Raw genomic sequence first — 112370 nt, 5'->3', positions numbered from 1 at the left:
GTTTCCGCCACCGCGCTGCTGCTGCTTTCAGGCGGCACCACCGGGACGCCAAAGCTTATTCCGCGACGGCACGCCGACTATAGCTATAACTTCAGCGCCTCTGCCGAACTGTGCGGCATCAACGCCCAAAGCGTATATCTCGCCGTCCTTCCCGTGGCGCATAATTTTCCGCTGGCCTGTCCCGGTATTCTGGGAACGCTTGCCTGCGGCGGGAAGGTGGTGCTGACCAACAGCGCCAGCTGCGATGAGGCGATGCCATTAATCGCCGAATGCCGCGCGACGCACGTCGCGCTGGTGCCGGCCCTGGCGCAGCTCTGGGCGCAGGCCAGAGAGTGGGAAGAGAGCGATCTCTCTTCGCTGCGCGTCATTCAGGTGGGCGGCGCCCGCCTCGATCCGACGCTGGCAGAGCAGATCATCGCCACCTTTAACTGCACCCTGCAGCAGGTATTCGGCATGGCGGAGGGGCTGCTTTGCTTTACCCGTCTCAACGATCCGCTGGTCAGCGTTCTCCATAGCCAGGGGCGCCCGCTATCTCCCCTGGATGAAATTCGCGTCGTTGACGAAGAAGAGAACGACGTTGCGCCTGGCGAAACCGGACAGTTATTAACGCGCGGCCCTTACACGATTTCGGGCTATTATCGCGCTCCCGAGCACAATGCCCGGGCCTTTACCGCGCAAGGATTTTACCGTACGGGCGATAATGTCAGGCGCGATGAGGCGGGAAACCTGTACGTTGAGGGACGCATAAAAGAGCAGATAAACCGCGCCGGAGAGAAAATTGCCGCGGCGGAAGTGGAAGCGGCGCTGATGCGTCTGGAGGGGGTAAAGGATTGCGCCGTGGTTGCCGCGCCGGACACGCTGCTTGGCGAGCGAATTTGCGCGTTTATCATCGCGCAGCAGACGCCATTTGACTATCAACAGTTGCGTCACCAGCTAACCCGGCTGGGGCTCAGCGCGTGGAAAATTCCGGACCAAATTGAGTTTCTGACCCACTGGCCGCTCACCGCCGTCGGCAAGGTAGATAAAAAACGCCTGACGGCGCTCGCCACCGAGCGTTGTCGCCAGACGTCACAATAAGCGCAACCCTACCCGAAACAGGTGGAAATAAACCCGTTTCGGGTAGCAGCACAATTAGAAATAGTTATCATTTTCAATTCACCGTTGTGGCTATTTTTGGCGTTTCGCCGTTTTACAGGGACTCATAACAATGAAAATGACACGGTTTTACCCTCTGATTGTGGGAGGGTTTCTGCTCCCGGGCATGGCTCATGCCCAGACTGCACAGCAAGACGAAACCACGCTGGTGGTCACCGCCAGTAAACAGTCTTCCCGCTCGGCATCAGCCAATAACGTCTCTTCTACCGTTATCAGCGCGACGGAGTTAAGCGACGCAGGCGTTACCGCCAGCGACAAACTCCCCCGAGTGTTGCCCGGACTCAATATTGAAAATAGCGGCAATATGCTTTTTTCAACGATCTCGCTTCGCGGCATCTCTTCTGCCCAGGACTTCTATAACCCTGCCGTCACCCTGTATGTCGACGGGGTTCCCCAGCTATCTACTAACACCATCCAGGCGCTAACCGATGTGCAAAGCGTGGAGCTGCTGCGGGGTCCCCAGGGAACCTTGTATGGCAAAAGCGCTCAGGGCGGGATTATCAACATCGTCACGCAGCAGCCGGACAGTACCCCGCGCGGCTATATTGAAGGCGGCGTCAGCAGCCGCGACAGCTATCGTAGCAAGTTCAACCTGAGCGGCCCTCTTCAGGATGGTCTGCTCTATGGCAGCGTAACGCTGTTACGCCAGGTTGATGACGGCGAGATGATTAACCCTGCGACGGGAAGCGATGATTTAGGCGGCACCCGCGCCAGCATAGGGAATGTGAAACTGCGTCTGGCGCCGGACGACCAGCCCTGGGAAATGGGGTTTGCCGCCTCGCGCGAATGTACTCGCGCGACACAGGATGCCTATGTGGCATGGAATGATATTAAGAGCCGTAAACTGTCGATCGACCCGGGGTCGCCGGACCCATATATGCGGCGCTGCACTGACAGCCAGACGCTCAGCGGGAAATACAGCACCGAGGACTGGGTTTTCAATCTGATCGGCGCCTGGCAGCAGCAGAATTATTCACGCACTTTTCCTTCCGGCTCGCTGATCGTCAATATGCCCCAACGCTGGAATCAGGATGTGCAGGAGCTACGCGCCGCGACTCTCGGCGAGACGCGGACCGTGGATATGGTGTTCGGATTGTACCGGCAGAATACCCGGGAGAAGCTAAATTCAGCCTACGATATGCCGACCATGCCCTATTTAAGCAGCACCGGCTACACCACCGCCGAAACGCTGGCCGCCTACAGCGATCTGACCTGGCATTTAACCGATCGTTTTGACATCGGCGGCGGCGCGCGTTTCTCACATGATAAAGCCAGCACGCAGTATCACGGCAGTATGCTCGGTAACTCCTTTGGCGATCGTGGTAAAAGCAGTGATGACCACGTGCTCGGACAGCTCTCCGCAGGCTATATGCTGACCGACGACTGGCGGGTGTATACCCGCGTAGCTCAGGGATATAAACCTTCCGGATATAATATCGTGCCTACCGCAGGCCTTGATGCCAGGCCGTTCAGCGCGGAAAAATCCATCAACTACGAAATTGGCACCCGCTACGAGACCGCCGACGTCACGCTGCAAGCCGCGACGTTTTATACCCACACCAAAGATATGCAGCTCTACTCTGGTCCGGTCGGGATGCAGACCTTAAGCAACGCGGGGAGAGCCGACGCCACCGGCGTTGAGCTTGAGGCAAAATGGCGGTTTGCGCCCGGCTGGTCATGGGACATCAATGGCAACATGATCCGTTCCGAATTCACCAATGACAGTGAGCTGTATCACGGCAATCGGGTGCCGTTTGTTCCGCGTTACGGCGCGGGAAGCAGCGTGAACGGCATGATTGATACCCGTTATGGGGCGCTGATGCCCCGACTGGCGGTGAATCTGGTGGGACCGCATTATTTCGATGGCGATAACCAGCTGCGGCAAGGGACTTACGCCACCCTCGACAGCAGCCTGGGCTGGCAGGCGACTGAACGGATGAATATTTCCGTCTATGTCGATAATCTGTTCGATCGCCGTTACCGTACCTACGGCTATATGAACGGCAGCAGCGCTGTCGCGCAGGTCAATATGGGCCGCACCGTGGGGATCAATACGCGCATTGATTTCTTCTGACAATCGATAGAGGGGGGCGATTAGCGCATCCCCTTCACCGCTGACTCACCGCTGGGTTTGACCGCCTCCGGTCGGGAGCATAAGCTGCAGAACAGGATAGCGTTCCAGCCAGCGTTTTTCCGCCACGCGCTGGCGGAAAATATTCAGCTTATCGCCCTCAAATTCCGGCGTTGGCCGCAGGCGACGTTCAAACAGATCGTCGAGTCCGTAAGGCGCAATGACCTCAATAAGGCCAGAGCGCCCTATTCTGACCGCGATGGCCGTCGCCGTCTCAGGCCAGTAGCTAAGCGCATTCTCCGTTGAATGATAAGGTTGATTACCGTTACGCTGGTGCATTCTGGCCTGATTCTTCACCGACCAGTTAAAGGCGGGCGACCGTTGGCAAAGCCCCGCTTCCAGCGCGTTATCGTGGGCAGCACTGCAGCTTTTCGGATCGAACCAGACAACATCCACATCACCCGAAACCGGCCTTTGACCGTATCCGTGCAGATGATCCCAAACCGCATCTCTGACCAGGCCGGCACCGATCCAGCCATCGTTGAGTTCGAGCGCCTGAACGGCATAAAGCGCCTCCATTCTGAGCGGGTCGCTGAATAATAATCTCTGTAATTCGTCCTGATATTTCATTCTTCGCCTGGTGCCGTCTGACTGCCTGGCGACAAATCTGCCTGATGGCAGAGTGGTTATCAACCTTCCGATTATCTTGTATGATGGCGAACAATTATCGTCTCACTTTTAAAGGTGGCCAGGTGCTTGATCTAAAGCTAAGAGAAGTGAATAACAATCTGTCCGCCAAAGAGCGTCTTGTCGCCGACTATATTCTGGCGAATAAGCCGCTGCTAAAAAGCATGAGCATTCAGACCCTGGCCAAAGCGAATGATGTCAGCACCACAACCATCCTGCGTCTCTGCCACAAACTCGGCTATCAGGGTTTCAGCGATCTTAAAATTGATCTGATCACCTCTTCTGGTCATCCCCAGCACGACAAGGTTTTACAGGAGGATATCAATCTTGATGACTCTGTAGAGAGCGTCAATCATAAAATCCAGCTGATTGAAAAATCCTCCATTGATGAGACCCATGCCATCGTGAATATCGAACAGCTAGAGCTGGCGATAGCGCTGATCAGGAAGAGTAATAAGATCGTGATTTACGGTGCCGGCAGCAGCGGACTCGTCGGTAAAGAGCTGGAGTATCAGCTCATCAAAATAAAGAAAGACGTGAGCTGTCACGCGGATTACAGTATTCAGTACAGCATCGTCAATACGCTGGATGAGCATGACCTGGTGATTATTCTCTCCCATTCCGGCGAAAACCTGGAAAGCGTTAAGCTGCTGACCATGGCTCAGCAGCTGGGCGTTCCGTCAATTGCTATCACCAAAATGGGGCAAAGCCGCATCTCTGCTCTCGCTACCGTTCTGTTACACACCATCACCAGCGAAAGCGTATCTCGCCTGATCCCTATCCGTTCAAAAATGTCGCAGCTCTCGGTTATCAATATGCTGGTGACGAATCTCTTTATTCAGCAATACGACGATCGCCTGCTGAAACAAACCCAAAACCGCGCCCAGCGTTTCTACAATCAGAATCACAAATCCTGACGAATAACGCGCTCCAGCCTCCTGCCCTTGCCGTGCCTGCGGCGCCGTAAACCCAACACGGCGCCGAATAACTGAAGAGTGATCACCCTCGCAGAATGAATAAATGGGACTTCTGTCCTGTGTATTCCCTCACCTTAAAGTAATACTATTACTAACATAGAAACAATAAATAGTAACAATGTCACTCAATGTCAGCCCGGGAGAACGTATGCAAACTGAAATTCCTGTCATTCTGGTCAGCCACGGTCCTTTTGCCCAGGGGGCGCTTTCCTGTGCGGAAATGCTTATCGGTGAACAGCGCAACGTGTCGGTGATTTCGCTGCAGCCTGAGGCCAATATCAGCGATGTGCGCGCCACGCTGCTCGAGACCTATCTCTCGGTCAATAAGGGAAACGGCGTGGTGATACTGGTCGATATGATGGGCGGTTCGCCATGCAACCTGGCGAGCGAGCTCTTTTTGACCTATCCGGACATCCTGCTGTTCTGCGGGTTCAATATCCCGACGCTGCTGGAAGTGCTCAGCAATCGTGATTTACCGCGCGATGAGATTGCAACAATTATTGAAGACGTTTTCCCGGGTAGCTGTTTTAACGTCGGAAAAACGTTACACGCTGAATACACACAATCGACCGATCTGTAGGGGAAATAAATATGCCGATTAATCTCGCAAGAATTGATGACCGTCTGATTCACGGCCAGGTAATTACCACGTGGGTAAAAAACCACGATATCGAACAAGTGCTCATCATCAACGATAAAGTCGCTGGCGACAAAATCCAGCAATCGGTTTTAACCATGTCCGCGCCGCCCGAATTAAAGGTACAGGTATTCGGCGTGCAGAAATTTATCGAAATCCTGCAAAAAACGGAAATTAAAAGACGCACCATGCTGCTGTTCACTAACAGTATTGATGTAAACACGCTCGTTGAAAACGGGGTGAAAATCGACAAACTCAACGTCGGCGGCATGCGAATGCAGGAAGGCAGAAAGAGTCTTTCCCGCGCCGTCGCGGTAACGCCGGAAGAAGAACAAGCCTTTAAATCGCTCATAGCCAGGAATATACCGGTGGAAATACAGATGGTGCCCAAAGATCCGGTAGTTGATCTGCAAACGTTAATTTAACGCCAGCGCGTATGACGACTTTTAAAACAGGGAATACTCTATGTTAATTGAAGCTTTTCTGGTCGCCATCTGGGCAGGGATCTGCTCACTGGACGACGTCGGGCCGCAGATGCTGCGTCGCCCGCTTCTGACGGGAACCGTTGCTGGAATTATTATGGGCGATACGGTTCAGGGGCTGGCGATCGCCGCCACGCTGGAGCTGATGTGGATGGGGATCGGCAACGTCGGGGCCTATTCCGCGCCCGACATTATTGCCGGATCAATCATCGGCGTCGCTCTGGGCATTTCCTCCAAAGGCGGTATCGCTGCGGGCATCGCCCTCGCCGTCCCGGTGTCGATACTCTGCCAGCAGCTTCTTATCATCTGGCGCTCTTTCGCCAGTTTCCTGAACGTATGGGCGGAGAAGTCCATTCAGGAGGGTGACTATGGTAAGCTGCTGAAAGTCCATTATTTCTCTACGCCGCTGTGGTTTCTGATCCGCGCCGTCCCCTGCTTCCTGGCCGTCTATTTTGGCGGGGAGCTGGTGGGTCGGATTCTGGCCGCCATCCCGGAAAGTATTCTGACCGGTATGGGCGTTGCCGCCAAAATGATCCCGGCTATCGGCGTCTGTATCCTCCTCTTAATGCTGCTGAAAGGCCGGATGTGGTTCTTCTTTCTGCTTGGCTTCATGCTCACCACCTATCTGAAGCTGCCGATCATTCCCATTACCTTTATCGCTCTGGCTTTTGCCGTGCTCTATGACATGGCCTACAGCAATGGTCAGAAGGCCGAGAGTTCACCTGCGGAAAAAGAGCAGCAGTCCACTACCGACACTGAAGAAGGATATGACTTATGAGCGATATCGCCTCTTATCGGGTGGCCGAAACCGCAACCCAGGACAAAAAACTGACTAAGCAGGATCTAAACCGTATTTTCTGGAATATCCAGTCAATGTCCTTTTCTTATAATTATGAGAAGTTACAAACCATCGGCTTTGCGCATTGCATGATCCCGGTGCTTGAGCGACTCTACGCTGATGCCGATAAAGCAACGCGCATTAAAGCCATGAAGCGCCACCTTGAGTTTTACAACTCACAGGTGAATACCGGCGCGCTGATCCTTGGCGTCACCGCCGCGCTGGAGGAAAAAACCTCGGAAGAAGAAAAAGAAGCCGTGGTGTCGGTAAAAGCCGGGCTAATGGGCCCCTTTGCCGGTCTTGGGGATAGCTTACTCAAATTTACCTGGCTGCCAATCTGCGGCAGTATCGGGGCGGCCTTTGCGCTTCAGGGCAATATTATTGGCCCTCTTCTGATGTTCATCCTGTTTAATATCGTTAACGTCGGCTCTAAATATTTCTTTATCCACTATGGCTATAACAAGGGCGTAGACTTAATCGAGCAGTCGAAAAACTCGAACATTATCCAGCGTATCTCCAACATCGCCAACGTGGTCGGCGTGATGGTGCTGGGGTCGTTAATAGCGACAACCGTGAAAATATCAACTCCGCTGGTTATTGCGGTTGGCGAGCAGTCGATAAAAGTGCAGGAGATGTTCGATAAAGTTATTCCTAACTTGCTGACCCTGCTATTTGCGCTGGGTATCTTTTTCCTCGTCAAAAAATTTAAGGGCAAACATACCGTCGCGCTCATCATCGGCATGATGTGCATCGGCGTCATTTGTTCGATGTTGGGGATTTTAAATTAAGGGAAGATGTATGAATGAAACACCGCAGTTTTCCGTTATTCGTCATAATCATACGCAGCTTGAAATTCATTTTTCCAAAGCATTAGATAACGCCACGCTCTACTGGACGCGAGACCGCGATATTCACACCGCCGAGCGTAACTTGATTACCGATCGTATCTCAGGTCCGGTATATTTTGATGACCCTTTGCAGGCGCGGCAGCGTATCTATTTTATTGTGGAACATGCGCAAAATTCATGGTTGTTTGGCGAAAGAACCCTGCCGATATCCGGTATAAATAATTTCAGGGATATCGGAGGATATCGCGGTGCAGGCGGCAAAAGTGTTAAATGGGGCCTGCTCTATCGCTCCAACCATCTGTATAATTTGACGCCGCAGGCTCAGGCCTACCTGGAAGACCTGGAGATAAAAACCATTATTGATTACCGCAGCGCCAACGAAATCGCGAAAAGCCCCAACGGCTTTATCGGTGAAAATAAGACCTTCCACCTGGATGCCACGGCGCAAACCGCAGAGCTGGCGGCCCAGTTTGCCGCCGAACCCAGCAATGAGGATCGCGCGCTGATCGAGAGCGTTATACGCGATATACCGGCGGAACTGATTAACGGTCAGGGAGGCCAGGTCATTGAGCAGTACAGGCATTTTGTACTCAGCGACAAGTCAAAAAAAGCCTTTAAGGCAATGATTAACGTCCTGCTTGACCCGGGCAATGCGCCGAATATTCAGCATTGTCGTGGGGGCAAAGATCGCACCGGCTATGGCGCTTTATTGATACTCTCCATGCTTGGCGTTTCTGAACAGGATATTATCGCCGACTACATGCTGACCGGCGCAAACCGCCTGGCGCGAAATAATGTGAAGATGACCGCCTATCGACAAATTACCGATAATCAGGATGTACTCGATTACTTACTTACCCTGATCGATACCCGGGAGGCATTTATCGTTGAAACACTGAACACCATGAAGGCACTCTCCGGCAGCGTTAATGCTTATATTAAAAATGAGCTTGGCTTTACCGACGCTGACTTTATTAAAATGCAGGAAAACTATTTACAGTAGTCCCTCGCGCTAACTGGAAAAACTGGTAGAAATAAGCCTCCAGTTCAGGCTGGAGGCCTGGTTGTGTCTGTCAGTTAACCATCATGAACAGGACGCTGCCGCCGGGTCCACAATCGGTTTATTCACCATAAAGAAGTAAACCAGCGAAGCCATAAAAGCGATGACCGAAGAGGCCACCAGCGCCAGGGTAAATGAGCCGGTATTATCCAGAATCATTCCGGTAATAATTGGTGCAAACGACCCTCCGATAAAACCGCCGAAGTTCTGAATGCCGCTCACCGAGGTTATCAGCCGTGACGGTACCGACACCAGGATCAGTCCCCATGCCGAGGTACCGGCAAAGTGAATGGAGAAGAGCGCCATACTAATGCAGGCGACCGCCATAAACGTACTGTCAGTATAAGCGGCGGGGAGCGTAAAGCCGGCAGCGCAAAGCAGGCCAAGGCAGATCATCCATTTACGGCTCTTCATTTTATCCGCGCCGCGCTTCATCACCCAGTCGGCTACGGCGCCGTTAACCAGCATACCGGCAGCGCCAAACAGGAACGGAATAGCCGCTACCCAACCGGTTTTTTCCAGGCTCAGGCCGCGGGACATTTCGAGATAAGAAGGCAGCCAGGTGAGGAATAACCAAACCATGTAGCCGACGCCGTTGAAACCGATGATCATTCCCCACATCGATTTTTGCTTAAACAGACCGGCCCAATCCTTCAGGGTCACCTTTTCCTTGCTGGAAGGAGGCGTCTCCTCTTCCAGGTGCGCGATGTCTTCTGCCGACAGGCCGGCATCTTCCCGGTTGCGATAGAACATAAACCAGAGGATAGAAAGAATAATACCGCTCACCCCGATGATGATGAACATCATGCGCCAGCCGAAAGCCAGCATCATGGCGATCAGCAGCGGCGGCGCCAGCGCCTGCGCCAGAGTTGATGACATATTCACAATCCCCATCGGCACGCCGCGCTGACGGATGTTATACCAGTCATTAACGACTTTTACGCCGGTAGGCAGGTGCGGCGACTCCCCTATGCCGAGAACGATACGGGCGACAATCATCTGGCTGAAGGAGCCGACAAACCCCAGCGCGGTCTGAGCTGCGGACCACAGGAAGATACCAAAGCCATACACCTTTTTAACGCCGAACCGTTCCATCACCATGCCAATCGGCAGCTGGCACAGCGCATAGCCAAAGGAGAATACCGAGAGCAACAATCCCATTTCCGTTGCCGTCAACCCCATCTCTTCACGGATAGTGGTATTGGCAATCGAAAGTGAGGTTCTGTCGAGGAAGTTAATAATACCCGCCACGAGCAAAAACAATAATGCCATGATTTGCAAACGCTTCAGGCGAGAGCTTGCTTGACTGGACATATATTATCCTTTTGTAATGTTAACCACGGCAGCATTCTGCACGGCGCAGAATAATGCCGTCACAGGGACCCGGATATATTCCCGGAGGAAAGATAAATGTTAAATACTAAATAAGTTTAATCTTTAATTTCAAAAATAAGCTCAATTTCAACGGGCGTATTAAAAGGCAGCGTGTTGGTACCAATTGCTGAACGCGCATGTTTACCCGCTTCACCAAATATTGCGATCAGTAAATCCGAAGCGCTATTCATCACCAACGGCTGGTCTTTGAAAACGTCTGCACTCTGCACGAAACCGAGCATTTTAACGCAGCCAGCCACGCGATTGAGATCGCCCAGATAGCTTTTCAGGGACGAGAGAATATTGATGATGCACTGGCGCGCGGCAGCCTGCCCCTGCTCTATCGTGAGTTCCCTGCCGAGGGTTCCTTGATAAAGTAATTCCCCGTTGACCCGACAGTCATTACCTGACGAGTACAATAAATTTCCCGTCTGTTTAATGGGCACATAAGAAAATTTAGGCGGTACAGGCGCGCTGAGCACTATACCCAATTCGGTTAATCGCTGTTCAATATTCATGGTAATTCTCTGATATTTATTTGAGTAAAGATAATGCCAGTGCGGTATATATTTGCGCGGCCTGATGCAGCTCTTCGATTTTGACATATTCATCTTTGACGTGCGCCTGAGCTAAATCACCGGGGCCGAGAATGATGGTCGGGATCTGGCAGCCTACGGAGAAGAACGGCGCTTCACAGGTGGCATCGAAAATCGTTTTTTTGGCCGCGCCGGTGAGCGTTTCTACCGTCTGAAAAGCGGCTTCCACCAGCGGATGCGTCTCTGCAATAGACGAGGCCGGAATATACAGATAGTTTTCGAGGTCGTAGTCGTGCTGCGGTTTTAGTCCTGAGTCGCTAAGCGATCTTTGCAGGCTTTCGTTAATTTCATTACGTCTTTCTTCCGGCAGCACCCTGCGGTCGATTTCAATAACGCAAGATTGCGGGACAATATTCGGCGCGCTGCCGCCGGTAATGGTGGTCACCAGCATAGAGGCGTTGCCCAGTAAATCGTGATGCTTTTGCTTCACCTGCTGACACTCTGCCAGCACCCCCGGCAGGAGCCGCGCCATTTTGTCGATGGCACTGTCCGGATTACGCGTCTTTGCCGCATGACCGGCGGTGCCGTGCGTGGTCAAGCGGGTTCGGCTCACCCCTTTATGCGCCACGCAGACCTCCAGCGAGGTCGGCTCGCCGATAACGGCGTAATCTGCCTCGACGCCCTGCGCCACAAAATGTTCCATCCCCAGGTTGACGCGCTCTTCATCAACGTTGAACAGTAAAACGATTTCACCGTTGAACGCGTACTGACGTCGCTGAATCAGGATCGCCGCGTACATCATTGCCGCAACGCCGGATTTCATATCTGCCGCCCCGCGGCCAATAATACGGTCTCCATCAATGACGGCGGCAAAGGGATCCACCGACCACCCTGCGCCGCATGGCACCACGTCAGAGTGTCCGTTGAGGATCAGCCGCTTACCTGGCCGCTGCCCTTTGAGTCGGGCAATCACGTTCGGCCGCTCAGCTACCGCCTCCTGTACTTCAACGTCAATGCCTTCGCCGCGTAATACATCAGCAATGAACAGCGCGACCGCTTTTTCATTGCCCGGCGGGTTTTCCGACGGGTGCTGTATCAGGCTGCACAGGAGCGTAGTCAACTCCTGCCGTTCATCGGCAGTTAATTCAATATCGGTCATAATAATATTCTCAGTTAATTAATAACTTTTGCCGCGGGCGTCGATAGTTATCGTTTCGCTCAATATTCCGTTACGGAAGGCATATATTTCATCGACAAGATTTGCGACCACACAGCAGTGGTTGGGAATAATATGCAGCCGATCGCCAATAGCGAGCGATACTTTTTCCGGGTCATAGCGCAGATAGCCATGTTCTTCATTAAGCTTAACCAGCGCGACGTCCGGATGTTCCTGAATCAATCCGTAAGAACCGGGCGACGCGGAAAGATCGGAGGTCAGCGATTTTGTACCGGCATCCAGCGTGGCGTAGCCCGGCAGCGGGATACTGACAACCGTCGCACAGATGGTCAACGCGCAGTCGGCGGCGGTGTAAATCCCGCCGTTAATCGCGTTCATATCGCCAAAAATAAAATTTCCGGCGCGGGATTCGGTTATTCCGCTGAGCTCATCGGCATAAAAAGAAGAGAGCGTTGAGCCGCCGGATAAAACGTCAATATGAAAACCATGCGCATTAAGAAGATCCCGACTGGTCATCAGCAGAGCGGCTTCTTCGCGCGCCGCGCGGCGGATATCCTGCTCATTGTGGTATTGATGAATAGTCCCGGCATAGGTAAATACCCCGCGAACCCTTAACCCCGGAAGCGCCGCCACCTCACGGGCGAACGTCAGCAATTGATCCGGCTGTACTCCTTCGCGGTGGGCACCGAAATCAATGGCAATATCGATGTCAAACGTCAGGCCATGCCTCAGCGCAGCGCGTGAGAGCCCCTGTGCGCCAGCCAGGCTGTCGACAATGGTTCGCATGGTAATCTTGCGCGCCAGTTCAGCATAGCGCTCACATTTGTCATCACCAATCAGCGGATAGGCCAGCAGAATTGAGGTAATTCCGCCCGCAGCCATCACTTCCGCTTCAGATAGCTTAGCGCAGGTAATTCCACTCGCCCCCAGCGCCTGCTCGAGCTGAGCCAGGCGTACAGATTTATGGGTTTTAATATGCGGCCAGTGTTGAATATTATGGCGAGCCAGTCCGGAGGTCATGGCGATAATATTCCTCTGCATAATATCCATATCCAGCGCAACATAAGGTGTGGTTAACATTTTTCCTCCTGACGGCTAGCCGTCACTTGTTGGGTTTTCCCCTCTGACCTCTCCCAGGTAGGCATAGAGGGTATATTTCGAAATGTTCAGAAATTCGCAGATTTTTTCTCCGGACTTTTTAATAAGGAAAACGCCCTTGTCATCGAAAAATTTAATCGCGTTGAGTTTATCCTGCTTAGACATATTGGCGACAGGGACATCAATAATTCCCATACACTCGGCAATCAGGTAATCAAGTAGTTCATTGACGTCTTTAACAAATACCTCATTAACGTCCTCTTTTTTAGCGGCGCTACTATCCGAATGACCGGCCAGTTTACTGAGCGTTTTTTCCGCCTGTACAATATCGCTAATGTCGAGGTTGATACAAAGTGCGCCTATAACCTGTTTATTGCTGTTACGTATATAAATGGAGGTGGAGCGTAGCGTTTTACCCTCACGGGTGCGCGTAACGTAGTTATGCCTGTCGCCGTTGACATCCGTTCCCCGCAGCACTTCCAGCCCCAGGTTGCTGCTGGGATCGCCCACTTTCCGGCCGGTGACATGGCCATTAATAATCGCGATAATACTGCTTTCCAGCCCCTGGGAGTGGTCGTGCAGGACCACTTCACAGTTGTCACCGAACTGATTTGCTATCCCTTCCATCATCGGAATAAAGACGTCTAAATTCTGCTGTATGTTTTCCATGTCGACCTGAATTTATGTTAGATAACCAAACTTTTTGTTATGTATACCTGCATCAGCAGAAATTCAGCAATATGAATCTGAACAAAAAGTGATCGACAACACACTTATTTCTGACTTTTTGTTTGGAGAGAGGTCTGAATCATACTTTTTGTCTGGTGGTCAGGAGGGTAACGGATCGTGCGGGTCAGGAGCCCTGCGGCTCCTGTGCTATTTTTCGTACGTCAGGATAACCGGCAGTAAAGGGCATGCCTGTTCGTGCAAAAAAATCTGGCCTGAATATAAACAACTCGCTATTCTGAAATGCTTTGTATTTTTTGTGAACAGGAAAAAGTATGCTAAGTACGTTACCCGATTTACACAGAAGTTTTGCAGAGCAACTCAAGCTTAAGTTTCAGTCTGACTCGCGGATTCACTCCCTTCTCGCTGGCGGCTCGATTATTCATGGCGGATTTGATCAATACTCCGATCTCGATTTTATCGTTGTCGTAGACCCTGGCTATTATGACGAAGTCATGGCGCAGCGTAGGGAGCTCGCCGGAACATTAGGCCATCTGTTACATGCTTTCACCGGGGAACATGTCGGAGAACCCCGCCTGCTTATATGCCTGTATGGACCTGAACTCCTCCATGTCGATCTAAAATTTGTCACCCTGGAAATGCTCACTCAACGCGTTGAGGAGCCAGCAGTATTATTTACTCGTGATAACACGGCTCTGGAGCGACAACGGGTAAAATCCAGTGCTCACTGGCCCAACATGACGCCGGAGTGGTTTGAGTCGCGAGCCTGGATCTGGCTTCACTATGCAGTGGTTAAGCTGGGAAGAGGCGAACTGTTCGAAGCGATAGGTATGCTGGCATTCTTTCGAGAGCAGGTTCTGGGACCTATGCTGTATCGTCGGGCAAATCTACCGCAACGTGGGGTTCGCCGCATTGAATTCCACAGCATTGATCCTGACGGCCTGCTGACCTCCACGCTGGCAACGCACGATCGTGACTCCGTCAGCGTTGCCATCAGAATGGCTGTTGAAGCTTATATCAATCTGCGAGCTGATGCTCTGCCTGAAAATATCGCAGACGACGCGACACGTTGGGCGGTCCTTGCCATGCTGAGAAAGGTTTCTGACCAGGGTTAAATTTATCCTTCCGGTCGCTTACACGGCCGGAGTAAAGGTATCCTGCACAATTTTGCCGGCTTCCCCGCTTACATCCCTGGCGGGTTGAGCAGGTGCAGGAGAGAAACTCCGGTGTGCCGGTTTGAGAGGACTCATCATTAAATAGCCTCCTGATTTGCTAAGAGCCTTAGTGACAGGCTCTTAGAGGCAATTTTGCTGATTAATGCTTTACTCGCTTTATGGGTCAGGGATGGGAAGAGCACTGCCGTAGCAATTGCTTACAGAGAAGAAATCCATCCAAAGTAATTGTACAAAAATTCCACAAATTGAAATTTCATGCGTTTACGCGTTATGGCTAACTTGCTAGTTTCCAGCGTAGAGTATGACTTCGCCCCTTCCCGGTTTTGATGCTTACTACGGCCCCCGCCATCTCCATTTGGCATAATAAATAGCGCATACTATAAATGCTAATATCCATTTCGTTTGCAATCTCACGCGTCGTTAGCCAGACATCGCCCTCAGACTCGCTTATATGCAAACGGCGCATCATCAGACGTTTCATGCTTTGCAATACGCGGTGTTTATCGTCGTTACCTTCGACTGGGTTAGCAATTTTTTTGGTTTGCCATATAACCCCTTCCTCATTAAGTTTCTGTTCGTATTGATTAACAATATCAGAATACTTTTCAGAGACGGATCTGGACCCCAGCCACAGTGCGAAGTCACTATATTTATTTATATTAAGCTTACGCATAATTGAACGACGATAGCTGCTGAGTGCTTTAATTGTACAACCCATTTTTTGTGATATGGCGTAATGCCCTAACCCCTGACTTAAATAACCCAGCATCAATTTTTCTCGCCATGCCAGCTGGTAGGGCCCTGGGCAATTGGCGCAATTTGGTTTACGTAAATCCGGAGGGCCGCACATTAAATCGGCGAAAAATAAATTAAATAACTTCCTACGGATAGTGGCAACTGAGTTTCTCATAGTGATAACGGCGCTGACGACCGGACAAACAATATTACGATCATAGTGCTCACTGTGAGGGTATACGCTCAACCATTTTTTACTCAACATCATAAATTTATACTCATTTTTCATACGAAAATCGTCACATCCCACCCAGTCGAATACTTTCTCTCCCGGTGAATGTATTTGTACTATCAGATCGGCCGCCATAGGTTCGTTAACCTTTGAAATGATGATTTTGCCGTGGTACTCCTCTTCAAAAAGTTCTTTCAAAAGGAATATAATCCCCATAGAAAAATAATTATCCGTAGTTGCAATATGCACAGGTAAATATGTTTTTTCGACAAAAGATACCATTTCGAACCTCCTTTGACATTCATTTAAAACATTCCATTAACACATACCCAACCTTATATAATTATACAGTTGAATGAGAAAAAACACTCTACAGTAGGTTGGTAATATATTAAAAGAAGCGTAAATTATTAATTTCCAAACTTACATTGGCTGTTGTTTTTGTACGCGAATATACCAGTGCTCTACATAGGAACCATATTCACTTGGATCACCATATTCATTGACTTTGACTGCTAATTCAGCTTCGCCATTCAAGCGCGTGTTTTCAACAACGACCTGCAACCAAGTCGGCAGATTGGTTAATTTTTCTTGTAGTATCAGACCTGAAATATCGGAGTCCGCAATCAATGTTCCGTCAGTGAAGCGACGTGTAAATGAAATAGTTAATTCATCTTCCGACTCATTATCCGGTAATAACGCTTCACCGCTATGGAGAACCCTGAACCAGGCTTCCTTATCGGCTACCAGCGTACCATCCTGCTTAATAAAGTTCTGCAACCACTCGCTATCGCGCGCCTCCTTATCCTTAAGGTTTTTTTGAATAGCGTTAGCAACACGCTGATTAGCCCTGTTTAGGTGTTGCTCGAAGGCCGCCTGAGACAGGCGGCGCTCACCGCGTAATGTTTCCGTTATTCCAGCCAGAAATACGGTCCGGTCAACCGTTACGCCTTGCTCACTTCGTTGTTCAAGCAGCGTAATAATGTCAATACCCATTGCCATGCCGGCCGCAAAATCCTCCAATTCAGGTTCACTTGTAGGCAGCGGAGGATATTTAGCATCCTTCAGGTTTTTTTGCATTTTCTGAGTTAACACCTGCCACTGTGCGTTTCTTTCTTCCAGTTGAGCAACTCGCTTAATCAGAGAAAGGCGCTCTTTCTCAGCGCTCCTCAATCCAGCAATCTCACTTTCATTGCGCGCTAGCTTTTCGCTAATGCGTTTAACTTTATCCTTCTGCGCCAGGTATAATTCCTTTATTTCCTTCTCTGATGGCGTGAAGGAAATATGTTGTATCAACGATTTCAACCACCTGCCTGAAGTACGTTCATCGGGGAATTTAACCAAACTCTCTGTTTCTATTTCCCTCGCCCCGATTACGTCTTTTTTACGGTCTTTCGGCTGAACTACAGGCGTATTTTTAACTTTCTCTTCAACCGCCCTGTTGTTAGCCGGAACCGTTTTGGCTTTAACCGGAGCGGATAATCTGGGATTAGGCTTATCTTTAACAGGCCTAACCCGCTGCATTTCTGGCTTTGGATGCGATACAGGACGTTTCTCTCCCTGTGTCTGCGGTTGCGCGAGGGATTTATTTTCTCCCTCACGCTGTGTCCAGTCCCGGGCATAATTCAAAACATCAGGCTGAGCGCAAGGAACCATCGCGATACCAAGAATGAAGACTGTCGCTTTCCCTGCCCGATGACTCATTCGACCTTATCTCCTGTTGGTTTGTCTGCCAGACTATTAAGCATTTCCCCACGGATCTCTGAACATAGTTTTACCGCCTGGAACTTATACAAAGCATCAATGGCATTACGCGTTTCTGGATTTACAGCGTTGCGAACGGTGGTATATCCTGACGCGCCATGCATAACTCGCTCAAAGCGATCCTTTAATTCGGAATACCTGAGTTGATTAACCGAACCCAACGCACTTAGCTCTTTTTCGCACTGCACCATATCAACCTCACCCTCTGAATTTGTCGGCGGCGAAACTGCCTCTCCTGACGAGGTGACCAGCGACGGTGTTTTTTTAGGGACACAGCCGGTTATAAAAAAACCGGCAATGATAACTGCAATGAAACCTGATTTAATCATTATATTATTAACTCCAGAATTATCCCCGCCGCCGCACTCATTATCAGAGCAGTAAAAACCTTCTACTAAATGCGACGATGATGAATATACTATTCTATTGACCCAGAAATAAATTAGCGGGCATTGTTATATCTTATAAATAATTTACAGCCAATATCCCGGCACCACTAATTGATCCCGTACTGGTAGGCGTTCCACTGAGAGTCACCGTAATATTTAACGTATTTGTTGTACCCGTTGATACCCTATTGGTTTGTAGTGCCTGATTATTAGCACTTACCGTAGCGGTGATGCCTCGACCTAAATCAAGACTATTTCTTCCGGCGGTAGAGACATTACTCAGATATAAATTATAAGTCACACCGGCATCGCTACAGGCCATCACCGCGCTTTTCGTCATCGACTGCCCCGAGACTGAGGCTGGCGCCATATCACCAAAAGCAAAAGTCAACGCGCTGGTGCTCATGCCACACCATTCCGGATCGGGCTGTGGGTCCACAGTCCCCGGGAATCCTGGCTGGCAAGGTTCCGCTAATCCAGGAGCAAAAACAGTATAGAAATCACCGGTGCTCGGGTTTATTGCCCCAAAAATCAGGCATGGCGGTGCGTGAGCAGGGTACGAAGAGGGCAACGCCACGCTTGCGGTACCGGAGAAACCATATTTCTGAAAGAATCGAGCGGCCATTGTCTGATGCGTACAATAAAACGGATTATCAGTACAGTAATCCGTTGTAGTTCCACCAGAAACTGTACGCACAGGATCGGTATTGCTGACAGTTAAAATAGGAGTCATGGTTCCCCCGCCGAACCAGTGACCGTTCATCGATGTCGACCAGCCATAAATCATATATAGCCCCCAGGTAGCAGCCCGGGTGCTCTCTATTGAAGCGTAAGTCTGCGCACTTAAATCACTAGCCCAGTTAACCGATACCGAACCACCGTTTGCCTGGAGCGATTGTACCGTCGGGCATCCTCCCCCCTGATTGCCAAAGGCATTACAATCCGCCGCCGAAGCAGATTCAGACCATAGCAGAGCATTGCCGAGGATGATCCCCGCCGCCAGTATTAATCTTTTTAACTTTCTCTTTTCCATAAGCACCCTACCGCGTTAAATAGTATTCCGACCACGGGACTCCGTTACAAATATTCCGCCTTCAAGGTCACCGTCGCCTCGAACGGCCCTTCAGCCAACTCAATATTCGGCCTTTGCACCAACAATGCTTCGATTTTTGGTATCGCCGAAAGGCTGATTTCTATCGGCAAATCAAACTGAAAAGGTTGGCCGTCACGTAGGATCTTCACGCCAAGATTGCCAATATTGCCCATCGATGTCGCAACCGTCGCGCGATCGGTCGTATCAAATGTCGCCAGAGTTCCCCGTACGCTAAGCATCAGTTTCCAATCTTTCCCGGCGGTGCTGTCACAGACCAGGTTGTACGGTACATCCTTACGATAAACGCCATCACTGACCTTCTTGATCGACAGACGATCGCCAAAAGGTACATGAATGGTTTTATCGTTGTCGATCGAGCACGGCGGCGGATTAACCAGCGTTCCTTTAAAAATGATGTCTGCCTCGTTGGCCGCCATCGCCGGGCTGACGCCAACCAACAGGATTTCCAGTAAAAGTGCGGCTGTCATTAGCTGACGCATTAGATAATCCTCATTGATAACTAAACACCATGGTCGCCGAACCATTAAACGCCCCGTTTGGCAGCGTCGCGCTGGTCTGCTTCACCGGTACCGCATAGAGCGCCGGTGGGCTATTGGCAGCATAGGTAAAATTCAGCGTCCCAGAATTGGGGACGATAACGGCTTTACCAGCGCCATAGACCTGTATACCGAGGCCGGTCACATCGGTCATATACAGCTGGCTGTCAAATGACGCTCCGGTGCCTTTGATATTGATTTTTAGCGTGTTACGAATTAAATTTGCGCAGCTCAACGTATAGACAATCGGCGTTTCATAGTTCGATCCGTCGATACGCGTCGTCAGCACTTCACCGAAATCCACCACAATCTGCTGATTGTTATTAATCACACAATCTGGCTCGACAATGTTGCCGGTGATAGTCAACGTAGTTGTCCCACCGTCAGATGCCAGGCTATATGGTGATGAGGCAATCAGGCAGCATAAAGCCGCAAGGCGCCCTAATTTCCCAATTTTCACGTTTGGCCTCCGGTCAGCTTTCAGGCGTGATAACCGGCAGCGCCTTACAGACGAAACCGGTACACTGGAATGGCAGCAAACGTAAGCTACCGTAATCATTAACAAAAACCAGAACTGGCGTTGCGCCCAGGTCAGATGCGCCTACGTTCAGCGTCGCCTGGGCCTTTGGCGCCACCATTACCGGTTCAAAGCCTTCCTTGCCCTTCCCCTTCACGGCGCTGCGGCCTTCGACAAACGTCAGGTGGTACGGCGTCGGGTTATTCAGCGTATAGTTGTTGCCATTTTTGGCCAGCGTCACGTTCTGAATGCCGGGAAAGGATTCGGATTTCGCATCGACCTTTATAGAAGCCGGACGCCAGAAAATTTTCAGCCGGGTCTGCAGCGCCAGCGTTAAGACATTTGGCTTATCGCTGCGCGGTGGAATTTCGCGTAAGTTGAACCAGAACACGCTCTCCCTGTCTTTCGGCAGCTTGCTGACATCCGGTAGCACCTGAACGCGCACCGCGCTTTTGGCTCCGGCTTCGATACGCTGCACCGGCGGCAGAACCATTAATGGGCTCGTCACTTTAGTTTCTGCTTCATCCTCTATCCAGGTCTGCGCCAGATAGGGTTCCTGAGTATTACGATTCGTCACGCTCATGCTGACGCTTTTGTCACCTTCATTAACGATCACTCGTGAACGGCTAACCGTTAACGCCGCCTCTGCGGGTAACAAACAACTCGCCGATAACACTGCAACCGTGGCAAAAACGAGTGTTTTCTTCATAACGAGTTACCTCTAGTCGTACTCCAGCAAAAATGTTGTCACGCATTCAAAATCGCCTTCACGCACCCGGCTATGAACCGGCGCGGAGACAAAAGCCTGAAAATTTAAAGTGGTGTCACCCGCAGTCAAAGCGGTCGGCCGCATTTTGGTGTTAGGTAGCACCGGGGTACCATCCGCATCTTCAATGGCGATGGCGATCCCAGCGGCTGTGCCGGTAACCGCGAAAAGTCCGGGCTGATCGACATCCTCCGCGCCCATGAAAGTGACCTCTACTGTGCTTCCCAGCGACAGGTCACAGTTGATGAGCATGATGGAGAAACGCTCGCGTTCACTCAGGTGATATTTAATAAACGTCTTTGACGGTATGTTGCGGAAATCCACAATCTGATCTTCTGAATCAACGTGCAGTTCACACGGATCGGCCACCAGGTTACCGGTGAAGAAGACGTCCGTATCAGCATGCGTGGCCGGAATACTGACCAGCAGCAGCATGGGAAAGCCCACCAGACTTAGCGCTCGCGCTATGTGACTTTTCATTATTCGTACTCCAGGCCGACATTCACTACGCTGCGCCATTCGTTGGCCATCAGCGACGCAGGGAGACGCCACAGCTGCGCCTGAAAAACCAGATCGTTGCGCCCGGGAGCCAGAATCTGCGGCCGACCAGACATACCAGGGCGCAGAAGCTCGCCCCGCTGGTCGCTCAATCGCAGCGCTACCCCTTTCACGCCGCCTTGCACCCGGAAGAACCGGCTATCCGTAGGTTCGACTTCTCCATAAATCGTCATTCTTACGGCGGACTGCCCGTTTAGCAGTAGCGAACCCCGCATTAACTGACGGTCACGCATAAACTGATACTCTCCGGGGCAACGATCTAATTTGATATATATGGCGACTGGCATGGTGACCGAACCGGGACGATCCAGTCCCCAGGCAACGGTACTGCCCAAATCGATCTCTTGCTCCGCCGATTCAGGCAACAATACACACGGAGACGCAACCAGCGTGCCCGTGGCGCGAATACCGCCGTTGAGGCCGTCGGTGTCCCAATTTGCGGCACTAGCCACAGAAACGACTCCGGCTGTTAACAGCCACAGAATCAAGGTGGTACGACCGAATCCATGTTTCATCAGGCATCTCCTGTGTCCAATACCAGCGTCCATCAAGATGCGGGTCTGGCTGCCGCCCGGCAGACGTTACCGTTGCAGCTAAACGGCAAAGTGGGTTTACCGCCAAAGTCGTTAATCGTGGTGACGTGAGGTGCCGTAAAGTGCGAGCTATTCACCATTGCCGTTGATTTTGGCGCGACCATTACCGACTGGAACCCCTTCGCTACGGCCATGTTCGGCGCTGGCGTAATGCCAATCACCGTCATGTAATAAGGCGTCGGATTCTCCACGCGATATCCGCCGTTTACCTTCTGCAGCACCAGCTGGTTATCCCAACGGCTATACTTCTCCGGCAGGATGGCTTTTGGCCGATAGAACAACTTTATTTTGGTGTGCAGCGCTAGCTGCATCACGTTAGGCCGATCGCTTTTCGGCGGAACTTCGCGCACGTTAAAATAAAAAAGGCTCTCTTTATCCTGAGGCAATAACGACGCATCCGGCATTGCATTGATGCGCATAACGCTTTTACTCTTTGCCTCAAGCCGCTGTAGCGGGGGTACCACGACCAACGGACCGCTTATTTTTTTCCCCTGCTCATCCTCGATCCATCCCTGGGCCAGGTACGGCATTGATGCGCTGTCGTTAGTAATGTTCAGGGAAATACTCTTCTCCGAACCGGGAAAAATCGCCCGCGTTCTGTCCAGGGCAATCGCCGCTTCTGCACCATTGAGCAGTCCAGACGTCAGCGTTCCCAGCAGAATAGCCATCACCGTTTTGTTTACTTTCATTCCATCACCATTCACTTTCTCAGCCGCGAGATATCGGTTTGCATGGCAGTAATAGCTGCTGTGCAGGGATGACTCGAGGCAGTACGACTTCACACCGGGCAGAACCGCCCCAGTGCACGGTTAAATGTTCATCCGGGTTAACGCCGGTCAGCCAGGCTAATCCGCCATCGCTGACCATTCCCAGCTCTCGCTCGTTAGTCACGGCTTCAAAATCACCCGGAGTGACATTAGTCACTGACGCAATTTTTTCCAGGTAAGCGCTAAAGCTCAGGGTGTTGTCGCCAATGCCAAGAATGCGTCCGGCAGTCGGCTTATCTAAAGTCACCATCGTGCCTGAGTAATCCTGAATTCGAACGCCTGCGCCAGCAGCCTGACCGGTGATAGCCAGCATGGTCATGTCATTAGGAACGTTACCGCCATTGAAGGTGACAGTGACGGTGTTATACATCGGGTCACCGTTTGAATCCTTCTCGAAGGAGCAGTTTTCCAGTTCAATGTCGAACGGACGAGGAGTAGAGATGCCGCCGTTATCCAAATGCGTATTGGAAATCTGACCCAGTTCGATACGCTGATCGCCGTAGCCATTTTTAATAGAGCATGGAGCATCAATAATCGAACCCCAGAAGGTGACCTTGCCGCTTCCCTGATCGGCCTGAGCTGCGAAAGAGGCGACACCCATAGTGAGAACAACAGCAGATGCAATTTTGCTAATTTTCATAATACATTCCGTTATATTAAAAGTTACTGGATAACCATCCTGAAAATAACTCTCGAAGGTAATAACTCGTATATAGAGAAACCAAGGCCTCGATATATATCCTCTTGAGTTACGTATATTCCTGACAGCAAAATCATCCTATCGCGAAATATCTTAAGATTAAACATATGCACCTGCTGAAACGATCATTACGAGCTAATAATTTTACAGAAAAACATTCAACAGGATAAAATCCTGCTTGCGTAATTTAATACGACAAGGTGTGTGAAAATATTACTAATAATTTAAAATAAACTATTTGTATATTTTAAAAAGATCGCACAGATAGTTATAAAAAAATAAAAACAGTTACTTATCATTACGTTACATGAAAACACAACCTCTTAAACACATTCAGATTCATCCATAAGAAAATTCCTAATGTGTCCTGGAAAGAGGCAGGTTTAAAAAACGAATAATCCTATGAAATGGATGGTCGAGGTATAAAGAGAAAAGCAAGAGGGGCGATATTTTTACCATCTGGTCAAAAATCCACCTTGCGGACGAGGTTACAATATAGATATGTGGTTAAGGTGATGATGATCCACAACAAGAATTTCTGCAGATACTCGAGTCGGGGCGACAAGGTATAAATTGTTATCCTGTGACCGGCCGCTGAGTGAAACCGCTCAGCGATCCGGGTTTAGTCACTAACAAACGAGGAAGTTAAACCCGTATATTATGTAGTGTTATTTGGCCTGTTAGTTGTTATTCTGCTGAATTGTTGTCCAGAAAAGTATCATTCAGGATTGCTGATGCGATGGAAGCTGATCTGGTTACAACGCCTTTCTTGCTGACTCACCCTCCAGAGCAAAAACACGGAGAGCGGCAAATCCATTATTCACACCTGCCCTGCAGGTGTTTTTTCCACAGGGAGATTTACCGTGAGATTTGCATCAGTACCTTTCAATCAAAATCAGGTGGGATGGCCGCTTAAGGAAGAAGATCTTTATCGCCAGCCCTCGCTGAGCGGCGACATTAAAGCTGACTGGGTGGTTATCGGTTCCGGCTATGCCGGGGTAAGCTTTGCCCGCAGGCTGGCCAGCATCAACCCGCAGTTGAGCATCGTGCTCATTGACGCAGAATGCGCCGCGACCAGCTCCTCGGCGCGGAATTCCGGCTTTATTATCGGCCTGCCGCATAATATCGGCAGCTCTACCGCCGAGTTGAAAAAGGCGCAGGACTATCGCGCTCTGCTGCAGGAGGGGATCCGCCTGCTCGATGACACGGTGACCAAGCACCAGATCGATTGCGAATGGGAAAACGTCGGGAAATACCACTGCCAGATAGATCCGTCCAGCGAAGCCATTATGCAGGAGTACGTGGATAACCTGCAGCTGATGCAGGAACCTTACAGCCTGCTGAACGGCGAAGAGCTGTATCAAAAGCTGGGAACTCGCCTTTACAGCAAAGGGATTTACACTCCCGGCTGCATTCTGGTGAATCCGGCAAAACTGATCGCGGGCCTCGCGCGCCATCTGCCGGATAATGTCACCGTGTTTCACCAGACCCCGGCGCTGGCTCTTCACCAGGAAAACGGCGGCGCCAGGGTGACGACGCTGCAGGGCACCATCCGCGCCGACCAGGCGATGCTCGCCACCAATGCGCTCTCCCGCGAGCTTTCGCCAACCGTGAGCCGCCAGGCGTCGATGGCGACCTACGCCAGCATTACTGCCCCGCTTACGCCCGATCAGCGCCAGCGTCTGCCGGCGATGGAGAGCTGGGGATTAACCCCGGTCAATGCGATCGCCGGGGCCACCCTACGCTATACCCACGATTATCGTTTTCTTGTCCGCCAGCATGTCGATCCGGCATTGCGCGGCGTGATTACCGCCGGACAAACCGCTAACGCCGCAAGACAGCATCTGGCGCTGTTCCATACGGCCTATCCGCAGCTGCAGGATGTTCCTCTGGAGCGAACCTGGTCCGGGACCATCAGCGTCACCCGCAACGGCGCGCCGGTCTGGGGGCGTCTTGCGCCGCGGATCTGGACTGCGGGGGGCTGTAACGGCGCCGGCGTATCAAAACAGACCATAGCCGGGACGCTGCTTGCCGATCTGGCGATGGGCCAGGACAACCCGCTGATCGCCGCGATGCAGTCGCTCGGCCAGGCCAACTTTATGCCGCCCTCCCCGTTCCTGGATATTGGGGTGGCGGGCGCGTTATGGAAAGAGCGTTATATGGGACGTAAAGAGATGCCCGTATAGTCACTACGGGCGGGTGACTGACAGGTTTCACCGCGCAGGCGTGAAACCTGTTACTCAGGCTAATCCGGAATCACTTCATCTTTTCGCAGGGTCAGCACCTCAAACCCCTCGGCGGTGACGGCGACGGTATGCTCCCACTGGGCAGACAGTTTTTTATCGCGAGTGACCACCGTCCAGCCGTCTTTCCTGGTTTTTATTCGGCTATCGCCCTGATTAACCATCGGTTCAATGGTAAACACCATCCCCTCCTTGAGCACGGCGCCGGTGCCGGGTTTGCCGTAATGCAGCACCTGCGGATCTTCATGCATCTCTCTGCCAACGCCGTGGCCGCAGTACTCCCTGACCACGCTGTAGCCATTACCTTCAACATAAGTCTGGATCGCATGGCCGATATCGCCCAGCGTCGCCCCCGGTCTGACAACCTTAATGCCCTTCCACATAGCTTCATAGGTTTTCTGCACCAGCCGACGGGCCAGCGGTGAAACCTCGCCAATCAGATACATTTTGCTGGAATCGGCAATCAGCCCCTCTTTCTCCAGCGTAATATCCACGTTCACGATCGTGCCGGATTTCAGCAGCTCGCTTTCCTTTGGCATGCCGTGACAAACGACTTCATTGATCGAAGTATTGAGCACATAGGGAAAATCGTACTGCCCTTTGCTGGCCGGGCGCGAATGCAGGTCGTTGACGATAAAATCCTCCACCCGATTGTTGATGGCCATGGTGGAGACGCCGGGCTGAATAAAGCTATCCAACATGTCGAAGACCGAGGCCAGCAGTTTGCCGGCATGGCGCTGGCTGGCGAGCTCCTGCGTGGTTTTAATGGGAATTGATAGCATTGATCACCTCCAGCAACCGGTCAGAGCCGGACTTGAGCATCATCAGCTTGATTTGCTGATGGTTAAGTTCGGGATAGAGCTCGCTCATCATCCCCAGACGGATCCAGTACTCCGCCTGGGCGTTGACCGAACGCGACATCGCCTTACTGGCGTCACGAATATCGTCGTGCAGCAGATCTGAAATTTTTACAATACCCATCTATACGTACCATAACGATTTATATATGTTTCGTATATTACGCCTGCGGAAGCAAGCGTCCAGTTTTTTCTGCCTCGGCCCCTTTTGCCGTTGCCGACAGCGATCGTGTTGACTGAAAAGAGCAGCATGATGCGCGGCGAAAGCCACACCCAGCCGTGTTGCATGAAAGAACGGCAGAGGAATAAGTGTAAGCAGATTAGGTTTTTTATTTGGTCTTCGAAAATTCTCTTATTACTTTCTCTAACCCCTGATTAAATATTCTTATTACGATATCAATTCCATTTATTTGTGATGACCTGAACTTAAGAGTGCGATATAAAACCACGCAAGATTTAACTTTTTTATAACAGAGCGAAGGCTAAGTAAATGAAACAGGTCGGCATTATTGGTTGGCGTGGCATGGTAGGTTCTGTATTGCTTCAACGCATGGTTGAAGAAAACGATTTCCGTGATATCGCTGCACATTTTTTTAGTACCTCCAGCGCGGGGACCGTTGGCCCAACTATAGATGGCGAGAGTTATATCCTTAAAGATGCGAATTCAGTCAGTGAACTCGCCGATATGGATATTATTATCACCTGCCAGGGCGGCGATTATACTAAAGCCATTTATCCCGCACTTATTACGCATGGCTGGCAGGGTTATTGGATCGATGCGGCATCGGCGCTTCGCATGGATGAAAAAGCCTGTATCATTCTCGATCCGGTTAACCGTACCCATATCGATCGGGCAATCCACCAAGGGCTAAAACTTTTTGTCGGCGGTAATTGTTCGATTACCCTCAGCTTGATGGGGCTCGCCGGCTTGCTCAAGGCTGACCTGATCGAATGGATGAGCGTGATGACCTATCAATCTGCATCCGGCGCTGGCGCTAAACATGTCAGAGAATTAATCGCGCAAAGCGCCTGGGTGAGTAATCATTTGTCGGCAGAGGAATTGACCAGCTCCGGCTCAGTCCTTCCTTTAGTCAATAAAGTCAGCGAACTGATTAACAGCGCGGGCATGCCCGTCCAACACTTCGGCGCTCCCCTAATGGGAAGCATCATTCCCTGGATTGATGCCGATTTAGGCGACGGCAATAGCCGCGAAGAGTGGAAAGGCGAAGCAGAAACCAACAAAATTCTGGGCCTGCCCCGCGGAACTATTCCCGTGAACGGTTTATGCATTCGGGTTGGCGTCATTCGCTGCCATAGCGCAGCGATTACCTTAAAATTAAAGCGTGAAGTCAGCGAAGCTGAATTTGCTGAATTAGTGGGTAATGCCCATCCCTGGGTTAACTATGTCCCCAATAATAAAAACGACAGCGTCAGCAAATTGACCCCAGCCTATATCAGTGGCTCGCTGCAGGTAGGCATAGGCCGTTATAAAAAAATGGCCCTGAATAATGAACCTGTATATTCGGTACTCACCGTTGGGGATCAGCTTTTATGGGGAGCGGCGGAGCCTTTGCGTCGTATGTTAAATATCTTGCTTAATCGCGTTTAATTCTTCTGCGGCAGGCGTTTTAATACCAGAATGGTGGTCAGGGAAATATATTTAAATATCGGTTCCACCACCGCGGCATCCTGTGCCCCGGCCTGTCGCCGTCAAACCCACAGCGAGGCTCTGCTTTCACCACAGTTCCGGCAACAAGGCCAGCGCGTCAGCCACCAGCGTGCGCCTGTCGTTGCCGGGCCTCCAGATGGTCACCATCGTTTGGCCGATCCCCTGATTACCCACTTCGGTCGGCAATTTTTTAACGTTTTTCCACCGCGCCGCATTCATGTGCGTCGGCAAAAATCCCCAGCCGCAGCCCTGTTCAAGCAGGGCGCGCAGCATCTCCTGTTCGTTGGTAAAAATGGTGCGCCCTGAAATCTGCAAACGGCGGGCCACGGGCTCGTCAGTATCCGGGTGCATAATCACCTGCGGTGCCAGCGAAAGTTCCAGCAGAGAAAGCGGTTGTTTAGCGGCGGGAAAAAGCGCTTCGGCGGCGTAAAAATCCATCTCGATTGACCCCAGGGCGCGCCACTCCATAGCGTCGCCCACGCTGCGATGTCGCGCCTGGCAGATACCCAGGTCGGCCAATCCACTCGCCAGCAGCCTTTCCGCCTCGTCACGCGAGGCGTTAATCAGGCTCAGACGAACGTTGCGCCGGGCCATGGCGCCAATCAGCGCCTGTAACAACGTTCTGGGGGTAAAGGGATCGTAGGCCAGCGTAATATCCTGCGTGGCGCTATTCGGCACTTCTTTGGCAAAGGCTTCAAAGGCTTTGACCTGGCGCATCAGCAGGTGCGCCTGACGCTGCAGCTGTTCCCCCTCCGGCGTCAGCTGCAAGCTGCGACCTTCACGCAGAAACAGCGCATACCCCAGACCATCTTCAAGGAACTCAATCAAATCGCGAAGCGTCGTGCGGTCCTTGCCCAGCTGGCGCGCCGCTTTCGCCAGGCTTTTGCACTCAACCACAGCGGTGAAGGCTTCCAGTTGGGCAAAAGAATACATCAGGGTCGGCATTGTGCTCTCCACTCGGTTATTCGGGGGGATTTTCCCCCATGAGGCGTTTTTTATTATAGGCCGCATTTTTTTAAGCTAAACGCCTTCCTGAGCTGAACGAGTAAAAATATGAAAAACAAAGTGGTTAATCGTCGCCTGCTGTCCAGTGTTGTCATCACCCTCTGCAGCGGCCTGCTGGCCTCCGTCGCGCAGGCCGCCTGCCCCGGGACCGAACTTAGCGCGTGCCCTGCTCCCTTTGATGCACAGCTTCCGGATACCCATAAAATGCTCACCTGGAGCCAGACCGACCGGGTAATCGGCTTTCGTAACGACTACCGCAATTACGCAGGCGATGTGTTTCATCACGGTCATGCCGTACCGTTGCAGGCTGCAGCGAAACGGTTAACTCACGCCAGCTATCAAGTTAATGGCCACACCTGGACCCTGCAGGATTATCTGCAGCGCCAGAACGTCAGCGGCATGCTGGTGCTGAAAAATGGCAACGTTGCCTGGAAATATCTGGCGGAAGGCAATACCGACACCACCCTCTGGACCTCGCGCTCGGTGGGCAAGTCCGTGGTTTCCACGCTGGTGGGCGTGGCGATTAAACAGGGCAAAATTCACTCGCTTGACGATCTCGTCACCCAGTATGAACCCGACCTGAAAGGCACCGCCTGGGAAGGCGTGACGCTGAGGCAGCTGATTAGCCACACCTCCGGGGTGGCGTGGAATGAAGACTACACTAATCCGCAATCGGACTTCGCCCGGCTTACCGAGTGTGAAGCCAGACCCGGCGCCTATGACTGCGTACGTCAGCTGGTGTCCGGCCTGCGTCGGGCGCATCCGGCCGGAGAGAACTGGTCTTACTCCTCCGGTGGCGCCTGGCTACTGGGTGATGTCCTGGAACGCGCCACCGGTATGACGCTGGCGGCGTATCTGGAGAAAAGTATCTGGCAACCCTACGGTATGGCGAGCGATGGCGTGTGGCATGCCTATACAAAAGGTGAGCACGACGTGGGCGCGCATGGCTTTAACGCCACGCTAGAAGATTGGGGGCGCTTCGGTGAGTTCATCCTGCATAACGGCGTGTTGCCGAACGGCGAGCAGATCTTGCCGGAAAACTGGGTTGCCGAATCATCAAACTGGACCCGGGCGACAGGTTCAGTATCCGCGGCACATCCAAACGGTCTCTACGGCTACCAGTGGTGGAACAATGAAGTGCCGGTCAATGCCAGCAACGTTGAGCCCGCTCCGCAGGCATCCCTTCAACATTCGCTGTGGGCGCTGGGGATATTTGGTCAGATGATTATGGTCAATCAGGCGGAAAACCTGGTCATCGTGCAGTGGTCGACCTGGCCGCAGGCTGAACCCTCCTTCAGCGCCCAACCGCTTGAGGCGTCGCTGATGTTTAGCGCGATAGCGAAGGCGTTACGCTAATGCCGGTTTAAAACTGTCGCTCTTTTGCAGACCATGAGCGAAGTGAGCTCAACCATTTTTAAACGATTGGAAGCCAGCCTGCCAACGGCAAAGCTGCTGCGGTACGCTGGCTATCATCTGCCTGTCGCTGGGGTGGCAAGCCGGTAATATAAGGCGGATCAGCGCCCTTTCTCGATCGTGCAGTTCCACTGCTGACTCACGCTACTCTGACTGGTGGCGATCTGTAGCGACAGGCTGGCGTCCAGAGTATGGGTGACGCTGTATTCAAGGACCACGTCATCAAGATCGCGCGCGACGCGCTCAATGCGAAACAGAGGGCGCCCGGGTTCAATAGTCAGCAATCCCGCCGTGCGGATATCGCAGCACACCGGCGTATAGCGTTCGGTCGCGTTAGCCGGCGAGTAACCGAATGTTTCCCGCAGCTGTTTATAGAGCGATCGGCTGCCGTCCACGTGACTCAGGTCGTTATAAATTCGGCCGTTAAGCCAGGTCAGCACGTGGCCGACCGGCCGCTCACCCTGCACGAGTAACCGCTCCAGACGCATCAGTTGGCTACCCAAATCGAGCCCCATCTGTTCCGCTACGTGGCGGTCGGCCATGGTTGAAATCAGCGACAGCACCTCCACTTCTATCGCGCCGGGAGCAGCAAAGGTGGTCAGTACGTCCGGCAGGTCGGTGTAGTATTTTTGCAACGCATCGCGGTTGATAAACGTGCCTTTTCCCTGCTCGCGATAAACCATACCGATGCTGGCCAGCGAATCTATCGCCTGTTTAATCGTGCCGCGCGCCACCTTGAACTCCCCGGCAAGCAGCAGCTCGCCCGGGAGTTTATCGTCATAGGTAAAAGAGAGGATCCGCTGCAGGATAACGTCTTTTATTCTTAAATAGAGAGGGAGTCCATCCGACTCATACATACTTGCGCTCCAACTCAGAGATAGTGTATCTGGCTCCTGTATGCGCTCAGTATATCCTGATTTATCTCCTGATTACCGTCTATGTTTGCGCTGGCGAGAACCGGCGGCGTGCGCGCATTTTCCAGCATAATTTCGCAAATACGCAGTACCAGGCTGTTGGCGATGGCCGCCCCCATGATGGTGGAGAGCGGCGCCACTTTCTGCGCCAGCCCCGGCAGGCTCACCGCCGCATCGCCATACTCGCAGTGGTTATCAAGGGTGATATCGGCAATGTCTACCAGCAGTTTACCGCTGGAGTGGCGGGAAGAGACTCGTGCCGCCGTCGCCAGGCTGGTAATTGCGATAACCCTGGCTCCGCAGGTTTTTGCCGCCAGCGCGACATCGATCGTAATCGCATTTCGCCCCGACACTGAGTGAATCAGCAGAGTATCGTCGGCCCTCAGCGGCGACTGTTCAACCAGCACGCGGCCAAGATTTTCCACATTTTCCACCGCGCTGGTAAGGGTTAACGGCCTGACATTAAGCATCAGCGCAGGGGTAAAAAGCGGGTTGATGATGGCCAGACCGCCTGCCCGATAGCTCATCTCCTCCGCCAGAATACCGGCGTGGCTGGCGCCAAAGACGAAGATATTGCGCTGCGCCAGAACGCTGTGGGCCATCATTTCTGCCGCCCGGTTCAGCTCATCGGCGCGCTGTTCGAGCAACCCCAGCTTCTGGCGGATCTGACTGTAATACTGTTTCAGTGCCTGGCTCATAGACTTCCTCCTGATATCAGAACGTCAGCAAGCGGGTCAAAAGATGGATTAGCGGCGCGAGGACAAACATATCGCTATCGCCCGCCCACAGCGCGGTATCCGGGATCGTGTTGTTGATAAAGCCGGTCACGCAGAAATATTGCCCCCAGGCGACCACCGTTGAGGTGATAAATCCCGCCAGCAGCGCGCCTTTATAGCCGCCGGTGATATTGCCGAAGACCCCTGCCGTACCGGCATGGAAGAAAATGACGATCATGCTGGGAATAAATACGTAGCCGGTATAGCGGCCGATCAGGGTCAGCCACAGCAGCGATCCCACAAAGGCGCCGACGAACCCCAGCACCACCGCATTTGGCGCAAAGTTGAACAGAATCGGGCAGTCCAGCGCAGGTTTGGCCCCCGGAACCAGCCGCGAGCCGATGCCGTTAAACGCGGGCACCATTTCACCAATAAACATCCGCACCCCGAGCAGCACCACGGCGATGCCCCCGGTGAACATCAGCGATTGTTTAAGGGCATAGATGTAGAAACTCAGGTCGCCGGATTGCGCAAGGATCTCCGCCGCTTTCGGGGTGCCTTTGATTTGCAGAATAAAGGTGCCGATAAAAAACAGCAGCGCCATGGTTAACGCGGTCACCACGTTGGAATCGCGCAGAAAACCGAGCTTTTTAGGGACTTTGATATCTTCGGAACTGATTTTATTACGGGCGAAGATCTGGCCGAAAATGGCCCCCAGCAGCGCGACCGAGGCGGAAGTATGCCCCAGCGCCACGTTATCGTTGCCGGTAATTTTCCGTACCCATGGCTGAACCAGCGCGGGCTGCAAGGTCCAGTACAGTCCCATGATAACCGTCAGCATGAGCGTCAGCTGTAGCGCAGAAATAGCGGGCTCGGTGTTCACCATCACCCCGGCAAATATCATGGTGGTCCAGAACATCATGTGTCCGGTCAAATAGATATATTTAAAGCGCGTCAGCCTGGCCAGCAGTAGATTGATAGCGAAACCGCCGGCAATGGCGATCGTCACGCTGCTTCCGTAGCGTTCGCTAAAGCGCGCCTGACCGATAATATTGGTCAGATTCATCGAGCTGAGGCCGAAAACTTCGGTCCAGATCGGCTGAAAGATCAGTAGCGCGGAAACGATAATCCCGGCCCCCGCGCCGATGATCAGAAAGCCCAGAATGCCTTTCAGGGTGCCGGACACAATGTCTGCCAGCGATTTTTTCTGCAAAACCAGTCCCAGCAGCACGATCAGGCCAATTAAAATCGACGCCTCACCAAATATGTTGATGGTGATCCAGCGCAGGACGCCAAGAAACTCGCTCATGTTGGCTCTCCCGCGCGCAGAATGTGCGCCTGGGTCAGCGCCGCGGTGATTTCTGCGTTATCAATGTAGTTGTTTACTACCACCACCGGGCAGGAAAGATGCTTCAGGTTGTCCACCAGTTCAGCATTGGTGATGACGACATCGGCGTTGGCCGAAGCGGCGGATGAGACATCCATATGTTCCACGGAGGCCTGAATCCCGTGCTGCTTTAATACCGCCTCAACGTTCATTTTTAAAATCAGGCTGGAGCCCATACCTAAACCACAGACTGTCAGAATTTTCATCGCTATTCACTCCGTGTTAATTACAGCTATAAACGCTGTGAGCCGCTGGCCAACAGCCGATAAAGTTGTTCCGGATCGTCTGAATGCATCAGGGTATGCAGATTATTTTCATCGCTGAGCACGGTGACGATATGCTGGATAAGGTGGATATGCGCGTCGCTGCTGGTAGCCGAAAGGCCCAGAACCACCCGCACAGGGTCGTTTTCCGCATGACCAAACGCCAGCGGTTCGCGCAGCCGGATCGCGCTAATTTGCGCTTTGATCGCTCCCTGTTCCGGACGGGCATGCGGCAGGGCCAGACCAGGGGCGATGACAAAATAAGGGCCCAGCTCGCGATAGCTGGCGATCATGGCCTGGACGTATTGCGGGCTGCAGGCCCCCGCGCGGCACAGCGCGTTCCCCGCCTCGCGAATAGCCTCCTCCGGGGTAGCGGCCGGGCAGGCAACGGTTATCGACTGACGTTCAATCATCACGGGCTCCTTGCGTTAAGTGGTGGCGAATGGAGGCCAGGGTGGTTGCCAGCGCCCGGGCCACAAACGCGCGCCCTTTCTCTTCGCTCGCCAGGGTGGGGTCCCCCAGCACCGCATAAGCAGAAAACTCGGTCCAGCGCATCGGCTGATAGCGAAAATTCTGCGGGAATTCGGGATAGTGCGCGCGCGCCTCCGCCATGTTGACGAACTCCGGCGCCAGCGCCAGCATCAGCGAGGTTTCGACCTCGTCGGCATGCATATATCCCGGATAAGCCACCGCCGAGGTTTGCCGTTTTTTTACCTCTTCATCCATACCCGCCCAGCTGTAGCTAAGCAGCGTGATGCCCTGCTCTTTAAGCTGGCGGGAAGCGGCTTTAATCGCGTCAAAGTTGCCGTAATGCGCGTTGATCACCGCCGTGGTGGTAATACCGTAGCTGGCCATGTTTTCCGCCAGCGCCACCAGCAGCGACGTCAGCCGTTCATTACCGATATCAATCGCGCCCGCATGCCCGCGCAGCGACCAGACCTGGCTATAGGAGACAACCGGCAGGCTCAGCGCGCACTCGCCCAACTGCTCATCAAGCCGCGCGCAAAACCGCTCGGCCAGCAGGTTATCGGTATCCAGCGGCAGGTGGTCGCCGTGCGGTTCGACCGCGCCAAGGGGCAGTAAGGCTATCCGCGCCTTTTGTAGCGCCCGCCTGGCCTCGCGCTCATTTAAATGATGCAGCTTCATGACGCCTCCTCAGGCAAAAGCGAGGTAACGCGCCGGGTTTTCGATGAAGAAATCATGCAGCAACGCTTCGCCGTCAAACCCCGCCTCCCGGGCCTCTTCCATGAATCTTGGCCGCCAGTCGCTGAGGATGAACTTCAGCCCCAGTCCCCCTTTGCCGTAATGCGCGCTCATGGATTTACGGGCAAAATCACCGCCGATCAAAATCTGCTTTTGATAACCGCGCTGGCAGAGCGCCAGGATGGCCTGGGTGCGAATGTGCTCAGGGTGATATTTAATGCGGCTGATACCGTCAAATGAGAGAAACGCCCCGGTGTTGGCGATCTGACGGTGCAGCCAGGGGTCAGGATTGCGATCCATATGGGCAAAACATAAGCGGGACAAATCCAGTCCCCATTTTTTAAAGATCCGCGCCTGTTCGAGTCCCATCGTCCCCATTTCCGTATGGCTGTGCATCGGCGCCCCGGTACGCTGCTGGGCGCGAACGATAACCTCCATGGTTTTGTATTCCAGAGGGGAAATGGCGTTATAGCCGGTGCCACATTTCACTACGCCGGCCCGATGCGCGTTGCCTTCGATTCCCTCGGTGACCTCGCGGCAAACGTGTTCAACCAGTTCGTCGACGTCAGAACGCTCAATCCACTCGGCAAAAGTTTGCGCTGTGCCCGGTCGCTGACTACTCCACAGAAACCCTTTGTTAAAACCCGCGGTGGCAATAATGTGCAGCTGCTGGCGCTGCGCCATGGCCGCGACAGCAGCGGCCTGACGACCATAATCCGGCGCGGTGGCGTCGTAGATGGCATTGCCTCCCGCCTGGCGGAAGTCGCTTAATTCACGCTCAGAAGCCTGTGGATCGTCGAGCAAGAGGTCGTCATCCTGACGCTCGGCCCAATAGGGCGGAATACAGTAGATATGGTCGTGGCTGTAGGTTACGCCCAGCTGATTAGCGGAAATATCCCCGTTTAACGTTCGAATGATGGCCATGTTTCTTACTCTCCGGAACGGATAAGAAGGTGCCTTCAACATAGGCGCGACTCACTTGACCAGTCAAGTGATCAAGTTCGCATCAATCATATTAAATTCTTATCTGTGAGGTGGGTCGACATTAACATTTATGTGACGTTGTCACGTAAATAGATTCGGGCTAAAAAACCGTTACTCATGGAAAAATATAGGTGTTTCGGATGAGGCGATTAAATTTATGTTCTATTAATTCAATTGGATACGAACCTATTAAACCAATGCATTTCAGACTAATAATCAATACCTTTGATTAAAATGTTTAATTGAATGAATCGATAAAGAGAGTATTGTTAAAAACAATGATGAGCGGAGATAAATAAATGTTACGAGATTTTTTGAAGGTAGAAAAAGAGGATCGACTGGTGGAACAGCAGGACACCAGCAGCGATAACGGCAATTCAACGGACGTCACCGAATGGATAATTGTGAGTAAAAATGGCGATAAAAAAGGCCGGGTGGCGTTATTCAATCAATTTTCCACCCGTCGTTCGTATTGCGTGAATTATCGAATTACCCAGTTTGATAATAGCGGCAAAGTTGTCGTAGACCGGCTGGCAGAATCTCTCTAATCACGGGAAACGCAACCCACCGGCGTTTTGATCACCTGTCGCCAGAGCTCGCAGAACAATAATCGATTAGTGCCGCCGCCCGCGCCTTTATCCGGGACCGTCGCTGGCGGCGGCCAGCAGCGGCACAATCACATCGCTTAACGGCGTGGCAATGTGGTAAATACGGCCGTAACGCTGCACGACCCCGTTACGAATATCCCACTCCAGCGGTAGACCAGCCTCACGGTCGGTGAGTATAGAAGTACTTAAGTCCGGAGACGCGCGATGAAATCCCGCGACGATCTCCTGCGCCACGCTCTCGTCCAGCCTGGCGCCTGCGGCGCGAGCAACCTTCAGCCCCTCCTGCAGATAAGCAAAAGCCAGCGCGGTGATATCTTCGCGCGCAAACATGCCTGCCCGCCGTCCCGCCAGTACCATCAGGCCCGCAACCGCGTTTTGCAGCAGTTTACGCCACGCCACGGAGAGAAAATCGTCGCTAATATCCACTGCGCAGCGCGTGTCCCGTAGCGCATACTGGACCCGTTCAGCCCCCTGCGCATCGGGCAACGTCAGGCGCGGTTTCGCCCGCAGCCAGACCGATGCTTCCGGTTCGCGCTGCGCGGGGAACCAGACGACCGACGGCAGTACCGTCGCTTCCGTGACATGAGGCGCGAAAAGCGCTCGTTGTTCAACGCCATTTTGCAGCACGCAAACCACCGTTTGCGCATGGCATAGCGCTTTAAGCCACGGCGCAATAGCGGCAATTTGCGTTGCTTTTACCGCCACAAAAAGCAGATCGAACGGCGCAACGACCGAAGACGGTTCAGTGACGACTGGCCCCGGAACCACAATCGTTCCGCCATCGAAACGTAGCGATAGCTGCGGGTGAGCGCGCCGGCCGCATACCAGAGGCGTTCGACCCACCTCGTGCAGCGCGGCGGCGATGGTGGTGCCAATTGCGCCGGGACCAATCAACGCAACGGTGGGTTCTTCAACATTCATCTATGCCTCCAGGCCGCCTCCGGCCCCTGAGATTTCATGGCTACATAACATAAACGCGACTTCGTTCGCATTACCATTTTATTCATATGGGTAATCTGAATGTGTGTGTCGTCGTACACACTTTCTCCATTAACAAGGAAGGTACATGTTTCCAGAATACAGAGAGCTGATTTCTCGATTGAAAACCACGCACCCGCGCTTTCAGTCGCTATTCGAAAAACATAACGCACTCGATCACGACATTTCCCGGATAGAAGGAGTCGATGGCAAAGGATACAGTCTCGAGCTCGTACAGATGAAGAAAGAAAAACTTATGTTGAAGGATGAAATGCTCAAAATCCTCCAGCATGAAAGCCTGATGTAGACGATAAGGCCGCCGCCATGGCGGCCTTCTTATACCGCCTGACTACGAGCGAATAAACGCCAGCAGATCGGCGTTAATCACATCGGCGTGGGAGGTATGCATGCCGTGCGGAAAGCCGGGATAAATTTTCAGCTGGCTGTTCGGCAGCAGCTTATCCTGCAGTATCGCCGCGTTTTGATAAGGCACCACCTGATCGTCATCGCCCTGCATCACCAGCACCGGCAGCGTAATGGCTTTTAAATCTTCGGTCTGGTCGGTTTCAGAGAAGGCTTTAATCCCCTCATAATGCGCTTTTGCGCTACCGGTCATGCCCTGCCGCCACCAGTTCTGAATAGTGCCCTGGGACACCTCCGCGCCCTCGCGGTTAAAGCCATAAAATGGGCCGGACGCCACGTCGAGATAAAACTGCGAGCGATTGGCAGCCAGCGCCTGGCGAAAACCATCGAAGACTTCAATTGGCGTACCGCCAGGATTGCTCTCCGTTTTGACCATCAAGGGCGGAACCGAACTGATCAGCACCGCTTTGGCAACGCGCCCCTGCGGTTGTCCATACTTCGCCACGTAGCGTGCGACCTGCCCGCCGCCGGTAGAGTGCCCGACATGAACGGCGTTATGCAGATCCAGATGCTCCGCCACCGCGGAGGCATCGGCGGCATAATGATCCATATCGTGACCGTCACTCACCTGATCTGAACGACCGTGACCGCGTCGGTCAATCGCAATCACCCGGAAGCCTTCTGCCAGGAAGAAAAGCATCTGGTTATCCCAATCATCGGCGCTTAATGGCCAGCCGTGATGAAATACGATGGGCTGCGCCTCTTTCGGGCCCCAGTCCTTAAAGTAAATGTTGACGCCGTCTTTGGTGGTCACAAATGCCATGTTACAAACTCCTCTGAAGAGAAAACAAGGCTGCGGGCCTGACGCCTGCAGTTGGTCGGGTGTAAAGGTCGGATGCTCAGCCTTAACGAGCGTGTCTCGTCAGGTTTGAAAGTGATGCGCAGAAAAAGTGTAGATGATTTTTGCGATGCCGGAGATGCGAAAAGAATTCAACAAATGGGCTGTAGAAAGCCCATTAAATAAAGTCGTCAGGGTCATTTAACGCTGGATAAACTTAGTAACGCCTGATGGTCACCGTTGCCGCGCCGGGCTGGTCGAGCGAGGCCAGTCCCTCTTCCACCCGCCCGAGCTTTATCAGACCGGGCGAGTGGCGAAAGTCTTCGCGAAAAATAGCCAGGTTGCCCCACGGCGCGTAATAGGCCATATCGCCGCGTCGCGGAGTCATTGATTCGCCAGCATCCACATCGCGCAGCTTCTCCGGCAGCCAGGCGATCTTTTCCGTAGAACCATAATCCTCAAGCTTCACCGTCATTGGCAGCTGCGCCACAAACGCACTAGCCGCAACGCTCTCGTCCAGCAAGCCGACGACCGTGACGCCCTTAAATACAAACTCAATCTTCACCGCGTTCTCCCTGGCGGCGGCGGATGCCGCGCCCGTCATCATGATCAAAATGGATAGCACCGCACCGAGCGTTTTCAGCATCCGCTCACCCTTCCAGACCGCGAGCGCGCAGGACTTCCCCCACCACCGCTACTGCCGAAAAGGCGTTTGGCCAGCCGGCATAGAACGCGGCATGAGCAACAATCTCCCCCGCCTCTTGCGCGGTGAGGCCGTTATCCATCGCCCGGTTAAGGTGGTAGCCAATTTGCGCGCTTTGCCCGGCGGCGATAAGAGCGCTGACCGTCACCAGACTACGATCGCGCGGTTTCAGCCCCGGCCGCTGCCACAGGTCGAGAAACAGCGGTTGAGCGGTAAACTTCACCAGCCCGGGCGAAATTGCGCCGAAGTTGTGCTCCACCGTTGACGAGCGCTGATTTTCCGCCGCCTGATTAAGCGCCAGCAGCTCGGGAGATGCCGAAGCCAGCTGCTCGCGGCGGATACCGCGGGCGGCAAAGATATCTTTCGTGACCGCAACAGCGGCCATCGCGTTAGGCCAGCCGGAATAAAAAGCCAGATGCGTAATGATCTCGGAAATTTCGACCGGCGTGACGGCGTTATCCAGGGCAACATCAACATACTGTTTTAGCTCGGCGGGCTGGTTACGCGCGATCAAAATCGCCACCGTCACGATGCTGCGATCGCGACGCGAGAGTTCACTTCGCTGCCAGAGATCGTCTATCAGCACCTCGCTGCCGAAGCGGACAAGCGCGGGCGCGACGGACTGGACATCCTCAGCGGACAGTACGGTTGGGCTAAGTGGAACCATTTTTTCACCTCTCTTTTCTTCTGCCTGGACAGGCGCGCCCAGCATCAACGACATTGCCGCAGCGGCAATAAAAGCTTTCATCCTGTACTCCTTCCCGGCACGTTAATTCTTCAGCCTTTCCACCAGTTGACGCTGGTACTCAGGCAGTTGACTGCGGCTGGCGCTCTGAAAAACCAGCGGAGGAAGCCAGGTCATTCCCGCATGCAGAGCGCTGGCCTTCATCGGCGTGAAGACGTCGGCGAGGCTGACGCCAGTTCGCCCGGATTCGCCGTATGTCGATTCTCCTCCCGCGGCGGTCGTAACAATCAGCATCTCTTTACCCTGCCATACGCCCGGCCCCACGCTGCCCCAGGTATCGTTCAGCCAGGCCTTCATCATTGGCGTGATGTTGAACCAGTGGGTCGGGAAGATAAACACGACGCGCGAGTGTTCCCGCATCAATCGACGCTCGGTATCGGCATTGATATTGCGGCTGTCATAGACGTAAAGCGTCTCAAGATTGCGTACGGTCACGCCGGGCACGCTTTGCGCTGCGGCTTGAAGACCTTTCGTCAACACCGATTGCTCAGGGTAAGGATGAGAGACGATAACCAGCGTTTTAACCTCGGCGGCATGGCTGACGCGGTTATGACTAAACAGAACGATGGCGATGGCCACAAACCACAGCAGACCGGCGAAATTGCGGGGCGAATATGTCATTGAGCTCTCCTTCTCTTTTGCCACAGGTTAAGCCGCGCAAAAAGAAGGAGCCAGCCCTCGCTATCGAATGGGGCTGTGAGCCATTTTCATCAATCAGGCTACAAACCGAGCGGCTGCAGTTCACGGACCAGCGCGATCAGCAGGCGCAATCCGGTAGGGATCTGGTGTCGGCTGGAGTAATAGATATAGAATCCCGGCCCGTAAGAGGCCCAGTCGGTGAGCACCAGACGCAGGCGCCCCTCGCTGACGTGCTGCTTAATCAGCGGCTCCGGCAGGTACATCAGGCCGAATCCTTGAAGGATGGCCACCACGCCCGTCTCCGCCAGATCGACGGTTAACAGCGGCGGCACTTTGATCGTCAGCTGCTCTTCACCGCACTCAAACTCCCATTTATAAATCCGATTGTTTCCCAGACGGTTGCTGACGCAGCGGTGGTGCTGAAGATCGTTGGGGTGCAGGGGCTCGCCGAAGCGGGCAAGATAATCGGGCGACGCGGCGACGACCCAGCGCACATCGGCGGAGAGACGCTGCGCCACCATATCTTCCGGTACGGTACCGCCATAGCGGATACCGGCGTCAAAACGCGCTTCGGTGACATCAACAATGCGGTTACTGGCCACGATATCCAGCTCAATATCGGGATAGCGTTCGGCAAAAACGGGCAGGATCGGCGCCAGCAGCAGCGTGGCTGCCTCGACAGCGACGTTGAGCCGAATATGTCCCGCAGGCGAGTCGCGAAACTGGTTGAGCTGTTCAATCGCGCCATCGATGGCGGCCACCGGCTCGCTCACCGCGATGGCCAGACTCTCGCCTGCCGCCGTCAGGGTTACGCTTTTGGTCGTACGGTTCAGCAGACGCACGCCCAGCCGCGCCTCAAACCCCTTCAGGGCATGGCTCAGCGTCGAGGCGCTTACGCCGAGCTCGACGGCGGCCTTACTAAAACTGCGATGACGAGCGATGGCGCAAAAATAGACCAGGTCGGCCATATCGGAACGGTTTATATTCATACGTTCTCGCTAACCAGATAGAAAATAAGCTGAAAAAACAACGTTACCTTGATTTGATGGCGTAAAGCAATCTGGCGTAACGCCAGCCCTGGCCGGAAAAGCGGCCTCCATTGATTCTGGGCGTCAATCATTATGCCATTGACATTGATCTATCAAACTAGTTTACTAGTACAAGATAAATTTCAGGATAGCGAATAATGCAACGCGTAATCATCATGAATCTGCACGGCTGGTGGCGTACTTCCCGATAACGGGCAGTATCGTCACGTCTGCAGTTTGCACACCGATACCCGGCCCGCTAAAACGCGGGCTTTTTTTCGCCCGGATTTTACGCATGGGACGCATCTGCCGAAGTGCAAGCAGCCGGGAGCCGCTGCGCAGTACCCGATTTCACTTCATGTGCAGCGTCCTTTCCGGGGGCAGACCCCGAATCATCAGACACTGCACATACAACAAGGAGCAATAATGAGTCCCTTACTTAACCCCTACTTTGGCGAATTCGGCGGTACGTACGTTCCGCAGATCCTCATCCCCGCGCTACGCCAGCTGGAACAGGCGTTTGTTAGCGCACGCGAAGATGCGCGCTTTCAGGCGGAATTAACCCATCTATTGAAAAACTACGCCGGTCGCCCGACGGCGCTAACGCGCTGCCGTAACCTGACGCAGGGTACGCGCACTACCCTGTATCTCAAACGTGAAGATCTGCTGCACGGCGGCGCGCATAAGACTAATCAGGTGCTCGGCCAGGCGCTGCTGGCAAAACGGATGGGCAAAACCGAAATTATTGCCGAAACCGGCGCCGGTCAGCACGGCGTGGCCTCGGCGCTGGCCAGCGCGCTGCTGGGCCTGAAGTGCCGTATCTACATGGGGGCGAAAGATATTGAACGTCAGTCGCCAAACGTCTTTCGTATGCGCCTGATGGGGGCCGAAGTGATCCCGGTGCACAGCGGCTCAGCCACCCTGAAAGATGCTTCGAATGAAGCGCTGCGCGACTGGTCCGGGAGCTATGAGACCGCCCACTTTATGCTGGGCACCGCCGCTGGCCCGCATCCTTTCCCGACTATCGTACGCGAATTTCAGCGCATCATCGGCGAAGAGACCAAAGCGCAGATCCTCGAAAAAGAGGGGCGCCTGCCGGATGCGGTTATCGCCTGCGTTGGCGGAGGTTCCAACGCCATCGGCATGTTCGCTGACTTTATCGACACGCCCCAGGTCGGACTGATTGGCGTTGAGCCCGCTGGCCTGGGTATCGAGACAGGGGAACACGGCGCGCCGTTGAAACACGGGCGGACCGGCATCTATTTCGGCATGAAAACGCCGCTGATGCAAACCGATGACGGCCAGATCAAAGAGTCCAGCTCTATTTCCGCCGGCCTCGATTTCCCGGCCGTCGGGCCGCAGCATGCCTATCTGAACAGTATTGGCCGCGCGGAATACGTTTCGGTTACCGACGATGAAGCGCTGGCGGCATTTAAAACCCTGAGCCGTTCTGAAGGCATTATTCCGGCACTTGAGTCATCCCACGCCCTCGCGCATGCCTTAAGAATGATGCGCGACAATCCACAACAAGAGCAGCTGCTGGTGGTGAACCTTTCCGGCCGCGGCGATAAGGACATCTTTACCGTGCACGACATTCTGCAAGCGCGAGGAGAAATGTGATGAAACGCTATAACGATATGTTTTCGCGACTGCAAACTCGGGGAGAAGGCGCGTTCATTCCCTTCGTGATGCTCGGCGACCCGCAGCCGGATCTGTCGCTGCAAATTATCGATGCGCTGATCGAGGGCGGAGCCGATGCGCTGGAACTGGGGATTCCCTTCTCCGATCCGCTGGCCGACGGCCCGACAATACAAAATGCCGCCCTGCGCGCGTTTGCAGCCAACGTCACCCCTGCGCGCTGCTTTGACATGCTGGCCGCCATTCGCGCCAGGTATCCGGCGCTGCCCATCGGTCTGCTGATGTACGCAAACCTGGTGTATAACCGGGGAATCGAGACGTTTTATGCCACCTGCGCCCGCGCGGGCGTCGATTCTGTACTGGTAGCAGACGTCCCGTTCGAAGAGTCGGCGCCGTTCCGCGAGGCCGCGATGCGCCATGATATTGCGCCCGTGTTTATCTGCCCACCCAATGCGGACGATGAGCTGCTGCGACATATTGCCGCTCACGGCCGCGGTTACACCTACCTGCTGTCGCGGGCGGGCGTAACCGGCGCGGAAAAACGCGCCGCGCTGCCGCTGGAACATCTGGTCTCTAAGCTTGGTGACTATCAGGCGCCACCGCCGATTCAGGGGTTTGGTATTTCAACCCCGGAACAGGTGGCGGATGCCATGAAAGCGGGAGCCGCCGGGGCTATTTCCGGCTCAGCAATAGTGAAAATCATCGAACAACACCAGGACGATCGGGAGGCGATGCTCTGTCAGTTGAAGGCTTTCGCCCGCAACCTGAAAACAGCCACCGTCAGGCCAACATAGCGTGGGGTTAATGCGGCAAAATGCCGGTGGTGATGAATATCCATCACCGGCAATATCGCCTGGCCGCTAAGGGATATGCAGGGTAACGTAAAAAGGGAGCTTGCTGCTCTGGCCTGAGTGCTGCAAAATTTAGCCCGTTTCCCCAGACACCATCATTCGGCCACCTGACAATCCTGTTTTTATCCGACCGAGGCGCATTTATGTTACCTGAGTGTGATAAAGCCATCATCCTGCTGCATGAAATCTATGGCATTAATGCGCATATTCAGCGAACCGCCGCGACCTGGCGCAGCCGCGGCTTCGATGTCTACACGCCAGCGCTTTTTCCCCACTCTGCGCCGTTCGCCTATGAGCAGCAGGAGCAAGCCTGGCGTCACTTTAACGATAACGTCGGATTCGACACCACCGCCATTGAGTCGCTGCTGGCCGAGCTGAAAACAAAATATGGCATGCTAATCCTCATCGGCTATAGCGTGGGCGCCACCTTGGCCTGGCTGGCCGCCAGAAGCGGTTTCTGCAACGCCGCGATTTGCCACTACGGCTCGCGGATCCGCCACTACAGCGACGTTGCGCCGCCCTGCCCGACGCTGGTGATTCTCGCCAGCGAGGAACCGGCGTTCGATCCCCGGGTAATGCAAGATCAGCTGGAGAACGTTCCCTCCGTGACCTGCCGGATGTTCAATGCGCAGCACGGCTTTTGCGACGCTGACAGTCCGGCGTGGGATCCGCGCCTTACGCAGCAGGCAGACGAAGACTCGCTGCGGTTTTTAACGCTTATTCAGCAAAGACAGGAGACCTGATGCAACAGGTATTTCAATGGATTAACGAACCCGCGACATGGTCGGAAGAGGACTGCTCACTTAGCGTCGTAACCGATGAGAAAACCGACTTCTGGCGCGAAACCTGGTACGGGTTTGAGCGCTTCTCCGGGCATATCTATGCCACGGAAGCCGCGGGGGATTTCACCTTTCAGGTGCGGGTGCGCGCAGATTTCAGCACCCTGTATGACCAGGCGGGGATTATGTTAATGCAGGACGCCCGGCACTGGCTTAAGGCCGGTATCGAGTACAACGACGGCGCGCCCGCCATCGGTAGCGTACTGACGCTGGGAACTTCAGACTGGGCCACCGGCATTTTTCCAGGCAACCCCGCGGCGTTCTGGCTGCGCCTGACCCGTCGGGGCGAAGCGCTGCGCCTGCAGTACTCAACGGATGGCCACCAGTGGCCGCTACTGCGGCTGTGCCCTTTTCCGACCGGCGCCGCGAAAGTGGGCATCATGTGCTGTACGCCGCAGCGCAGCGGCCTGCGGGTTAATTTCGACGAAATATCGCTGCTGCCGGCCAACGATAAAGATTTGCACGATTTAAGCTGAGGGGAGCCCCCAGGGCGGACGCTTTCGCTGAATAATCGCGACGAAGGTATGATTTCTGGCTGCCGGGACTGCATGACTTCTCACCTTGCTGCTAGATTGGCAACAACTTGCAGGCGAAAAGGAGGAGGCGTCATGTTTTCCTATATTATGCTCGGCACTAACGATCTGCCGCGCGCCATTCGTTTTTACGATCCTTTGATGGAGATGCTGGGGCAGCCGCAAAGCGGCCGAAGCGATCAAGGCGCATCGTGGGGGACATTCAGCGGAAACAGCACCATCGGGCTGTGCGTTGGCCAACCGTTTAATCAGCAGCAGGCAACAACCGGCAACGGCGTTATGGTGGCTCTGAACGCACGTTCGGTTGAGCATATTCAGCAGCTGCATCAGCTGGCGCTCAGTCTGGGAGGAAGCGATGAAGGCGCTCCGGGACATCGCCCGCAGTACGGTGAAGGCTTCCACAGCGCCTACGTCAGAGATCCGGACGGCAATAAGCTGGCGTTTGTTTATTACGCAAACGCCGACTGAGGCCGCTGGCCGGCTAATTCAGGCAGGGTTGTCCATTGCGAAACCCTGTCTGTCTCTGAGCGGCGCGCCGGATGCGGTTAGCCTGATGAGACGACCGCAGCCCACTGCGATGCATAATGCGGCTTTGTCCGCATCAGCCCTCGGTAAACATTCCCGACGTAAAGGTCGCCCTCATGGCTTCGATCTCTTCCTGGCGGGCCGCGTTTAAGGCAGACAGCATATTGCAGGTAAAATCCAGAAAACCAACGCCGTTGGCGGTGACCAGGTTGCCGTCGCGGACTGATGGCACGTTTTTGTACCGTGCGGCGCCGCGATAGGCTGACCCCGCCCTGCTCTGCAGGTATGCCAGGCCGTTGGAGGTATGGTCAACATCATTAAGAAAACCGTGTGCGCCGAGGAATGCCGAAGCATCGCATATTGCGCCGACGACAATCTGCCGCGCCTGCGCTTGCTGAACCAGAGGCACAACCCGCTGAGCCTCCTCTCCCCACCAGTTCATTCCTCCCACCAGCACCAGAGCAGCGTAGTCATCAGGTATCGTCTGGAAGGTATAATCCGGCAGACAGCGCACCCCGCCAATTGACCTCACGGGCCCCTCATCCGCAGCTACGGTCCTGACTTCGTAGCGCGGCTCCCATACGCCAAACCCCCGGCGCAGGCCGGGCGCCAGCAGCGAAAACTCCCAGTCGGCATACTCCTGGATGAGGACAAACAGCACTTCTTTACGCGTATCCATAGACAGGGATTTCTCCTTTTTTAAACAGAATTTGCCGTCGCAATATCCGGCGAGTCGATCGACACTGGTCGCCGCGCCGTCGCCAGAAACTGTATAAATGCACAGTAAGAAAGGCAAGGTTATTTTTCCACCGTGGACAACCGTGCTCCATTTTTGCGAGTCAGCTCCCCGGATAGCAATCTATCCGGGGAAACGGGCTATCATCTCCTGAGATCTGAGCCGGTATTTAATGAAATTCGCCTGCGCGCCAGAAGAAGTTCCTTCACGATATAAAGCCTGTATCCTTCCGGCCGTATCCTCGGCGAACGTAGCTCTTTCAGCGTAATTCCGGCGATATCGCCCGCCGCCAGACATTTGCGGATCGCGCTGCCGCTAAGGCCGAGCTGTCTACGTAGCACCGCCAGTAAGCTGACCTGAAAAGCGCGCTCGACGTAGACGTTGACGCTGACCTGAGCAGCACGGACAAGGCTGATTCGCCAGCCTTCCCGTACGACGAATTCAGGCGAACCCGCTAACAACGCGCTATTGCGCCGCAGAACCTGCAAATCGTGAGAGTAGTCCTCTGCAGCAGATTTATCGTTTGCCATGAGTCGCTCATAGAGGTGTGGATCTATTTTACTGACGGGTAAACGAGAGAACAGGCTGATATTCCAGGTGTATGCGCAGCGGACGCACTTATAGATACTCCAGACATCGAGCTGTTTTTTTTGCGAATTGATCCGGAAGGCTCCGGATGGCGTGAATTTCTGCTGCCCATGGCAGGCGGGACAGCGTTTGCTTAGCAGCTGGTAGCCCGCAGGGCTGACGTTCCATGTGACTTTCATGGTGAACCTTTTTTTTAACCCATACAAAAGCGGATCCGTCGATAACGGACCGTGATATTTGCAATGTGAAAAATATTTAGAGAATACTTTTCAGTGGGTTAAAAAAAGATTTCCAACGCGACTACCCTGTCTGACCGCTAATGAAGAGGCCAAGAATACCAAAGCGGCTGGCGGGTCAAATATGCATTAAATCAATAAATTCATAGAAATCATTCACAAACAACGTTATTTACCTTCTGTTCACAAAACGAGAAGCGGCTCACTGATCAAACAAACCTAAACGTTTATGTTTACTCACATAAACGTTTAGGTACAGACAATAACCGTTTATATCGCAGGTAATTTCTTAAAAGCAGAGAGCAAAAAATGCGTAAAGCAACGATGCGGGATGTGAGCGAAGCGACGGGATTTTCCATGTTTACCGTTTCGCGCGCGCTAAACGGTGGCGATGGCGTCGCTGACGACAGCCGGGAGCTGATTTTAAAAGTGGCGCGAGAGCTCGGCTACGTACCCAACCGCGCGGCCCAGGCGCTACGCCGTTCGAGCAGAGACTCGGTGGCGGTGATCACCGCCCATGCGTCGAACTCTTACTATCTCAACCTGATGTCCGGCATTCAGCAGATGCTGCAGCCTTCGCAGTGGACCGTGGTGCTTGGCGATATTGCGGTCAACGGCATCTACGACCGCGCGCAGGAAGATCGGATGATTAACCGCCTGATCGAGTCACGGATGGCCGGGATCATTTCGACGGTGACGCTGCAGCCGGAAAGCCTGACTCTGCTGGCGAAATGGGACATCCCGGTCGTCTTCGTTGATTCCCCGCCCCGCGGCGAGCACAACTTTCCCAGCGTCACAACCGACAATTACCATGCCAGCCTGCTGGTGGGAAACCATCTGGCGCAGCACGGCTATAAAAACTGGCTGCTCCTTATCTACCCGGACCGCTGGACCACGCGTTTTGAACGCGAGCGCGGGATACGCGAGGCCGCCGAGCGGTCCGGCGCTACGCTTGAAGTTGTCGAAACGGAAAACGACGCGCAGTCGGCTGCTGACAAACTGAGCCAGTACCTCGACCACCAGAAAGCGCTGCCGGATGCCCTTATTGCCGGTAACAACCCTATTCTGCTGGGTTCGCTCAAACAGCTCCAGCAGCGCCAGATAGCCATTCCAGAGGATATGGCCCTGATTGCCTACGACGAATTCGACTGGGCGCCGCTATTAAATCCGCCGCTGACGGTGCTCAATGAAAATAGCGAAGAGATTGGCAGACAGTCGGCTGAAATGCTTATCCAGTTAATTAACCCGGAAGGGAAAGGAGAAATCAACACCCAACGTAAAGTTCCCGCCGAGCTGGTTATTCGCCAGTCCTGCGGCTGTAAAAAAACGCATAACAATTAAAAGACATTATAGAGATTGCTGACAACGTTTCGTCCGAATGGACTTGCCCGACGCCGCTTCGCGCGCGCGGGCCGGCTAACAGCGACAAAGCGTTAGCAACGCGTTTGCCAGCCCTCTCTAATCATTTTGAGATTTAAATAACGGCTGAATAATCGGCCGCCAGTAAAAAAACAACATCAGGGGATTATTTCTGAGGCTTCCCCACACCTGGCCGTACGTCATACCACACGATAATGAAAGGAACAGAATATGACCAAACTTCGCAAAGCATTTCTGGCTGTCGCGGTTACTGCGGTAATCACCACCATGACAGGATTTATCCCCGCCGCCAGCGCCGCGCCGCAGGAGGGCAAAAAAATATCCCACATCGGCTTAATGGTCCAGGACATGTCCAACCCCTTCTTCTCGGCAATGGAAAGGAACGCAAAGCAGGCCGCGGCAAAAATCGGCGCAACCCTTAACGTACAAGATGCGCAGGTCGATCTGGCAAACCAGAACACGCAGATTGACGCCTTTATTCAGCAGAAAGTGGATCTGATCATTATTTCCGCCGTCGATGAGTCCGGCATCGAGCCGGCCATTCAGCGGGCAAAAGCCGCCGGAATTATCGTTATCGCGGTCGATACGCCCGCCAGGGGCGCTGACGCGGCGATCATGACCAATGCCATCCAGGCCGGCGAAACCTCCTGCGAATATCTGTTCAGCCAGATGGGCGGCAAAGGCAAAGTGCTGCTGGTGGACGGCACGCCGATTCAAACCATTATTGACCGCATTAAAGGCTGTAAAAACGTCGCGCAAAAATATCCGGATATCAAAATCGTCGGGCAGCAGGCATCCCGCAACGACCGCGCTTCAGGCCTGATGGTCACCACCGATATGCTCACCGCCAATCCGGATGTCTCCGGGATTTTCGGTATGAACGATCCTTCGGCGCTCGGCGCGGTGCTGGCCGTTGAGCAGGCCGGCAAAGCCGGTGCGATTAAAGTCACCGGCGTAGACGGCAGCCCGGAAGCGGTTGAAGAACTCAAGCGCAGCGGCTCACCGTTTATCGGCACCGCCACGCAAAACCCGGGCGAAATGGTGCGCCAGGCCATCTCGCTTGCTCAGGAGATGGTTGACGGCAAGCCTATTGCGTCCCCGACCGTATTGATCCCCAGCGTGCTGGTCACGCGCGACAAAGTAGATAGCTATCCGGGCTGGTAATCACATCATCACTCAAGAGGCAAAAACGGGATGACGATTGGGTTCATCCCGGAGGGCAAAGACAATGGCCGACATCACTTCACCCCCCTTGCTCAGGCTGGAAGGGATTTCAAAACGCTACGGCGCGACCCTCGCGCTGAACAACGTACGCTTTGATTTATTCGCCGGAGAGGTCCATGCCCTGATGGGGGAAAACGGCGCGGGTAAATCCACGCTGATGAAGATCCTCTCCGGAAACGAGCAGCGCGATAGCGGCGCGATCTATATCAACGGGCAGGAGATTGATATTCGCACGCCAAGAGATGCGCGCAAATATGGCATCGCCATCATCCATCAGGAGCTGAATACGGTTCCCGATATGACGGTGGCGGAAAATCTGTTTCTCGGCCAGGAACCGACCTCTTTCGCCGGTATTCTCGATCGCAAACGGATGCTCCGGGAGGCCCGGGAGAAGCTGGACCGGATTAACGCGGACATCAACCCGCAGGCGCCGCTCGGCTCGTTGAGCATCGGACGTCAGCAAATGGTCGAGATCGCCCGCGCCGTCAGTGAAAACGCAAAAGTACTGGTACTTGATGAGCCGACCGCCGCCCTGTCGCGGGCGGAGACCCTCCAGCTTTACCGGCTGATCGAGCAGATGCGTCAGGATGGGGTCGGGATGGTCTACATCTCGCACCGCATGGAAGAGGTATGGCAGCTGGCAAACCGGGTCACGGTGTTCAGGGACGGTACGTGGATCGGTACGGAAACCCTGAGCAGCGTCTCGACCACCGATATCGTACGCATGATGGTCGGCCGGCAAATCGTCGATCTCTATCAGCACGAACCGCGTACGCCCGGCAAAGTACTGCTGGAGGTCGCGGACCTGGCGGGTAGCGCAACCGGCCCGGTCTCCTTTGAGGTCAAAGCGGGCGAAGTCGTCAGCATGTCCGGGCTGGTTGGCTCTGGCCGAACCGAAGTGGCCCGCCTGTTATTCGGCGCCGACCCCCGCACCCAGGGAAGCGTACGTATTAACGGCAAGGTAAGCCAGCCGTCAGATCCCACCGCCGCCATTGCCGACGGAATCGGGATGGTGACCGAGGACCGCAAAACCCAGGGCCTGTTTCTGGGTCATTCGGTTGAGCACAACATTGATATCAGCTCGCTGGAGAACTTTGTCGCCAGCGGCGTGGTTAAACGCAAAACCATCCGCGCCGCCGTCCTTGAGCAGATGCGCCGGTTACGGCTGCGGGAAAATGCGGTCGAACTGCCCGTCAGCGCCCTGTCCGGCGGAAACCAGCAGAAAGCGGCGCTGGCGCGCTGGCTGCTGCGCGATTCGAGGCTGCTTATCCTCGATGAACCGACCCGCGGCGTGGATATCGGCGCCAAAAGGGAAATTTACGAACTGATCGACAAACTCGCCCGCGCCGGGAAAGCCATTCTGGTGATCTCCTCCGATTTACCGGAGGCCATCGGCATCAGCGACCGCGTGCTGGTTATGCGCGGCGGCCGAATCGTTCACCAGTTACCCTCATATTCAGCAACGGAAGAAGAAGTGATGCTGCACGCAACAGGAACCTTTACCAGTCAATCCGGAGAATGCCATGGACAACAATAAACCTGTGACGGAAGTGCCGGTCAAAGCGCCGTTTGATTTTGCGAAATGGTGGGATCGGGTGGGGATCTTAATCGTTCTGCTGGTGCTGCTGATCCTGATGTCGACCTTTGCGCCAAACTTTAACCGCGTCGATAATCTGCTGAATATCGCCCGCTCGATTTCCGTCAACGCTATTCTGGCGGCGGGCATGACTTTCGTCATTTTAACCAGCGGAATTGATTTGTCCGTCGGGTCTATCGTCGCCGTCTCCGGCGTGATCTCGGTGGTTGCGGCGATGGCCGGGATCCCTGCGCCGCTGGCGATTCTGGCCGGCGTGGGCGTGGGCGCGCTCTGCGGTCTGCTGAACGGCGTGCTCACCGCCTATCTCGCTCTTGCGCCCTTTATCGTCACTCTCGGCACAATGACCTTCCTGCGCGGGATGGCCTACACCATTACCGAAGGGCAACCTATTGTATCGAGTAGCCTGAGCTTCCGCGAGCTGGGGAATGGCTATCTCGCCGGCATCCCTGTTCCGGTCATTATTATGCTGGTGGTTTATCTGCTGGCGTGGTTCATTCTTGAGCGCACGCGGTTCGGTCGTCATATCTATGCCGTCGGCGGCAACGCCCAGGCCGCGCGCCTGGCCGGCGTCCGGGTAAAACGCGTACTGGCGGCGGTTTATATGATTGCCGGCGTCTGCGCGGGTCTGGCGGGCATTATCTTCGCCGCCCGGGTCATTTCCGCCCAGCCTACGGCGGGTACGGGATATGAACTGGACGCCATTGCGGCGGTAGTGCTGGGCGGCACCAGCCTCGCCGGAGGACGCGGGCGAATTATCGGCACCCTGATTGGATCGATAATTCTCGGCGTGCTCAGCACCGGCCTGATTCTGCTGAGCGTCCCCTTTTTCACCCAGCTATTGATTAAAGGCATCGTCATCATTCTTGCCGTGGCGATTGACGGACTGAAGCAGCATCCGGAACTGTTTACCTTCTGGCGGAAAAAAGAGATCGCCCGTACCCGCTAGCTTTCCCTGACGCTTTGTTTATCCGCCGCGCTGGCGGCGGGTCTTCGCATGCTTAAATTTTAATGGAGTCTACGCCCATGACATATCACATTACGCTGACGGACCCGATGAACGCTACCCGGGATCGCGAACCGATTACGTTTACTCTCCCGGAGAAACTGCAGGAGCCCCTGTGGTGGGCAATCACCAGCGAGGACCAGCGGATCCTTTGCCAGCGCCTCACTCATGAGTCGACGCAAAACAGTACCGCCTTTATCGCTACGGTAAGCTTCAGCGGCACGCTCCGGATGCGGCTTGAGCGGCCGTTAACGGCGGCTGAAGTCGGTGAAGTCGCTGGTATCCACCGCCTGCCTGGCCGGGAGAAAGACTGTTTTGTCCGCCTCAATACCGGCTGCTTCGATCTGGAAATGTGTCGGGGAACCGCCCAGGGCGTGGGTTCATCCAAGTGGGGGCTGCGCCATTTTCGCTGTCTGCAGGACAATGTCGAGCTGCTTCCTTCCGGGAATAACGCCATCGGCGGTTTTTACGGTCCGTTCTTTACCCCGGAAAATGGGCTGATTAACCCGCCGGAACATACCCTCGTTGATATTGAAATTGTTGAGGAAGGCCCGGTCTATCATCACTATCGCATGCACGGCACGATCCCCGATGGGTTATTAGCGGAGCTACGCGGTAAGCACTTCACCATCGACTGGAAGTTCAGCTGGAATACCCCGTGGTTTCAGCGGCGCTACGGGGTGGATGACTTTTCGACGGTCATCAACGGGCGTTCGGTCACCAACAAGATCACCGTCGGCGACGAGTTTGAAAGCGGTCCGGGAAAACTGCTGTTTGACCGCTTCGCGGCCTACGGCGGTACCCGCTATCGCGCAGGCGACCCCTACGCCGAAGAGCTGGTCGCCATGGTGGCTCATACCGTTACCACCTCTGAAAACCAGAGCCCGAAATTTGCCGAATTCCGCGAACAGCTCGCCGATATGGCCTCCGCTCACTGGGATCTTTACTGGCGAATGTTCTGCCGCTGGGAAAACGTGCTGGATGAAGCTGAAATCCGCGAAAGGCTTGGCGTTGTGCGCGCCCGGGCGCACGTTCGCGCCGACCTGAATGAACGGGAATGGCGCCTGACTGATTCTCCCGTCAACGTTTCCGCCGTGCCGGATGAAACCGTGTTCCCGGGACCAGCCAGTAAAACCGTCGAGTACGATTCAGCGAGCGGCCGGGCGATGATCTGGTGGACCTCCCGCCCCTCCGGCGCGTTTCAGATAGTCCAGCGCCGTCAGTCCGGTTGGGTGAACTGGGGCAGCAACGGGGAAAACGAGTGTCCGGAGCTCCCGGTCGGGGTCGATATCAAGACCGCCTGCGGGATATTCGCTGACAACTGGATGCAGGTAGCCGACGGCCTGGAAACGCCGCCGCAGGTCGCGGTGAGCCGGGAGGAAAAGCCATGATCCTTTGCTGCGGAGAAGCCCTGATCGATATGCTGCCCTGCCGGAGCCGTGAAAATGCTCCCGCCTTTACGCCCTGCGTCGGCGGCGCGGCGTTCAATACCGCCATCGCCCTGGGGCGCCAGGGGATGGCGGTCGCGCTGTTTTCCGGTTTATCGGACGATTTTATGGGTGACATGCTGCGCCACACGCTTGACGCCTCCGGCGTGGATTATTCGCCCTCAACCCGCGCGCCGCTACCGACCACGCTGGCCTTTGTCAGGCTGGAAGGCGGACAGGCGCGCTATACCTTTTACGATGAGAATAGCGCCGGCAGAATGCTGACTGAAAGCGACCTGCCGACGCTCGGTGATGACGTATCTGCCGTCCTGTTCGGCTGCATCAGCCTGATAGCCGAACCGTGCGGCAGCGTTTATGAAGCGCTGATGGTAAGAGAGGCGCCGCGCCGGGTGATGTTCCTCGACCCCAATATTCGTGAAATCTTCATCCAGGACCGGCAGAAACACCTGGCGCGCATGATGCGGATGATTGCTCTGGCGGATATCGTCAAGCTTTCCGATGAGGACCTCGCGTGGTTTGCCGAACCCGGCGAAGAACACGCGGTCATACGCCGTTGGCTTGCTCTGGGACCAAAGCTTATCGTGGTCACCCGCGGGGCTGACGGCGCCGATGCCTGGACCGCTAATTTCCATCTTCATGTTCCAGGGATTCGCGTAACGGTTGCCGATACCGTCGGCGCCGGGGATACGGTCAATGCCGGTATTCTCGCCAGCCTTTCGCAAGCCGGACTCCTTGAGAAGCCTAAATTAGTGACACTGTCACGAGAACAGGTGCGACGCGCGGTCGATCTCGGTATGCGCGCCGCCGCGGTGACGGTCTCCAGGCCGGGGGCTAACCCGCCGTGGGACCATGAGCTCTGAAGACGGAGGACGCCAACCCTTGTAAACCACAGGCGACCGGATGATGGTCTGAAAATAGCGTTTATGGATGGACCATCATCTTTATTTATTGTGGATATGATTTATGTCCCAATTATTGAATGAAAGCTAAACCAGCTTCATTTAATCATGGGTTATTACCTACTAATCCATTAATATCAGACAATTAGATCGTGATCTATTTTCTGCCGATCTCGCTGACAGACATCAGGGACAGGACGTCAATAATGAAAAATACTCCATGGCTCGTGCGCTTACGTAATACCTCTATTCCGGAGCATAAGCTTCGTCCCGCGAAATGGCTGGCGCTGATTGCCCTGCTGCTGCTGCTGGCGCAGCTGATGGTCGAATCCCTGTTGCTCACTGAATAGCATCAGGGCACGCCTTCCCCAACGGAAAGTAGCGCTGATTGGCCACCACGAATTTTCTGTTTTTCCCTGCCAGAGCCGCGTCGCGATAGCGTTCGCCCGGCAGCAGATACAGCTGCGTGGCGCGTTCATCACTCCCCGCGCACCCCTGGTGAACAATCACCCGAAAAAACGTATTTCCGCTATTGTAAATCTCCCCCTGGCGTTCATCTATCTGCCACTCCAGGCGCTGCTGACGCGGCCTGACGACCAGAATAGTGCTCATCGCTACCACCGGCAGCACATCCATCTTTTGCGGCGTCGTCCTGAAAGGTATCAGCGTCACCGGCGTCTCTTTGAATACCACGCGATAATAGCGCTCCTGATTATCTTCAGGGCCTTTGTAATAGAGACGGAAATATTCACTGCTTCCCGGCGGTAAATGGAAGCGCAGCGGGGCGTAGAGCAGTTCGCCCTGATTAGGCAGAACCGGTTCATTCCCCGCGCCGGGTTTGGCAATTTTCCACGCCGCGATGGAGTACATATTATTACGCGGCGTGTCGTTATACAGCGGCTGCGAGATAAAGGCCCGGTCGGAGGGTATCTCATACACGACGGCATTAAAAAACGCCCCTGCCGCCGCCAGCGGCGACGCGGCCAGCAGCATAGCAGCGGCTTTCATTAATCTGCCTCTCACTCGACGCCCAGCCATTTGGCGGTCACTCTGACCTCGCCGCTGGCGTTCACCGTTCCCATCCAGTCGCTGCCGTCGAGAGTGCGTCTGGAGCGCGGATCGTCCATCGGAAACAGCAGCTGCAGGCGGGTGGTGAAATAGTAGCCGTCATCAATTGCCGCATTCCACGGCGTTTGCGTCCAGCGCGCAGCGGTCATATCGATCTCCGCATCGATGCAGCTATTGCGGCTGGTGCGGGTTTCTCCGGTGGATGCCGTCCAGGAGAGAAAGGCCGGGATCGGCACCTGCCAGCCGCCCTCTTGCGACGTAAACAGGCAGTATGAGACACCATCAATAGAGGTGCCTTCGCCGATCACCTGAGCCGTCACCGCGTCCGCCATACGCTCGGAGGAGACGGTTACCTGATATTCAAAGCCGATCGGCGTCGGGTCGCCGATATTGCCCGACTCTTTCGGCGCAGCATTGCCGTCCGTGGACACAATACTGATCCCATACTCTTTCGGCAGAATATTGATCATGCTCGACGCCGTAAACTGATAGAACCCGGACTGCGCGGTGTTACTGTTATCAAAGAAGAAGGTAAACAAATCGTCGTTATTGGTAATGCTAATTCCGCGCTGGATCAAGTTCTGGAAAAAGGTTTTCGAGAGGAACACATAAACGTACTGGCCTTCGGGGGTAAAGACGTTGCTATAGGTAGTGGAAGCGCTCCAGTTATACCAGGTGGATCCATTGCCGCTATATTTGATGGTTTTAGACGCCGGACTAAAGCCCAGCCTGGCGGTATCGACCACCATTTCAAATGACAGAGAAGAGGTCACCCGCTTGGTTTGACGATAGCGATACGACACCATTTTACAGGTCATCCCACTTTCGCCGCCGACGATACTGACCTCGCAGTGCTCGCTACCGATATTGACGCTGGGCGTGCCGTCGCTGGCAATCCAGATTTCCGCCAGCGCGCCGGTGCTGTTCAGCGTTAAATGCCCGACTTTAGTGGCATTGATGGTGTAATAACGCCACGTCGCGCCCGAGGCGAGATCCCGACAGCGCTGGCCGGATGCCGCATCGTAATTAGTTTTGGTGTAACAAAGATTGAGCACAAAGGCATCGCTCTCGCCAGGCTGACGGTTGCGCAGATATTCATACATTGCCGGGGAGAACGTGGCGTAGCCGGTTCCGCCATTGTTCAAAGAGCTTCCGGACATCGTATGATAAAAACCTTCACTATCAATGACCTCGCCGGAAATATAGCCCTGCGACGGGCAGTCGGCGCCGGTAGTCATACAGCGAATGCCGATAAACGGTGAATTCACCGGCGAGTCCGACAACCACATATCGTAGTAGTAGGATCGATAGCTCCAGCTGACGTAGCCCATATAGCCCAGACTGCGCTGCTTCGTCGAGTAGCGGGTCCAGACGTTTGCGCCGGAAAAGCGCGGGTCCAGGCTGCCGGGGGTAACGAAATATTCGTTATCGACATGGTTTTCAATAAACATATAGTCATTTTTCCCCGAGCCGCTGCTGCTGGCGTTCACCGCCAGGCTCTGGAATGACGTGGTCGCCAGGCAAGCGCCCAGCGCCAGGCCGCAAATCAGTTTACCAGGTGTCACGCTGCCCCTCCCCCTGTGCCGCCATACGCATCTGCGCCTCGCACTGCAGGTCCCCCATCCACACCGCGCCGCGCGCTTCCTGCAGATTCAGCTCCAGCTCGCAGCGCTGTCCGTTTTTTTCGACCAGAGTGATGGTCGGATAGCGTTTATCAACATCCATGGCGAATTCTCCCTGTCCATCGGTGCGCCCTTTGCCGATGTGATTATGAATATCGAGGTGGGCGGCGACGGTGCCGTTATCGCGCCGAATGCGGCCAAACACCGTAACCAGCTGTTTTATCTCCGGACGAATAACGTCCACATTACCGGGATACAGCACCGCCTGATGGCTTCTGCCGCTGACGATATCCACGCTATCGGCGCTGCGTTTGTCATTCATCAGCTCCACGCTGTAGCGCCCATAGGCGGGCAGCGGAATAAAGTTTTTCTGGCCGCTGAGCGGGTAATGCTGGCCGTTAATTTTGGCAGTCATAGTGGCGTTGTCGCGGAAATCGGTATGGATCAGCACCCCCGATGTATGGCTTCCTTTGGCCGGAACAACATCTTTTCCGGTCCAGGCGACGCTGCCCAGGGTACTGAAATTGAGGTTGGTACTGTTATCCGAAGCATGGGTGGCGGATAGCGTGCCGCTGCTGTATTTAGTGTCGTAGCTGGCAAAACCATTGATCGCCCGTTTATCGCTGCGGTAACTCTCGCTCTCTTTGCTTTTTAACCGCCGGGAAGCTGAGATGCCCGCCTGAGTGATGGCGCTATCGGCGAAGCGTTTTCTGAGCGCCATATTCGCCAGCATGTTGCCGTTTTCGCTGGAAACCCCGGCGCTGAACCACGCCGCCAGCGGCAACGATAAATCGAGGTTAATGTATTTATCCCGCGTGGTGTCCTGGTTGCGCTGATAGTGGTAATTCTGCACCCCGGTTCTCAGAGTAACGGTACCGTAGCGCCCCGACGCCAGCGTCTGCGAGTAATCAAGGTTGTTATAACGCGTTTTGTTACTGTAGTTTTCCGTACGGCTGAAGGTCAATGTGCCGAGGTAGGGCGTCAGCGATTGCAGCGGCAGCGTTGTCCCCCAGGTAAAGTAATCCCCTTTGCGCAGCGGTAAGTGATTGCCAATATGCGTAAATTCTCGCGAACCCCAAATTGAACCATAGCCCGTAGGCAGACTCAGATTGAGGGTGGTGATGCTTTTCCTGCTGCCGTCGTTGGCCAGCAAAACCTGCTGATTAACCCGCAGACGTTCGTTGAACAACACATCCACTTCGCTTTCGTTTACGGCGTTACTGTCGAAACCGTATAGCGTGGTTTTAAACCCAGTCCCGGCGAGCCAGGGCAGCGTGACCGCCGCCGCGCCGCCGCTAAGCCAGGTTTCCTGCTTCCCCTCGCGCCGGGCATGTTGTGGTCGATAGTCGGTTTTATGGTATTCGAGCATTCCGCCGAATACTTGCCACGACCAGCGCTCGGTGACGCTCGAGCGACGGGCGTAGGTTTTGTTAATCTGTTCCGTGCGGCTGCTGGCCACTTTGCCGTTGATCACAACCTGCACCTCAACCTGATATATGCCGAACGGCAGCGTTGCGGTATTGACTTCGTAGCTGCCCATGGCAAAGTTCTGAATGCTCAGTAATTTGCCATCGCGCAGAATATGCACTTCGCCCGCCGCCGGTAAAAAGACGGTAATCGGCGTCAGGGACAGGGCGGTATCTTCAAGGCGCGAGTTGCTTTTATTGCCATAGCTCACGCCGTAGATGCGGCTGGAATTCAGCGCGCTCATGCTGGCGATAGATTGTAGATTCCAGGTATCGACCATTCCCAACGCCAGGCGTTGGCCTGCCATATCGCGCTCATACATCGCCCGGTAGAGGTTACCGCTGCTGTCGCCAGAGCCGATACCGTAGAAAGAGCCGTTGATATTCACGTGGTGCTCGCGAAATGCCGCGGTGTTATCCAGCGTCAGGTAGCTGCTGGTGCCGTCGTAGCCGTTATAACGGTGATGATAAGTACCAAAGGTATAATTGAGCACGTTCGACGGCGCACCGGCGGTTGAGTCGCCCAAAACGCTGTGCCTGGCAAGCGTCGTCGCCGCCAGCGCGCTGCGATCGACGATCATTTCAAGGTAAAATGCCCGGACGTCGAAAGTGATCTGCGCCGCGCCGGAGAAACGCAGCGTCATATCCGCAGAAAATTGTTGGTCCTGCAGACCATTGACAATCTCCTCTACTGGCGCAGATAGCGACAGGTTATCCGGCGTGGAGAGCAGCGTCAGTTCGCGGATCGTCAGCGCCCCGTCCTTGGTCGCAATCAGCGCATCGGCGATTTTTTGCCGACTGCGCGACGGCAGCTCCGCTTCTTTGTAGCGGATAAAAACCGGTACCCGCATCCCCTGCTTAAGCGCATCAGCAAAAACGGGCGGAATAACATAATCCCCCACCCGCAGCAGCGTCGCTCTGCCCGCGCTTTCGTTGGCTGAAGCATCGACGGTACAGACGAGACATATTCCCGGCAGCAGCATTCCTTTTCTGAATAACCATCCTGACATCTGTAATTCTCTATTTGACGTGAATATATTTACCTTCGTGCCAGATACCGATTCGCGTCTGTTTATTCGCGACCTGTGTATGCGTTATTTTTGCGCTAAGTCCGGGCATGACGTAATAACGTTCACGGCAGCCCTCGCCTTTGTTTTTTTCAGGATCTTTACAGGGCCCATAGGAAATAACCCGGAAGGTCACATTGCCGGTATTCGTCACCGTATCGCCGCGATGCTGATAGTTAAATGTTGCCTTGCGCGGCGCCACCACCAGAATGGTGTTAATTTGCGCTGAGGTTGTCGCCATACCGTGACGTGAATTACTGCTGGCCTGATGATCGCTCACCGGTTCATCCAGCCACGACAGCCGGTAATAGCGCTCTTTATCATCTTCAGGCCCATGATAAATAAAGCGGAAATGTTCTCTGGCGCCGGCGGGAAGAATCACGTTTGCCGGGGTAGAAAGCAACTCGCCGGGCTGTTCCATCGGAATAATTTTGCCCCCTGCCATCGGCGTAGAGAGGCGGTGGGCGCTGACGCTAACAAACCGCGCCGAGTCGCTGGCGTTATCGATCTCTTTCGCCAGCATCTGGTCATTGGCGAACATAATGGAGGTTACTTCCCCAACGCCAATCGCCGCCGCGCTAGCGCTGATTAACAGCGGCAGAAATAAAAATGGGTATAATTTTTTCATCATTAAAATAAAGGAGGGCGACCCCTCCTTATTGGCATATTGAAAGGCGATATTAGCTCTGAGACAGCGTCCACTCGGCGGTAAACTGCACCTTCACATCGCCGCTCCAGTAGCCGTCGGCAAGGGAAGCGAAAGGCGTCGCGGTGGTACCATTTGAGGTAGCGGAATCGACGGTAAACAGGAAGGCGCTCTGCGTGCTGGTGCGGTTATCTTTATCAGCATATCCCGCGATCAGCGCTTCCAGGCCAGCGGTAATATTATTGCTAATATCCATCATTTTCACCGGCGTGGATTTGGACAGCTTCTCACCGTTCCATGCCACGCCAATTTCCAGCGTTGAGTTATCCGTAGCGCGGGTCAGCGTGTTGGTCACCAGTTGAGAGGTTAAAACGAAATCGGACGCGTTCTCCTGCCCCTGAATGGTAATATCAAACGCCCCATCCTGTGAATTAAACGCTTTCAGACCTTCGGCATATTCAAAAGAGACGGAACGCAGCGGCGTAACGACCAACAGGCTGGTGGTATCTTTTGTTGCAGAAGCATCCCAGCTTGCCGTTGCGGAAGCCGTTACGTCCGCAGCCATGGCGCCGGAGCAAAAAAGAATGGACGTCGCGCATGCTGCCAGAAGAGACTTTTTCATTATATATCCTTAATAAACATTTCCAGATGTAGTGCTTTGGCGTTGCCGCCACAGAGATATTTTGCCCCGAGAGCAAAATAAGATTAATAACGGGCTATTAAAACGACGCTGCAGCGCTGAAGACATTCGACAAACGCCGAGCTAAATGTATATTGAAATTTCAATGCGGCGAAGTATAAATTCCCGACAGGCAGCTGTCTATTGCTGTCAAAAATAAGAATAATCGTCATTACATTCAGTAAAAGGAAACTGAGAGGATGATCTGTCGTGGTTTTAAAATAATCTGTTTAAGACTTTTCTCCTGACCATTGGCGAATCATCGCAGACCCCAGGATAAAACACGGCGTCGACCAACAGAAACAGCGCACAGGGATCGTTTTCAATCTGAGTTCAGTAGAAAAAAATGAAGGAATAGCCGAATGATGAATCAGGTAAACATTTCCCGGTGTAAATATATCCCCTGAAAGTTTCCTCCAGCAGGCTCTCATCATAAATATCGCTGGCGAAGAACAGTACAACAACCCATTCGCCAGTACCGATAAGTTTAAACTCAACCCGGATTTGTGACAGGCATCTCAGTTTATCAACAATGGCTAGACAGAAAGAACTCAGACATGCTAGTAATTAATTCAAGCAAGGGAACGGATTTAAATTAAACACCATTTAAACCCCACCCGTAAGGCTGAAAAAATTAATTGATAATGGTTTGGGTAGCTGAACGATTATCAAAAGGGTAAGTGAATCGAAGGCCCTCAGAGACGAAAGTCTCTGAGGGCCTTTTTGTTTTTTTTCTATCTCAGGAGTCAAAAATGTCTAAAGAACGTCGTCTCTCTCGCATTTTCGCAAAAGATGGTAAATCAGTCACTCTGGCGCTGGATGGCTACTATTTTTCGACCAAAACTAATGGTATTGATAATACGATAAACCAGCTCCCGGCCCTCGTCGACAGCGGTCTGGACTGCGCGCTGGTGACCTGGGGCATGTTGAAAAATTTCCGTGAAGTTTTCAATTGCGTCCCCGTTGTATTACGCGTCGATAGCACAGTGAGTATTTTTGACAATACCGTTCCCGACACCACCCCCGTATTTTCCATTGAGGACGCGCTGAAAGTGGCGGCGGAAGGCGTGGTGTGCATGACTTTTCCCGGCGCGTTCAATGAGGAGAAAACGCATATCATGGCGATGCAGCTGGCGCAGGCCGCCGACCGCTGGAACGTACCGCTGATCGTGGAATCCCTGCCGTACGGCTATCCCGTCACTAGCGACGACTCCAACAATCCGGCCGTTATCGCCGCCTCTGCCCGCATTGCCGTTGAACTTGGGGCTGACGTGATCAAAACCCGCTTCACCGGCACCGAGGACGACCGGCTTATCGTCGAAGCGGCCGGCGTGCCGGTGCTGGCGCTGGGCGGGCCGAAAACCGGGATTGACGGTTATTTTAAATTTGTTCATCACTGCATGCAGGTTGGTGCAAAAGGCGTGGCGGTGGGTCGCAATATCACTCAGGACCCACAGCCGGCAAAAGTAGTAGCAGGTCTGAATGCCATCATCCATGAAAATGCGACAGCGGAAGATGCCTACAGCCTCTATATGGCTAAATAACATCGGATATTAATATGCTCTTAAATAACACCATCATTCCTTCAATCAGAAAATATAAACATTTTGAACAGGCGCTGGCCTGCGCATCAGAATACGTACTGTTATCCGAAGCGAATATTGGCAATCTGCAATCGTTGATCGGTAAATGTCATCAGAGTGGCAAGAAAGTGCTTATTCACCTCGAGCTACTGGGTGGTTTTAAACCTGACCAGGCGGGTATTAGTTTGCTCAAAAATTACTACAAGGTTGATGGTGTTATTTCGTCCAATCTCTCGGCCCTACGCTATGCCAAAAAAGAGGGATTGTTAACTATCTTTCGGGTACTGCTCATCGACTCGCGCTCGCTGGATCACTCCATCGATATTGTTAAGCATAACCCGCCAGATGCTATTGAAATCTTACCTGCTGAATATGCCTGCCAGTGTCTGGAATTGATTAGCCGGAATTTAAAAGGCTTTGATGTGATATTCATCGCCGGAGGCTTTGTTAAGCGGAAATACCTTGTAGATAAAATTTTCCATGCCGGATTTAAAGGCATTACCACCAGCGAACCCGGTTTATGGTAACTCATAAGGAGTCCACGCGAATGAAACAACACTATGTCATGGGCATTGATAACGGCGGCACCGTTACAAAAGCGGCGATTTACGATCGCGCCGGCAACGTGGTGGCCAGCGCGTCGAAATCAACGCAAATGCTGACCCCGAAGGAATTTCATACCGAGCGGGATATCAACGAACTCTGGGCGGCTAACGTCGAAGTCATTAAAAAAGCCATCGCGCAGTCGGGTATCGACGCCAGCCAAATCAAAGGCGTGGCGGTAACCGGTCACGGCAACGGGCTTTATATGGTGGATGAAACCGGTGCCCCGGTGCGCAACGGAATTATCTCCACCGATAGCCGGGCTAAGTCTTGGGTAGAAAAGTGGTACCGCGACCCGACGTTTATTAGCGATATTTTGCCCAAAACTATGCAGTCTATCTGGGCCGGGCAGCCCGTCGCCCTCCTCGCCTGGCTGAAAGAGAACGAGCCTGAAACGCTGTGTAAAGCGCGCTACATTTTCATGGTCAAAGATCTGATTCGTTTTTATCTGACCGGCGAAGCTTTTCTCGAACTTACCGATATCTCAGGAACCAACCTGATCAACGTTCGCGACCGCGACTATGACGCCTCGCTGCTGGCCTGGTGGGGACTCGGCGATCTGCGCGATAAGCTTCCGCCCATCAAGCTCTCCACCGATTGCTGCGGCTACATTACCGAAGACGTCGCACAGCTCACCGGATTGTGTGCCGGAACGCCGGTCTCGGGCGGGGTGTTTGATATCTCGGCGTCATCTGTCGCATCCGGTATCAATACCCTGGATAAGCTGGCAATTATTACCGGAACATGGAGCATTAACGAATACGTGACCGACCATCCGGTTATTGACCAGGATCTCTTTATGACCTCGATTTATCCGATTGAGGGCAAATGGTTAATTACCGAGGCAAGCCCCACCTCCGCCAGTAATCTGGAGTGGTTTATCAATAACTTTATGGAGAGCGATCGCATCTCCGCCGCTGCGCAGGGATCGTCAGTCTACGATCTGTGCAATGAACTGGTCTCCACAACCACGCCCGCGGAGAGCCACCTGCTGTTCTTCCCATTTGTCTTCGGTTCCAACACCATCCCGGACGCCTCTGCGGGGTTTATCGGCCTGAATAGTTTCCACAAAAAAGCGCATTTTTTACGCGCGATATATGAAGGGGTTGCTTTCAGCCACCTGTATCACACCGAACGGTTACGCAATATTAACCCGCAGCTCAGCCGCACCATCCGGATTGCGGGCGGCGTGACTAACTCAGCGGTCTGGCTGCAGATATTCGCCGACATTTTCCAGTCCACCCTGGAGATTGTCGACGTGAAAGAGCACGGCACGCTGGGCACCGCGATGACCGCCGCAGTAATGGTTGGCTGGTTTGATGACGTCTTTGCCGCCTCAAATGAGATGGTTCACGTTTCGCGAACGGTTACACCGGACCCGGACAGCAACAAGGTCTATCAGGATAAGTATCAGCTTTACAAAAACCTGCTATCGGAAATGCAGTCTCCGTGGAAAAGCTGCAGTAACTACATCACGCATTAAGTGAGGAAAGTATGGATCTGAATTTACACCACCGCACGGCTATCGTTACCGGAGGCGCTACGGGCCTCGGCAAAGAGTTTGTCCTTTCACTCGCCCGAGAAGGGGTCAACATCTGCTTCACCTATATGCGTGATGAGGAGCGCCCGGAACAGCTGATCGCTACGGTAAAAAGTAGCGCTAGCGTCGAAATTATTGCGGTGAAAACCGATCTTTCCGACGAGCATAGCCGGGAGAATCTTTTCGCGACCTGCCTCGAACGCCTGGGGAACGCCGATATTCTGGTCAATAACGCCGGGATCTGGCTGAGCGGTTACGTCACTGAAATCACCCAGCAGGAGTGGGATAGCGTGATGAACGTCAACCTGAAGGCGGTGTTCCACCTGAGCCAGCTGTTTGTCAACCACTGCCTGGCGAAAGATCAGGCCGGCAGTATTCTGAATATCACGTCTCAGGCGGCCTTCCACGGTTCAACCACCGGTCATGCTCATTACGCGGCCAGTAAGGCGGGTCTGGTGGCCTTCTCAATCTCGCTGGCGCGCGAGGTGGCGAAGCAGAAAATCAATGTCAACAACATCGCCGTCGGCATCATGGATACCGCGATGATCCGTAAAAACATTGAACAGAATCCTGACTATTACGTCAGCCGTATACCGGTAGGCCGGGTGGCCCAACCGCACGAAATTGCCGACATCGGCGTCTTCATGGTCTCACCGAAAACCCGCTATATGACGGGAGCGACTCTGGATGTCACCGGCGGTATGTTGATGCGTTAATTTATGGAGAATGATTATGAAATGTCTGGCAATTGCCGATCTGTTTATCAATGCAGCGATGATGGACGCGGGTCTGAAAGCGCTCAAAGATAAAGGTATTGCAGTGGAAGTACGCGAATGGTCGCACGAGTCAATTGAAAAACTGCAGGAGGATAATTTACTGGTTGAACAGCAAGGTTCTGAGGCGCTGGCGCTGCCTGCCGCTCTGCTTCAGGGTGCTGAGGAGACGGAGATCCTGATAGTCCAGTTCGCCCCGGTTAACGCGGCGGTATTCGACAAGCTGCCAAAGCTTAAATACGTCGGGGTGCTGCGCGGCGGGATTGAAAACGTTAATCAGGAGGAGGCAAAAGCGCGCGGAATTGAGGTGATGAACACGCCGGGGCGTAACGCCCGCAGCGTGGCGGAATTTACCGTCGGGATGATTCTGGCGGAAATGCGCAATATCGCCCGCTCACACGATGCGCTGCGCGATAAGTTCTGGCGCAAAGAGAGTCCTAACCACCGGGCCATTCCTGAACTGGGCGGCAAAGTGGTCGGTCTGGTCGGGCTGGGGCATATCGCGCAGCTGGTGGCTGGCTTCCTGCGCGGTTTCGGCAGCGAGATTATCTTTTACGATAAGTACGTCCCCGGCCATGAAAGTTATGAAAAGGTGGATACTCTCGACGAACTGGTGCGCCGTGCGGATGTGATTTCGCTGCATGCCCGTATGACCCCGGAAACGGAAAACCTGATCAACGCCCATCATTTTGAATTAATGAAGGAGAGCGCCATCATCGTCAACACGGCGCGCTCCGGGTTAATTAATGAAGGCGATCTGATCGCCGCGCTTCGGGCGGGTAAAATCATGGGCGCTGCCCTCGACACTTTTGATGACGAGCCGCTGCCGGACGATAGCGCGTTTTATTCGCTGAATAACGTCACGATAACGCCGCATATTGCCGGCAGTACCATTGATGCCTTCAGCAATTCGCCGAAGATTTTTTCAGAGATATTGCTGAAGCAACTCGGTTAAATATTAAAAGAGCCGCTTAAGGTTTTTGCTACGGCCCATTGGGCACGGGTTCGCTCGCGCCCAATTCGGCCGCCTTTTAAGGAAATATTATGGATATTATCAACAGCATTATTAGCCTGGGGGCATCAGTGATGATGCCAGTAATATTCTTTATTATCGCACTGTGCTTTGGGGTTAAAATCGGCACCGCATTTAAAGCCGGGATGCTGGTAGGCATCGGCTTTGAAGGGGTGGGACTGGTGATCGGCCTGCTATTAACCAACCTCGGGCCGGCATCGCAGGCCATGGTAGAGCGTATCGGCCTGCACCTGACGGTGGTCGATACCGGCTGGCCGACCGCCTCGACTATCGGCTGGGGCTCGCCGCTGATGCTGCCGGTAGTGGTGGGATTTATCGTTATCAATATTGCCATGCTGCTGCTGAAATTAACCAAAACGGTAAATATCGATATATTCAACTACTGGATTTTCCTGATTATGGGTTCAGTCGTCTATGCCGGTACCGGTAACTACTGGCTCTCCGTCGGCATTACTTTCGGCATATTTATCTTAACGCTACTGGCGGCGGATTTAACCGCACCCTATCTGCAAAAAAACTATAATCTGCAAGGGATATCATTTCCCCATCTTACCTGTATAACCTACGTGCCGTTTGGTATTGCCTGTAACTATATTATTGATAAGATCCCGCTGATCAATAAAATTAATTTCGACCCGGAAAGCATTAATAAAAAATTCGGCGTCTTCGGGGAGCCACTCACTCTGGGCTTCGTGCTGGGGCTGCTGCTGGCCTTCCTGGCCGGGTACGATGTCTCGGCGGCGGTATCGCTGGCGATTAAAGTTTCCGCCGCCATGCTGCTGCTACCGAAAATGATCGAAATTTTAGTGCAGGGCCTGCTGATCGTGCGCGATGCCGCGGAAGCGAAGCTGAAGGCGAAATTCCCCAACCGCGACTTCTATATCGGCATGGATACCGCACTGCTTATTGGCGAACCTTCGGTGCTGGCAACCGGCCTGCTGCTGATCCCTATGGCGGTGGTGCTGGCGATTATTCTGCCAGGCAACCGCGTGCTGCCGTTTGTCGATCTGGCCTCCCTGATGTTCCTGCTGGCGATGGTAACGCCGTTTTGCAAACGTAATATGTTCCGCATGTTTATCACCGGCACGCTAGTGGTCACCTGCATTTTGTACGTCGGAACGGATATTTCGCGGGAATACACTCAGGCGGCGGTCAACTCTAATATTCCTGTGCCGGAGGGGATGGCGGAAATTACCAATATCGTTGGCGGAGCCACCACGCCGGTGGGCTGGCTGGCGGTGAAATTCGGCGAGTTTTTCACTACCGCGCCGTAAATTCCCTCTCTTCTCACTCTGCCCGGCGCGGGAAACGGCGCCGGGCTTTTTATTATCGCCCGCTCGCCACCATAAAAAATGCCTGCCAGGAGGGTAAGCTGGCAGGCATGGCTGATAAAAGGCTGAATTTTAGAACTGGTAAGTTATGCCCACGGCAACGATGTTATCGGTGCTGATGCTGGCATCTTTAGTGAACCTGGTGTCATCCAGCAGGTTGATTTTATAGTCCACGTAGGTAGACATGTTCTTGTTGAAGTAGTAAGTCGCGCCTACATCAACGTATTCAACCAGATCCTGGTCGCCATAGCGGCCCAGATCTTTGCCTTTTGATTTCAGGTAGGCGATGGACGGACGCAGGCCGAAATCAAACTGATACTGAGCAACCACTTCAAAGTTCTGCGCGGTGTTGGCGATATAGCCTTTACCGAACTTAGTCATGTTGCGGGTTTCCGCATAGGTGGTCGCCAGGTAGATGTTATTGGCATCGTACTTCAGACCGGCCGCCCACACTTCCGCTTTTTCGCCACGGGCGTAGAAGTCTGGATTGACGCGACCTTCCCTGACCTGCGCATCGGTACGATCGGATGCCGCGTAGGCCGCACCTGCGCTAAATCCTTCGTACTCATAGGTCGAGGCCATACCCCAGCCGTCGCCATGCTGTTTCGCCAGATCGCGGTCGTTGCCCTCTTCTTTACCCTGGTACTGTACGGCGATATTCAGACCGTCAACCAGACCGAAGAAACCGTTGTTACGGTAAGTGGCAACGCCGGTGGTACGCGCGGTGGCGAAGACGTCGGTCTGGGTCCAGGTATCACCACCGAACTCCGGCAGCATATCGGTCCAGGCGCCGATATCATAGGCAACGCCGTAGTTACGACCGTAGTCCAGAGAACCAAATTCGCCAAACTTCAGGCCAGCAAACGCAAGGCGCGTTTTGTCGCCGGAGTTGTCGCCTTCAACGTTATTGGCGCTGAAGTTATATTCCCACTGGCCGTAGCCGATCAGCTGGTCGTTGATCTGCGTTTCACCTTTGAAGCCCAGACGGGCATAGGTCTGATCGCCATCTTCTGACTTATCGCTGGAGAAATAATGCAGGCCGGTCACTTTCCCATAGAGGTCGAGTTTGTTTCCGTCCTTGTTATACACCTCAGCTGCCTGCACGGTTCCTGCAGCAAGAAGTGTAGAGACGGCCACTGTTAGTAATTTTAATTTCATATTATTTCGTCCCTAACTATTAATAGAATATCAAATCTCAGATACCTTCTGAGCGAGACCATTATGCGATAATTCGCAAAGAGACTTGAAATTAAAAGTTCCGAATTTTTATACCAAATACAATAACTGTGACGAAAACGATGGTTGTTAATTGACACACATCAATTAACCCCGTTCTGAGCCCGCAATTATTCTAAATCACATCTTGTACAACCCCTGAAATCAGCAGATTTAACCAAAATAAATAATTTCTCATAGGGAAATTCTAATGATAAGAATAATTAAAGATTTCAATTTGTTAAAAGTCATATGAATCATAATGTTATGAATAATTATTTCTTCAGAAAATCCTTAACCATAAACATCCTGATTCGCCAGATCGTGTTTTCAAAGGTATATTCTGATTTTCGCATTCAGAATTAATTCCAGTATCAAGATAAGCTCTGGCGTTATTGAAAGTTCTTTACAAAATCCACATTCATTATAGCCCGGCGGTTTAAGATTTGTTTAGAAATTGTGTGAAACGGATAGCGATGACTCTATTTTCAAGGGATGAAAGTGATGATGAATAAATTTAGTCCAGCGAATTGCCCGCAGACGTATGTCAATCAAAATATGATGGGGCCAAATGTATTAAGGCTGGTTGAAGAGCTTAGCCGCTCCCTGGAACTGTGGCCAGGGATGCGTATTCTCGATCTGGGCTGTGGGACAGGGTTATCTTCGATGTATCTGGCGACGGAATTCGGCGTGGAGGTGGTCGCGGCGGATCTGTGGGTTCGCGCCGACGATAACGCCCGGCGTTTTGCGGCAGCGGGCATGGACAATAAAATCACCCCGATCAATCTTGATATCAGCACCCTGCCGGGACTGGGTATTTTTGCCCGCGACGCCTTTGATGCCGTGGTCAGTATCAATGCCTGGCACTATTTTGCCCGCGATGCCCTGTTCTTTGACCAGCGCATTGCGCCTTATGTCAAAGGCGGCGGAACGGTGGCTATTGTCATCCCGGGTCTGCGCAGCAGCGATGCTGAAACGCGACCTGAAATCCATGCGCTCATTGCTAGCGGCATCGCCCTTTTTACCACCGACCGCTGGCGCGCAATCTGGTCCGGGAGCCAGCATCTTGCGGTCAATCAGTGCCGTCATATGGCATCCGGCCGTCAGGCGTGGCTAGAGTGGCAAAAGTGCGATAATGATTTTGCCGCTACCGATGCCGCCATGAGAAATGATGAGCTGGGTCAGCAGCTGCGCTTTATGCAAATCATTGGCCGGGTAAAAAAATAAACCTGTCGCCTGGCATCGACGCTCGCCCTGCCGGAGAGTGCGCGCCGGAAGCAATGGCGCGGTGATAGAACGGCGCACTGAAACCAGGAGGTTGACGGTAATTAACAGGATTAGCCTGCGCGCAGTATCATCGCGGGCAATTAGTCTGGGGTGAATTTATCAATCAGCGAAAGAGCGTGTAAATAATTAGACAGCGCCAACAGCGCATGAAATGAGTTAAAACCGAATTTATCAATTAATCTTCTTTTATAGTTGCTGTAGGCTTTAGGTGAGATGCCGAGCAGTTCCGGATAGTCTTTTGCCAGCACGTTAAATTTCATAATAAAAATATACTGGAATTCTCTTTCCGTTAGGGTGATGTCCTCACCGACAGGGATACCGTCAGTGACTCTGGCGATAATACTGGCGATGTGCGCGGTGCGCCTCTTGTTGATCAAGCAAATGATATTGCCTTCCACCTTGAAACACACAAAATTCTTTTTCATTTCAAAGCTGTTTATCAAAAAATGAAACTGCGCATGGCTGCTGGATGAGTATCTGGTTAAGCACAGATCGACGAGATTCGCCTTTCTGACCGCTTTTATATCATTTATTTTCAGACGCATGGCTTTTTTAAAAAAATGATTATGGCTGAAAATAGTTAACATTCCGTTCCCTCACGAAAGTGCAATCATCCTTTATAGAAATGCGTATAATACGCGCCATGGGAATATACCCATGAGTGAAGCGGGTGAATTATAGGTTTGATTAATATTTATTGTCCAGACGAGCAAATTTCAGATAAATCCCCGTAAAATTTACCCTGTTGACATTTCTCGCCCCCGACGACGGCAACCATACCTCCCTTTTCTTTAGGATTTTTCTCATTAAACGTCAGTTGCAAAGAAATGAACAGGAGAACATTCTGCCATGCAGAATATATTCAACCAATTACATTGGAGAAAACGCTTTATAAACAGATAAATTCGGTTACCAAGGTGTTGCACGTACCGCGATGTGACGGCGAGATCGAACTTCTGAGGGTTTGTTTGCCATTCGTTTAGGTGGCAGCAGATGAAAATGCCGGGCTTGCGGCCCGGCGCTGATAAAGATTATGTCCGGCTCCGGGCCAGCAGAATAATAATAAACAGTCCTCCGATGCCGGCCGTAATGATCCCGATAGGCAGCTCCTGCGGGGCCAGCAGCGTCCTGCTGACAATGTCGCCGCCGCACAGCAGTACAGCTCCCCACAGACCACATAAAGGCAGCAACCGCAGATGCTTAACCCCGGAAAAGTAGCGGCACATATGCGGCACCATCAGCCCGATAAAGCCGATCACTCCGGTTAAGGCCACCAGCAGCGATGTCGCCAGCGCGCAGCAGAAAAACACCTCCATCCGCAGGCGGCTGACGTTGATGCCCAGCGACTGCGCGGTCTGTTCTCCGGCCAACAGGCCATCCAGCGATCGCCAGCGTAACAGGATAAAAGCGCAGAGAAATAGCAGACTGAATACGGCATAAGGTAAATTATCCCACCGCGCCAGGCCGAGGCCGCCCAGGGACCAGAACAGCACTGAACTGGCGGCCCGCTGGTCGCCGGAGAAAATCAGATAGCTGGTCAGCGCGCCGAATAAAAAGGAGATAGCCAGCCCGCAAATGACTAAATGCTCGGCGCCGCGCTGCTTTTTAAAATGAAACAGCAGCATCACCGCCACCGCAGAGCAGATCCCGCCGACGAATGCCGACACCGGCAGCGTCAGCCCCCCTAGCCGCTCGCCGAACCGGGTAATCACCAGCACCGCCCCCGCCGATGCCCCGGAGGAGAGCCCGAACAGAAAAGGATCGGCCAGATCGTTGCGCGTGGTGGTCTGTAAAAGGCCGCCTACCATCGCCAGCACCGCCCCGGTCAGCACCGACAGCAGCGTTCGCGGCACGCGCAAATCAATGACGATACGGGCCATCATGTCCGAAACTGGCACATCAAGCAGCCGTAAAGCCCCCAGAATCTGCGTCAGCGATAGCGGTACGCTGCCTTTCGCCACGCTGAGCAGCATCAACCCGGCTAACACCGGTAGCGCGCCCCACGCGGCCCAGTAGTAACGATATGGCGTTGAACTCATTGGTTAGCCGCTGGATACATCGCATGGGCCAGCTTTTCGGCCGCTTTAATATTTGCCGGACCGGGCGTCAATTCAGCATACTGCAGCTTCAGATAACGCTGGTGTTTCACCGCCGGGGTCTGCTTCATTAACGGATGATTTTCGAGGAAGCGGCGCAGCGCGTCGGCGCCGCTGCCGGTCTGATAGTCGAGAAGAATAATAAAGTCGGGTTCCGCCGTCGCGACGCTTTCCCATGAGGTGGTGCCCCAGCTTATTTCGAGGCCATCCATGACGTTTTGACCTCCGGCCGCTTCGATAATCGCGGTCGGCATAGCATAGCGCCCGCTGGTAAAGGGCTTGTCTTCGCCGGAATCATAAACAAACACCTTCAATGGCTGCACGCCCTGCGGCGGCCTGGGCAGCGCATTGAGCGTTTTTTTCCAGCCGTCGACCAGCGCCTGCGCTTCCCGCTGTTTGCCGAAAATTTTGCCCAGCGTTAGCTCATCGTTATACAGCAGGTCCATGCTGGCTTTTCGTTTGTCCTTAGCGGTAAACACGCAGCTCTCACTCAGAACAAAGGTCTTGATACCGTATTTAGCCAGCACGGAAGGGGTGACTTCTCCGCCCACTTTCATGCCGTAATTCCAGCCCGCGAAAAAGAAGTCCGGATTAGCCGCCAGCAGCGTTTCCAGCGAGGGATACTTCGGCGCCAGCTCAGGAATCGCCCCCATCTGCTGCTTAAATTGCGGCGTCATTTTGTACCATCCGCTAATCCCGGTTAAACCCACGATACGGTCCTGTAAACCGAGAGCAAAAGCCATTTCAGACATATTTAGATCGTGTATGACCGCCCTTTTCGGCGCCTGGGTAAAGGTTACGGGCGTTCCGCAACTCTCAATGGTGACAGGAAAATCTCCTGCGTTCGCCGCTGTAATAGAAAAAACCGCCATCATGCCGGCAAGCCATTTATTCATTCTTCGTCATCCTCAAAATTGATTACGCATAGCCTGGAACTTCAAAAATCCGCAGCGCCTTCCCGGTCTCGGGATGCGGCACGGTAAAGCTGGTTAAGCCGAAGACGGGATAGAGCTGTTCCGAAATAAGGACGCGCTCGGGCACATCCCAGGCTGCGGCGCGCCCCTGCGATAAAAGCAAAACCCGGTCGGCAAAGGACTCCACCAGCGAAAGGTCGTGCAATACCGCGACGACCGTGATCCCCTGGTTTTTAACTAAAGAAAGAAGCTCAACCCGACCCGGGGGATCGAGATGGTTGGTAGGCTCGTCGAGCAACACCAGTTCTGGCGACTGGGCCAGTACCCGCGCCAGCGCGGCGCGCTGCCTCTCACCGCCGGATAATGCCGATAGCGAGCGCGTTCGCAGCCTCTGTAGTCCCGTATCATTAATCGCCCGGGTCACGATGATGTCATGGTCACGACGCGACATCTCCCTGGCGTGGGGGATCCGCCCGAGGGCGACATAATCCTCAAGCGCCAGCCGCATATCCGGGGCATCATTCTGCGCAAGGACCGCGATCTGCCGGGCACGCTGCTGGCGGGTTAACGCTGAAACCGAGCGGCCATTCAAGCGAATCTCGCCCTCCCGCGTCGTCAGCTGCTGATCTATCGCCCGTAATAAGGAGGTTTTGCCGCTGCCGTTAGGCCCAATCACCGCCAGGCACTCTCCTTTTCTGGCGTGGAAATGAATATCCGTAAGAAGCGCGCCGCCGCCAGGACGCGGTAGCGATGCAATATTGACGCTAAGCACCGCTTCGCTGGCCCTACTCCCGTTTGTCAAACGCCTCTCCATTAGCCTCTTCTCCTGCTCTCTGCCGAGCGGCCTGGTAAAATGCGCTCGCAATCAATTATTCTCACCCGCATAGATGATAATCATTATCATTTAAAAAGAAAGGTTAATAGTCACATATTTTATAATGCTTTATTTGTTATAATATAACATATCAATTATTGCCGGGCGTTGGCAACCCGCGATCGATACTGCCCGGGAGAGGCGTTAGGTTCTGGAGGAGTTGTATTCAGGCCGACGCTGTGTTCTATTGCCAGCCCACTCGGCGGTTTTGAAAGGAAACTTCAGGATGAAAACGGTAGAGTTTTTGCTTTATACCCTTAAACCCGGTACCGGGAATGATTTTCACCGCGTAATGCAGGAGCAAAGCGCCCCCCGCCATCGCGCCGCCGGGATGGATATCGTCTCCTTTGGCAATTCGGTGGAAGACAACGACGCTTATTACCTGATTCGGGCTTATGACGACCTGGCGCATTTAAACGCTTCCCAGGAGCGCTTTTACAGTAGCCCCGCGTGGCGCGAAGGCCCACGTCAGGCCATCATCGACATGATTGCCGTAAGCGTAAAATCGGTTATGGTTCTAAGCGCCAGCGCGGTTGATGGCCTGCGAAACGGCTGACCGGCACAGGGGCTGACGCGGGCCGACAAGTAAAGGGCTTTGTTGCTGTCGGAGAAGGTGACGGTTCTCAGTCAATGCGGAGACCGCCCCTGATCCTGTCGCTGAATTTAGATCTGATTGAGCGAGGCAAGAAAGCCCTGCGGCGTATTGTCGCCCAGTTTCTTTTGCGCCCGTCCCTGGTTCCACAGCGTGCACAGCCGCTGCAGCGTTGCGTCAGGCTCATCCAGCGCCGGGATAATATTGGCCAATCGTTCGCTAAGCTGTACCGCCCCGCGCTCCTCCGCGATCACCGTTGTGCATGACAAATCCGCGCGTATCGGTTCGAAGCCCTTATGAGCATAAGTCTCAAGACATTGTATCTGCGCCGGACAGGCTTCCAGCGCCTGGTTCAGCCAGCTATCCACCAGCGCGGGCGAAATGCCGGAATAGATACGACCAAAGCACCAGCCGCTGATCGGCTCCTGCGCCCACAGCAGATGATGCTCGCCGCCATCGTCCATCGACAGCGCGAGCTGCCGGTAATGCAGCGTCAGGGTATCCGGCCTCATCCCCGCTTTTAACGCTTTCTTTCCCTGCGGCGCGGCGTTTTTCCGCCCCTCATGGGCCGGGCGAAGATAGCGGTTTAGCGTGGCCCGTGAAAGGGTGATACCCAGCCCTTCATTCACCATAAACAGCAGCTCGTCCAGCGGCGCACGCAGTATATCGCGCAGGGCGTTAATCAGCGCCTCCTGCTCTTGTCTCAATACTTTGTGTATCAGATGTGGCGTGGTGTGATTATCTGAAATCTGGCTGCGGTTGCGCCAGCGACGAACCGTAGTGATTGATATACCCAGTTCCTGCGCCAGTTCGCGGTCGCTTTTCGTCGACTCCTGGAGATATTTTCGCGTTCTTGGGGTGGTGGTGGCGTTGGCATGCAGCTTGATTTCCATACAATCCTCGACGGAAAATATAACTAATCATATGAGATATATATAGTTACAGAGAAGACATTGTGAACCGCTTCACCTTTCAGCCCACCGCTTTCTCGCATAATCCGCCATAGATAACACACACAGCCCCTGTCGATCTTGTACGGAGTTCACAATGAACAATGTTCTGGGATTTCTTGAAGCAAAACTGATGCCTCTGGCGGCGAAAACTGCCCAGCAGCGTCATCTCGGCGCTATTCGTGGCGCCTATGTTTCATTCATGCCTTTTATTATTGTCGGTTCAATTCTGCTGGTGATCTCGTCGTTTCCTAATCAGAGCTATCAGCAGTTTATGGCCAGCACCTTCGGCGCCAGCTGGAGTGCGATAATTGAAATCCCGTTCAATGCGGTATTTTCCACGATGTCGCTGTTTATCAGCTTCCTGGTGGCCTACCGCCTGGCGGAGCACTACGGGGATGACCGTATCTCCTGCGGCATCCTGTCGCTGGTGGGATTTTTGATCCTCACCCCCTTTATTAAAGTCGCTGAAAACGGCGGTATCACGGTGATCCCCGTTGAATGGATCGGTACCAAAGGTTTGTTCGTCGCCATGATCGGTTCGCTGCTGTGGACCGAACTCTTCTGCTGGTTAAAGCGCAAGAAGCTGGTGATTAAGATGCCTGACGGGGTTCCACCCGCCGTGCAGGAGTCTTTTGCCGCCCTGATCCCGGCCCTGCTGGTGATGATTCTGATCCTGGCGATTCGCATCGGGTTTGAACACACGCACTACGCCACTATTCACCAGTTCATTTATGAGGTCGTCGCCTCGCCGGTTCGCCATTACGGTACCTCCTATTTCGGCGCGCTGATGACCGTATTCAGCATCACTATTCTGTGGTCCGTCGGCATCAACTCCGGTTCAATGATCAACGGCATTATTCGTCCTTTGTGGATGGAAAATCAGACCGATAACATCGCCGCGATTCAGGCCGGCGTGACCCCGCCGCACATTATCACCGAGCAGTTCTTCGATATGATCTGGATGGGCGGCGCGGGCGCAACGCTGTCGCTGGTGATCGCCATGCTGATTTTCGCCCGCAGTAAAAATATGCGCGAGGTCGCCCGCCTCGGGGCCGGCGCTTCCATCTTTAATATCAACGAACCCATCCTCTTCGGCCTGCCGGTGATCATGAACCCGATCATGCTGATCCCCTTTAACCTCGTGCCGCTGGTGCTGGTCACGGTGCAGTACGCGGCGATGAAAATCGGCGCGGTGGCCGTCACCACCGGGGTGTTTATTCCCTGGACGCTGCCGCCGGTGATCAGCGGGTTTATCGTGACCGGACATCTTAGCGGCAGTGTAATGCAGATCCTCAATTTGTTGATTGGCGCCATGCTATATCTGCCTTTCATGCGTATCGTCGATAAGCAGTATCGCGCGGCGGAGACAACCTCCCGTACCGAAACGGACAACACGCTTGCTAAACAGGAGTAAACCAATGTGGGGAATGATTGCCACCTGGCGAATGGCGCTGGAAGGGGTAACGGAAGCCGCGACGGCGCTGGCAGCCGGCGCTGATACCGCCAGCGCCGTGGTCGATGCGGTGGCGGCGGTAGAAGATTTTCCGCTCTACAAATCGGTAGGCTACGGCGGGCTGCCGACGGAAAACGGCGAGGTTGAGCTGGATGCCGCCTTTATGCATGGCGATACCCTCGCCTTCGGTGCGGTCGGCAACCTGGTGGATATTGCCAACCCGGTCAAAGTGGCCCACGCCCTCAGCCGCCAGCGCTATAACAGTCTGCTGGTTGGCCAGGGCGCCAGAGAGTGGGCCATCAGTCAGGGATTCGCCGCCAAATCCATGCTGACCGAGCGGGCCATGCAGCACTACCGGAAACGCTGTCGCGAAACGCTGGATAAAGGCCTCAGCCCTTACGACGGCCACGATACCGTGGGCATTATCGGCCTCGACAAACAGGGCTCCATGAGCGTTGCCACCTCGACCAGCGGCCTGTTTATGAAAAAGCGCGGGCGGCTCGGTGATTCTCCGATTATCGGCTCCGGTTTCTACTGCGACAGCGAAATCGGCGCCGCTACGGCGACCGGCGTCGGTGAAGATCTGATGAAAGGCTGTACCAGCTACGAGATTGTCCGGCGAATGGCTCAGGGCATGACGCCGCAGGAGGCAGCGGACTCGGTAGTCTGCGAGCTGGAAGACAAACTGATGTCGCGCTTTGGCCGTGCGGGCGATCTCTCGGTGGTGTGCATGAACCGCCGCGGGGAATTCGGCGCGGCCACCAATATAAAAACCTTCTCCTTTGTCGTCGCCACCGCGACGCAGCCGCTCACCGTATTCTGCGCCGAACGCGTGCAGGAGAAAACCCATTACCGTCCGGTGGACGACGAATGGATGCAGGCCTATGCCGCACGCATTCGCGCCCCCATCGAGGAGTAACCATGCTGGATTATCGCTTAATCAATCAACTGGATAGCGACTGTAACGGCGCGCACCTGGTGACCTGGCCGGGCAGCACGCTATTAAAACAGGCCCCGCTCAACGACAGCACCCTGCTCACAGAAATGGCGGTGCAGGCCGCCCGCGGCGAGGTGGCTGACACCCGCTTCGGCTGTTCGCCCTTCGCGCGCATCACTCTTATCCCGCAGGCGCACTGGCGGGATGCGCTTAACGATGGGCTGAGCGAGGCGCTGCGGCCGCTATACAAAAAGCCGGTGAGCGAATCGCTTATCCTTGATTGTTCGCTGGGAGAGACCGCCGGCGCGTTAACCAAAGCGCTGCGCGAACTGTTTAATCTCGACTGGCAGCTTGCTGATTTAGGTCTGCATCAGAATACAGCCGTCAGGCCACGCCTGCGTCAGCTGGTCCTCTACGCCTTACCTGAACAGCGGTCGACGCTGGATGCCCTCGCCCATCGTCAACGGGCCACGGCGCACGGTATGCTCGCCGCGCGGCGGCTGGCGGATCTGCCTTCGGAGCAGTGTACGCCGCAGTACGTGGTAGAAGAAGCCCGTCGTCTGTGCGCCGATATTCCTGCTCTGCGCTGCGAAGTTCTCGATGAAAAAGCGATTGTCGATCAGGGGCTCGGCCTGCTGCATGCGGTGGGTAAAGGTTCCGAACGCCCGCCGCGCCTGCTGGCGATTCATTATGAGGGCGTCAGCGAGGGCCCGGTTCGTTGCTACGTGGGTAAAGGCATCACCTTTGATACCGGCGGGCTGTGGCTCAAGGAAGGCGCCGGAATGTACACCATGAAGTACGATATGTGCGGTGCTGCCAACGTTCTCGGCCTGATGCTGAGCATCGCCGAGCTGGCGCTACCGGTGCGGGTAATGGGGGTACTGGCGCTGGCGGAAAACGCGATTGGTCCCGGCGCCATGCAGCCGGGCAGCGTCGCCCGGGCCTGCAATGGCCTGACGGTAGAGATCAATAATACCGATGCCGAGGGCCGTCTGGTGCTTTCCGACGCCATTGCCTGGGCCAGCCAGCGGTATCCGCAGGCGCGCTATATTATTGATATTGCGACCCTCACCGGCGCGGTGGTTAAGGCGCTGGGCTATGATTTGAGCGGTTTGATGACCCAAAGCGACACGCTACGAGCGGCGTTGACCGAGGCGGGGTTAAAAAGCGGAGATGAGGTCTGGTCACTGCCGCTGGATAGCAGGCTGAAGAAACAGACCGCAAGCGCAATCGCCGACCTGTGCAACACGCCGGGCAATAACGCAGCGATCAGCGCTTCGGCTGCCTGGCTTTTGCAGCATTTCTGTCCGCCGGAGATCCCGTGGGCCCATCTGGACGTCAGCGGTACAGCGCTGTGGCGAGAAGGTGGTAAAAGCGTCGCTTCCGGTCGGCCTGTTCCGCTGCTGGTGCAGCATCTGCTCGACGATATCGGAGAGAGTTAACCCCTCCCCGGAGGCGATGCTGCGCATCTGTCCGGGCTACGTGTTCTCAGCAGTCAGCGATCCTGTAGCCCGGCTAAGCGCAGCGCGAGCCGGGAAGAAGCCGCAGCAATACCACGTCTCCGCACATTCCCCGGGTTGCGGGTTACCAGCAGCCTGCGGGCCGGTAGCCCGGGCAGGCGCTTTGCGCCGCCCCCGGGAAAAGAGCGCAGAGTGGCAGAATTTCCCGGAGGCGATGCTGCACATCTGTCCGGGCTGCAAAATCCGCAGGCTTCCTGGCCCGGGAAAGGCCCTACTCCTCGCTCGCCACCGGTTTTACTCTCACCGCAAACAGCACTATCACCATCGCGCTGACCAACAACAAACCGCTGCCAACAAAAACCCCGCTGGCGCCGTTAAGATCGAACACCGCCCCGCCGCCGGCGGCACCGGCGCTAATCGCCAGCTGGATAGAAGCCACCAGCAGACCCCCCGCGCTTTCCGCCTCATCCGGCACCGTGGTGGCAAGCCATGTCGACCAGCCCACCGGCACCAGGCCAAAGGCGAAGCCCCACATTGCCACCAGCAGACCGTCCAGCAGCGCGAAGTGGCCGAACGTCACCATCATCAGCGCCAGCACGCTCATCGCCAGCGGTACCAGCGCCAGCGTCATGCGCAGGCTTCTGGCCAACAGATGTCCGGCAATCGACGTGCCGATAAAGTTCGCCACACCAAAACCGAGCAGGATCAGGGAAACCCCTTCGACGCTGGCCTGCGCCACGGTTTCGAGGAACGGACGCAGATAGGTAAAGAAGGCGAAGTGGCCGCTAAAAATCAGGATTGTCGCCAGCATTCCGCCAACCATGCCCGGACGGCGCAGCACTTTAACCAGGGTGGCAAAGCTGCCCGCGCTCTCCGGCCGCATGGAAGGCAGAACCCACAGCTGCCAGAGCAGCGCAACCACGCTCGGCAGCGCACAGATAAGAAAGACGTTGCGCCAGCCGATCAGCGCGCCGAAATAGCTGCCCAGCGGCGCGGCCACTACCGTCGCGATGGAAACGGCGGAAAAGATAATCGCCAGCGCTTTCGGTACCATCGCCGCCGGAACCAGACGCATGGCGGTTGCGGTCGACATTGACCAGAAGCCGCCGATGGCGATCCCCAGCAGCAGACGTCCCAGCAGCAAAAACTCCAGCGAACCGGCGAAGGCCACCATCATGCTGGAGATAATTTGCAAAACGGAGAAGAACATCAGCACCCAGCGGCGGTCAATATTTCGCGTCGCGGTGGTGATCAGCAGCCCGGTAACTAACGCCACCAGCGCCGTCGCGGTCACCGCCTGCCCCGCCATGCCTTCGCTAACGCCCAGGCTTGCCGCCATCGGCGTCAACAAACTGGCAGGAAGAAACTCGGCGACAATCAGGCCAAATACTCCCAGCGCCAGCGCATAAACGGCGCGCCACGCGGGCCTGGCGTTGGCCAGGCTCTCTTCTACTGCAATGCAGGAACTCATAAACATCTCTCCAGAACAATTAACATTTCGTTAAGGTTAGGCGGTTCTGTTCGGACGATCTATGATACATACTCTGTGATTATTGATAATTCGTCCGGGAATGATGTTATGACTCAGCACGCCCTCGATCTCACCAGCGAACTTCTGCGCGGCATGCGCCTTTCCGGCGTCAACTACCGCCGCATCGAAACCTCGCGCCCTTTTGGCGTCGAATTCGGCTTCGTACCTGGTAAAGCGCAGTTCCACTTTATCAGCCGGGGACCGGTACTGCTGCGCATGGTCAGCGGCCAGCGCCTGATGCTGCAGAGCGGCGATGCGCTGTTTATTCCTAACGGCGATGGTCACGTGCTGCTCTCCGATGACCAGGCAACGGTGGTTAACGTGTCCAGACTGCCCAGCGAACCGGTTTGCGACTCGGTAAGCTGCGTCAAAAACGCCTGCGACGACGCGAAAAGCGACAGCGCCATTATCTTCAGCGCCTGTATGGACTTTGAGCTTGGCGGCATGCAGCCGTTAGTCAAAGCGATGCCCGAAGTGATGCTGGTCAGCAGCCTGCTGACCAGCCGTCCGGAGATCCCGCCGATGCTGGCAGCCATGGAACGCGAAAGCCTCACTCGACAGGCGGGCTACGCCGGTATTCTGGCGCGGCTGGCCGATGTGGTCGCAGCGCTGATTGTCCGCGGCTGGGTGGAGTGCGGCTGCGGCAACGCCACCGGCTGGGTACAGGTGCTGCGCGATCCTAAACTGGCTAAAGCCATTTACGTTATGCATCAGCAGCCGGGCATTAACTGGAAAGTCGAGGATCTGGCCCGCGAGGCGGGAATTTCGCGTTCGGTATTTGCTGAACGCTTCCTCTCCGCCACCGGCACCACGCCCGCCCGCTATCTTACCGAGCTGCGTATGCGCCTCGCGGTGCAGTACATTTCCCATGAGGGTCAGGCGCTGGAAAAAGTGGCCTTCAGGCTGGGGTACAGTTCTCATGCTGCCTTCAGCCGCGCCTTTAAACGCATTATCGGAAAGGCGCCGGGCGCGCTGCGCGATCTGTCGCGGGAAGAAGGATTTTAGCACTGTCCCAGTTCACGGGTGCGCCTGACCGCCGCCAGTACGCTGCGCTGAAGCCCCGCGGCAAAATCGCTGTTGTTCAGCTCATACAGACCGTGGATCCCGACTCCCGCCGGGGAATTGTTGATATCCAGAAGCTGGCGCGGATGCTTCTGGCTTTGGCGCAGCATCTCGACCGCGCCGAGCAGGTTTTCCAGCACCACCTCCGTTGCCTGGGGTCGAGGCAGTCCCGCCAGTACGCCGGCATCGGTAAGGGACTCAATAAAGTAGTAAATATAGTTAGGTCCCGCGACGCCAAAGCCGGTAAAGATATCGATCAACCGCTCAGGCAGATACAGCACTTTGCCAAAGCCGCGCAGAAACGGCTCGATCTCAGCCGCGCTGGCGTGGGCGTTTAAGGTCACGCCGCTATAGCCAAATCCGGTATCGGTCAGGGTATTGGGGATCGCCCTGGCAATCGGCGTTGCCGCACCAAACAGGGAGGCCAGCTTTTCCAGGGTCACCCCCGCGATCAGAGATACCACCGTTGTCGAGCCGTTTAGCTGCGCGCGCACGCGGTTCGCCACCCCCGCCAGATCGTCCTGCGGACGGATCCCCAGCACCAGCAAAGAGGCCTCGTTTACACCACCGTCGCGCGACAGCCGATAACGGGCGCGCAGAGGCTCGACTCGCGTGCTGTCGATATCCTCGAGCGAGATCGCGTCCGCCCGCAGCGCACCGTGGCTTAATGACGCGCGAATAATCGCCTCCGCCATCTGTCCGGCGCCAATAAAATGGATCCTGGCCATGAGTATTACTCCTTATTCAAAAAGATATTCGCCGTTGCCAACGCGAAAGCGTCGGCCTTTGAGCGCCGGGTTGGCAACGCGAAACCCCAGTTCAGTCAGTTGATTCGCCGCGCCCTGGCGGAAAAGAAACTCTCGACCGCCCACCGCCAGCCCCTGCGGATGGAGCGCAGCGCCACCCGATACAGCGTTTCATTATCCGGCACCAATCGTGACGCATCCCGGGAGAGTAAAAACGTCTCCGCGTCGGAAAGCAGCTCTGTATCATCGGCAATCGCCAGAAATTCGATCCAGGTCAGACCGAAATAGTTCAGCACATTTCAGGTCCCCCAGCCCGGGTGGCGCCCACCGGCCACCGTGTTGAGCTTTTGCCCGCTTAATACCTGAACCGCCGCTTCCGGCTGATTAACAAACTGGACCGCGTGGCCCCACGTTAAGGTTGCCATTCGCCCTCCCGCTCCTCTGCCTGATAAAAACGCAGCCGACAGGCAGCATCGCCGCGAGCCAGCGCGGTCTGCACCTCTAAATGCAGCCCCGGAAACGCGTCGGTTAGCGCACGATCGCCTTCCATGCAGATATCGCACAGCGTCTCAATTTCGCTGGCGCCTCGCCCCTGCTGCCGCCAGCAGTTGACATAGGGACAGTAGTGAAACAGGACGATAAATTCGGCCCGGCTGGCGCTAACGGGCTCCATCTCATAAACCTGAGATTCCAGACCGCGGGTAAACAGCCCGGCAAACTCCTGCAAATCTTTTCGATCGCGCATTTGCGCGCGCAGCTTATGCCCGATATCGTGGCCATAGTGGCGTATTGCTTCACGGACAGAATCATCCGCGATATCGCGCTGTCGGCTTTCGTCCAACAGGTAACCGATCGTTGCCGCGCGTTTTTCAGTAATGGCGCGCAGCGCCAGGGTCACCTCATCGTTTAAGGTGGCGGCGTTATGCGCCGGTTCCGAGCTTATTTGCGTCATGCGCTTATTCCCAGTCGGTATTTACTTTCACGTCGCTGGCGCCCGGCAGGGCATATACATCTTCGGCGTACCATTTCCGCGAGAGGTCAGCGAGCGTGCCGTCCTTTTTCAGGGCAACCAGCTGCGCGTCAATCGCTTTGATTAGCTGCGGATCGGTATTTTTTTTATACAAATAGACGTTAGGAAACAGGCCGACGGAATCCGAAGCTTTCAGATTAAGATTTAGCGCCTTATTTAACGCCAGCAGCGCGCCAATAGGATAAATCGCCGCATCGTATTCCCCGGAGGCTACCGCTTTAAAGATATCGGCGGCAGACTGCTCGCCGTTGGGCTGCAGGTTAATTTGTTGGCCTGGATGTTTTTTATTGTAGTTTTCAATCACCGTATAACGGGCGTCGGAGGTATGAATCGGCACCAGTTTTTTCTTACCGCTGGCGAGATCGCCAAGGTTATGAATATCGTTCTCATCGTTACGTACAATCAGGCGTAAATCGCTGATACCGGTCGGCTCGCCAGAGTGGTCGTATTTTTCCGCCCGCTCTTTGGTGAGATAAAAGTGATCCGCCGCGAGGGTATAGGCGCCAGTCGATAGGCCGACGATCATCGCATCGCGAGAGACCGCATTAAAATGAAACGTATAGTCCGTTAACCGCTGGTCCAGCACCTTTAACAGGTCGCCATCGTAACCGGTAATATTGTTGTTATCGTCAACAAAGCTAAAGGGAAAACCGTTAGCATTGACGACAACCTCAACCGTTTTCGCGTTTGGGCTTCTTTCAACCGCCTGCGCGGCGTCCATTCCCATTGCCAACACCAGCGCACTCACCAGTAAAATTTTATTTTTCAAAATACCTTCCCCAAAATGATAACCGTGGAACACTCTTTTCTGCGTTGCCTTGCCAGCGGACGCTCAGAAACCTTTCTGCCCTGCGCAATGCTCTGGCAATCGCCAGGCACAGCACGATATAAATCACCAGCACGACGCAGTAGGCTTCGACAAAATGAAACCCGCGCGCGGCGGCGATATTGGCTTTCGCCATCAGATCAACAACGGTGATGGTGTAAACCAGCGAAGTGTCTTTAATCAGATCGATCAGCACGCTGGTAAAGTTCGGCAGCGCGGATACCGCCGCCTGTGGAAAAATAATGCGTCGGAACTGCGTGAACCCGCTCAGCCCAATTGACCATGCAGCCTCGCGCTGCCCCTTATCAACCGCGTTCCATCCCGCGCGAAAGGTTTCGGCGAAATACGCGCTGAAGATCAGCGATAACGCGGTGACCGCCGCCGCCAGCGGCGAAAGTTTATAGCGGTACATCGTGTCCTGCGGGCCGCCGAACAGCCCGGCGGCAATCCACGGCCAGACGTAAAAAAAGAAATACAGCATCACCAGGACCGGGACCGAACGGCCAAAGGAGAGGAAAACCTTCGCCAGCCATTGAACGCCGGGTACCTGACGAATAATCGTCCACGCCAGCGCTGCGCCCAGCAAAGTGGAAAACAGTAAGGATAATAACGTTATCGTCAGGGTGACCGGCAGCGCGCTTAAAATAAACGTAAAATTGTCCCGAATGAACGCCAGGCTAAACATGTTAATTTATCACTCCAGCAGGAACTGATATTTCTTTTCAATACGAGTGGTAAAATAGAGAATAATACTATTTAGCACCCAGTAGACGATAATAACGCTAATAAATGCCGCGACTTGTTTAGCCCCGTAGCTATTTTGCGAAATCTTTTGTGCACGACCAAAAATATCCACAATGCCAATAATATTGACCAGCGAGGTCATTTTCACGAGATTAATTAAAAGATTGCCAAAGACGGGAATAGCAATAATAAATCCCTGGGGGAAAATAATCCGTCGTATTCCCTGATGCCAGGGAATATTCAGGCTGATAATGGCCTCTTTCTGGCCGCTATCCACCGCGCGCCACGCTGAACGCATCATTTCTGCAAAGTAGGGACTGATGCTGACCGAGATAGACAGCACCGCAAAGGTGGTATCGCTAATCCACAGCGGCGGCAGCGCCAGCGCGGTCAAAATTAATTTGCCGCCGAAGAAAAACAGCAGGATCAGCAGCGCCAGAGGCGCGCCGCGCAGAATGTCGGTATACCCCTTTGCCGCCGCGCTGAGCGGCTTAAAGCGGCTAAACTGCAGCAGCACAATCAGCAGCGCGATCGTCAAACCAAGCAGCAGCGACGCCAGCGTTATGCCGAGAGTCACGGGTAAATTTTCCAGCAGTTTCGGCACTATTCCGGCGATATCCTGCCAGCTAAACAGCGGGTTATTGTTCATCATCAGCCTCAGGCATGATAGTGCAGTTGCGCAAGAAACGCCCGGGTTCGGCCCTGCTGCGCTGCGCCAAATATCTGTTCCGCCGGGCCCTGTTCAACGATTTCACCGTTTTCCATAAATACCACCCTGGAAGCGACCTGACGGGCGAACGCCATTTCGTGGGTCACGATGATCATCGTCTGGCCCGCGGCGGCAATGGTCTGAATAAGCTCCAGCACTTCACCGACTTTTTCCGGATCCAGCGCGGAGGTCGGCTCATCCAGCAGCAGAACGGCGGGGTTAATCGCCAGCGCCCGCGCAATACCGATACGCTGCTTTTGGCCGCCGGAGAGACTGTGCGGATAGTGGTCTTTTTTATGCAGTAACCCCACCTGCTTTAAGAGTCGTTCAGCAATAGCCAGCGCCTCCTGCCGCGGGCGCTTTTTAGCGTATATCAGGCCTTCGGTAATATTTTGCAGTGCGGTGAGATTATGAAAAAGATTCCACGATTGAAAAACCATAGCGGTTTTTGAGCGTAGTTTTTCAATCTCCTTTTTTCCCGCTTTTGCGCAATCCAGCGCCACATCATCTATTCTTATTTGCCCGCTATCGGCAGGCTCTAAGAAATTAAGTGTACGTAATAGCGTGGTTTTCCCTGAGCCGCTGGGGCCAATAATGCAAATAATCTCGCCGGAATGAATGCTGAGGGATACCTCTTTTAGCACTCTTTCACCGGAGAAGCTTTTACTGATCTTATTGAGCGTTATCATAATGAGATATTCGTGAATAATGATTATTTGCCGCACACCGGCAATTATTGCTGTACAAAAACTATATTGCCGCCGTTCAGATGATAGCAAACAAGAAAATCATCTATCGAAAGTCAAAAAATAACTTTTTATATATTTGTTATGACAATGAGGCTGGATTGTAATCAAACTTTATTAGCAAAACAGGATAGCGTTAACCGATAATTTTTATTCAGATTTATTGAACAATGAGAACAAATTGTTTCGATTTTAATCATCTCGTCGCCGTCCTATCATTTATCACATCGGGGCAACAACGCTCCAACACTAACAAAACGCTTAAGGAATACGACCATCAAATCCATCAAAACTTTCGTTGTAGTTGCCGCACTCTCGATGATCTCTTTCGGTACTTTTGCGCAGAGCATTAGCGCCAGCGCTTCCACACTGGACCGCGCAGAAGCCAAAATTGCCGCTCAGGCCGCAGAGCAAGGCGCGTCTTACAAAATCACCAGCGCTCAGTTCAATAACCGCGTGCATATGACCGCTGAGCTGACGAAATAAAATTTGAAACATTGCCGGGCCGCCGGAAGACACAGGCGACAGCGACAACACGATGAAATAAGGAACAAAATATGAAAAATATCGGCGTAGTCACCGCACTGCTGTTAGCCGCTACCCTTTCGTCCGGCGCGATGGCCGCAGAGAATAGCTTTGCGCGCCCGGAGGCAGGTTCAAATATCGATACATCTGTGCAGCAGAATCATATTGATGTCAGCCATGCCTTTGATAAAGAGAGCCTGACCGCAGGCAATCTTCAGTAAAACACAGCACAGGGCGCGCGCGGAATTATCCGCTGCGCGCCTTACTTTTTCTGCCAGTGTGCCCACGGATTATCCGCCGGCGCTTCCGCTTTTGCCGTATCGGTATCGGACAGCGAATCGATATACAGCGCTTCCACTTCTTTGCGCGCCCACGGCGTGCGGCGTAAAAACTTCAGACTCGATTTAATGCTCGGATCGCTTTTAAAGCAGTTAATGTTGATGCGTTTCGCCAGTTCGGCCCAGCCATATTGCGCGACCAGCGCGTTTAACAGCGCCTCCAGCGTGATGCCGTGCAGAGGATCGTTTGGATGCTGCATTGCGTCTTGTTACCTGATTTAAAAATTTTGCTCACCATACTGTCTCCCGACGCTATACGCAACCTGCCTTATCGCCCCTTATCCAGAATTCGCAAAAGCACAGAACCCTCCACGGTCATAAATTAGAAAAGAACGTTATTGGTTGAATATTTTCGCTTAAGGCAAGCTGGCCTCAACCACCCGACTGAGGAATCGATCATGCGCTGTTGTTGTCCCCGAACCCTGAACCTGAATCGACGAAAACATCTGAATACCGCCTTCGGAGAAGACAATGAACGCGACAACCTTACCGATACTGGATCTTGCCCGCTACGCGGACCCCGCTGAAAAAGCGGCGTTTCTCGCCGACCTGCGCCACGCCGCCCGCGATATCGGCTTCTTTTATCTGATCAACCACGGCGTTGATGAGTCGCTGCAGCAGGCCGTGCAGCAGCAATCCCGCGCCTTTTTTGCCCTGCCCGACGATCAAAAGCAGAGGGTGGCAATGATTCACTCTCCGCATTTTCGCGGCTACAACCGCGCCGCGTCTGAATTAACCCGCGGTCAACCCGACTGGCGCGAGCAGTTCGATATCGGCGCCGAGCGCCCGGCCCTGCAGCTTAGCGAACGCGCCCCGCGCTGGCAGCGTCTGCAGGGGCCGAATCTCTGGCCAGAGGCGTTGCCCTCGCTCAAACCCACATTACTGACCTGGCAACGGGAAATGACCCAGGTTGGGATCACCCTGCTGCGCGCCTTCGCCGAAGCGCTGCGCCTGCCGCAGGATGCCTTCGATGGCCTGTATGGTGATAAGCCCAATGAACATATCAAGCTGATCCGCTATCCCGGCCAGCAGGAGACCCAGAGCGCCCAGGGCGTTGGCGCGCATAAGGACTCCGGCTTTCTCAGCTTCCTGCTGCAGGATGAGCAGAAAGGATTGCAGGTCGAAGTCTCTCCTGACCGCTGGATTGACGCGACCCCGCTGGCGGGCAGCTTTGTGGTGAATATCGGCGAGCTGCTGGAGCTGGCGACCAACGGCTATCTGCGGGCAACGGTGCACCGGGTCGTTTCGCCGCCCGCCGACCAGCAGCGGCTGTCGATCGCTTTCTTCCTCGGTGCCCAGCTGGATGCCGTGGTCCCCGTCTACACCCTGCCCGATGAGCTGGCCCGCGAAGCCCTCGGACCGGATAGCGACCCGCAAAACCCGCTGCTGCGCGAGGTGGGCTGGAATTACCTGAAAGGGCGTCTGCGCTCGCATCCTGATGTCGCCGAGCGCTACTACCAGGATGTTTTTCGCGAACGCGCCGAGCAATTGATCGTTTAAACATAACAACAAACACAAGGAATAAGATGATGAAATATGCCGCATTTAAACTGGCAGGGGTTGCACTGTCTCTCTCTCTGGCCTGGACTTCCGCTCAGGCCGCCGCGCTGCGCGTCGCCGCCGACCCGGTGCCGCACGCCGAAATTCTTAATTATATTAAAAAAATCGATCCCAGCCTCGACCTGAAAATCGTCGAACTCACCAGCGGCGTAAACGCCAACGAGCTGTTGGCTAACGGCGACGTCGACGCCAACTACTTCCAGCACGTCCCCTATCTGAAAGATCAGGAAAAAGCGCTGGGCAAAACCTTCGCCGTCGCGGCGACCGTCCATATTGAGCCGCTGGGGATCTATTCGCGCAAGCATAAAGATTTTAAATCGCTGCCCGAGAACGCCACCGTGGCGGTCCCGAATAACACCACTAACCTGAGCCGCGCGCTATTCCTGCTGCAAAATCAGGGTTTGATTAAGCTGGCGGCAAAATTCACCGACCCGGCGACCACCCTGGCAACGCCGAAAGATATCGTGGAAAACCCGAAGCACCTGAAAATCCTTGAGATTGAATCCCCGCAGATCCCGCGGTCGCTGGATGACGTTGACCTGGCGGTGATAAACGGCAACTACGCGCTGGAAGCCGGGCTGGTACCGGCCAAAGATGCGCTGGGTCTGGAGAGCGCCACCAACAACCCGTACGCTAATATTCTGGTGACAACGCCGGCGCTGGCGAACGATCCGCGCATCAAGGCGCTGGCCAAAGACCTCACCTCGCCGCAGGTCGCTGAATTTATTCGTAAGCAGTATAACGGCTCGGTGATCCCGGTTGCCCCTCAGTCATGATTGAGATTGTCGGGCTGAGTAAAACCTATGCCGGAACAGGCCGACCGGCGCTAAACGATGTCTCTCTGCATGTGCCGGGCGGTGCCGTTTACGGCATCCTTGGCCGCAGCGGTGCGGGCAAAAGTACGCTGATACGCTGCCTGAATTTGCTGGAGCGGCCCACGGCGGGCCGCATTATTGTGAACGGGAATGATATTACCCGGATGGATAAAAGCGCGCTGCGCGAATACCGGCTGCGCACCGGCATGATCTTCCAGCACTTTAATTTACTTCACGCCCGCAGCGTCGCTGACAACGTCGCGGTGCCGCTGGAGATAGCCAAAGTGCCGAAAGCGGCCCGCCAGGCTCGCGTGGCGGAACTGCTGGAGCTGGTCGGGCTGGCGGATAAAGCCGCCGCCTTCCCGTCTCAGCTTTCCGGCGGGCAAAAGCAGCGCGTGGGGATCGCCCGCGCGCTGGCCGCACGGCCGGATGTGCTGCTGTGCGATGAGGCCACCAGCGCCCTTGACCCCGAGACCACGGCCTCGGTGCTCAACCTGCTGGCGGACATCAATCAGAAGCTGAACCTCACCATCGTGCTGATCACTCACGAGCTGGAAGTGGTGAAAACCCTCTGCGACCACGCGGCGCTGCTGGAGCACGGTGAGATTATTGAAAGCGGCAGAATTGCCGATTTGCTGGTGGCGCCATGGTCGCGGCTAAGGCAGTCGCTGCTGCACGACCCGCAGGCGGAGCGGGACTTCCTCGCTCGCCACGGTTTACACGGGAGGCCTTTATGCGGAGTAGCATGAGTTGGGAAGATCTCTGGCCGCTGTTGTTTCAGGGCACGGTGGATACCGTTTATATGGTCGGCCTGGCGGCGCTGTTTACCGTGCTGCTCGGGCTGCCAACCGGCGTGCTGCTGTTTGTTTCACGCCGCAACGGGCTGGCGCCGATGCCGAAGCTCAACGCCATCCTGGGCGCGATTATCAACTTTGGTCGTTCGCTGCCATTTATCGTGCTGCTGATCGCGCTGATTCCGTTCACCCGGTTGATTATCGGCACCACCCTCGGCAGTACCGCCGCGGTGGTTCCGGTCACCATTGGCGCCTTTCCGTTCTGCGCGGCTGACTGAAAATGCGCTGGATGAAGTGGACTACGGGCGTATCGAGGCGATTTTATCGATGGGCGGCAATATCTGGCACGTCATCTTTAAATCGCTGCTGCCGGAAGCGCTGCCGACCCTGCTGGCAGGCATCACGCTGACCATCGTCATGCTGATCGGCTTCTCTTCGATGGCGGGCGTGATTGGCGGCGGCGGACTGGGCGATCTGGCTATCCGTTACGGCTATCAGCGCTTTAATAACGAGGTGATGGTCGGCACGGTGCTCATTCTGGTCGCGCTGGTACAGGGGGTGCAGATGGCCGGCGACCGTCTGGTTCGCGGCCTCGCCCACCGCCGTTAACGATGAGCGGATGGCCGCGCGCCATCCGCGATTAAAACCCGCTTTCGCTCACCAGCTTTCGTATCAGCTCCGCTGCCGGCAGCTCGCGAATCAGGCTAACGCCCTGTCCGGCCCAGTGGGCGCCGAATTGACGATTTCCCTGCGCTTTTGCCGCCGATGCCAGCGCTTTACCGGCATCATAAGCTACGGGATAAGCCGGAACGAGATGCGGATCGTTTATTTCACGCCAGCCGTTAACCAGACATCTTGCCGGACGTCCGGAGATCGCCGAGGTTAAAACCGTTTGCCCGTCAGGCGCGCCTTTGATGGCCTCACGATAGCCGGCATCCGTGGACGATTCCGGGCAGAGCAGAAACGCCGTTCCCAGCTGCGCGCCGTCTGCGCCCAGGTTCATTACGCAGTTGATTCCTGCGCCGTCCATGATGCCGCCTGCCGCAATAATCGGTAGATCAGTATGCCGTCTCATCGCCTGAATCAGGGTAAAGGTGCTCATATGTCCGTCTGGCCCCAGGGGGTCAAAGATGCCGCGATGGCCGCCAGCCTCATAGCCCTGGGCAACCACCATATCGACTCCCCGCGCCTCGGCCAGCAGCGCCTCTGCCACGCTGGTCGCACTCGCCAGGGTAACGATACCCTTATCCCGCAGTCGGCGAAGCGTTTCACGATCCGGCACGCCAAAATGGAAGCTCACCGCCGCCGGGGCAAGATCGAGCAGCAGCTCGGCCATTCGCGGCTGCTGATTAAAACTGAGGTAGATTTCCGCCAGCGTCTCCGGCGGATGGCTGGCGAAGCGGGCAAATTCCGGGCGCAGCCGAGCCAGCCACCCGGCTTCACGCTGCCGATCCCTTACCGCTGGTGCGTGGCAAAACAGGTTGACGTTAAACGGACGGCTGGTTAAGCGACGGGTCTGGTTAATCAGCGCCTCAGCCTGCTCTATGGTTGACGACCCCAGCCCCAGCGAGCCGAGCGCGCCGGCGCCGCTGACCGCTGCCGCCAGTTCCGGCGTCGACACGCCAGCCATCGGCGCCTGAATAATGGGATAATCAATATCAAGCTGCTGCGTCAGCCGGTTTTTCATGGTTTGCCCTGTTAAATTTGTGCATTCGGGCCATTAAAATCTCTTTTAGAGATGATAAGATCAACATTATTTTCAATTTAAGAATAAAAATATGAACCACACCACATTAGAGATTTTTAAAACGGTGGCGGAAGAGCGCAGCGTGACTCGCGCGGCAAAACTGTTGGGACGGGCGCAGTCCAATATCACCACCCGCATTCACCAGTTGGAAGAGGAGCTGGGCGTTGAGCTGTTTGCTCGCGGCAATAAAAGGATGCTTCTGTCCCCCGCCGGCGAGCATTTTTTGGGCTACGCGCTGAGAATCCTCAGCCTGGCCGAGGAGGCCAGACAGGCGCTGCACCCGGCGACGCCGGGCGGTAATCTGCGCATGGGGGCGATGGACGCCACCGCCGCAAGCCGCCTGCCGCAGCTGCTTCCCCGCTTTCATGCTCAGTGCCCGGAGGTCAAACTGACCCTTAAGACCCAGCCAACCCGGCAACTTGCTCAACAAGTACTGGACGCCGAGCTCGATTGCGCGCTGGTGAGTCTGCCGCAGGGAGCGCCTCCGCCTGACGACCTGGAATTTGTCCCGATCTTTCAAGAACAGTTGATGCTGGTGCTTCAGGCTCACCCGCAACCTTTTCGTTTTGCCGCCTTTGCGGAGGGTTGTACCTACCGGGCGATGGGGGAAGCGTTTCTGGCGCAATCAGAGGAGGCGGAGATCGAGATCCAGGATGTCGGCTCCTACCACGCGATGCTCGCCTGCGTTGCCTCCGGCGGCTATGCCGGCATCGTGCCGCAGAGCGTGCTTGAGACTCTGACGCTGCCCGAAGCCAGCCAGCTGCAACCGGTTGGCCAGGCGATCACCCAGCTTATCTGGCGCAAAGGCTACGCCTCCCCGGCCCTTGAGAAGATGCGCCAACTCCTTGAATCAGCCTCCGACCTTTGAGGCTCGCCGCGCCCCCGCTGCCACCAGCGCAGCGGCAGCCAGCAGCGCTATAGCCGCCGCGCTGAGCGAAGGATTAAACGACCCGCTGCGGTCATACAGCGCCCCAGCAACCAGCGGGCCGACAATTTGCCCGATGCCGTAGGTTGCGGTCATAGCGGCAATCATATTGAACGAAACCAGATGATTCAGCCGCCGCCCCTGGGACAGCGCGATGGTCACGGTGCCCAAAAAGGTGCACCCCACCAGCAGCGCGCTCAATATGCAAAACGGCAACGTATGGCTCCACGCCGGAAGGATCACGCCAACGGCCTGGATCAGCAAATTAAGGGTAAACGCGCGGCGGTAGCCAAGCCTGATGACCAGCCGATGCCAGAGAAAACAGGAGGGGACGGCGGCAAGACCGAAGATGGCCCAGATCTGCACCGGATCGATAGCGTTCAGCGAACCGCTGAGAAACAGCGGGAGATAGGTGGCGGTAATAATGTAGCCGAAGCCGGCCAGGCCATAAATCAGCAGCAGTTTCCATGCCTCGCGCACCGGCCCCTCGGCCTGCTCATGCTGTGCGGTTGCTGCGGGTTGATAAGCGATAAGGTAGTCTGCGGGGCTCAGCAATAGACGCAGCGCGAGGATAAAAAGCACGCCGGCGCTTAGCGCACACATCAGCCAGATCTGCTGGCTGGAGAGCGCCAGCGCCTTCCCCAGGGAGATAAATTCCGCCGACAAAAATATGCCCATTCCGACGCCCGAAAAAAGCACCGGCGCACCGTTTGGGTGCTTCATATGCTGGAGCAGCCAGAGTGAGGCGGCAATCAGCGTCACCGCGCTTAATAATCCGGCAATACCGCGAACCGCGATAATCGCCAGTGGAGAAACTAAAACCGCCAGTAAAGCCAGGCACAGTAGCGTCAATAGCGCGGAAAGCAGGCTTAGCCATCTGGCGTCCGTGGGTCTGGCTTTCGCCAGCAGCAGCGCCCCCGCCAGATAACCGGCATAGTTTGCCGAAGCGGCGAGATTACCTTCGCGTAGCGTCAGTACCTGTTCATTAAGCATCAGCGGCAGGATCCCGGTATAGGCAAACCGGCCATAGCCCATACCGACGATCAGTACCACCGATCCGGCCAGCGCCAGCAGAAAGGCCTTCCACTCCGGCCTGAGTTGAAAAACGTTCACCCACTCCCCTCCATTATTATTCTCAAAAAGAGAATAATTTTTAATATTATTCTCTTTTCATTATGATTGCGGTTAACCCGACGCGCAAGCAACGCCACGCGACAACGCGCGGCCTCCAGGAGAAGAAATTTACGGCAAAGGTCGGTGGATGCTTCGGTGAGCAACGAAATGTGGGAGCGAGAAGCTGGGCATCCCTGCCCGGCAGGATTTAGCGGTGGCTAAAAGCCAACCTGGCAGCAAACAGCATAAAGAGGCCGCCGGTCGCGCGATCCATCCACCGAATGAACAGCGGCGTTTTTAATAGCCGAGCGGCAGAGCGGCTGGTCACAATCAGCGTTAATGACCAGATTGTGCCGATCGCCACATGAATGGCGACCAGCAGGAACGTCCAGGCGATGGGCGAGTGCCCTGCCGGAATAAACTGCGGCAGGAAAGAGACGTAAAAGATCCCCATTTTCGGATTGAGCACATTCCCCATCATCCCTTTTACAAACCAGTTACTTGCCGGGGCCGCCGCCCTGTCCTGATGAACCAAATGACGACGCGGCTTGAGAATTAACTGAATGCCCAGCCAGCATAAATAGACGGCCCCGCACCATTTGAGCAGGTCATACGCCAGTTCCGATGCCGCCAGCAGCGCCCCGAGACCGAAGGCGACTGCAGCTCCCCAGATAAAACATCCCGTATCAATACCCAACGCCGCCTGAAAGGCTTTTTTTCCGCCTTCAATGGTCGCGGTTCGTAAAATTAGCGCGGTATCCAGGCCTGGGGTAAGGGTGAGCAGCAGGGCAGCAAAAGAGTAAGCAAACAGGGAATCTGCAACGGACATTTTCTCTCTCCGAAAGCGAAGATTCTAGATAAAACACGCCTCTCAGACAACCCCAAAAATATCTTTTATCCCAAGCAAAGATACTTTTTTCTCACCGCATTAATACATTGATTTCTGCTGCATTGATGTCTTTCGTGAGGCGCAAAAAATGACGTAACGCTATCAAGGAGATCCAGGGCAATGACCAGTTTTGCTTTATCGTTTTCCGCAATCATTATTTTCTTTTGCTGGTCGGTTAGCACATTGATAAAATAAGTCGCTACATCCTTGGTGGCAATTTGTTCTGGGGTACAATTTTTAGTACAAATACCATATATCCCATCGAGAAAGTGCCCCCAGACTTCGTTCAATATCATTTCTTTTGAACAAATATCTTCATAGATAGAATCGTAAACACCTATTGACCGTAACCCAATAATGGTATTCATGTATCTATTCTTAAAATCCATTTCAATCAAGTCTTTCGAAAAATGATGATTTTTAATAAAAAAGCCCCATTCATCCAATTGGTCAGGGTACCATTTTGTTATTTTCCTGTACCGATGTTGACCAAAAAACGAGCTTATAGTCGTCTCTGTCTCGGTAACATAGGATGGCTTCGGAAATATCTTTTCATCCTGCCAGCCCCTGAGAGTTTCGATGGTGACGCCCATCTTTTTGACAAGCTTTTCTTCGTTAATATAAAATTCATTTAAATAATTTTCGCTCATGAAAATTCTTTCCCGGAAAAGATATATTAATAACCACGCGCTTCAAATTTTAAGATGTTTACCGCTGAATACTTCGCTGTTTAACGAAGTATGGTGGTTGAACACAGCTGGAGAGTTCAAGAAAAAGCTCTCCACGACAAACGATCGGCGTAAAAACGGATACAGTCACCCGACCACCTTTTATTAATACAGGTTCTTATGACTCTGAACGCTATGCGCATCGCCCGGCCGGTCACCGACCTTTCTTTGAGCAGCAGCATGTACTGCACGGGCCTTGGGCTGGAGCAGATCGCGCAGTTTGCCGATCACGCTGGCTTCAGCGGTGTCATGATCGGACGCGGCGATCTCGGCTGGCATCTTGAGTTCACCCTCTGTCACCATCACCCGGTGAAGCCCTCCCCGAGCGAGGAAGATTTGCTGGTGCTCTATTATCCACACACCGCCGAATGGCAGGAACGGTGCGAGAGAATGCTGACCGCCGGCTTTACACCGGTCAGCGCGTTTAATCCGTACTGGAATGTGCACGGCAAAACCTTTGTCGACAGCGACGGTTACCGGGTGGTGGTGCAAAACAGAAGCTGGCGGTAGCCGCTACTCCATCAGCCGGACGTCAGGATGGCGCGGGCTTGCGGCTTCATGAAAAATATCGCCCAGCCAGCCGGGAATTTCTGCTTCCGTGAGGTCATCCGGGATGATAACCCCATGCAGCGGCGAATATTTCCGTTCGTTGAGATCGACGCGGAAGAGTAACCATCGCCCGTCCCGACGCTGGACGCCAATGTGGCGTCCGAATACGTCATAAATCAACATTCCATCACCCTGCTGATCGGCGAAGTTGATGGGCGGCTAATACATTCCATTTGGCTTTCATGCTTTGCCCTCGCGCAGCCACGGGGTTACGGTAATCCCTGCCAACAGCCCTTCCGGGCTCAGCAACCGCGTGACGGTCTGTCCCCAGGGCTCCACGCGATTATCCACCAGCAGACGATAGCCTCTTGCCTTCAGCGCGTAGGTGGCGGTGTCGATATCGCGCACTTCAAACTCCACCCACGCCTGCGGCACCGGCAGATAGTCCGGCCAGAGATCCGAGTCAAAACAGGAGCGCGCCGCCTGAGCCAGCGGCCACAGCGCAAAATGTTTTACCCCATCGAGGGCATGCTGTTCGGTCAGCAAATACTCTTCGTTGCCGGGCATCGGTTTGAGCGGCAGGCCCAGCGCCGCCACATAAAATTCCCTGCTGGCTGGCGTTGATTGGGTGATCGGTCCAAAGCCCGCGACAAAAAGAACATCCATACCGTCTAAATCGTATTCCATACCCTCTCCTGTCAATATCCATGATGCGTTAACAAATTTTATACTCTGCTGCGCACGACTTGCCCAGATTGCTCTTCTCTCATTACTATTTTTAGTGAGTTTGCCTGAATCATTGAAAAAGCGCATGGTCTGCTCGTCGCGCCCGACGACGCTGCGCTATGCTTAGTCTCCCTTTGGTTTCCAGTACTTAGCGTTATGGCCACATCCGTCAGCACCACCCAGCTTAATCTGCGTATTATTTCTATCGTTGTCTTTACCTGTATCTGCTATCTCTCCATCGGTTTGCCGCTCGCCGTGCTGCCCGGCTATATCCATTATCAGCTTGGCTATAGCACCTTTATCGCCGGCGTGGTTATCAGCCTCCAGTACATTTCAACCTTGCTCAGCCGCCCGCATGCGGGCCGCTATACCGATATCTGGGGGCCGAAAAAAGTCGTCAGCCTGGGGATTATTTGCTGTCTGCTCAGCGGGCTCTTCACCCTGCTCGCGGTCTTGCTGCAATCTGCGCCGCCGCTGGCGGTTGCCGCGCTGTTGGTGGGGCGAATTTTCCTCGGCGTCGGGGAAAGCTTCACTGCCACCGGCGCGACCCTGTGGGGGATCAAAACCGTGGGCGCGATCCACACGTCGCGCGTGATCTCCTGGAACGGCGTGGCAACCTACGTGGCGATGGCGGTTGGCGCCCCGCTGGGCGTCATGCTCAACGGCTATTTTGGCATCAGCGGATTTGCAGCCGTCGTGGTGCTGGCTGCGGCGGTTGGCCTGCTCTATGCCCGTTCGCGCCAGGACGTCAGCGTGACGGCGGGAATCCGGGCACCGTTTCACGTGGTGGTACGCAAAATCTGGCCCTATGGGATGGGGCTGGCGCTGGGTACCGTCGGTTTTGGGGTTATCGCGACCTTTATTACCCTCTACTTTTCGGCTCATGGCTGGCAAGGCGCGGCGTTTACCCTGTCGCTATTCAGCATCGGTTTTATCTGCATTCGCCTGATTTTAGGTAACACCATTACCCGCTACGGCGGCGTGCCGGTATCGTTAATCTGTTTTGCGATCGAATGTCTCGGCCTGCTGATCATCTGGTATGCCTCCTCGGCATGGATAGCGGGTATTGGCGCCTTTCTCACCGGCTCGGGCTTTTCGCTGATCTTCCCGGCGCTTGGCGTGGAAGCGGTAAAACAGGTTGAAGAGCAGAATCAGGGCACCGCGCTGGGCACCTATTCGGCTTTTCTCGATCTGGCGCTGGGATTAACCGGACCGCTAGCCGGCTGGGTGGCAGGCTACTACGAGCTGGAGACTATTTATTTGTTGGCCGCAGCGGTGGTCGCGCTGGCATTTATCCTGGTTTTGCGCATTTACCTGCAACAACGCGCTGCTCTGCCGCGAACCTGAGGAATACTCTTCGCGCGACCCCTGACGCAAATATGGGTAAAAAAATAATCAATATTTGACTGCAATTCGGCTTCCGTGCCACCATCGCCCCGGCGCCCGGCAAGCGGCGCGATGGTGGCACGGGTGAATATCAGAGACCGCATGTTTAAGGTCCATGCCCGGCCGCAACCTGATTCTGGCGGGAATAAAAGACATGCACCAAAGTTTTAATCAGCGCGTTCATTTCTATTACTGCATTCTGGTGGCGCTGAAAATACACGCAAAATCGAAGAAATCGGGCGGTATCCGCGGGAAAAATAATTTCCTGCTCAAGTGGCTACGCAAAGCGCAGGACAACAATATCTTCCACCCGGATATCACCAGTGAGATCGAATGGCTGCGGGGCAAAATCATTCAGGCCGGCTACGATACCGACCTCGAGCCGATGCTGGACTTTGTCTACGCCACCGCCAAACGCGCGTCCGATCTCAAAAACGCCGACTGATTCACGTCTCAAAAACGCCGACTGATTCACGCCCGAGCCGCCTGGCCCGGGCGTTGCACTTTAGGGTTTGTTGCGGTGCGTCAGAAGATAGACCGCCGGGATCACCAGCATCGACAGCAGCGGCGCGGTGATCATCCCGCCGATCATCGGCGCGGCAATACGCTGCATCACTTCTGAACCTGTACCGCCACCCCACATAATCGGCAGCAGCCCGGCCATAATCGTCGCGACGGTCATTACTTTCGGGCGCACGCGCAGCACGGCTCCTTCGTGTATCGCTTCGTTGAGCGTCCGGTCATTAAGCTCACCGCGCCGCTTCGCGAGCGCCTGGTTTAAATAGAGCACCATAATTACCCCGAACTCCGCGGCCACGCCGGCAAGCGCAATAAAGCCAACGGCGGCGGCCACCGACAGGTTATAGCCCAGCAGCCAGAGCAACCAGACGCCGCCGATCAGCGAAAACGGCAACGTGCCCATAATCAACAGCGCATCTTTAACGCGACCGAAGGTGACGTAAAGCAGGATAAAGATAATCATCAGAGTAAACGGCAGTACGATTTTGAGCTTCGCGGTAGCGCGTTCCAGATACTCGTACTGCCCGGACCACGTCAGCGAGATGCCATCCGGCAGCCTGACCTGTTTGCTGACCTCGCGCTGCATTTCATCAACCGCGGATTTCAGATCGCGCCCGCGAATATCGACGTAGATCCAGTCCGACAGACGGGCGTTTTCGCTTTTTAGCATCGGCGGGCCATCGGTGATAGCAATATCCGCCAGCTCGGCGAGCGTCACCTGTGCCCCGCTGCTGGTTACCACCGGCAGATCGCGCAGCTTCTGCAGCGAGTCGCGCATTTCGCGCGGATAGCGCACGTTTATCGGATAGCGTTCACGCCCCTCGATAGTCTCGCCAATGTTATCGCCGCCCACCACGCTGGCGACCACCGACTGCAGCTCCTTCACCGACACGCCGTAGCGGGCGGCTTTCAGCCGATCGATAGCGATATCGATATAGCGACCGCCGTCGAGGCGTTCCGCCAGTGCCGAGGTCACACCCGGGACATGACGCACGATGCGCTCAATCTCCTCAGCGGTTTTTTCGATCTCCGCCAGATTGTTGCCGTTCACTTTGATGCCGACCGGGCTTTTAATGCCGGTCGCCAGCATATCCAGGCGATTGCGAATCGGCGGTACCCAGACGTTGGCGATGCCCGGCACTTTTACCGCACTGTCCAGTTCGCCGATCAGCTTATCCATGGTCATACCGGGCCGCCATTCGCTTTTCGGCTTGAACTGAATAGTGGTTTCCAGCATGGTCAGCGGCGCCGGATCGGTGGCGCTCTCCGCCCGACCGGCCTTGCCGAACACGCTTTGTACTTCAGGAATCGTCTTGATCAGACGGTCGGTCTGCTGCAGCAGGCGGGCGGCTTCGCGGCTGGAGATCCCCGGCAGCGTGGATGGCATATACAGCAGGTCGCCCTCGTCGATTTGCGGCAGGAATTCGCTGCCGAGCTGCGCCAGCGGCCATAGCGTAGCGACCAGCAGCAGGCACGCCGCCGCCAGCGTTGCCTTCGGCCACTGCAAGACCTTATCCAGCAGCGGCTCATAGGCGCGTATCAGCCAGCGGTTGAGCGGATTAGCGGCCTCATCAGGGATTTTGCCGCGAATAAAGTAGCCCATCAGCACCGGAACCAGGGTGATCCCAAGCCCGGCGGCCACCGCCATCGACCAGGTTTTGGTGAAAGCCAACGGCGAGAACATCTTGCCCTCCTGCGCCTGGAGGGTGAATACCGGAATAAACGACAGGGTAATGATCAGCAGGCTGCAAAACAGCGCGGGCCCCACCTCCGATGCCGCATGTAGGGCAATTTGCCAGTAGTCGGCGGAAGACGGCTGGCGCTCAGGATGCTCATACCGCCACTGCTCCAGCACCTTATGCATATTTTCAATCATTACGATTGCCGCATCGACCATGGCTCCGATGGCGATCGCAATTCCGCCAAGCGACATCATATTGGCGCTGACGCCCTGATAGTGCATCACGATAAATGCGCCGAGGATCCCCAGCGGCAGCGTGATCATCGCCACCAGCGCGCTGCGGAAATGGAACAGAAACAGCGAGCAGACCACCGCCACAACGATAAACTCTTCGATAAGCTTGTGGGTCAGGGTCTCGACTGAATTTTTAATCAGCTGCGAACGGTCATAAACCGGCACTATTTCTACCCCTGCTGGCAGGCTTTTTTGCACCTCAGCCAGTTTCGCCTTCACCGCATTAATGGTGGTCAGGGCATTTTTGCCCGAACGCATAATGATGATTCCCCCGGCCACTTCGCCTTCACCGTTGAGCTCGGCGACGCCGCGCCGGATCGCCGGCCCCCGGCGCACGCTGGCAACGTCGGACAGCAGCAACGGCACGCCGTCACGCGCAGCGATAACGACCTGCTTAAAGTCGTCGATGGACTTCAGATAGCCGGTGGTGCGCACCATATATTCAGCTTCACCCAGTTCCAGTACCGAGCCGCCGCCCTCCTGGTTGGCGCTCTGAATCGCGCTGATAACCTGTTCGTGGGTAACGTTCAGGGCCCGCAGGCGGTCAGGATTAAGGATCACCTGATACTCTTTGACCATTCCGCCGACGCTGGCGACCTCCGATACGTCCGGCACGGTTTTCAGTTCATATTTCAGGATCCAGTCCTGAATCGCTCGCAAATCCCCGAGGCTATGCTGACCGCTTTTATCGGTAAGCACATATTCAAACACCCAGCCAACGCCAGTAGCATCCGGCCCCAGCGAAGCTTTCGCTTCCGGCGGCAGGCTGCTCTGGATCTGGCTCAGGTACTCCAGCACGCGGGAGCGCGCCCAGTACGGATCGGTGCCATCATCAAACAGTACGTAAACGTAAGCATCGCCGAACATGGAAAAACCGCGCACGGTTTTCGCCCCCGGCACCGACAGCATGGTGGTGGTCAGCGGATAGGTCACCTGATCTTCGACAATTTGCGGCGCTTTTCCCGGATAGCTTACGCGAATAATCACCTGGGTATCGGAGAGATCCGGTAGCGCATCCAGCGGCGCCTGCTGTATCGACCAGACGCCCCAGGCGGCCATAATCAGCGACGCCAGCAGTACCAGCAGACGGTTGCGTAACGACCAGCGGATAACGGCGGCAATCATGGCTGCTCCTTAGCGCCGTTCATCGGCATCATCGAGGTGACTCGCGCTCCATCGTCGGTCAGGACGAAGCTAAACATAACCGACTCGCCGGGGCGCATCTGTCCCTGCTGCTGCGGCGTAATGGCAAAATCCATGATCATCGCCGGCCACTTCAGCGCCGGCACCGGCTGGTGAGCGATGGTCACCGCCCCATCGGTTACAGCTTTGATGTCCCCCTGCGTGGTATAGCTTTTTTCCTCCGGATCCTCCCCGGCCATTTGCGGCAGCGCGCTGCGCAGGCTCGCTTCGGAGTCAATCAGGAACTGTCCGGAGGTGACCACCTTCTGGCCCTCTTTGAGGCCGGATTTTATCTCGACCAGACCATTTTGCGTGCGCCCGACGATCGCTTCGACCGGACGGAAATGCCCCTCGCCATCGGCAATTAACACCCGATTGCTGCTACCCGTGGCAATCAATGCCTCTTCAGGGATGGTCAGAACGGCGCGCGCCTGATGCGCCTCGGCCAGCTGAACGTTCAGGTACATACCGGGTTTGAGCTGATGCTGCGGATTGTTCAAAACTACCCGGGCCTTTAAGGTGCGGGTGGTCGCTTCCAGATCGGGAAGTAGCTCGCGCACGGAGCCCTGAAAAACGCTCCCGGGCCAACTGCCGGTGGTCGCCGTCACCCGGCTACCCACGCGCAGCAGGCTGGCCTGGCTTTGCGGATAATCAATCACGACCCATACCGGGTCGAGGCGGGCCAGCTCGAACAGCGGCTGGGCTGGGGTGACCTGCGCGCCGGTGCGCACATCCAGCTTGCTGACATAACCATCGTGCGGCGCGCGTACCGTCATCCGGGTTTGCGGTTTCCCGCTGCGCTCAACGCTGCGGATAATCGCTTCCGGCATAAACTGCAGCTGCAGACGATCGCGAGCGGCGGCGGTCAGCCCGCTGTCGCCCAGCCGCCTCACCGCCAGATACTCCTGCTGCGCCGCCGCCCACTGCGGGATCCACAGTTCGGCCAGCGCCTCGTTCTTTTTCACAAACTGCTGAGAGGCGTTAACGTAGAGTTTCTCAATCAAGCCGTTGGCCAGCGCCGGCACCGTCTCGACGCCGCGTTCGTCCACGGCGACGGTAGCAAAAGCGTTAAGCTCCGGCGCCAGTGGCTGACGGGAAACGCTCGCCGTGCGTACGCCAAGATTTTGCTGCTGGCGGGTGCTAATCTTCACCCCTCCCGCATCATCGTCAGCCTCTTCATCGGCATAACGCGGAACCAGGTCCATATCCATAAACGGCGATTTGCCCGGTTTATCAAAACGGGTACCGGGGGCCATCGGGTCGTACCAGTAGAGCACTTTGCGTCCCGCAGCCGTTTCGGTTCCGCCCGGAGTGACAGTCGAGGCGTTCCGCGATCCCAGCCAGTATCCGCCCGCGGCGGCAAGAGCGACGGACAGCGCCACAAGGGTAAAAGCAGTTTTCAGCTTCATTATTTAACATCCTGTGGAATAAGGTAGCGAACGGCGGCCCACGCGTCAGCGAGCGCTTTCTCGGCGTTGTTGCTGGCGATTTCCCCGTTCAGCAGGTCGCGACGGGCGGCGAGCAGTTCAGGCAGCGCGGAGCTGCCGCCCCGATACTGGGCATTGACAAGACTCACCTTCTTGCGCAGCAGCGGCAGCACCTCGCTTTGCTGGCGATCGTAAATGGCTTTCGCGGCGTTATACTGCGCGATCAGCTGATACTGCTGCGCCTGATGCTCGCGCATCAATAAGGTCAACCGATCGTTGGCTTCATAGGTTCGGGAGACATCCGCAGCGTGGTCTTTATCCTGACGTTTACCCTGAAAAACCGGCAAATCGACGGTAAACATAACGCCGACCATGTCGTCATAGTCATCTCCGCGTCTGGCGTAATAGACCTCAACGCCTACGTCGGGGATCGCCGCCACTTCCGACTGCCCGGATTTTGCTTTAGCCAGATCAGCCTCACGCGCGGCCTGAATCACTTCTGGATGAAGTTTTATCCCCTCAATTAAGGTCGCTTCATCGGCAGGCAGGCGCTCAATGCGCGGCAGCGGGCCGGAAATAACGCGGATATCCTTACCGGTTAGCTGCATCAGACGCGCCTGAGCGATCTGCACATCGCGCCGGGCGTTATCTTGCTCATTTTTCATAGCATTGAGCGCCAGTTCGACGTCGAGCACGCTGCCGGGGGTAGCGCTGGCGCTGCTGACGGCCGCCTTATGCACGCCAATTTGCCGGGAGGTTTCGCTAATCAGCGCCTGTACCGAGCGCAGCGACTTCTGCGCTACCGCCAGCGCCAGCCATGCCTGAGCGGTTTCCCGCTGTAGCCTGGCGCGGATAACATCGGCGTTGGCGGCGGTTCGTCGCGCGTCGGCGGTTATCGAGTCGGCTTTGCGCTCGCGCTTGGTGCTGCTGACGTAGTCCTGCATTACGCCAATCCGCTGCATGGTCATGCCCTCGCGGGTCAGGCGGCTGGCGTTACTTCCCCCCAACGGGACGTTTTCAAGACCAAACTTAAGCTTCGGATCGGGAAGCTCCATGGCGGAATCCGCCATATTCTTCAAAGCGTTAACCTGATGATCGTTGGCGGAGAGCTCGGCAGAGTAGCTTTCCGCCGCCGACAGGGCCTCTGAGAGCGTCGTCGCCCAGCCGCTGGTGGACGTCAGCGACAGCAAGAGCGGCAGCCCGCAGGCCGCCTTAGTTAAGATGTGCATAATGACTCCGGAATTATTGCGCGGTAATCGAAACGAGCGCGTAGCCGGAGTCGGTCTGGCGGAAGGTGAAATCGACCTGCTGTCCCACCGGAAGCTTTTTATCTTGATGTCCATCGAGCGCAAAGCTCATCGTCATCGCCGGCCAGTTCAGCCCGAGAACCGGAGAATGGGCAATCACCACTGCATCGTCGCGCCAGGCTTTAATCACCCCGCTTGCCGAATAAAGCGCGGCGGTATTCTCGGACTTATTCATCCCCGGCATTTCCGCCATCGCGGACATATTATGCTGATGCATCGCGCCATCTTCCGCGCTGGCGGAAAATGCGGTGAAAGAAAAGGTCAGAACGCTGGTAAAAAGCAGAAAAATAGAGGTCGAACGCATAATTAATACTCCGAAAAAAAACATAAAGTCGCCCGCAGAACGGGCAGTTCTGATGGATGTTTTTTAACGGAGCGTTATTCTCTGAAACGGCAGAAACGTATTTCAGCCGGCGGACCGGTGACCGGCGGCGTGTGCCAGTCCATACGTTCAGCGCAAATCTCCTGCTGCGGCGAAACCACCAGCAGGGTGGTTTCGGTGGGCAATGCATTCAGCTGTAGAGAGGTGGAGGTATTAGGTTGCGCAGTGTCGGGGTCGCAGTGTTTCTCACAGATGACTTTCTGCCCGACGTTATCCATGCCGGACATGGTCATCATGCCATCAACGATGTGATGAATTTGCACCTGCGGCGTGACCGGCTGCTGCTGGCCGCCGTGGTGCGCCGCGACGGCAAGCTGTAGATTGAGTAGCAACCAACAGGCAATAACAAGCCCGGCGCGGATGCGAAGCCGGCGTCGGGTGGCTTGTTTGAATAATGCCTGTAGTGACTGAATCATAGTAATATTCGCAATAGGACGACCGCTGAATTAAAGCACACCCGCCCAAAGAATTAAACGCTATTACATAATTAAAACCGCGAGTTAAATAGAATGAAGTTTCTCGATAAATATTTACACGTCATCGCAAAATTAACCTTTGACCTTCCCCCAGGGGGAAGGTGTATAGCGCGGCGTCGATGTATTTAATAAATAGCCAAAGTGTTATTTATATGTAATCAGCAGCCATACACGTCATCCCTGATCCAGTACTAACGTATCGCCGGTCGCCGGGGCACCATCCGCCGATAACCACCAGCGTCCCCACGAACCGGTACAATGGCAGGCCATCACTTTCTCCACCTTCTGCTGGTGCAAAAATTGCCTTATCTGGCGTATTCTCCACGGAGGCGCGCGGCGCAGATGAAGTCCGCCGATGATGGCGTATATCTGCTGGACGCCGGTAACCTTCTGACAGTGGCGAAGGGTATTGATCAAGCCGCGATGTCCGCAGCCGCAAATAATGATTAAACCTCGCGTCGAGCGGTAAATCAGTACGCCCTCATCGGCAATATAATCCTCCGCTGGGGATGGCCCCGCCAGCACGCCATAGGCTCGCGGCCTGGCAACCGCGATCTCACCAGACCACATCAGCCGCTCGCTGATAGCCAGCGGCTGGCGGCTGTATTCCATGCGGTGGCGGGAATAGTCGATCTCTCGCGACAGCTTTTTGACCTTTACGCGATGCCCGCCGATCGATAACGCCGAATAGCGCGTTTGCCCGACCTGCGGATGGCAAATAATACGGCTATTGTCCGGCAGCCACGGCACGCCGCCGCAGTGGTCATAATGACCGTGAGAAAGTACCGTGGCGGTCAGGTTAGATAAAGAAACCCCCATGCGCTGCGCATTATGCAAAAAGCTGCCGTCAGGGCCGGTATCAAACAGAACCCGGCAGGTTTCATCCTCAACAACAAGGCTTAGCCCAGGTTTCACCTGCAACAGTTTATCCTTGTCCTTACCAAGCCGGTTCTCAAGTAACATCTTAATGATTAAAGCCATTTCATACCCATTGACCAGAGAATTGCGCGCATACTCTAGCCTGTTGTCTACATGAGTACCGTGACCCGCCCGGCACATGTAGAAGTGACAACGTCACAATATGACTCAGCCGAACTTGCTGCTTTGCCAGATGCGCATTGCCGTCTATGCTGTTGGACGAGTTTCTCGCAACCGGAGCGTACTATGGCAGACTGGAATCCCTCACTCTATTTGCAATTTGGCGCTGAGCGAACGCGGCCCGCCGCCGAGCTTCTTGCGCGCATTGCCCATTATCCCGTGACGCTGGCCGTTGATTTAGGCTGCGGGCCAGGCAACAGCACCGCTCTGCTGCAAGATGCCTGGCCGGACGCGACGATTATCGGCATTGATAATTCCCCGGCAATGCTGGAAGAAGCCTCACAAAGGTTGCCGGACTGTGGGTTCGTTGATGCGGATATTGCCGCTTATCGCCCGGAGCGTCCGGCGGATCTGATATACGCCAATGCTTCGCTGCAATGGCTCCCGGATCATCAGCGGCTGTTCCCTTTTCTGGTGAGCAATCTTGCAGAAAACGGCGTACTGGCGGTGCAGATGCCCGTTAACTGGCAGGAGCCGTCCCATACCCTGATGCGTCAGGTTGCAGAAGAGCTTGGGCACCCGGCCAGCGGACGGCATCCGCTGCCAGAGGTACAGGAGTATTATGATATGCTCACTGCCTGCGGCTGCGAGGTGGATATCTGGCGCACCACCTACTATCACCCGCTGGCATCGCATCAGGCCATTATCGAATGGCTGCAGTCAACGGGCCTGCGACCATTTTTACAGCCACTTGATGAGCTACAGCGCGCAGCGTTTCTCGAGCGCTATCTGGAAGAGTTGAAGCGGCACTATCCGTTACAGTGTAACGGAAAGGTATTGTTATTATTTCCGCGCCTGTTTATCGTCGCGCGCCGTTAGCCCGACGGCTGAAAGTAAAGGAATAAATGGAGTCAGAACGAGAATACTACGGCGTCAGGAGCGGGCGCCGTAGGGTCTGATTTACCAGGCAAGGTGATGAACCAGGGAGAGATCCCACGCGGTGGCCAACAGCGAAAGAAACATGATTAAATTCACCACCGTTTCTATGCGTTTTTCCATATTTGTTTCTCCTGAGCCGTTTCCCCTGTTTTACAGGGAAAAGCTTAACAACTTCTTAATCTCAGATTGTCAGAGCGTCACGCGGTAACGAACATAGTCATCGGCTGGCGTGAATTCATCATACAGACGCCGTGCCGGATTGTCGGTGCGAGTGTGCCAGTACAGGCGCGACCACCCTTTCTCTTTTCCTTCCGTTTGCAGCGCCTGTATTAAGGTTCTGGCGATGCCTTGCCCGCGCATCTGCGGGGCGACAAACAGATCTTCCAGATAGCAAATGGGCGTCTTAACCCATGTTCCTTCGTGGAGGATACAAATCGCAAAGCCCACCACATTGCCATCCACCACCGCGAAACGACCCAGCATCGGCGAAGCGGCATCGAGCATCCGCTGCCAGGTGTATTCTGTGACCTCCGTTGGCTGCGGGCTACCGTAGAAACGGGTATAACCCTGCCAAAGCGATAACCACTGTGCTTTATCCTGCCGATCGGGTTCGCGAATCTCAATGACCATGGGCCGACTCCTCGTTTGGATAAGGCATTATTTTCCGGTGCAATAATTAGTTCAAGCGCCCGGCACACAATTCATCTTTTTCTCTTAATTGCCCCACCTTTGTTGCCGGACCCATTTTGCACGATCTGCCAGACCTGCGTGAAAGAAAAAACTAAAAGTATGTTGTAACTAATTAAGGTTCAAAAATAACCCGGCGGTGGCCGGGTTGAAATTAATGCTAATTCTGCTCAGGCGTTGCGCCCGGATGACGAGCGGACGGCGGCTGGCAGCTTATCTGGCCAATAATCCGTCCTTATCTGCTCGTCGGGCGGCGCCCTGCGCTATATCAGCACAGCGGCTGAACGGCGACGCGCATGCCGTCGCGCAGAATCGCATCCAGATCCTGCGTCACCTGCTCGACCAGGCCTGAAACTTTGCTCAGGTCCTGCTCCCAGTGGGATTCAACGGACAGTACGGCTTTTACCAGCTCGCCGGTGGTGATTTGCGCATCCCGATGTTGAGCCCATAGCGCCTTGTAGCGTTCCATCCATTCAGCATCATCCTGAACCGGATAGCTCTCACCGTTACGTTCGCCGCGATAAAACGCGATCAGCGCTGCCAGTGCGAAGGTCAGGCGCGACGGGAGCTTGCCCTCTTTCTTCTGCGCCGCCAACAGCTGCGGCAGAATGCGGGTGCGATATTTGGTCATGCCATTAAGCGCGATAGACAACAGCTGATGCTTAATATACGGGTTGCGGAAACGGCCGGTGACCGCACTGGCGAAGGACTCCAGCTCATCGCGCGGCAGGTCGAGAACAGGAATGATCTCCTGGTAAATCGCTTTCTCAACGAAAGCGCAGATTTCCTTATCGTTCATCGCCTCGCCCACGGTATCGAGACCCGCCTGGAAGGCGACCGGCACCAGCGCGGTATGCGCGCCGTTAAGAATCGCCACTTTACGCTCTTTATACGGCTTAATATCGTCCACGATCAGGACGTTAAGCGGCAGCTTATCCAGACGCAGCTCTGCGGCCAGGGACTTCGGCCCCTGAATAACAAACAGGTAGAAATGTTCAGCGGTATCGAGGAAACCGTCTTTATACCCCAGCTGTTCTTCAATCTGCGCGGCTTCATCACGCGGATAGCCGGTCACTATACGGTCTACGAGCGTAGAACAGAAGGCGTTCGCCTCATCCAGCCAGGTGATAAATGCTTCCGGCAGCGCCCACTCCTGGGCATAGCGCAGCACCAGTTCACGCAGCGCCTCGCCATTGTAATCAATCAGCTCGCAGGGAATGATCACCCAACCTTTATCCGCCGCGCCGGAGAAGTGGCTGTAGCGTTCAAACAGCAGGCGAGTCAGTTTTGCCGGATAGCTTACCGCTGGCGCATCGTCAAAGCGGTCGCCGGCGTGGTAGCTGATCCCGGCCTCAGTGGTATTGGAAAACACAAAGCGCATATCCGGATTATGCGCCAGACGCAGCAGCTCCTCATAATCGGCATAGGCGCTGATTTCACGATTTACCGATCGAATCAGACGCGCATCGCTCACCGCTTCGCCCTTCTCATTCAGGCCGCGAACAATCGTGGTATAGAGGCCGTCCTGGGTGCTGAGAGACGGCGGGAATGCGCTCTCAATCGGACGCACGATCACCACGCCGGAATTCAGGTCGGTATGCTCGTTCAGCAGATCGATCTGCCAGTCGATAAACGCGCGCAGGAAGTTGCCTTCGCCAAACTGAATGATACGTTCAGGGTACTGCGCGCCCGGGAAATCGCGACGGTTTAGTGTTTTCACAATGGGTTCCCTCATAGAGTAGTCATACAACCTGAGTAATTGGTCCAATAAGTTATCAGGTTTTTAGCCAGGTGAAACCCCGTTTTGATCAAAGCTGTATGCAATATCAAATTTGTCGCCGAAATATTTCTCTCTGCACGACAAAACGGTGAACCGTTTGTACAGCGCTTAGTCGGGCAATAGTCGGAGCGAGGACGTGGCCGGGTAACGCGGCGAGGGAGACAAGCCCCGGCGGCTTATCAACTCAGCTGCCGGGGCGTGTGAATGAGGCAGGTTGCAGTATATGATGAGATTACAAAAGTTTATAGAACAGCGATGTCGCCGTCAGTTCGCCGTCCGGCATCAGCGCATAGCGAGGAATTTCCCCGGCCTTTTCCCAACCGCATTGCACGTAAAAATTCTCGGCTCCGCTGCCGGTCGCCGTATCCAGCACCAGAACGCTCTTGCCCTGCTCGCGCGCGATCGCTTCCAGCCTGGCCATCAGCGCATTCGCCAGGCCCAGGCGACGCGC

118 protein-coding genes, 3 pseudogenes and 1 other annotated feature (2 of these 122 cut by a window edge) are annotated in these 112370 nt (G+C 54.7%); of the genes and pseudogenes, 49 read left to right on the top strand and 72 right to left on the bottom strand.

Annotated features, from left to right (window positions below; all coding sequences use genetic code 11):
* Together IAE27_RS05095 and IAE27_RS05090 are read left to right on the top strand one after the other, a co-directional pair.
* Positions 1 to 1077: the 3' portion of a (2,3-dihydroxybenzoyl)adenylate synthase gene (locus IAE27_RS05095; protein ID WP_200092078.1), read on the top strand. The gene continues 501 nt to the left of window position 1, outside the view; the window shows 1077 of its 1578 coding nt (coding positions 502-1578); the start codon falls outside the window, past its left edge; the stop codon is at positions 1075 to 1077.
* A 130-nt stretch (positions 1078 to 1207) separates the two neighbouring features.
* Positions 1208 to 3229, top strand: a complete 2022-nt coding sequence (locus tag IAE27_RS05090; protein WP_200092075.1) for a TonB-dependent receptor — start codon at positions 1208 to 1210, stop codon at positions 3227 to 3229.
* A 45-nt stretch (positions 3230 to 3274) separates the two neighbouring features.
* Here the strand turns inward: IAE27_RS05090 and IAE27_RS05085 are convergent, their stop codons facing one another.
* Positions 3275 to 3856, bottom strand: coding sequence for a nucleotidyltransferase family protein (locus tag IAE27_RS05085; protein ID WP_032746056.1), 582 nt, complete (start codon positions 3854 to 3856; stop codon positions 3275 to 3277).
* A gap of 122 nt (positions 3857 to 3978) precedes the next feature.
* Between IAE27_RS05085 and IAE27_RS05080 the strand changes: the two genes are divergently transcribed.
* From IAE27_RS05080 to IAE27_RS05055, 6 genes are all read left to right on the top strand, one after another.
* Positions 3979 to 4830, top strand: a complete 852-nt coding sequence (locus IAE27_RS05080) for a MurR/RpiR family transcriptional regulator (protein ID WP_032704848.1) — start codon at positions 3979 to 3981, stop codon at positions 4828 to 4830.
* Positions 4831 to 5038: 208 nt separating this feature from the next.
* Positions 5039 to 5470 carry a PTS sugar transporter subunit IIA gene (locus IAE27_RS05075; RefSeq protein WP_004102113.1) on the top strand — a complete coding sequence of 144 codons (432 nt, stop codon included), beginning with the start codon at positions 5039 to 5041 and terminating at the stop codon, positions 5468 to 5470.
* 11 nt (positions 5471 to 5481) lie between these two features.
* On the top strand, positions 5482 to 5952 hold the full coding sequence (locus IAE27_RS05070; protein WP_004102114.1) for a PTS system mannose/fructose/N-acetylgalactosamine-transporter subunit IIB: 471 nt from the start codon (positions 5482 to 5484) through the stop codon (positions 5950 to 5952).
* Between the two features lie 40 nt (positions 5953 to 5992).
* Positions 5993 to 6787: a PTS mannose/fructose/sorbose/N-acetylgalactosamine transporter subunit IIC gene (locus IAE27_RS05065; protein ID WP_004102115.1), complete on the top strand. Its 795-nt coding sequence runs from the start codon at positions 5993 to 5995 to the stop codon at positions 6785 to 6787.
* The gene (locus IAE27_RS05060) at positions 6784 to 7635 is read left to right on the top strand and encodes a PTS system mannose/fructose/sorbose family transporter subunit IID (RefSeq protein ID WP_004113118.1); all 852 of its coding nucleotides are present in this window, start codon (positions 6784 to 6786) and stop codon (positions 7633 to 7635) included. The genes IAE27_RS05065 and IAE27_RS05060 overlap by 4 nt, the downstream gene beginning before the upstream one ends.
* Positions 7636 to 7645: 10 nt before the next feature.
* The gene (locus IAE27_RS05055; RefSeq protein ID WP_115239561.1) at positions 7646 to 8698 is read left to right on the top strand and encodes a tyrosine-protein phosphatase; all 1053 of its coding nucleotides are present in this window, start codon (positions 7646 to 7648) and stop codon (positions 8696 to 8698) included.
* Positions 8699 to 8779: 81 nt separating this feature from the next.
* Here IAE27_RS05055 and IAE27_RS05050 read toward each other — a convergent pair whose 3' ends face one another.
* From IAE27_RS05050 to IAE27_RS05030, 5 genes are all read right to left on the bottom strand, one after another.
* Positions 8780 to 10069: an MFS transporter gene (locus tag IAE27_RS05050; protein ID WP_004102118.1), complete on the bottom strand. Its 1290-nt coding sequence runs from the start codon at positions 10067 to 10069 to the stop codon at positions 8780 to 8782.
* Positions 10070 to 10185: 116 nt separating this feature from the next.
* Entirely contained in the window at positions 10186 to 10647 is a 462-nt protein-coding gene (locus tag IAE27_RS05045; RefSeq protein WP_017145866.1) for a RidA family protein, read from the bottom strand.
* A gap of 16 nt (positions 10648 to 10663) precedes the next feature.
* Positions 10664 to 11824 carry a M20 family metallopeptidase gene (locus tag IAE27_RS05040; protein ID WP_200092073.1) on the bottom strand — a complete coding sequence of 387 codons (1161 nt, stop codon included), beginning with the start codon at positions 11822 to 11824 and terminating at the stop codon, positions 10664 to 10666.
* An 18-nt stretch (positions 11825 to 11842) separates the two neighbouring features.
* Positions 11843 to 12922, bottom strand: a complete 1080-nt coding sequence (locus IAE27_RS05035) for an alanine racemase (RefSeq protein ID WP_200092070.1) — start codon at positions 12920 to 12922, stop codon at positions 11843 to 11845.
* A gap of 15 nt (positions 12923 to 12937) precedes the next feature.
* Positions 12938 to 13609, bottom strand: a complete 672-nt coding sequence (locus tag IAE27_RS05030; protein ID WP_200092068.1) for a transcriptional regulator — start codon at positions 13607 to 13609, stop codon at positions 12938 to 12940.
* 332 nt (positions 13610 to 13941) lie between these two features.
* On the opposite strand from IAE27_RS05030, the gene IAE27_RS05025 reads away from it, so the two are divergent.
* Positions 13942 to 14742, top strand: a complete 801-nt coding sequence (locus tag IAE27_RS05025) for a nucleotidyltransferase domain-containing protein (RefSeq protein ID WP_200092066.1) — start codon at positions 13942 to 13944, stop codon at positions 14740 to 14742.
* A 334-nt stretch (positions 14743 to 15076) separates the two neighbouring features.
* Here the strand turns inward: IAE27_RS05025 and IAE27_RS05020 are convergent, their stop codons facing one another.
* The 12 genes and pseudogenes from IAE27_RS05020 to IAE27_RS04970 all read right to left on the bottom strand — a co-directional run.
* Positions 15077 to 16051: a LuxR C-terminal-related transcriptional regulator gene (locus tag IAE27_RS05020; RefSeq protein WP_016808941.1), complete on the bottom strand. Its 975-nt coding sequence runs from the start codon at positions 16049 to 16051 to the stop codon at positions 15077 to 15079.
* A 141-nt stretch (positions 16052 to 16192) separates the two neighbouring features.
* Entirely contained in the window at positions 16193 to 17473 is a 1281-nt protein-coding gene (locus IAE27_RS05015) for an FKBP-type peptidyl-prolyl cis-trans isomerase N-terminal domain-containing protein (RefSeq protein WP_154022992.1), read from the bottom strand.
* Complete coding sequence (locus IAE27_RS05010) at positions 17470 to 17862, bottom strand: hypothetical protein (RefSeq protein WP_154022993.1); 393 nt, start codon at positions 17860 to 17862, stop codon at positions 17470 to 17472. Before IAE27_RS05010 ends, IAE27_RS05015 begins: the two co-directional genes overlap by 4 nt.
* 133 nt (positions 17863 to 17995) lie before the next feature.
* On the bottom strand, positions 17996 to 18955 hold the full coding sequence (locus IAE27_RS05005; protein WP_200092064.1) for a hypothetical protein: 960 nt from the start codon (positions 18953 to 18955) through the stop codon (positions 17996 to 17998).
* A 44-nt stretch (positions 18956 to 18999) separates the two neighbouring features.
* The gene (locus IAE27_RS05000) at positions 19000 to 19515 is read right to left on the bottom strand and encodes a fimbrial protein (protein ID WP_023329721.1); all 516 of its coding nucleotides are present in this window, start codon (positions 19513 to 19515) and stop codon (positions 19000 to 19002) included.
* Positions 19516 to 19525: 10 nt separating this feature from the next.
* Positions 19526 to 20032 carry a fimbrial protein gene (locus IAE27_RS04995; RefSeq protein WP_023320975.1) on the bottom strand — a complete coding sequence of 169 codons (507 nt, stop codon included), beginning with the start codon at positions 20030 to 20032 and terminating at the stop codon, positions 19526 to 19528.
* Between the two features lie 13 nt (positions 20033 to 20045).
* The gene (locus IAE27_RS04990) at positions 20046 to 20798 is read right to left on the bottom strand and encodes a fimbria/pilus periplasmic chaperone (RefSeq protein ID WP_200092062.1); all 753 of its coding nucleotides are present in this window, start codon (positions 20796 to 20798) and stop codon (positions 20046 to 20048) included.
* A gap of 12 nt (positions 20799 to 20810) precedes the next feature.
* The gene (locus IAE27_RS04985; protein ID WP_200092060.1) at positions 20811 to 21335 is read right to left on the bottom strand and encodes a fimbrial protein; all 525 of its coding nucleotides are present in this window, start codon (positions 21333 to 21335) and stop codon (positions 20811 to 20813) included.
* On the bottom strand, positions 21335 to 21928 hold the full coding sequence (locus IAE27_RS04980; protein ID WP_070557631.1) for a fimbrial protein: 594 nt from the start codon (positions 21926 to 21928) through the stop codon (positions 21335 to 21337). The genes IAE27_RS04985 and IAE27_RS04980 overlap by 1 nt, the downstream gene beginning before the upstream one ends.
* 32 nt (positions 21929 to 21960) lie before the next feature.
* A complete protein-coding gene (locus tag IAE27_RS04975) occupies positions 21961 to 22695 on the bottom strand; it encodes a fimbria/pilus periplasmic chaperone (RefSeq protein WP_016808933.1) in 735 nt (244 codons plus the stop codon).
* 19 nt (positions 22696 to 22714) lie between these two features.
* Positions 22715 to 22897 (bottom strand): FimD/PapC C-terminal domain-containing protein, encoded by a 183-nt coding sequence (locus IAE27_RS29875; protein ID WP_320159730.1) that lies wholly within the window; start codon positions 22895 to 22897, stop codon positions 22715 to 22717.
* Positions 22889 to 23413, bottom strand: a pseudogene (locus tag IAE27_RS04970) (fimbrial protein); the annotation flags it as partial. The gene IAE27_RS29875 and the pseudogene IAE27_RS04970, both read right to left, overlap by 9 nt.
* Before the next feature lie 923 nt (positions 23414 to 24336).
* Here IAE27_RS04970 and IAE27_RS04965 point away from each other — a divergent pair.
* Entirely contained in the window at positions 24337 to 25659 is a 1323-nt protein-coding gene (locus IAE27_RS04965) for an NAD(P)/FAD-dependent oxidoreductase (protein ID WP_200092056.1), read from the top strand.
* Between the two features lie 59 nt (positions 25660 to 25718).
* Here the strand turns inward: IAE27_RS04965 and map are convergent, their stop codons facing one another.
* Together map and IAE27_RS04955 are read right to left on the bottom strand one after the other, a co-directional pair.
* The gene (gene map, locus IAE27_RS04960) at positions 25719 to 26498 is read right to left on the bottom strand and encodes a type I methionyl aminopeptidase (protein ID WP_016808927.1); all 780 of its coding nucleotides are present in this window, start codon (positions 26496 to 26498) and stop codon (positions 25719 to 25721) included.
* Positions 26479 to 26697: a ParD-like family protein gene (locus tag IAE27_RS04955; protein ID WP_004102160.1), complete on the bottom strand. Its 219-nt coding sequence runs from the start codon at positions 26695 to 26697 to the stop codon at positions 26479 to 26481. The genes map and IAE27_RS04955 overlap by 20 nt, the downstream gene beginning before the upstream one ends.
* 366 nt (positions 26698 to 27063) lie before the next feature.
* Between IAE27_RS04955 and asd the strand changes: the two genes are divergently transcribed.
* Positions 27064 to 28182 carry an aspartate-semialdehyde dehydrogenase gene (asd, locus tag IAE27_RS04950; RefSeq protein ID WP_108703829.1) on the top strand — a complete coding sequence of 373 codons (1119 nt, stop codon included), beginning with the start codon at positions 27064 to 27066 and terminating at the stop codon, positions 28180 to 28182.
* Positions 28183 to 28308: 126 nt separating this feature from the next.
* On the opposite strand, the gene IAE27_RS04945 is transcribed toward asd, so the two are convergent.
* A complete protein-coding gene (locus tag IAE27_RS04945) occupies positions 28309 to 29187 on the bottom strand; it encodes a LysR family transcriptional regulator (protein WP_108703830.1) in 879 nt (292 codons plus the stop codon).
* 108 nt (positions 29188 to 29295) lie between these two features.
* Here IAE27_RS04945 and IAE27_RS04940 point away from each other — a divergent pair, with 108 nt between their 5' ends.
* Positions 29296 to 30603 carry a serine hydrolase domain-containing protein gene (locus IAE27_RS04940; RefSeq protein ID WP_200092054.1) on the top strand — a complete coding sequence of 436 codons (1308 nt, stop codon included), beginning with the start codon at positions 29296 to 29298 and terminating at the stop codon, positions 30601 to 30603.
* Between the two features lie 158 nt (positions 30604 to 30761).
* On the opposite strand, the gene IAE27_RS04935 is transcribed toward IAE27_RS04940, so the two are convergent.
* From IAE27_RS04935 to IAE27_RS04905, 7 genes are read right to left on the bottom strand one after another with little or no spacing between them, the layout of a single operon-like run.
* On the bottom strand, positions 30762 to 31517 hold the full coding sequence (locus tag IAE27_RS04935) for a GntR family transcriptional regulator (RefSeq protein ID WP_115239566.1): 756 nt from the start codon (positions 31515 to 31517) through the stop codon (positions 30762 to 30764).
* A gap of 14 nt (positions 31518 to 31531) precedes the next feature.
* A complete protein-coding gene (locus IAE27_RS04930; RefSeq protein ID WP_023320981.1) occupies positions 31532 to 32272 on the bottom strand; it encodes a sugar isomerase domain-containing protein in 741 nt (246 codons plus the stop codon).
* Between the two features lie 16 nt (positions 32273 to 32288).
* Positions 32289 to 33599, bottom strand: coding sequence for a PTS ascorbate transporter subunit IIC (locus tag IAE27_RS04925; protein WP_004102166.1), 1311 nt, complete (start codon positions 33597 to 33599; stop codon positions 32289 to 32291).
* Positions 33596 to 33883, bottom strand: coding sequence for a PTS sugar transporter subunit IIB (locus IAE27_RS04920; protein WP_004102167.1), 288 nt, complete (start codon positions 33881 to 33883; stop codon positions 33596 to 33598). The genes IAE27_RS04925 and IAE27_RS04920 overlap by 4 nt, the downstream gene beginning before the upstream one ends.
* A gap of 26 nt (positions 33884 to 33909) precedes the next feature.
* Complete coding sequence (locus IAE27_RS04915; protein ID WP_135800154.1) at positions 33910 to 34353, bottom strand: PTS sugar transporter subunit IIA; 444 nt, start codon at positions 34351 to 34353, stop codon at positions 33910 to 33912.
* Positions 34346 to 35086 carry a creatininase family protein gene (locus IAE27_RS04910; protein WP_004113156.1) on the bottom strand — a complete coding sequence of 247 codons (741 nt, stop codon included), beginning with the start codon at positions 35084 to 35086 and terminating at the stop codon, positions 34346 to 34348. The genes IAE27_RS04915 and IAE27_RS04910 overlap by 8 nt, the downstream gene beginning before the upstream one ends.
* Before the next feature lie 9 nt (positions 35087 to 35095).
* Entirely contained in the window at positions 35096 to 36067 is a 972-nt protein-coding gene (locus tag IAE27_RS04905) for a phosphotriesterase (RefSeq protein WP_200092051.1), read from the bottom strand.
* A gap of 359 nt (positions 36068 to 36426) precedes the next feature.
* Between IAE27_RS04905 and IAE27_RS04900 the strand changes: the two genes are divergently transcribed.
* On the top strand, positions 36427 to 36675 hold the full coding sequence (locus IAE27_RS04900) for a hypothetical protein (RefSeq protein ID WP_070557635.1): 249 nt from the start codon (positions 36427 to 36429) through the stop codon (positions 36673 to 36675).
* 87 nt (positions 36676 to 36762) lie between these two features.
* On the opposite strand, the gene IAE27_RS04895 is transcribed toward IAE27_RS04900, so the two are convergent.
* A complete protein-coding gene (locus IAE27_RS04895) occupies positions 36763 to 37656 on the bottom strand; it encodes an oxidoreductase (RefSeq protein WP_142475090.1) in 894 nt (297 codons plus the stop codon).
* Between the two features lie 145 nt (positions 37657 to 37801).
* On the opposite strand from IAE27_RS04895, the gene IAE27_RS04890 reads away from it, so the two are divergent.
* Complete coding sequence (locus IAE27_RS04890) at positions 37802 to 38020, top strand: YdcH family protein (protein ID WP_004102179.1); 219 nt, start codon at positions 37802 to 37804, stop codon at positions 38018 to 38020.
* 42 nt (positions 38021 to 38062) lie between these two features.
* Here IAE27_RS04890 and IAE27_RS04885 read toward each other — a convergent pair whose 3' ends face one another.
* The 5 genes from IAE27_RS04885 to IAE27_RS04865 form a co-directional block, all read right to left on the bottom strand.
* Positions 38063 to 38899 carry an alpha/beta fold hydrolase gene (locus tag IAE27_RS04885; RefSeq protein WP_004102181.1) on the bottom strand — a complete coding sequence of 279 codons (837 nt, stop codon included), beginning with the start codon at positions 38897 to 38899 and terminating at the stop codon, positions 38063 to 38065.
* A gap of 232 nt (positions 38900 to 39131) precedes the next feature.
* Complete coding sequence (locus tag IAE27_RS04880; RefSeq protein WP_064395937.1) at positions 39132 to 39560, bottom strand: cyclophilin-like fold protein; 429 nt, start codon at positions 39558 to 39560, stop codon at positions 39132 to 39134.
* Between the two features lie 4 nt (positions 39561 to 39564).
* On the bottom strand, positions 39565 to 40365 hold the full coding sequence (locus IAE27_RS04875; RefSeq protein WP_024274198.1) for a carboxymuconolactone decarboxylase family protein: 801 nt from the start codon (positions 40363 to 40365) through the stop codon (positions 39565 to 39567).
* Positions 40366 to 40386: 21 nt separating this feature from the next.
* Complete coding sequence (locus IAE27_RS04870) at positions 40387 to 40983, bottom strand: NAD(P)H-dependent oxidoreductase (RefSeq protein WP_200092043.1); 597 nt, start codon at positions 40981 to 40983, stop codon at positions 40387 to 40389.
* A 98-nt stretch (positions 40984 to 41081) separates the two neighbouring features.
* Positions 41082 to 41990: a LysR family transcriptional regulator gene (locus IAE27_RS04865; protein WP_070557638.1), complete on the bottom strand. Its 909-nt coding sequence runs from the start codon at positions 41988 to 41990 to the stop codon at positions 41082 to 41084.
* Between the two features lie 224 nt (positions 41991 to 42214).
* Positions 42215 to 42309, top strand: a sequence feature (Trp leader region).
* Between the two features lie 146 nt (positions 42310 to 42455).
* Between IAE27_RS04865 and trpB the strand changes: the two genes are divergently transcribed.
* The 5 genes from trpB (at position 42456) to IAE27_RS04840 (ending at position 46358) form a co-directional block, all read left to right on the top strand.
* On the top strand, positions 42456 to 43649 hold the full coding sequence (trpB, locus tag IAE27_RS04860; RefSeq protein WP_108703835.1) for a tryptophan synthase subunit beta: 1194 nt from the start codon (positions 42456 to 42458) through the stop codon (positions 43647 to 43649).
* Positions 43649 to 44461 (top strand): tryptophan synthase subunit alpha, encoded by an 813-nt coding sequence (gene trpA, locus IAE27_RS04855; RefSeq protein WP_004102196.1) that lies wholly within the window; start codon positions 43649 to 43651, stop codon positions 44459 to 44461. The genes trpB and trpA overlap by 1 nt, the downstream gene beginning before the upstream one ends.
* 200 nt (positions 44462 to 44661) lie before the next feature.
* Positions 44662 to 45261, top strand: a complete 600-nt coding sequence (locus tag IAE27_RS04850) for a dienelactone hydrolase family protein (RefSeq protein ID WP_004102198.1) — start codon at positions 44662 to 44664, stop codon at positions 45259 to 45261.
* Entirely contained in the window at positions 45261 to 45833 is a 573-nt protein-coding gene (locus IAE27_RS04845; RefSeq protein ID WP_032728290.1) for a DUF1349 domain-containing protein, read from the top strand. Before IAE27_RS04850 ends, IAE27_RS04845 begins: the two co-directional genes overlap by 1 nt.
* Positions 45834 to 45965: 132 nt before the next feature.
* Complete coding sequence (locus IAE27_RS04840; protein ID WP_004102202.1) at positions 45966 to 46358, top strand: VOC family protein; 393 nt, start codon at positions 45966 to 45968, stop codon at positions 46356 to 46358.
* A 133-nt stretch (positions 46359 to 46491) separates the two neighbouring features.
* Here IAE27_RS04840 and IAE27_RS04835 read toward each other — a convergent pair whose 3' ends face one another.
* Together IAE27_RS04835 and IAE27_RS04830 are read right to left on the bottom strand one after the other, a co-directional pair.
* Positions 46492 to 47094 (bottom strand): DJ-1/PfpI family protein, encoded by a 603-nt coding sequence (locus IAE27_RS04835; RefSeq protein WP_042917851.1) that lies wholly within the window; start codon positions 47092 to 47094, stop codon positions 46492 to 46494.
* A 200-nt stretch (positions 47095 to 47294) separates the two neighbouring features.
* Positions 47295 to 47918, bottom strand: a complete 624-nt coding sequence (locus IAE27_RS04830; RefSeq protein ID WP_047719817.1) for a DUF1062 domain-containing protein — start codon at positions 47916 to 47918, stop codon at positions 47295 to 47297.
* A 366-nt stretch (positions 47919 to 48284) separates the two neighbouring features.
* Between IAE27_RS04830 and IAE27_RS04825 the strand changes: the two genes are divergently transcribed.
* The 7 genes from IAE27_RS04825 to IAE27_RS04795 all read left to right on the top strand — a co-directional run bounded on the left by IAE27_RS04825 (position 48285) and on the right by IAE27_RS04795 (position 55876).
* On the top strand, positions 48285 to 49316 hold the full coding sequence (locus IAE27_RS04825; protein WP_004113178.1) for a LacI family DNA-binding transcriptional regulator: 1032 nt from the start codon (positions 48285 to 48287) through the stop codon (positions 49314 to 49316).
* 249 nt (positions 49317 to 49565) lie between these two features.
* Positions 49566 to 50519 carry an ABC transporter substrate-binding protein gene (locus IAE27_RS04820; RefSeq protein ID WP_200092041.1) on the top strand — a complete coding sequence of 318 codons (954 nt, stop codon included), beginning with the start codon at positions 49566 to 49568 and terminating at the stop codon, positions 50517 to 50519.
* Positions 50520 to 50583: 64 nt separating this feature from the next.
* Positions 50584 to 52116: a sugar ABC transporter ATP-binding protein gene (locus tag IAE27_RS04815; RefSeq protein ID WP_200092039.1), complete on the top strand. Its 1533-nt coding sequence runs from the start codon at positions 50584 to 50586 to the stop codon at positions 52114 to 52116.
* Positions 52103 to 53122 carry an ABC transporter permease subunit gene (locus tag IAE27_RS04810; RefSeq protein ID WP_070557642.1) on the top strand — a complete coding sequence of 340 codons (1020 nt, stop codon included), beginning with the start codon at positions 52103 to 52105 and terminating at the stop codon, positions 53120 to 53122. The genes IAE27_RS04815 and IAE27_RS04810 overlap by 14 nt, the downstream gene beginning before the upstream one ends.
* 77 nt (positions 53123 to 53199) lie before the next feature.
* Positions 53200 to 54570 carry a hypothetical protein gene (locus IAE27_RS04805; protein WP_017145836.1) on the top strand — a complete coding sequence of 457 codons (1371 nt, stop codon included), beginning with the start codon at positions 53200 to 53202 and terminating at the stop codon, positions 54568 to 54570.
* A complete protein-coding gene (locus IAE27_RS04800) occupies positions 54567 to 55487 on the top strand; it encodes a carbohydrate kinase family protein (protein ID WP_004113185.1) in 921 nt (306 codons plus the stop codon). Before IAE27_RS04805 ends, IAE27_RS04800 begins: the two co-directional genes overlap by 4 nt.
* A 245-nt stretch (positions 55488 to 55732) precedes the next feature.
* On the top strand, positions 55733 to 55876 hold the full coding sequence (locus IAE27_RS04795; protein ID WP_004102219.1) for a hypothetical protein: 144 nt from the start codon (positions 55733 to 55735) through the stop codon (positions 55874 to 55876).
* On the opposite strand, the gene IAE27_RS04790 is transcribed toward IAE27_RS04795, so the two are convergent.
* Genes IAE27_RS04790 through ecpA form a run of 5 tightly spaced genes read right to left on the bottom strand, consistent with a single transcriptional unit; the run spans position 55866 to position 62017 of the window.
* A complete protein-coding gene (locus IAE27_RS04790) occupies positions 55866 to 56534 on the bottom strand; it encodes a molecular chaperone (RefSeq protein ID WP_142475086.1) in 669 nt (222 codons plus the stop codon). The genes IAE27_RS04795 and IAE27_RS04790 overlap by 11 nt on opposite strands.
* Positions 56535 to 56545: 11 nt before the next feature.
* Complete coding sequence (locus tag IAE27_RS04785; protein ID WP_224261189.1) at positions 56546 to 58144, bottom strand: fimbrial protein; 1599 nt, start codon at positions 58142 to 58144, stop codon at positions 56546 to 56548.
* 1 nt (position 58145) lies between these two features.
* On the bottom strand, positions 58146 to 60692 hold the full coding sequence (locus IAE27_RS04780) for a TcfC E-set like domain-containing protein (protein ID WP_200092037.1): 2547 nt from the start codon (positions 60690 to 60692) through the stop codon (positions 58146 to 58148).
* A 10-nt stretch (positions 60693 to 60702) separates the two neighbouring features.
* Positions 60703 to 61380, bottom strand: a complete 678-nt coding sequence (locus IAE27_RS04775; protein WP_077267736.1) for a hypothetical protein — start codon at positions 61378 to 61380, stop codon at positions 60703 to 60705.
* A 49-nt stretch (positions 61381 to 61429) separates the two neighbouring features.
* Positions 61430 to 62017: a common pilus major fimbrillin subunit EcpA gene (ecpA, locus tag IAE27_RS04770; protein ID WP_004102228.1), complete on the bottom strand. Its 588-nt coding sequence runs from the start codon at positions 62015 to 62017 to the stop codon at positions 61430 to 61432.
* Positions 62018 to 62826: 809 nt separating this feature from the next.
* Here ecpA and IAE27_RS04765 point away from each other — a divergent pair.
* The 6 genes from IAE27_RS04765 (at position 62827) to IAE27_RS04740 (ending at position 68880) form a co-directional block, all read left to right on the top strand.
* On the top strand, positions 62827 to 63618 hold the full coding sequence (locus tag IAE27_RS04765) for a class I fructose-bisphosphate aldolase (protein WP_004102230.1): 792 nt from the start codon (positions 62827 to 62829) through the stop codon (positions 63616 to 63618).
* A 14-nt stretch (positions 63619 to 63632) separates the two neighbouring features.
* On the top strand, positions 63633 to 64184 hold the full coding sequence (locus IAE27_RS04760; RefSeq protein WP_004102232.1) for a glycerol-3-phosphate responsive antiterminator: 552 nt from the start codon (positions 63633 to 63635) through the stop codon (positions 64182 to 64184).
* A gap of 20 nt (positions 64185 to 64204) precedes the next feature.
* A complete protein-coding gene (locus IAE27_RS04755; RefSeq protein WP_108703840.1) occupies positions 64205 to 65743 on the top strand; it encodes an FGGY-family carbohydrate kinase in 1539 nt (512 codons plus the stop codon).
* Positions 65744 to 65754: 11 nt separating this feature from the next.
* A complete protein-coding gene (locus IAE27_RS04750; RefSeq protein WP_004102236.1) occupies positions 65755 to 66516 on the top strand; it encodes an SDR family NAD(P)-dependent oxidoreductase in 762 nt (253 codons plus the stop codon).
* A gap of 16 nt (positions 66517 to 66532) precedes the next feature.
* On the top strand, positions 66533 to 67528 hold the full coding sequence (locus IAE27_RS04745; protein WP_004102238.1) for a 2-hydroxyacid dehydrogenase: 996 nt from the start codon (positions 66533 to 66535) through the stop codon (positions 67526 to 67528).
* Between the two features lie 89 nt (positions 67529 to 67617).
* Positions 67618 to 68880 carry a PTS galactitol transporter subunit IIC gene (locus IAE27_RS04740; protein ID WP_004113196.1) on the top strand — a complete coding sequence of 421 codons (1263 nt, stop codon included), beginning with the start codon at positions 67618 to 67620 and terminating at the stop codon, positions 68878 to 68880.
* Positions 68881 to 69009: 129 nt separating this feature from the next.
* On the opposite strand, the gene ompC is transcribed toward IAE27_RS04740, so the two are convergent.
* The gene (gene ompC, locus IAE27_RS04735) at positions 69010 to 70095 is read right to left on the bottom strand and encodes a porin OmpC (RefSeq protein WP_017145831.1); all 1086 of its coding nucleotides are present in this window, start codon (positions 70093 to 70095) and stop codon (positions 69010 to 69012) included.
* Positions 70096 to 70656: 561 nt separating this feature from the next.
* On the opposite strand from ompC, the gene IAE27_RS04730 reads away from it, so the two are divergent.
* The gene (locus IAE27_RS04730) at positions 70657 to 71379 is read left to right on the top strand and encodes an SAM-dependent methyltransferase (RefSeq protein WP_196550051.1); all 723 of its coding nucleotides are present in this window, start codon (positions 70657 to 70659) and stop codon (positions 71377 to 71379) included.
* Positions 71380 to 71519: 140 nt separating this feature from the next.
* On the opposite strand, the gene IAE27_RS04725 is transcribed toward IAE27_RS04730, so the two are convergent.
* The 4 genes from IAE27_RS04725 to IAE27_RS04710 all read right to left on the bottom strand — a co-directional run bounded on the left by IAE27_RS04725 (position 71520) and on the right by IAE27_RS04710 (position 75263).
* Positions 71520 to 72026, bottom strand: coding sequence for a hypothetical protein (locus IAE27_RS04725; RefSeq protein ID WP_200092035.1), 507 nt, complete (start codon positions 72024 to 72026; stop codon positions 71520 to 71522).
* 444 nt (positions 72027 to 72470) lie between these two features.
* Positions 72471 to 73478 (bottom strand): FecCD family ABC transporter permease, encoded by a 1008-nt coding sequence (locus IAE27_RS04720; protein ID WP_156529710.1) that lies wholly within the window; start codon positions 73476 to 73478, stop codon positions 72471 to 72473.
* Complete coding sequence (locus tag IAE27_RS04715; protein WP_017145830.1) at positions 73475 to 74431, bottom strand: ABC transporter substrate-binding protein; 957 nt, start codon at positions 74429 to 74431, stop codon at positions 73475 to 73477. The genes IAE27_RS04720 and IAE27_RS04715 overlap by 4 nt, the downstream gene beginning before the upstream one ends.
* A 22-nt stretch (positions 74432 to 74453) precedes the next feature.
* Complete coding sequence (locus tag IAE27_RS04710; RefSeq protein ID WP_004102250.1) at positions 74454 to 75263, bottom strand: ABC transporter ATP-binding protein; 810 nt, start codon at positions 75261 to 75263, stop codon at positions 74454 to 74456.
* A gap of 286 nt (positions 75264 to 75549) precedes the next feature.
* Here IAE27_RS04710 and IAE27_RS04705 point away from each other — a divergent pair, with 286 nt between their 5' ends.
* Complete coding sequence (locus IAE27_RS04705; RefSeq protein WP_023321000.1) at positions 75550 to 75879, top strand: NIPSNAP family protein; 330 nt, start codon at positions 75550 to 75552, stop codon at positions 75877 to 75879.
* Between the two features lie 107 nt (positions 75880 to 75986).
* Here IAE27_RS04705 and IAE27_RS04700 read toward each other — a convergent pair whose 3' ends face one another.
* On the bottom strand, positions 75987 to 76808 hold the full coding sequence (locus IAE27_RS04700; protein ID WP_023321001.1) for a hypothetical protein: 822 nt from the start codon (positions 76806 to 76808) through the stop codon (positions 75987 to 75989).
* A 154-nt stretch (positions 76809 to 76962) separates the two neighbouring features.
* Here IAE27_RS04700 and celB point away from each other — a divergent pair, with 154 nt between their 5' ends.
* The 3 genes from celB to IAE27_RS04685 are packed head-to-tail and all read left to right on the top strand — an operon-like array spanning position 76963 to position 80700.
* Positions 76963 to 78282: a PTS cellobiose transporter subunit IIC gene (gene celB / locus IAE27_RS04695; protein WP_004102253.1), complete on the top strand. Its 1320-nt coding sequence runs from the start codon at positions 76963 to 76965 to the stop codon at positions 78280 to 78282.
* A 4-nt stretch (positions 78283 to 78286) separates the two neighbouring features.
* Positions 78287 to 79240, top strand: coding sequence for a N(4)-(beta-N-acetylglucosaminyl)-L-asparaginase (locus IAE27_RS04690; RefSeq protein ID WP_023321003.1), 954 nt, complete (start codon positions 78287 to 78289; stop codon positions 79238 to 79240).
* A 2-nt stretch (positions 79241 to 79242) separates the two neighbouring features.
* Positions 79243 to 80700 carry a leucyl aminopeptidase family protein gene (locus IAE27_RS04685; protein ID WP_115239578.1) on the top strand — a complete coding sequence of 486 codons (1458 nt, stop codon included), beginning with the start codon at positions 79243 to 79245 and terminating at the stop codon, positions 80698 to 80700.
* 289 nt (positions 80701 to 80989) lie between these two features.
* On the opposite strand, the gene IAE27_RS04680 is transcribed toward IAE27_RS04685, so the two are convergent.
* A complete protein-coding gene (locus IAE27_RS04680) occupies positions 80990 to 82189 on the bottom strand; it encodes an MFS transporter (protein WP_142475078.1) in 1200 nt (399 codons plus the stop codon).
* Between the two features lie 108 nt (positions 82190 to 82297).
* Between IAE27_RS04680 and IAE27_RS04675 the strand changes: the two genes are divergently transcribed.
* Positions 82298 to 83254: an AraC family transcriptional regulator gene (locus tag IAE27_RS04675; protein WP_004851102.1), complete on the top strand. Its 957-nt coding sequence runs from the start codon at positions 82298 to 82300 to the stop codon at positions 83252 to 83254.
* Here IAE27_RS04675 and IAE27_RS04670 read toward each other — a convergent pair.
* From IAE27_RS04670 to IAE27_RS04640, 8 genes and pseudogenes are all read right to left on the bottom strand, one after another.
* On the bottom strand, positions 83251 to 84039 hold the full coding sequence (locus IAE27_RS04670) for a pyrroline-5-carboxylate reductase family protein (RefSeq protein WP_142475077.1): 789 nt from the start codon (positions 84037 to 84039) through the stop codon (positions 83251 to 83253). The genes IAE27_RS04675 and IAE27_RS04670 overlap by 4 nt on opposite strands.
* Before the next feature lie 12 nt (positions 84040 to 84051).
* Positions 84052 to 84353 (bottom strand): annotated as a pseudogene (locus IAE27_RS04665) (hypothetical protein).
* Between the two features lie 3 nt (positions 84354 to 84356).
* Entirely contained in the window at positions 84357 to 84482 is a 126-nt protein-coding gene (locus IAE27_RS29560; RefSeq protein WP_224257837.1) for a VOC family protein, read from the bottom strand.
* A complete protein-coding gene (locus IAE27_RS04660; protein ID WP_200092033.1) occupies positions 84470 to 85009 on the bottom strand; it encodes an L-2-amino-thiazoline-4-carboxylic acid hydrolase in 540 nt (179 codons plus the stop codon). The genes IAE27_RS29560 and IAE27_RS04660 overlap by 13 nt, the downstream gene beginning before the upstream one ends.
* A gap of 4 nt (positions 85010 to 85013) precedes the next feature.
* On the bottom strand, positions 85014 to 85856 hold the full coding sequence (locus IAE27_RS04655) for a transporter substrate-binding domain-containing protein (RefSeq protein ID WP_070557650.1): 843 nt from the start codon (positions 85854 to 85856) through the stop codon (positions 85014 to 85016).
* On the bottom strand, positions 85846 to 86598 hold the full coding sequence (locus IAE27_RS04650) for an amino acid ABC transporter permease (protein WP_004102262.1): 753 nt from the start codon (positions 86596 to 86598) through the stop codon (positions 85846 to 85848). The genes IAE27_RS04655 and IAE27_RS04650 overlap by 11 nt, the downstream gene beginning before the upstream one ends.
* A gap of 9 nt (positions 86599 to 86607) precedes the next feature.
* The gene (locus IAE27_RS04645; RefSeq protein WP_004113220.1) at positions 86608 to 87306 is read right to left on the bottom strand and encodes an amino acid ABC transporter permease; all 699 of its coding nucleotides are present in this window, start codon (positions 87304 to 87306) and stop codon (positions 86608 to 86610) included.
* A gap of 8 nt (positions 87307 to 87314) precedes the next feature.
* A complete protein-coding gene (locus IAE27_RS04640; protein WP_004102264.1) occupies positions 87315 to 88055 on the bottom strand; it encodes an amino acid ABC transporter ATP-binding protein in 741 nt (246 codons plus the stop codon).
* A gap of 333 nt (positions 88056 to 88388) precedes the next feature.
* Here IAE27_RS04640 and IAE27_RS04635 point away from each other — a divergent pair, with 333 nt between their 5' ends.
* Both IAE27_RS04635 and IAE27_RS04630 read left to right on the top strand, forming a co-directional pair.
* Entirely contained in the window at positions 88389 to 88598 is a 210-nt protein-coding gene (locus tag IAE27_RS04635; protein WP_070557651.1) for a YdgH/BhsA/McbA-like domain containing protein, read from the top strand.
* A gap of 71 nt (positions 88599 to 88669) precedes the next feature.
* The gene (locus tag IAE27_RS04630) at positions 88670 to 88858 is read left to right on the top strand and encodes a hypothetical protein (protein WP_004113223.1); all 189 of its coding nucleotides are present in this window, start codon (positions 88670 to 88672) and stop codon (positions 88856 to 88858) included.
* A 41-nt stretch (positions 88859 to 88899) separates the two neighbouring features.
* Here IAE27_RS04630 and IAE27_RS04625 read toward each other — a convergent pair whose 3' ends face one another.
* Positions 88900 to 89175, bottom strand: a complete 276-nt coding sequence (locus IAE27_RS04625; RefSeq protein WP_004102267.1) for a VF530 family DNA-binding protein — start codon at positions 89173 to 89175, stop codon at positions 88900 to 88902.
* Between the two features lie 271 nt (positions 89176 to 89446).
* Here IAE27_RS04625 and IAE27_RS04620 point away from each other — a divergent pair, with 271 nt between their 5' ends.
* The 4 genes and pseudogenes from IAE27_RS04620 to IAE27_RS04605 all read left to right on the top strand — a co-directional run bounded on the left by IAE27_RS04620 (position 89447) and on the right by IAE27_RS04605 (position 92753).
* Positions 89447 to 90475, top strand: coding sequence for an isopenicillin N synthase family dioxygenase (locus tag IAE27_RS04620; protein ID WP_016807426.1), 1029 nt, complete (start codon positions 89447 to 89449; stop codon positions 90473 to 90475).
* A 29-nt stretch (positions 90476 to 90504) separates the two neighbouring features.
* The gene (locus IAE27_RS04615; protein WP_004134110.1) at positions 90505 to 91311 is read left to right on the top strand and encodes a MetQ/NlpA family ABC transporter substrate-binding protein; all 807 of its coding nucleotides are present in this window, start codon (positions 90505 to 90507) and stop codon (positions 91309 to 91311) included.
* On the top strand, positions 91308 to 92099 hold the full coding sequence (locus tag IAE27_RS04610) for a methionine ABC transporter ATP-binding protein (protein ID WP_004113226.1): 792 nt from the start codon (positions 91308 to 91310) through the stop codon (positions 92097 to 92099). Before IAE27_RS04615 ends, IAE27_RS04610 begins: the two co-directional genes overlap by 4 nt.
* Positions 92096 to 92753 (top strand): annotated as a pseudogene (locus IAE27_RS04605) (methionine ABC transporter permease). The gene IAE27_RS04610 and the pseudogene IAE27_RS04605 overlap by 4 nt, the downstream one beginning before the upstream one ends.
* 31 nt (positions 92754 to 92784) lie before the next feature.
* Here IAE27_RS04605 and IAE27_RS04600 read toward each other — a convergent pair.
* The gene (locus IAE27_RS04600) at positions 92785 to 93831 is read right to left on the bottom strand and encodes an NAD(P)H-dependent flavin oxidoreductase (protein WP_108703847.1); all 1047 of its coding nucleotides are present in this window, start codon (positions 93829 to 93831) and stop codon (positions 92785 to 92787) included.
* Positions 93832 to 93922: 91 nt separating this feature from the next.
* Here IAE27_RS04600 and IAE27_RS04595 point away from each other — a divergent pair, with 91 nt between their 5' ends.
* A complete protein-coding gene (locus tag IAE27_RS04595; RefSeq protein ID WP_004102273.1) occupies positions 93923 to 94759 on the top strand; it encodes a LysR family transcriptional regulator in 837 nt (278 codons plus the stop codon).
* Here IAE27_RS04595 and IAE27_RS04590 read toward each other — a convergent pair.
* From IAE27_RS04590 to IAE27_RS04580, 3 genes are all read right to left on the bottom strand, one after another.
* Positions 94742 to 95929: a YbfB/YjiJ family MFS transporter gene (locus IAE27_RS04590; protein WP_108703848.1), complete on the bottom strand. Its 1188-nt coding sequence runs from the start codon at positions 95927 to 95929 to the stop codon at positions 94742 to 94744. The genes IAE27_RS04595 and IAE27_RS04590 overlap by 18 nt on opposite strands.
* A gap of 208 nt (positions 95930 to 96137) precedes the next feature.
* Positions 96138 to 96758, bottom strand: a complete 621-nt coding sequence (locus IAE27_RS04585) for a LysE family translocator (RefSeq protein WP_108703849.1) — start codon at positions 96756 to 96758, stop codon at positions 96138 to 96140.
* Between the two features lie 65 nt (positions 96759 to 96823).
* The gene (locus tag IAE27_RS04580; RefSeq protein WP_200092021.1) at positions 96824 to 97468 is read right to left on the bottom strand and encodes a DUF6058 family natural product biosynthesis protein; all 645 of its coding nucleotides are present in this window, start codon (positions 97466 to 97468) and stop codon (positions 96824 to 96826) included.
* Between the two features lie 198 nt (positions 97469 to 97666).
* On the opposite strand from IAE27_RS04580, the gene IAE27_RS04575 reads away from it, so the two are divergent.
* Complete coding sequence (locus IAE27_RS04575) at positions 97667 to 98056, top strand: VOC family protein (protein ID WP_070557655.1); 390 nt, start codon at positions 97667 to 97669, stop codon at positions 98054 to 98056.
* 3 nt (positions 98057 to 98059) lie between these two features.
* Here the strand turns inward: IAE27_RS04575 and IAE27_RS04570 are convergent, their stop codons facing one another.
* Positions 98060 to 98278, bottom strand: a complete 219-nt coding sequence (locus IAE27_RS04570) for a hypothetical protein (protein ID WP_004113236.1) — start codon at positions 98276 to 98278, stop codon at positions 98060 to 98062.
* A 57-nt stretch (positions 98279 to 98335) separates the two neighbouring features.
* Complete coding sequence (locus IAE27_RS04565; RefSeq protein ID WP_200092019.1) at positions 98336 to 98782, bottom strand: glyoxalase; 447 nt, start codon at positions 98780 to 98782, stop codon at positions 98336 to 98338.
* Between the two features lie 195 nt (positions 98783 to 98977).
* Here IAE27_RS04565 and IAE27_RS04560 point away from each other — a divergent pair, with 195 nt between their 5' ends.
* Entirely contained in the window at positions 98978 to 100168 is a 1191-nt protein-coding gene (locus IAE27_RS04560) for an MFS transporter (protein WP_108703851.1), read from the top strand.
* 193 nt (positions 100169 to 100361) lie between these two features.
* Positions 100362 to 100652, top strand: a complete 291-nt coding sequence (locus tag IAE27_RS04555) for a hypothetical protein (RefSeq protein ID WP_026055937.1) — start codon at positions 100362 to 100364, stop codon at positions 100650 to 100652.
* Positions 100653 to 100712: 60 nt separating this feature from the next.
* Here the strand turns inward: IAE27_RS04555 and IAE27_RS04550 are convergent, their stop codons facing one another.
* From IAE27_RS04550 to IAE27_RS04525, 6 genes are all read right to left on the bottom strand, one after another.
* Positions 100713 to 103826 carry an efflux RND transporter permease subunit gene (locus tag IAE27_RS04550; RefSeq protein ID WP_200092017.1) on the bottom strand — a complete coding sequence of 1038 codons (3114 nt, stop codon included), beginning with the start codon at positions 103824 to 103826 and terminating at the stop codon, positions 100713 to 100715.
* Positions 103823 to 105292, bottom strand: coding sequence for an efflux RND transporter periplasmic adaptor subunit (locus IAE27_RS04545; RefSeq protein ID WP_196550044.1), 1470 nt, complete (start codon positions 105290 to 105292; stop codon positions 103823 to 103825). The genes IAE27_RS04550 and IAE27_RS04545 overlap by 4 nt, the downstream gene beginning before the upstream one ends.
* A complete protein-coding gene (locus IAE27_RS04540; RefSeq protein WP_004102293.1) occupies positions 105292 to 106539 on the bottom strand; it encodes a TolC family protein in 1248 nt (415 codons plus the stop codon). Before IAE27_RS04540 ends, IAE27_RS04545 begins: the two co-directional genes overlap by 1 nt.
* A 13-nt stretch (positions 106540 to 106552) precedes the next feature.
* Positions 106553 to 106921 carry a copper-binding protein gene (locus IAE27_RS04535; protein ID WP_200092112.1) on the bottom strand — a complete coding sequence of 123 codons (369 nt, stop codon included), beginning with the start codon at positions 106919 to 106921 and terminating at the stop codon, positions 106553 to 106555.
* 74 nt (positions 106922 to 106995) lie between these two features.
* Positions 106996 to 107415 carry a hypothetical protein gene (locus IAE27_RS04530; protein WP_070557659.1) on the bottom strand — a complete coding sequence of 140 codons (420 nt, stop codon included), beginning with the start codon at positions 107413 to 107415 and terminating at the stop codon, positions 106996 to 106998.
* 234 nt (positions 107416 to 107649) lie between these two features.
* A complete protein-coding gene (locus tag IAE27_RS04525) occupies positions 107650 to 108456 on the bottom strand; it encodes an MBL fold metallo-hydrolase (protein WP_200092015.1) in 807 nt (268 codons plus the stop codon).
* Between the two features lie 183 nt (positions 108457 to 108639).
* Here IAE27_RS04525 and tam point away from each other — a divergent pair, with 183 nt between their 5' ends.
* Complete coding sequence (tam, locus tag IAE27_RS04520; protein WP_142475072.1) at positions 108640 to 109392, top strand: trans-aconitate 2-methyltransferase; 753 nt, start codon at positions 108640 to 108642, stop codon at positions 109390 to 109392.
* A gap of 249 nt (positions 109393 to 109641) precedes the next feature.
* On the opposite strand, the gene IAE27_RS04515 is transcribed toward tam, so the two are convergent.
* From IAE27_RS04515 to IAE27_RS04505, 3 genes are all read right to left on the bottom strand, one after another.
* Positions 109642 to 110082 (bottom strand): GNAT family N-acetyltransferase, encoded by a 441-nt coding sequence (locus tag IAE27_RS04515; protein ID WP_004102305.1) that lies wholly within the window; start codon positions 110080 to 110082, stop codon positions 109642 to 109644.
* 325 nt (positions 110083 to 110407) lie between these two features.
* Positions 110408 to 111859, bottom strand: a complete 1452-nt coding sequence (locus tag IAE27_RS04510; RefSeq protein WP_200092013.1) for a tagaturonate reductase — start codon at positions 111857 to 111859, stop codon at positions 110408 to 110410.
* A gap of 292 nt (positions 111860 to 112151) precedes the next feature.
* Positions 112152 to 112370: the 3' portion of a GNAT family N-acetyltransferase gene (locus tag IAE27_RS04505; RefSeq protein ID WP_016808765.1), read on the bottom strand. The gene runs 309 nt beyond the window's last position; the window shows 219 of its 528 coding nt (coding positions 310-528); its start codon lies off the right edge, out of view; it ends in the stop codon at positions 112152 to 112154.

The organism is Klebsiella sp. S69 (genome assembly GCF_016516145.1).
GTDB classification, from domain to species: Bacteria; Pseudomonadota; Gammaproteobacteria; order Enterobacterales; family Enterobacteriaceae; genus Klebsiella; species Klebsiella oxytoca.
The sequence above is the reverse complement of the archived record's forward strand: the minus strand, read 5'-3'. Positions and strand labels throughout refer to the sequence as shown.

Coding starts and splice junctions, on each gene's coding strand:
- IAE27_RS05090 (WP_200092075.1), top strand. CDS start 1,208: ATGAAAATGACACGGTTTTACCCTCTGATTGTGGGAGGGTTTCTGCTC.
- IAE27_RS05085 (WP_032746056.1), bottom strand. CDS start 3,856: ATGAAATATCAGGACGAATTACAGAGATTATTATTCAGCGACCCGCTC.
- IAE27_RS05075 (WP_004102113.1), top strand. CDS start 5,039: ATGCAAACTGAAATTCCTGTCATTCTGGTCAGCCACGGTCCTTTTGCC.
- IAE27_RS05070 (WP_004102114.1), top strand. CDS start 5,482: ATGCCGATTAATCTCGCAAGAATTGATGACCGTCTGATTCACGGCCAG.
- IAE27_RS05065 (WP_004102115.1), top strand. CDS start 5,993: ATGTTAATTGAAGCTTTTCTGGTCGCCATCTGGGCAGGGATCTGCTCA.
- IAE27_RS05060 (WP_004113118.1), top strand. CDS start 6,784: ATGAGCGATATCGCCTCTTATCGGGTGGCCGAAACCGCAACCCAGGAC.
- IAE27_RS05055 (WP_115239561.1), top strand. CDS start 7,646: ATGAATGAAACACCGCAGTTTTCCGTTATTCGTCATAATCATACGCAG.
- IAE27_RS05050 (WP_004102118.1), bottom strand. CDS start 10,069: ATGTCCAGTCAAGCAAGCTCTCGCCTGAAGCGTTTGCAAATCATGGCA.
- IAE27_RS05045 (WP_017145866.1), bottom strand. CDS start 10,647: ATGAATATTGAACAGCGATTAACCGAATTGGGTATAGTGCTCAGCGCG.
- IAE27_RS05040 (WP_200092073.1), bottom strand. CDS start 11,824: ATGACCGATATTGAATTAACTGCCGATGAACGGCAGGAGTTGACTACG.
- IAE27_RS05035 (WP_200092070.1), bottom strand. CDS start 12,922: ATGTTAACCACACCTTATGTTGCGCTGGATATGGATATTATGCAGAGG.
- IAE27_RS05030 (WP_200092068.1), bottom strand. CDS start 13,609: ATGGAAAACATACAGCAGAATTTAGACGTCTTTATTCCGATGATGGAA.
- IAE27_RS05025 (WP_200092066.1), top strand. CDS start 13,942: ATGCTAAGTACGTTACCCGATTTACACAGAAGTTTTGCAGAGCAACTC.
- IAE27_RS05020 (WP_016808941.1), bottom strand. CDS start 16,051: ATGGTATCTTTTGTCGAAAAAACATATTTACCTGTGCATATTGCAACT.
- IAE27_RS05015 (WP_154022992.1), bottom strand. CDS start 17,473: ATGAGTCATCGGGCAGGGAAAGCGACAGTCTTCATTCTTGGTATCGCG.
- IAE27_RS05010 (WP_154022993.1), bottom strand. CDS start 17,862: ATGATTAAATCAGGTTTCATTGCAGTTATCATTGCCGGTTTTTTTATA.
- IAE27_RS05005 (WP_200092064.1), bottom strand. CDS start 18,955: ATGGAAAAGAGAAAGTTAAAAAGATTAATACTGGCGGCGGGGATCATC.
- IAE27_RS05000 (WP_023329721.1), bottom strand. CDS start 19,515: ATGCGTCAGCTAATGACAGCCGCACTTTTACTGGAAATCCTGTTGGTT.
- IAE27_RS04990 (WP_200092062.1), bottom strand. CDS start 20,798: ATGAAGAAAACACTCGTTTTTGCCACGGTTGCAGTGTTATCGGCGAGT.
- IAE27_RS04985 (WP_200092060.1), bottom strand. CDS start 21,335: ATGAAAAGTCACATAGCGCGAGCGCTAAGTCTGGTGGGCTTTCCCATG.
- IAE27_RS04980 (WP_070557631.1), bottom strand. CDS start 21,928: ATGAAACATGGATTCGGTCGTACCACCTTGATTCTGTGGCTGTTAACA.
- IAE27_RS04975 (WP_016808933.1), bottom strand. CDS start 22,695: ATGAAAGTAAACAAAACGGTGATGGCTATTCTGCTGGGAACGCTGACG.
- map (WP_016808927.1), bottom strand. CDS start 26,498: ATGCTATCAATTCCCATTAAAACCACGCAGGAGCTCGCCAGCCAGCGC.
- IAE27_RS04955 (WP_004102160.1), bottom strand. CDS start 26,697: ATGGGTATTGTAAAAATTTCAGATCTGCTGCACGACGATATTCGTGAC.
- asd (WP_108703829.1), top strand. CDS start 27,064: ATGAAACAGGTCGGCATTATTGGTTGGCGTGGCATGGTAGGTTCTGTA.
- IAE27_RS04945 (WP_108703830.1), bottom strand. CDS start 29,187: ATGCCGACCCTGATGTATTCTTTTGCCCAACTGGAAGCCTTCACCGCT.
- IAE27_RS04940 (WP_200092054.1), top strand. CDS start 29,296: ATGAAAAACAAAGTGGTTAATCGTCGCCTGCTGTCCAGTGTTGTCATC.
- IAE27_RS04935 (WP_115239566.1), bottom strand. CDS start 31,517: ATGTATGAGTCGGATGGACTCCCTCTCTATTTAAGAATAAAAGACGTT.
- IAE27_RS04930 (WP_023320981.1), bottom strand. CDS start 32,272: ATGAGCCAGGCACTGAAACAGTATTACAGTCAGATCCGCCAGAAGCTG.
- IAE27_RS04925 (WP_004102166.1), bottom strand. CDS start 33,599: ATGAGCGAGTTTCTTGGCGTCCTGCGCTGGATCACCATCAACATATTT.
- IAE27_RS04920 (WP_004102167.1), bottom strand. CDS start 33,883: ATGAAAATTCTGACAGTCTGTGGTTTAGGTATGGGCTCCAGCCTGATT.
- IAE27_RS04915 (WP_135800154.1), bottom strand. CDS start 34,353: ATGATTGAACGTCAGTCGATAACCGTTGCCTGCCCGGCCGCTACCCCG.
- IAE27_RS04910 (WP_004113156.1), bottom strand. CDS start 35,086: ATGAAGCTGCATCATTTAAATGAGCGCGAGGCCAGGCGGGCGCTACAA.
- IAE27_RS04905 (WP_200092051.1), bottom strand. CDS start 36,067: ATGGCCATCATTCGAACGTTAAACGGGGATATTTCCGCTAATCAGCTG.
- IAE27_RS04900 (WP_070557635.1), top strand. CDS start 36,427: ATGTTACGAGATTTTTTGAAGGTAGAAAAAGAGGATCGACTGGTGGAA.
- IAE27_RS04895 (WP_142475090.1), bottom strand. CDS start 37,656: ATGAATGTTGAAGAACCCACCGTTGCGTTGATTGGTCCCGGCGCAATT.
- IAE27_RS04890 (WP_004102179.1), top strand. CDS start 37,802: ATGTTTCCAGAATACAGAGAGCTGATTTCTCGATTGAAAACCACGCAC.
- IAE27_RS04885 (WP_004102181.1), bottom strand. CDS start 38,899: ATGGCATTTGTGACCACCAAAGACGGCGTCAACATTTACTTTAAGGAC.
- IAE27_RS04880 (WP_064395937.1), bottom strand. CDS start 39,560: ATGCTGAAAACGCTCGGTGCGGTGCTATCCATTTTGATCATGATGACG.
- IAE27_RS04875 (WP_024274198.1), bottom strand. CDS start 40,365: ATGAAAGCTTTTATTGCCGCTGCGGCAATGTCGTTGATGCTGGGCGCG.
- IAE27_RS04870 (WP_200092043.1), bottom strand. CDS start 40,983: ATGACATATTCGCCCCGCAATTTCGCCGGTCTGCTGTGGTTTGTGGCC.
- IAE27_RS04865 (WP_070557638.1), bottom strand. CDS start 41,990: ATGAATATAAACCGTTCCGATATGGCCGACCTGGTCTATTTTTGCGCC.
- trpB (WP_108703835.1), top strand. CDS start 42,456: ATGAGTCCCTTACTTAACCCCTACTTTGGCGAATTCGGCGGTACGTAC.
- trpA (WP_004102196.1), top strand. CDS start 43,649: ATGAAACGCTATAACGATATGTTTTCGCGACTGCAAACTCGGGGAGAA.
- IAE27_RS04850 (WP_004102198.1), top strand. CDS start 44,662: ATGTTACCTGAGTGTGATAAAGCCATCATCCTGCTGCATGAAATCTAT.
- IAE27_RS04845 (WP_032728290.1), top strand. CDS start 45,261: ATGCAACAGGTATTTCAATGGATTAACGAACCCGCGACATGGTCGGAA.
- IAE27_RS04840 (WP_004102202.1), top strand. CDS start 45,966: ATGTTTTCCTATATTATGCTCGGCACTAACGATCTGCCGCGCGCCATT.
- IAE27_RS04835 (WP_042917851.1), bottom strand. CDS start 47,094: ATGGATACGCGTAAAGAAGTGCTGTTTGTCCTCATCCAGGAGTATGCC.
- IAE27_RS04830 (WP_047719817.1), bottom strand. CDS start 47,918: ATGAAAGTCACATGGAACGTCAGCCCTGCGGGCTACCAGCTGCTAAGC.
- IAE27_RS04825 (WP_004113178.1), top strand. CDS start 48,285: ATGCGTAAAGCAACGATGCGGGATGTGAGCGAAGCGACGGGATTTTCC.
- IAE27_RS04820 (WP_200092041.1), top strand. CDS start 49,566: ATGACCAAACTTCGCAAAGCATTTCTGGCTGTCGCGGTTACTGCGGTA.
- IAE27_RS04815 (WP_200092039.1), top strand. CDS start 50,584: ATGGCCGACATCACTTCACCCCCCTTGCTCAGGCTGGAAGGGATTTCA.
- IAE27_RS04810 (WP_070557642.1), top strand. CDS start 52,103: ATGGACAACAATAAACCTGTGACGGAAGTGCCGGTCAAAGCGCCGTTT.
- IAE27_RS04805 (WP_017145836.1), top strand. CDS start 53,200: ATGACATATCACATTACGCTGACGGACCCGATGAACGCTACCCGGGAT.
- IAE27_RS04800 (WP_004113185.1), top strand. CDS start 54,567: ATGATCCTTTGCTGCGGAGAAGCCCTGATCGATATGCTGCCCTGCCGG.
- IAE27_RS04795 (WP_004102219.1), top strand. CDS start 55,733: ATGAAAAATACTCCATGGCTCGTGCGCTTACGTAATACCTCTATTCCG.
- IAE27_RS04790 (WP_142475086.1), bottom strand. CDS start 56,534: ATGAAAGCCGCTGCTATGCTGCTGGCCGCGTCGCCGCTGGCGGCGGCA.
- IAE27_RS04780 (WP_200092037.1), bottom strand. CDS start 60,692: ATGTCAGGATGGTTATTCAGAAAAGGAATGCTGCTGCCGGGAATATGT.
- IAE27_RS04775 (WP_077267736.1), bottom strand. CDS start 61,380: ATGATGAAAAAATTATACCCATTTTTATTTCTGCCGCTGTTAATCAGC.
- ecpA (WP_004102228.1), bottom strand. CDS start 62,017: ATGAAAAAGTCTCTTCTGGCAGCATGCGCGACGTCCATTCTTTTTTGC.
- IAE27_RS04765 (WP_004102230.1), top strand. CDS start 62,827: ATGTCTAAAGAACGTCGTCTCTCTCGCATTTTCGCAAAAGATGGTAAA.
- IAE27_RS04760 (WP_004102232.1), top strand. CDS start 63,633: ATGCTCTTAAATAACACCATCATTCCTTCAATCAGAAAATATAAACAT.
- IAE27_RS04755 (WP_108703840.1), top strand. CDS start 64,205: ATGAAACAACACTATGTCATGGGCATTGATAACGGCGGCACCGTTACA.
- IAE27_RS04750 (WP_004102236.1), top strand. CDS start 65,755: ATGGATCTGAATTTACACCACCGCACGGCTATCGTTACCGGAGGCGCT.
- IAE27_RS04745 (WP_004102238.1), top strand. CDS start 66,533: ATGAAATGTCTGGCAATTGCCGATCTGTTTATCAATGCAGCGATGATG.
- IAE27_RS04740 (WP_004113196.1), top strand. CDS start 67,618: ATGGATATTATCAACAGCATTATTAGCCTGGGGGCATCAGTGATGATG.
- ompC (WP_017145831.1), bottom strand. CDS start 70,095: ATGAAATTAAAATTACTAACAGTGGCCGTCTCTACACTTCTTGCTGCA.
- IAE27_RS04730 (WP_196550051.1), top strand. CDS start 70,657: ATGATGAATAAATTTAGTCCAGCGAATTGCCCGCAGACGTATGTCAAT.
- IAE27_RS04725 (WP_200092035.1), bottom strand. CDS start 72,026: ATGTTAACTATTTTCAGCCATAATCATTTTTTTAAAAAAGCCATGCGT.
- IAE27_RS04720 (WP_156529710.1), bottom strand. CDS start 73,478: ATGAGTTCAACGCCATATCGTTACTACTGGGCCGCGTGGGGCGCGCTA.
- IAE27_RS04715 (WP_017145830.1), bottom strand. CDS start 74,431: ATGAATAAATGGCTTGCCGGCATGATGGCGGTTTTTTCTATTACAGCG.
- IAE27_RS04710 (WP_004102250.1), bottom strand. CDS start 75,263: ATGGAGAGGCGTTTGACAAACGGGAGTAGGGCCAGCGAAGCGGTGCTT.
- IAE27_RS04705 (WP_023321000.1), top strand. CDS start 75,550: ATGAAAACGGTAGAGTTTTTGCTTTATACCCTTAAACCCGGTACCGGG.
- IAE27_RS04700 (WP_023321001.1), bottom strand. CDS start 76,808: ATGGAAATCAAGCTGCATGCCAACGCCACCACCACCCCAAGAACGCGA.
- celB (WP_004102253.1), top strand. CDS start 76,963: ATGAACAATGTTCTGGGATTTCTTGAAGCAAAACTGATGCCTCTGGCG.
- IAE27_RS04690 (WP_023321003.1), top strand. CDS start 78,287: ATGTGGGGAATGATTGCCACCTGGCGAATGGCGCTGGAAGGGGTAACG.
- IAE27_RS04685 (WP_115239578.1), top strand. CDS start 79,243: ATGCTGGATTATCGCTTAATCAATCAACTGGATAGCGACTGTAACGGC.
- IAE27_RS04680 (WP_142475078.1), bottom strand. CDS start 82,189: ATGAGTTCCTGCATTGCAGTAGAAGAGAGCCTGGCCAACGCCAGGCCC.
- IAE27_RS04675 (WP_004851102.1), top strand. CDS start 82,298: ATGACTCAGCACGCCCTCGATCTCACCAGCGAACTTCTGCGCGGCATG.
- IAE27_RS04670 (WP_142475077.1), bottom strand. CDS start 84,039: ATGGCCAGGATCCATTTTATTGGCGCCGGACAGATGGCGGAGGCGATT.
- IAE27_RS29560 (WP_224257837.1), bottom strand. CDS start 84,482: ATGGCAACCTTAACGTGGGGCCACGCGGTCCAGTTTGTTAATCAGCCG.
- IAE27_RS04660 (WP_200092033.1), bottom strand. CDS start 85,009: ATGACGCAAATAAGCTCGGAACCGGCGCATAACGCCGCCACCTTAAAC.
- IAE27_RS04650 (WP_004102262.1), bottom strand. CDS start 86,598: ATGTTTAGCCTGGCGTTCATTCGGGACAATTTTACGTTTATTTTAAGC.
- IAE27_RS04645 (WP_004113220.1), bottom strand. CDS start 87,306: ATGAACAATAACCCGCTGTTTAGCTGGCAGGATATCGCCGGAATAGTG.
- IAE27_RS04640 (WP_004102264.1), bottom strand. CDS start 88,055: ATGATAACGCTCAATAAGATCAGTAAAAGCTTCTCCGGTGAAAGAGTG.
- IAE27_RS04630 (WP_004113223.1), top strand. CDS start 88,670: ATGAAAAATATCGGCGTAGTCACCGCACTGCTGTTAGCCGCTACCCTT.
- IAE27_RS04625 (WP_004102267.1), bottom strand. CDS start 89,175: ATGCAGCATCCAAACGATCCTCTGCACGGCATCACGCTGGAGGCGCTG.
- IAE27_RS04620 (WP_016807426.1), top strand. CDS start 89,447: ATGAACGCGACAACCTTACCGATACTGGATCTTGCCCGCTACGCGGAC.
- IAE27_RS04615 (WP_004134110.1), top strand. CDS start 90,505: ATGAAATATGCCGCATTTAAACTGGCAGGGGTTGCACTGTCTCTCTCT.
- IAE27_RS04610 (WP_004113226.1), top strand. CDS start 91,308: ATGATTGAGATTGTCGGGCTGAGTAAAACCTATGCCGGAACAGGCCGA.
- IAE27_RS04600 (WP_108703847.1), bottom strand. CDS start 93,831: ATGAAAAACCGGCTGACGCAGCAGCTTGATATTGATTATCCCATTATT.
- IAE27_RS04595 (WP_004102273.1), top strand. CDS start 93,923: ATGAACCACACCACATTAGAGATTTTTAAAACGGTGGCGGAAGAGCGC.
- IAE27_RS04585 (WP_108703849.1), bottom strand. CDS start 96,758: ATGTCCGTTGCAGATTCCCTGTTTGCTTACTCTTTTGCTGCCCTGCTG.
- IAE27_RS04580 (WP_200092021.1), bottom strand. CDS start 97,468: ATGAGCGAAAATTATTTAAATGAATTTTATATTAACGAAGAAAAGCTT.
- IAE27_RS04575 (WP_070557655.1), top strand. CDS start 97,667: ATGACTCTGAACGCTATGCGCATCGCCCGGCCGGTCACCGACCTTTCT.
- IAE27_RS04570 (WP_004113236.1), bottom strand. CDS start 98,278: ATGTTGATTTATGACGTATTCGGACGCCACATTGGCGTCCAGCGTCGG.
- IAE27_RS04565 (WP_200092019.1), bottom strand. CDS start 98,782: ATGGAATACGATTTAGACGGTATGGATGTTCTTTTTGTCGCGGGCTTT.
- IAE27_RS04560 (WP_108703851.1), top strand. CDS start 98,978: ATGGCCACATCCGTCAGCACCACCCAGCTTAATCTGCGTATTATTTCT.
- IAE27_RS04555 (WP_026055937.1), top strand. CDS start 100,362: ATGCACCAAAGTTTTAATCAGCGCGTTCATTTCTATTACTGCATTCTG.
- IAE27_RS04550 (WP_200092017.1), bottom strand. CDS start 103,826: ATGATTGCCGCCGTTATCCGCTGGTCGTTACGCAACCGTCTGCTGGTA.
- IAE27_RS04545 (WP_196550044.1), bottom strand. CDS start 105,292: ATGAAGCTGAAAACTGCTTTTACCCTTGTGGCGCTGTCCGTCGCTCTT.
- IAE27_RS04540 (WP_004102293.1), bottom strand. CDS start 106,539: ATGCACATCTTAACTAAGGCGGCCTGCGGGCTGCCGCTCTTGCTGTCG.
- IAE27_RS04535 (WP_200092112.1), bottom strand. CDS start 106,921: ATGCGTTCGACCTCTATTTTTCTGCTTTTTACCAGCGTTCTGACCTTT.
- IAE27_RS04530 (WP_070557659.1), bottom strand. CDS start 107,415: ATGATTCAGTCACTACAGGCATTATTCAAACAAGCCACCCGACGCCGG.
- IAE27_RS04525 (WP_200092015.1), bottom strand. CDS start 108,456: ATGGCTTTAATCATTAAGATGTTACTTGAGAACCGGCTTGGTAAGGAC.
- tam (WP_142475072.1), top strand. CDS start 108,640: ATGGCAGACTGGAATCCCTCACTCTATTTGCAATTTGGCGCTGAGCGA.
- IAE27_RS04515 (WP_004102305.1), bottom strand. CDS start 110,082: ATGGTCATTGAGATTCGCGAACCCGATCGGCAGGATAAAGCACAGTGG.